At 64.4% G+C, this 113,565-nt stretch carries 109 protein-coding genes and 2 pseudogenes; 72 read left to right on the top strand and 39 right to left on the bottom strand.

From position 1 onward, the window contains the following. Nucleotides 1–395 precede the first annotated feature (395 nt). Nucleotides 396–596 carry a hypothetical protein gene (locus tag WG208_RS10810; RefSeq protein WP_337171366.1) on the top strand — a complete coding sequence of 67 codons (201 nt, stop codon included), beginning with the start codon at nucleotides 396–398 and terminating at the stop codon, nucleotides 594–596. Nucleotides 597–858: 262 nt separating this feature from the next. Here WG208_RS10810 and WG208_RS10805 read toward each other — a convergent pair whose 3' ends face one another. From WG208_RS10805 to WG208_RS10795, 3 genes and pseudogenes are all read right to left on the bottom strand, one after another. Continuing rightward, a complete protein-coding gene (locus WG208_RS10805; RefSeq protein ID WP_337171418.1) occupies nucleotides 859–1,215 on the bottom strand; it encodes a transposase in 357 nt (118 codons plus the stop codon). Continuing rightward, nucleotides 1,198–1,395: pseudogene (locus WG208_RS10800) on the bottom strand (transposase zinc-binding domain-containing protein); the annotation flags it as partial. The pseudogene WG208_RS10800 and the gene WG208_RS10805, both read right to left, overlap by 18 nt. A 21-nt stretch (nucleotides 1,396–1,416) precedes the next feature. Next, entirely contained in the window at nucleotides 1,417–1,560 is a 144-nt protein-coding gene (locus WG208_RS10795; RefSeq protein WP_337171365.1) for a hypothetical protein, read from the bottom strand. Between the two features lie 235 nt (nucleotides 1,561–1,795). On the opposite strand from WG208_RS10795, the gene WG208_RS10790 reads away from it, so the two are divergent. From WG208_RS10790 to WG208_RS10710, 17 genes are all read left to right on the top strand, one after another. Continuing rightward, the gene (locus tag WG208_RS10790) at nucleotides 1,796–2,164 is read left to right on the top strand and encodes a DUF4180 domain-containing protein (RefSeq protein ID WP_337171364.1); all 369 of its coding nucleotides are present in this window, start codon (nucleotides 1,796–1,798) and stop codon (nucleotides 2,162–2,164) included. A 1,159-nt stretch (nucleotides 2,165–3,323) separates the two neighbouring features. Continuing rightward, nucleotides 3,324–3,719, top strand: coding sequence for a VOC family protein (locus WG208_RS10785; protein ID WP_337171363.1), 396 nt, complete (start codon nucleotides 3,324–3,326; stop codon nucleotides 3,717–3,719). Between the two features lie 1,042 nt (nucleotides 3,720–4,761). Next, on the top strand, nucleotides 4,762–5,151 hold the full coding sequence (locus WG208_RS10780; protein ID WP_337171362.1) for a GntR family transcriptional regulator: 390 nt from the start codon (nucleotides 4,762–4,764) through the stop codon (nucleotides 5,149–5,151). Between the two features lie 38 nt (nucleotides 5,152–5,189). Then, nucleotides 5,190–6,104, top strand: coding sequence for an ATP-binding cassette domain-containing protein (locus tag WG208_RS10775; protein WP_337171361.1), 915 nt, complete (start codon nucleotides 5,190–5,192; stop codon nucleotides 6,102–6,104). Nucleotides 6,105–6,126: 22 nt separating this feature from the next. Continuing rightward, complete coding sequence (locus WG208_RS10770; RefSeq protein WP_337171360.1) at nucleotides 6,127–7,923, top strand: hypothetical protein; 1,797 nt, start codon at nucleotides 6,127–6,129, stop codon at nucleotides 7,921–7,923. A gap of 17 nt (nucleotides 7,924–7,940) precedes the next feature. Next, a complete protein-coding gene (locus WG208_RS10765) occupies nucleotides 7,941–10,007 on the top strand; it encodes an alpha/beta fold hydrolase (protein WP_337171359.1) in 2,067 nt (688 codons plus the stop codon). A gap of 31 nt (nucleotides 10,008–10,038) precedes the next feature. Next, a complete protein-coding gene (gene lepB, locus WG208_RS10760; protein ID WP_337171358.1) occupies nucleotides 10,039–10,713 on the top strand; it encodes a signal peptidase I in 675 nt (224 codons plus the stop codon). Between the two features lie 272 nt (nucleotides 10,714–10,985). Further along, nucleotides 10,986–12,317 carry a S41 family peptidase gene (locus WG208_RS10755; protein WP_337171357.1) on the top strand — a complete coding sequence of 444 codons (1,332 nt, stop codon included), beginning with the start codon at nucleotides 10,986–10,988 and terminating at the stop codon, nucleotides 12,315–12,317. A 683-nt stretch (nucleotides 12,318–13,000) separates the two neighbouring features. Next, on the top strand, nucleotides 13,001–13,366 hold the full coding sequence (locus tag WG208_RS10750) for a VOC family protein (protein ID WP_337171356.1): 366 nt from the start codon (nucleotides 13,001–13,003) through the stop codon (nucleotides 13,364–13,366). 279 nt (nucleotides 13,367–13,645) lie between these two features. Continuing rightward, a complete protein-coding gene (locus WG208_RS10745) occupies nucleotides 13,646–14,194 on the top strand; it encodes a GNAT family protein (protein ID WP_337171355.1) in 549 nt (182 codons plus the stop codon). Nucleotides 14,195–14,359: 165 nt separating this feature from the next. Next, entirely contained in the window at nucleotides 14,360–14,722 is a 363-nt protein-coding gene (locus WG208_RS10740) for an abscisic acid-deficient protein Aba4 family protein (RefSeq protein ID WP_337171354.1), read from the top strand. Between the two features lie 362 nt (nucleotides 14,723–15,084). Next, nucleotides 15,085–15,921 carry a hypothetical protein gene (locus tag WG208_RS10735; protein ID WP_337171353.1) on the top strand — a complete coding sequence of 279 codons (837 nt, stop codon included), beginning with the start codon at nucleotides 15,085–15,087 and terminating at the stop codon, nucleotides 15,919–15,921. Nucleotides 15,922–16,302: 381 nt separating this feature from the next. Further along, complete coding sequence (locus WG208_RS10730; RefSeq protein ID WP_337171352.1) at nucleotides 16,303–17,595, top strand: S41 family peptidase; 1,293 nt, start codon at nucleotides 16,303–16,305, stop codon at nucleotides 17,593–17,595. Between the two features lie 160 nt (nucleotides 17,596–17,755). Continuing rightward, a complete protein-coding gene (locus tag WG208_RS10725; protein WP_337171351.1) occupies nucleotides 17,756–18,253 on the top strand; it encodes an ester cyclase in 498 nt (165 codons plus the stop codon). Nucleotides 18,254–18,526: 273 nt separating this feature from the next. Next, the gene (locus WG208_RS10720; RefSeq protein WP_337171350.1) at nucleotides 18,527–19,084 is read left to right on the top strand and encodes a dihydrofolate reductase family protein; all 558 of its coding nucleotides are present in this window, start codon (nucleotides 18,527–18,529) and stop codon (nucleotides 19,082–19,084) included. Between the two features lie 7 nt (nucleotides 19,085–19,091). After that, nucleotides 19,092–19,697 (top strand): AAA family ATPase, encoded by a 606-nt coding sequence (locus WG208_RS10715; RefSeq protein ID WP_337171349.1) that lies wholly within the window; start codon nucleotides 19,092–19,094, stop codon nucleotides 19,695–19,697. A 110-nt stretch (nucleotides 19,698–19,807) separates the two neighbouring features. Beyond that, nucleotides 19,808–21,034 (top strand): ankyrin repeat domain-containing protein, encoded by a 1,227-nt coding sequence (locus WG208_RS10710; RefSeq protein ID WP_337171348.1) that lies wholly within the window; start codon nucleotides 19,808–19,810, stop codon nucleotides 21,032–21,034. A 159-nt stretch (nucleotides 21,035–21,193) separates the two neighbouring features. Here WG208_RS10710 and WG208_RS10705 read toward each other — a convergent pair whose 3' ends face one another. From WG208_RS10705 to WG208_RS10695, 3 genes are all read right to left on the bottom strand, one after another. Next, nucleotides 21,194–21,712 (bottom strand): SRPBCC domain-containing protein, encoded by a 519-nt coding sequence (locus tag WG208_RS10705; protein WP_345786985.1) that lies wholly within the window; start codon nucleotides 21,710–21,712, stop codon nucleotides 21,194–21,196. Continuing rightward, the gene (locus tag WG208_RS10700) at nucleotides 21,690–22,055 is read right to left on the bottom strand and encodes a metalloregulator ArsR/SmtB family transcription factor (protein WP_345786984.1); all 366 of its coding nucleotides are present in this window, start codon (nucleotides 22,053–22,055) and stop codon (nucleotides 21,690–21,692) included. The genes WG208_RS10705 and WG208_RS10700 overlap by 23 nt, the downstream gene beginning before the upstream one ends. A gap of 71 nt (nucleotides 22,056–22,126) precedes the next feature. Further along, the gene (locus WG208_RS10695) at nucleotides 22,127–22,963 is read right to left on the bottom strand and encodes a dienelactone hydrolase family protein (protein ID WP_337171345.1); all 837 of its coding nucleotides are present in this window, start codon (nucleotides 22,961–22,963) and stop codon (nucleotides 22,127–22,129) included. A 225-nt stretch (nucleotides 22,964–23,188) separates the two neighbouring features. Here WG208_RS10695 and WG208_RS10690 point away from each other — a divergent pair, with 225 nt between their 5' ends. The 7 genes from WG208_RS10690 to WG208_RS10660 all read left to right on the top strand — a co-directional run bounded on the left by WG208_RS10690 (nucleotide 23,189) and on the right by WG208_RS10660 (nucleotide 27,526). After that, on the top strand, nucleotides 23,189–23,650 hold the full coding sequence (locus WG208_RS10690; RefSeq protein WP_337171344.1) for a VOC family protein: 462 nt from the start codon (nucleotides 23,189–23,191) through the stop codon (nucleotides 23,648–23,650). A 60-nt stretch (nucleotides 23,651–23,710) separates the two neighbouring features. Further along, complete coding sequence (locus tag WG208_RS10685) at nucleotides 23,711–23,860, top strand: hypothetical protein (protein ID WP_337171343.1); 150 nt, start codon at nucleotides 23,711–23,713, stop codon at nucleotides 23,858–23,860. 168 nt (nucleotides 23,861–24,028) lie between these two features. Continuing rightward, nucleotides 24,029–24,997 (top strand): hypothetical protein, encoded by a 969-nt coding sequence (locus tag WG208_RS10680; protein WP_337171342.1) that lies wholly within the window; start codon nucleotides 24,029–24,031, stop codon nucleotides 24,995–24,997. 21 nt (nucleotides 24,998–25,018) lie between these two features. Next, a complete protein-coding gene (locus WG208_RS10675) occupies nucleotides 25,019–25,441 on the top strand; it encodes a GNAT family N-acetyltransferase (protein WP_337171341.1) in 423 nt (140 codons plus the stop codon). Nucleotides 25,442–25,595: 154 nt separating this feature from the next. Then, nucleotides 25,596–25,955 (top strand): hypothetical protein, encoded by a 360-nt coding sequence (locus tag WG208_RS10670; RefSeq protein ID WP_337171340.1) that lies wholly within the window; start codon nucleotides 25,596–25,598, stop codon nucleotides 25,953–25,955. 208 nt (nucleotides 25,956–26,163) lie between these two features. Continuing rightward, complete coding sequence (locus WG208_RS10665) at nucleotides 26,164–26,604, top strand: hypothetical protein (RefSeq protein WP_337171339.1); 441 nt, start codon at nucleotides 26,164–26,166, stop codon at nucleotides 26,602–26,604. A 274-nt stretch (nucleotides 26,605–26,878) separates the two neighbouring features. After that, nucleotides 26,879–27,526 carry a DNA alkylation repair protein gene (locus WG208_RS10660; protein WP_337171338.1) on the top strand — a complete coding sequence of 216 codons (648 nt, stop codon included), beginning with the start codon at nucleotides 26,879–26,881 and terminating at the stop codon, nucleotides 27,524–27,526. Between the two features lie 35 nt (nucleotides 27,527–27,561). On the opposite strand, the gene WG208_RS10655 is transcribed toward WG208_RS10660, so the two are convergent. The 3 genes from WG208_RS10655 to WG208_RS10645 all read right to left on the bottom strand — a co-directional run bounded on the left by WG208_RS10655 (nucleotide 27,562) and on the right by WG208_RS10645 (nucleotide 31,131). After that, on the bottom strand, nucleotides 27,562–28,056 hold the full coding sequence (locus WG208_RS10655; RefSeq protein WP_337171337.1) for a DinB family protein: 495 nt from the start codon (nucleotides 28,054–28,056) through the stop codon (nucleotides 27,562–27,564). Beyond that, nucleotides 28,053–28,784: a DUF1080 domain-containing protein gene (locus WG208_RS10650; protein ID WP_337171336.1), complete on the bottom strand. Its 732-nt coding sequence runs from the start codon at nucleotides 28,782–28,784 to the stop codon at nucleotides 28,053–28,055. Before WG208_RS10650 ends, WG208_RS10655 begins: the two co-directional genes overlap by 4 nt. 91 nt (nucleotides 28,785–28,875) lie before the next feature. Beyond that, entirely contained in the window at nucleotides 28,876–31,131 is a 2,256-nt protein-coding gene (locus tag WG208_RS10645) for an FdhF/YdeP family oxidoreductase (RefSeq protein WP_337171335.1), read from the bottom strand. Between the two features lie 246 nt (nucleotides 31,132–31,377). Here WG208_RS10645 and WG208_RS10640 point away from each other — a divergent pair, with 246 nt between their 5' ends. The 4 genes from WG208_RS10640 (at nucleotide 31,378) to WG208_RS10625 (ending at nucleotide 33,652) form a co-directional block, all read left to right on the top strand. Then, a complete protein-coding gene (locus tag WG208_RS10640; RefSeq protein WP_337171334.1) occupies nucleotides 31,378–31,563 on the top strand; it encodes a hypothetical protein in 186 nt (61 codons plus the stop codon). Between the two features lie 455 nt (nucleotides 31,564–32,018). Further along, nucleotides 32,019–32,663 carry an ankyrin repeat domain-containing protein gene (locus WG208_RS10635; RefSeq protein WP_337171333.1) on the top strand — a complete coding sequence of 215 codons (645 nt, stop codon included), beginning with the start codon at nucleotides 32,019–32,021 and terminating at the stop codon, nucleotides 32,661–32,663. Nucleotides 32,664–32,772: 109 nt separating this feature from the next. Then, complete coding sequence (locus WG208_RS10630; RefSeq protein WP_337171332.1) at nucleotides 32,773–33,207, top strand: VOC family protein; 435 nt, start codon at nucleotides 32,773–32,775, stop codon at nucleotides 33,205–33,207. 208 nt (nucleotides 33,208–33,415) lie between these two features. Continuing rightward, nucleotides 33,416–33,652 carry a hypothetical protein gene (locus tag WG208_RS10625; RefSeq protein WP_337171331.1) on the top strand — a complete coding sequence of 79 codons (237 nt, stop codon included), beginning with the start codon at nucleotides 33,416–33,418 and terminating at the stop codon, nucleotides 33,650–33,652. Here WG208_RS10625 and WG208_RS10620 read toward each other — a convergent pair. Further along, entirely contained in the window at nucleotides 33,600–33,905 is a 306-nt protein-coding gene (locus WG208_RS10620) for a hypothetical protein (protein ID WP_337171330.1), read from the bottom strand. The genes WG208_RS10625 and WG208_RS10620 overlap by 53 nt on opposite strands. Nucleotides 33,906–33,932: 27 nt before the next feature. Beyond that, on the bottom strand, nucleotides 33,933–34,895 hold the full coding sequence (locus WG208_RS10615; RefSeq protein ID WP_337171329.1) for a metallophosphoesterase: 963 nt from the start codon (nucleotides 34,893–34,895) through the stop codon (nucleotides 33,933–33,935). 140 nt (nucleotides 34,896–35,035) lie between these two features. Between WG208_RS10615 and WG208_RS10610 the strand changes: the two genes are divergently transcribed. Genes WG208_RS10610 through WG208_RS10600 form a run of 3 tightly spaced genes read left to right on the top strand, consistent with a single transcriptional unit; the run spans nucleotide 35,036 to nucleotide 36,786 of the window. Continuing rightward, the gene (locus tag WG208_RS10610) at nucleotides 35,036–35,587 is read left to right on the top strand and encodes a dihydrofolate reductase family protein (protein WP_345786989.1); all 552 of its coding nucleotides are present in this window, start codon (nucleotides 35,036–35,038) and stop codon (nucleotides 35,585–35,587) included. Between the two features lie 30 nt (nucleotides 35,588–35,617). Continuing rightward, entirely contained in the window at nucleotides 35,618–36,181 is a 564-nt protein-coding gene (locus WG208_RS10605; RefSeq protein ID WP_337171327.1) for a hypothetical protein, read from the top strand. A 41-nt stretch (nucleotides 36,182–36,222) separates the two neighbouring features. Further along, nucleotides 36,223–36,786, top strand: a complete 564-nt coding sequence (locus WG208_RS10600) for an NADPH-dependent FMN reductase (RefSeq protein ID WP_337171326.1) — start codon at nucleotides 36,223–36,225, stop codon at nucleotides 36,784–36,786. Here WG208_RS10600 and WG208_RS10595 read toward each other — a convergent pair. Next, the gene (locus WG208_RS10595) at nucleotides 36,776–38,017 is read right to left on the bottom strand and encodes a S41 family peptidase (RefSeq protein WP_337171325.1); all 1,242 of its coding nucleotides are present in this window, start codon (nucleotides 38,015–38,017) and stop codon (nucleotides 36,776–36,778) included. The genes WG208_RS10600 and WG208_RS10595 overlap by 11 nt on opposite strands. A gap of 84 nt (nucleotides 38,018–38,101) precedes the next feature. Here WG208_RS10595 and WG208_RS10590 point away from each other — a divergent pair, with 84 nt between their 5' ends. Together WG208_RS10590 and rph are read left to right on the top strand one after the other, a co-directional pair. Continuing rightward, a complete protein-coding gene (locus WG208_RS10590) occupies nucleotides 38,102–38,734 on the top strand; it encodes a TetR/AcrR family transcriptional regulator (protein ID WP_337171324.1) in 633 nt (210 codons plus the stop codon). 109 nt (nucleotides 38,735–38,843) lie between these two features. After that, entirely contained in the window at nucleotides 38,844–41,549 is a 2,706-nt protein-coding gene (rph, locus tag WG208_RS10585) for a rifamycin-inactivating phosphotransferase (protein WP_337171323.1), read from the top strand. Between the two features lie 15 nt (nucleotides 41,550–41,564). On the opposite strand, the gene WG208_RS10580 is transcribed toward rph, so the two are convergent. Both WG208_RS10580 and WG208_RS10575 read right to left on the bottom strand, forming a co-directional pair. Further along, nucleotides 41,565–42,050, bottom strand: a complete 486-nt coding sequence (locus tag WG208_RS10580; RefSeq protein ID WP_337171322.1) for a ferritin — start codon at nucleotides 42,048–42,050, stop codon at nucleotides 41,565–41,567. 134 nt (nucleotides 42,051–42,184) lie between these two features. Continuing rightward, nucleotides 42,185–42,982, bottom strand: a complete 798-nt coding sequence (locus tag WG208_RS10575; RefSeq protein WP_337171321.1) for an exodeoxyribonuclease III — start codon at nucleotides 42,980–42,982, stop codon at nucleotides 42,185–42,187. Between the two features lie 86 nt (nucleotides 42,983–43,068). Between WG208_RS10575 and WG208_RS18765 the strand changes: the two are divergent. The 3 genes and pseudogenes from WG208_RS18765 to WG208_RS10565 form a co-directional block, all read left to right on the top strand. Beyond that, a pseudogene (locus tag WG208_RS18765) lies at nucleotides 43,069–43,401 on the top strand (FRG domain-containing protein); the annotation flags it as partial. Nucleotides 43,402–43,481: 80 nt separating this feature from the next. After that, on the top strand, nucleotides 43,482–43,922 hold the full coding sequence (locus WG208_RS10570; RefSeq protein WP_337171320.1) for a hypothetical protein: 441 nt from the start codon (nucleotides 43,482–43,484) through the stop codon (nucleotides 43,920–43,922). A 61-nt stretch (nucleotides 43,923–43,983) separates the two neighbouring features. Then, nucleotides 43,984–45,510, top strand: coding sequence for a hypothetical protein (locus WG208_RS10565; RefSeq protein ID WP_337171319.1), 1,527 nt, complete (start codon nucleotides 43,984–43,986; stop codon nucleotides 45,508–45,510). Nucleotides 45,511–45,560: 50 nt separating this feature from the next. Here WG208_RS10565 and WG208_RS10560 read toward each other — a convergent pair whose 3' ends face one another. After that, nucleotides 45,561–46,655, bottom strand: a complete 1,095-nt coding sequence (locus WG208_RS10560) for a hypothetical protein (RefSeq protein ID WP_337171318.1) — start codon at nucleotides 46,653–46,655, stop codon at nucleotides 45,561–45,563. Nucleotides 46,656–46,736: 81 nt separating this feature from the next. Here WG208_RS10560 and WG208_RS10555 point away from each other — a divergent pair, with 81 nt between their 5' ends. Beyond that, entirely contained in the window at nucleotides 46,737–47,573 is an 837-nt protein-coding gene (locus tag WG208_RS10555) for a hypothetical protein (RefSeq protein ID WP_337171317.1), read from the top strand. 18 nt (nucleotides 47,574–47,591) lie between these two features. Here the strand turns inward: WG208_RS10555 and bla are convergent, their stop codons facing one another. Together bla and WG208_RS10545 are read right to left on the bottom strand one after the other, a co-directional pair. Then, nucleotides 47,592–48,434: a subclass B3 metallo-beta-lactamase gene (gene bla, locus WG208_RS10550; protein ID WP_337171316.1), complete on the bottom strand. Its 843-nt coding sequence runs from the start codon at nucleotides 48,432–48,434 to the stop codon at nucleotides 47,592–47,594. 44 nt (nucleotides 48,435–48,478) lie between these two features. Further along, nucleotides 48,479–48,964, bottom strand: a complete 486-nt coding sequence (locus WG208_RS10545) for a hypothetical protein (RefSeq protein WP_337171315.1) — start codon at nucleotides 48,962–48,964, stop codon at nucleotides 48,479–48,481. A 132-nt stretch (nucleotides 48,965–49,096) separates the two neighbouring features. On the opposite strand from WG208_RS10545, the gene WG208_RS10540 reads away from it, so the two are divergent. Next, nucleotides 49,097–49,480 carry a VOC family protein gene (locus WG208_RS10540; RefSeq protein ID WP_337171314.1) on the top strand — a complete coding sequence of 128 codons (384 nt, stop codon included), beginning with the start codon at nucleotides 49,097–49,099 and terminating at the stop codon, nucleotides 49,478–49,480. Nucleotides 49,481–49,496: 16 nt separating this feature from the next. On the opposite strand, the gene WG208_RS10535 is transcribed toward WG208_RS10540, so the two are convergent. Together WG208_RS10535 and katG are read right to left on the bottom strand one after the other, a co-directional pair. Beyond that, nucleotides 49,497–50,414 carry an alpha/beta hydrolase gene (locus tag WG208_RS10535; RefSeq protein ID WP_337171313.1) on the bottom strand — a complete coding sequence of 306 codons (918 nt, stop codon included), beginning with the start codon at nucleotides 50,412–50,414 and terminating at the stop codon, nucleotides 49,497–49,499. Nucleotides 50,415–50,586: 172 nt separating this feature from the next. After that, nucleotides 50,587–52,797 carry a catalase/peroxidase HPI gene (gene katG, locus WG208_RS10530; RefSeq protein ID WP_337171312.1) on the bottom strand — a complete coding sequence of 737 codons (2,211 nt, stop codon included), beginning with the start codon at nucleotides 52,795–52,797 and terminating at the stop codon, nucleotides 50,587–50,589. 172 nt (nucleotides 52,798–52,969) lie between these two features. Here katG and WG208_RS10525 point away from each other — a divergent pair, with 172 nt between their 5' ends. Continuing rightward, entirely contained in the window at nucleotides 52,970–53,869 is a 900-nt protein-coding gene (locus WG208_RS10525) for a LysR family transcriptional regulator (protein ID WP_337171311.1), read from the top strand. Nucleotides 53,870–53,905: 36 nt separating this feature from the next. On the opposite strand, the gene WG208_RS10520 is transcribed toward WG208_RS10525, so the two are convergent. Then, a complete protein-coding gene (locus tag WG208_RS10520) occupies nucleotides 53,906–54,466 on the bottom strand; it encodes a nitroreductase (RefSeq protein WP_337171310.1) in 561 nt (186 codons plus the stop codon). Between the two features lie 230 nt (nucleotides 54,467–54,696). Here WG208_RS10520 and WG208_RS10515 point away from each other — a divergent pair, with 230 nt between their 5' ends. From WG208_RS10515 to WG208_RS10495, 5 genes are all read left to right on the top strand, one after another. Further along, nucleotides 54,697–55,164, top strand: coding sequence for a DinB family protein (locus WG208_RS10515; RefSeq protein ID WP_337171309.1), 468 nt, complete (start codon nucleotides 54,697–54,699; stop codon nucleotides 55,162–55,164). A 153-nt stretch (nucleotides 55,165–55,317) separates the two neighbouring features. Further along, nucleotides 55,318–55,599: a hypothetical protein gene (locus tag WG208_RS10510; RefSeq protein ID WP_337171308.1), complete on the top strand. Its 282-nt coding sequence runs from the start codon at nucleotides 55,318–55,320 to the stop codon at nucleotides 55,597–55,599. Nucleotides 55,600–55,684: 85 nt separating this feature from the next. Further along, a complete protein-coding gene (locus WG208_RS10505; RefSeq protein ID WP_337171307.1) occupies nucleotides 55,685–55,888 on the top strand; it encodes a hypothetical protein in 204 nt (67 codons plus the stop codon). 37 nt (nucleotides 55,889–55,925) lie between these two features. Next, nucleotides 55,926–57,122: a hypothetical protein gene (locus tag WG208_RS10500; protein WP_337171306.1), complete on the top strand. Its 1,197-nt coding sequence runs from the start codon at nucleotides 55,926–55,928 to the stop codon at nucleotides 57,120–57,122. A 101-nt stretch (nucleotides 57,123–57,223) separates the two neighbouring features. Next, nucleotides 57,224–59,140, top strand: coding sequence for a CocE/NonD family hydrolase (locus WG208_RS10495; RefSeq protein ID WP_337171305.1), 1,917 nt, complete (start codon nucleotides 57,224–57,226; stop codon nucleotides 59,138–59,140). 34 nt (nucleotides 59,141–59,174) lie between these two features. Here the strand turns inward: WG208_RS10495 and WG208_RS10490 are convergent, their stop codons facing one another. Together WG208_RS10490 and WG208_RS10485 are read right to left on the bottom strand one after the other, a co-directional pair. Next, nucleotides 59,175–59,513 (bottom strand): metalloregulator ArsR/SmtB family transcription factor, encoded by a 339-nt coding sequence (locus WG208_RS10490; RefSeq protein ID WP_337171304.1) that lies wholly within the window; start codon nucleotides 59,511–59,513, stop codon nucleotides 59,175–59,177. Beyond that, nucleotides 59,497–60,015, bottom strand: a complete 519-nt coding sequence (locus tag WG208_RS10485; protein WP_337171303.1) for an SRPBCC family protein — start codon at nucleotides 60,013–60,015, stop codon at nucleotides 59,497–59,499. The genes WG208_RS10490 and WG208_RS10485 overlap by 17 nt, the downstream gene beginning before the upstream one ends. A 229-nt stretch (nucleotides 60,016–60,244) precedes the next feature. Between WG208_RS10485 and WG208_RS10480 the strand changes: the two genes are divergently transcribed. From WG208_RS10480 to aqpZ, 3 genes are all read left to right on the top strand, one after another. Continuing rightward, nucleotides 60,245–60,781 carry a molybdopterin-dependent oxidoreductase gene (locus WG208_RS10480; protein WP_337171302.1) on the top strand — a complete coding sequence of 179 codons (537 nt, stop codon included), beginning with the start codon at nucleotides 60,245–60,247 and terminating at the stop codon, nucleotides 60,779–60,781. A gap of 4 nt (nucleotides 60,782–60,785) precedes the next feature. After that, a complete protein-coding gene (locus tag WG208_RS10475) occupies nucleotides 60,786–61,973 on the top strand; it encodes an MbnH family di-heme enzyme (RefSeq protein WP_337171301.1) in 1,188 nt (395 codons plus the stop codon). A 73-nt stretch (nucleotides 61,974–62,046) separates the two neighbouring features. Further along, nucleotides 62,047–62,736 carry an aquaporin Z gene (aqpZ, locus tag WG208_RS10470; RefSeq protein WP_337171300.1) on the top strand — a complete coding sequence of 230 codons (690 nt, stop codon included), beginning with the start codon at nucleotides 62,047–62,049 and terminating at the stop codon, nucleotides 62,734–62,736. A gap of 18 nt (nucleotides 62,737–62,754) precedes the next feature. On the opposite strand, the gene WG208_RS10465 is transcribed toward aqpZ, so the two are convergent. Next, on the bottom strand, nucleotides 62,755–63,573 hold the full coding sequence (locus tag WG208_RS10465) for a DUF2306 domain-containing protein (RefSeq protein WP_337171299.1): 819 nt from the start codon (nucleotides 63,571–63,573) through the stop codon (nucleotides 62,755–62,757). Between the two features lie 168 nt (nucleotides 63,574–63,741). On the opposite strand from WG208_RS10465, the gene WG208_RS10460 reads away from it, so the two are divergent. Next, nucleotides 63,742–64,842, top strand: coding sequence for an AraC family transcriptional regulator (locus WG208_RS10460; protein ID WP_337171298.1), 1,101 nt, complete (start codon nucleotides 63,742–63,744; stop codon nucleotides 64,840–64,842). A gap of 37 nt (nucleotides 64,843–64,879) precedes the next feature. On the opposite strand, the gene WG208_RS10455 is transcribed toward WG208_RS10460, so the two are convergent. After that, complete coding sequence (locus WG208_RS10455; RefSeq protein ID WP_337171297.1) at nucleotides 64,880–65,479, bottom strand: hypothetical protein; 600 nt, start codon at nucleotides 65,477–65,479, stop codon at nucleotides 64,880–64,882. A gap of 323 nt (nucleotides 65,480–65,802) precedes the next feature. Here WG208_RS10455 and WG208_RS10450 point away from each other — a divergent pair, with 323 nt between their 5' ends. Then, complete coding sequence (locus tag WG208_RS10450; RefSeq protein ID WP_337171296.1) at nucleotides 65,803–69,516, top strand: carboxypeptidase-like regulatory domain-containing protein; 3,714 nt, start codon at nucleotides 65,803–65,805, stop codon at nucleotides 69,514–69,516. Nucleotides 69,517–69,573: 57 nt separating this feature from the next. Here WG208_RS10450 and WG208_RS10445 read toward each other — a convergent pair whose 3' ends face one another. Next, the gene (locus WG208_RS10445) at nucleotides 69,574–70,653 is read right to left on the bottom strand and encodes an alpha/beta fold hydrolase (RefSeq protein WP_337171295.1); all 1,080 of its coding nucleotides are present in this window, start codon (nucleotides 70,651–70,653) and stop codon (nucleotides 69,574–69,576) included. Nucleotides 70,654–70,736: 83 nt separating this feature from the next. Between WG208_RS10445 and WG208_RS10440 the strand changes: the two genes are divergently transcribed. The 4 genes from WG208_RS10440 to WG208_RS10425 all read left to right on the top strand — a co-directional run bounded on the left by WG208_RS10440 (nucleotide 70,737) and on the right by WG208_RS10425 (nucleotide 75,362). Next, a complete protein-coding gene (locus WG208_RS10440) occupies nucleotides 70,737–71,183 on the top strand; it encodes a DUF1569 domain-containing protein (RefSeq protein ID WP_337171294.1) in 447 nt (148 codons plus the stop codon). 10 nt (nucleotides 71,184–71,193) lie between these two features. Further along, a complete protein-coding gene (locus tag WG208_RS10435) occupies nucleotides 71,194–71,718 on the top strand; it encodes a DinB family protein (protein WP_337171293.1) in 525 nt (174 codons plus the stop codon). Between the two features lie 330 nt (nucleotides 71,719–72,048). Beyond that, complete coding sequence (locus WG208_RS10430; protein ID WP_337171292.1) at nucleotides 72,049–74,670, top strand: lamin tail domain-containing protein; 2,622 nt, start codon at nucleotides 72,049–72,051, stop codon at nucleotides 74,668–74,670. Between the two features lie 47 nt (nucleotides 74,671–74,717). Further along, on the top strand, nucleotides 74,718–75,362 hold the full coding sequence (locus tag WG208_RS10425) for a PEP-CTERM sorting domain-containing protein (protein ID WP_337171291.1): 645 nt from the start codon (nucleotides 74,718–74,720) through the stop codon (nucleotides 75,360–75,362). 147 nt (nucleotides 75,363–75,509) lie between these two features. Here the strand turns inward: WG208_RS10425 and WG208_RS10420 are convergent, their stop codons facing one another. Further along, nucleotides 75,510–76,808, bottom strand: coding sequence for a M20/M25/M40 family metallo-hydrolase (locus WG208_RS10420; protein WP_337171290.1), 1,299 nt, complete (start codon nucleotides 76,806–76,808; stop codon nucleotides 75,510–75,512). Between the two features lie 70 nt (nucleotides 76,809–76,878). Between WG208_RS10420 and WG208_RS10415 the strand changes: the two genes are divergently transcribed. Next, on the top strand, nucleotides 76,879–77,061 hold the full coding sequence (locus WG208_RS10415; RefSeq protein WP_337171289.1) for a GxxExxY protein: 183 nt from the start codon (nucleotides 76,879–76,881) through the stop codon (nucleotides 77,059–77,061). Between the two features lie 177 nt (nucleotides 77,062–77,238). Here WG208_RS10415 and WG208_RS10410 read toward each other — a convergent pair whose 3' ends face one another. Then, the gene (locus tag WG208_RS10410; RefSeq protein WP_337171288.1) at nucleotides 77,239–78,762 is read right to left on the bottom strand and encodes a fumarate hydratase; all 1,524 of its coding nucleotides are present in this window, start codon (nucleotides 78,760–78,762) and stop codon (nucleotides 77,239–77,241) included. 105 nt (nucleotides 78,763–78,867) lie between these two features. Between WG208_RS10410 and WG208_RS10405 the strand changes: the two genes are divergently transcribed. The 12 genes from WG208_RS10405 to WG208_RS10350 all read left to right on the top strand — a co-directional run bounded on the left by WG208_RS10405 (nucleotide 78,868) and on the right by WG208_RS10350 (nucleotide 91,757). Continuing rightward, nucleotides 78,868–80,025, top strand: coding sequence for a hypothetical protein (locus WG208_RS10405; RefSeq protein ID WP_337171287.1), 1,158 nt, complete (start codon nucleotides 78,868–78,870; stop codon nucleotides 80,023–80,025). Further along, nucleotides 80,025–81,278: a kynureninase gene (gene kynU, locus WG208_RS10400; protein WP_337171286.1), complete on the top strand. Its 1,254-nt coding sequence runs from the start codon at nucleotides 80,025–80,027 to the stop codon at nucleotides 81,276–81,278. The genes WG208_RS10405 and kynU overlap by 1 nt, the downstream gene beginning before the upstream one ends. A gap of 84 nt (nucleotides 81,279–81,362) precedes the next feature. Next, the gene (locus WG208_RS10395) at nucleotides 81,363–83,768 is read left to right on the top strand and encodes a bifunctional salicylyl-CoA 5-hydroxylase/oxidoreductase (protein WP_337171285.1); all 2,406 of its coding nucleotides are present in this window, start codon (nucleotides 81,363–81,365) and stop codon (nucleotides 83,766–83,768) included. Further along, nucleotides 83,765–84,568, top strand: a complete 804-nt coding sequence (locus WG208_RS10390) for an SDR family oxidoreductase (protein WP_337171284.1) — start codon at nucleotides 83,765–83,767, stop codon at nucleotides 84,566–84,568. The genes WG208_RS10395 and WG208_RS10390 overlap by 4 nt, the downstream gene beginning before the upstream one ends. 38 nt (nucleotides 84,569–84,606) lie before the next feature. Further along, a complete protein-coding gene (locus WG208_RS10385) occupies nucleotides 84,607–85,146 on the top strand; it encodes a MarR family transcriptional regulator (RefSeq protein WP_345786988.1) in 540 nt (179 codons plus the stop codon). Nucleotides 85,147–85,178: 32 nt separating this feature from the next. After that, nucleotides 85,179–85,991 carry an enoyl-CoA hydratase family protein gene (locus tag WG208_RS10380; RefSeq protein ID WP_345786987.1) on the top strand — a complete coding sequence of 271 codons (813 nt, stop codon included), beginning with the start codon at nucleotides 85,179–85,181 and terminating at the stop codon, nucleotides 85,989–85,991. 3 nt (nucleotides 85,992–85,994) lie between these two features. Then, nucleotides 85,995–87,188 carry an acyl-CoA dehydrogenase family protein gene (locus WG208_RS10375; RefSeq protein WP_337171281.1) on the top strand — a complete coding sequence of 398 codons (1,194 nt, stop codon included), beginning with the start codon at nucleotides 85,995–85,997 and terminating at the stop codon, nucleotides 87,186–87,188. Between the two features lie 7 nt (nucleotides 87,189–87,195). Continuing rightward, entirely contained in the window at nucleotides 87,196–88,836 is a 1,641-nt protein-coding gene (locus WG208_RS10370; RefSeq protein ID WP_337171280.1) for an AMP-binding protein, read from the top strand. Further along, nucleotides 88,836–89,321 carry a thioesterase family protein gene (locus tag WG208_RS10365; protein WP_337171279.1) on the top strand — a complete coding sequence of 162 codons (486 nt, stop codon included), beginning with the start codon at nucleotides 88,836–88,838 and terminating at the stop codon, nucleotides 89,319–89,321. Before WG208_RS10370 ends, WG208_RS10365 begins: the two co-directional genes overlap by 1 nt. Next, complete coding sequence (locus WG208_RS10360) at nucleotides 89,321–89,761, top strand: RidA family protein (protein WP_345786986.1); 441 nt, start codon at nucleotides 89,321–89,323, stop codon at nucleotides 89,759–89,761. Before WG208_RS10365 ends, WG208_RS10360 begins: the two co-directional genes overlap by 1 nt. A 92-nt stretch (nucleotides 89,762–89,853) precedes the next feature. Further along, on the top strand, nucleotides 89,854–91,131 hold the full coding sequence (locus tag WG208_RS10355; protein ID WP_337171277.1) for a hypothetical protein: 1,278 nt from the start codon (nucleotides 89,854–89,856) through the stop codon (nucleotides 91,129–91,131). 80 nt (nucleotides 91,132–91,211) lie between these two features. After that, nucleotides 91,212–91,757 carry a cysteine hydrolase family protein gene (locus WG208_RS10350; protein WP_337171276.1) on the top strand — a complete coding sequence of 182 codons (546 nt, stop codon included), beginning with the start codon at nucleotides 91,212–91,214 and terminating at the stop codon, nucleotides 91,755–91,757. Here WG208_RS10350 and WG208_RS10345 read toward each other — a convergent pair. Beyond that, entirely contained in the window at nucleotides 91,744–93,972 is a 2,229-nt protein-coding gene (locus WG208_RS10345; protein ID WP_337171275.1) for an ATP-binding protein, read from the bottom strand. The genes WG208_RS10350 and WG208_RS10345 overlap by 14 nt on opposite strands. Before the next feature lie 136 nt (nucleotides 93,973–94,108). Here WG208_RS10345 and WG208_RS10340 point away from each other — a divergent pair, with 136 nt between their 5' ends. Further along, on the top strand, nucleotides 94,109–94,576 hold the full coding sequence (locus WG208_RS10340; RefSeq protein ID WP_337171274.1) for a 3-hydroxyacyl-ACP dehydratase FabZ family protein: 468 nt from the start codon (nucleotides 94,109–94,111) through the stop codon (nucleotides 94,574–94,576). Nucleotides 94,577–94,593: 17 nt separating this feature from the next. Here WG208_RS10340 and proC read toward each other — a convergent pair whose 3' ends face one another. From proC to WG208_RS10300, 8 genes are all read right to left on the bottom strand, one after another. Further along, the gene (gene proC / locus WG208_RS10335; RefSeq protein ID WP_337171273.1) at nucleotides 94,594–95,391 is read right to left on the bottom strand and encodes a pyrroline-5-carboxylate reductase; all 798 of its coding nucleotides are present in this window, start codon (nucleotides 95,389–95,391) and stop codon (nucleotides 94,594–94,596) included. A 4-nt stretch (nucleotides 95,392–95,395) separates the two neighbouring features. Next, the gene (locus tag WG208_RS10330; RefSeq protein ID WP_337171272.1) at nucleotides 95,396–96,667 is read right to left on the bottom strand and encodes a glutamate-5-semialdehyde dehydrogenase; all 1,272 of its coding nucleotides are present in this window, start codon (nucleotides 96,665–96,667) and stop codon (nucleotides 95,396–95,398) included. Nucleotides 96,668–96,669: 2 nt separating this feature from the next. Beyond that, entirely contained in the window at nucleotides 96,670–97,500 is an 831-nt protein-coding gene (gene proB, locus WG208_RS10325) for a glutamate 5-kinase (protein ID WP_337171271.1), read from the bottom strand. 91 nt (nucleotides 97,501–97,591) lie between these two features. Next, the gene (locus WG208_RS10320) at nucleotides 97,592–98,872 is read right to left on the bottom strand and encodes an ABC transporter permease (protein ID WP_337171270.1); all 1,281 of its coding nucleotides are present in this window, start codon (nucleotides 98,870–98,872) and stop codon (nucleotides 97,592–97,594) included. After that, entirely contained in the window at nucleotides 98,869–99,615 is a 747-nt protein-coding gene (locus tag WG208_RS10315; protein ID WP_337171269.1) for a LytTR family DNA-binding domain-containing protein, read from the bottom strand. The genes WG208_RS10320 and WG208_RS10315 overlap by 4 nt, the downstream gene beginning before the upstream one ends. Beyond that, nucleotides 99,596–100,804, bottom strand: a complete 1,209-nt coding sequence (locus WG208_RS10310; RefSeq protein WP_337171268.1) for a sensor histidine kinase — start codon at nucleotides 100,802–100,804, stop codon at nucleotides 99,596–99,598. The genes WG208_RS10315 and WG208_RS10310 overlap by 20 nt, the downstream gene beginning before the upstream one ends. A 46-nt stretch (nucleotides 100,805–100,850) precedes the next feature. Next, nucleotides 100,851–101,222 (bottom strand): metalloregulator ArsR/SmtB family transcription factor, encoded by a 372-nt coding sequence (locus tag WG208_RS10305; RefSeq protein ID WP_337171267.1) that lies wholly within the window; start codon nucleotides 101,220–101,222, stop codon nucleotides 100,851–100,853. A 51-nt stretch (nucleotides 101,223–101,273) separates the two neighbouring features. Beyond that, nucleotides 101,274–102,488 carry an MFS transporter gene (locus tag WG208_RS10300; RefSeq protein WP_337171266.1) on the bottom strand — a complete coding sequence of 405 codons (1,215 nt, stop codon included), beginning with the start codon at nucleotides 102,486–102,488 and terminating at the stop codon, nucleotides 101,274–101,276. A gap of 17 nt (nucleotides 102,489–102,505) precedes the next feature. Here WG208_RS10300 and WG208_RS10295 point away from each other — a divergent pair, with 17 nt between their 5' ends. Further along, entirely contained in the window at nucleotides 102,506–103,708 is a 1,203-nt protein-coding gene (locus tag WG208_RS10295) for an LssY C-terminal domain-containing protein (protein ID WP_337171265.1), read from the top strand. 36 nt (nucleotides 103,709–103,744) lie between these two features. Here WG208_RS10295 and WG208_RS10290 read toward each other — a convergent pair whose 3' ends face one another. Then, nucleotides 103,745–105,160 (bottom strand): carboxypeptidase-like regulatory domain-containing protein, encoded by a 1,416-nt coding sequence (locus tag WG208_RS10290; RefSeq protein ID WP_337171264.1) that lies wholly within the window; start codon nucleotides 105,158–105,160, stop codon nucleotides 103,745–103,747. Between the two features lie 249 nt (nucleotides 105,161–105,409). Between WG208_RS10290 and WG208_RS10285 the strand changes: the two genes are divergently transcribed. Then, complete coding sequence (locus tag WG208_RS10285) at nucleotides 105,410–106,330, top strand: hypothetical protein (protein ID WP_337171263.1); 921 nt, start codon at nucleotides 105,410–105,412, stop codon at nucleotides 106,328–106,330. 362 nt (nucleotides 106,331–106,692) lie between these two features. Here the strand turns inward: WG208_RS10285 and WG208_RS10280 are convergent, their stop codons facing one another. Further along, nucleotides 106,693–108,699 (bottom strand): methyl-accepting chemotaxis protein, encoded by a 2,007-nt coding sequence (locus tag WG208_RS10280; RefSeq protein ID WP_337171262.1) that lies wholly within the window; start codon nucleotides 108,697–108,699, stop codon nucleotides 106,693–106,695. 33 nt (nucleotides 108,700–108,732) lie between these two features. Next, complete coding sequence (locus tag WG208_RS10275) at nucleotides 108,733–110,172, bottom strand: alginate export family protein (protein WP_337171261.1); 1,440 nt, start codon at nucleotides 110,170–110,172, stop codon at nucleotides 108,733–108,735. 165 nt (nucleotides 110,173–110,337) lie between these two features. On the opposite strand from WG208_RS10275, the gene WG208_RS10270 reads away from it, so the two are divergent. Then, nucleotides 110,338–110,889: an SRPBCC family protein gene (locus WG208_RS10270; protein WP_337171260.1), complete on the top strand. Its 552-nt coding sequence runs from the start codon at nucleotides 110,338–110,340 to the stop codon at nucleotides 110,887–110,889. A gap of 292 nt (nucleotides 110,890–111,181) precedes the next feature. Continuing rightward, nucleotides 111,182–113,188, top strand: a complete 2,007-nt coding sequence (locus WG208_RS10265; RefSeq protein WP_337171259.1) for a methyl-accepting chemotaxis protein — start codon at nucleotides 111,182–111,184, stop codon at nucleotides 113,186–113,188. Nucleotides 113,189–113,565: the final 377 nt, after the last annotated feature.

Here is a 113,565-nt window from a genome sequence, read left to right as displayed (position 1 = left end):
TTTTTCGTCAACGGGGATGCAAGATAATCAGGATAGGAATTTCGAGTGCCCGATAGGAGTTTCAATCGGGGCGGGTCGACTCTCCGTCGAGTATAGGGCGCGATCGCCGACCGCGCGAGCACCGTCTGGCCGGCGGCGGCGTGCGCGCCGCTCGTTCGCGCGCCTCGACGACCGTGGGAACGGCAGTCACCGTGGGGAGAGCGATGCTGGCGGGGCCCTATCCGTCGCGCTGGTGGGATGGCCGCGCACGCTGAAGGTCCCCGCGGCGTGGCGGCGCGTCGGGGGCTTATTCACTTGACAGGCGGAGCGTCGGCGGACGGGCGCGGGACGCGCCCCGGCTCACGAGGCCCGTGTCGATGGAAGGCTCTGCGACTCGCGGGCGGCGCAGGTCCGGGGTGGGTAAGGATCTGGTCGATGACCGACGATTGCGTGATGAACGCGATGATGCGCATGACGCCGTGGCAGGTGGGACACGCGAGCGGGTCGATTTCGAAGATCTGCTCTGCAGCGGGGCCGCCCACCGGCGGGCGGCCTCGGTCGGCGCGAGTCGTGGCGCGGAGACGACGGCGGGCGGCGCAGAGGGGGGCTCGGCCTGACGCCGCAGCTCGCGCGGGCGGTTGGCATACCAGCCATAATACCGTGTCGTGAGATGCCCATTGTCCGGAATGTGCTCGATCACCCGAGCCCGAAACTCGAGCGGGTCGGCGGTCTCGGTCCCCGCTGTTGGCCCCTCCGACTTGTCGGAGCGATACGTCACCGCCTTTGCGGTCCGGTCATACGTGAGCCGCTCCAGCGCGACGGGATTCCGCGCGCAGTACCGGACGAGCCGGGTCGCGAACGTGCGATCGTTCTCGGGACTCACACGGCCATACGCACGTGGAACCCCGCATGCGGCCAGGTGAGCATGCCTGCCGCTTGGTCCTCGTCGAAGAGCTCGAGGTGCACGAAGAGCCGGAGCACTGCGCGGCGGAACACCTCGGTCAAGCGGGCGGTGTCATGCACCGGCCAGGACACGAACGTGCCGTCGGGCCGGAAGCCGCCGTCGGTCACGAGGAGATGGAGGTGCGGATGCCAGTTGGCCCGCGACCCATGCGTCTGGAGGCGCGCCACGATGCAGACGGCGACGCAGGCGATCTCGCCGAGCAGGCGGGGCCGGTACAGGCAGTAAGCGCGGAGCCGCTTCGGGATGGTGTGCACCACCTGCCCGTGTGGCATCGGCGCGAGCAGCGTGGTGTCCAGCCACTGCGTCCAGATCGCGAGGCGCTTGGCATGGCAACGCGGACAGAAGTAGCGGCAATTGCACAAGAACGCGAGCAGGTATTCGTGCGTGCATGCGTCGGAGCTGATGCGGGCGAAGCCGTGCTCCGACACGCCGCACGCGAGGAACTTGTCGGCGACCTGCGCGACGAAGGGGCGTCATTGGCCGTCGTCGCGCGCGAAGCGGTCGTCGTAGACCGACTGGAGGCAATGCAGGCGGTCGGGTACCAACCTAAAGAGCGGCGATGCCTGCGGGCGTCGGGACCGGTAGACACCGCGCGCCGCCGAGGCCGCGTCGGGCATCAGTGCTCCGGGACCGGGGAGCGCCGAGCATACGCCCGCCTCGGGTGTGGACCATCACCGTTGTGTTGCGCGACGGGCCGTTTCGACACAGCTTCCGCGTGGCGCCGGCCTAACGGTGCTTGCTGCAGACGGGCGTTTTCGGACGCGCGCTGCGCTCGCGATGCTGTGATCGCCCGCTGCAGAAGCCAGCGTTCGGTGGCTCACACGCATCTTCTTCCGAACAAACCCACGGGACATGTTTGAGCTGTTGGCTGCGGTGGACGAGGCGGGCGTCGTCGCGATCGAGGGGCCGCCGGGTCGACCGGTTCTGGCCGGCGCCGGCGATGTCGACCGCCTGCTGGAGGCCTGCTTCGGGGCGGACTGCGGCGCAGCGATGTTGCACGCGGAGAACCTGCCGTCAGCATTCTTCGACTTGAGCTCGGGCATCGCCGGGGCCATGCTGCAGAAGCTTCGGCTCTACGGGGTGCGACTCGCGGTGGTGCGCGGGCCCGGGGTGGGGGCGGCGAGCTCGCGCTTTGGAGAGCTGGTAGCAGAGGAACGGACGCGGCGCGACTTCGGGGTGTTCGCCTCGCGGGCGGAGGCGCGGGCGTGGTTGGCGGCGTGAGAGTGCCGGCGCCGCGACGCTGCCGCCCAACGACTCGTTGCCGCTGACAAAACGGGCCCCGTTCCCTGGGGCGCCCACCGCTCCGGGAGGCCCGTTTCGCAGCTGAACTCTGACGTCAGGTGTCCATGAGGATTGAATAGCTCTATGCACGTACGCTGTACGCTTTCTGCAATCCTGCTGGCATGTGCCGCAGCGTGTTTGCCGCCCGCCGCAACCAGAGTCGCCGCGTCGGTAGATACGCGCACTCCATCGGCGGTCATCACGCGTGATTTTGCACGCTTCGTTTTTCCGCACCAGCGACAGTCGCCGTGGGTAAAACCAGCGCCGAGCGAGCACTATCCCGGCGAGAGTGCATTCTACGCATGGTCTATCGACTGGCGGGTTCGCGCGGTCGGCGTAGATCCTCAGCAGATCATCGTCTCGAGGCGGTGGCCGACGCTACACCCTCCCGATGGTCCGTTGAGCGAAATCGTTCGTGAGGCGGAGGTCGAGGTTGGCACGTTGTGTATCCCCTGCGAACCAACCGCACTCACGATCTCTCGCGACAGCGTGTTCCGCGCGCCGGCCCTCACCGCACAGATGCTCGATGGAGCAGTAATCGTAACCGTGACTGGTCGCGCCGCCGTCTCGCGATTGTTTCGACACCGTCCCGATTCCGTTTGGTTCTCAATCTCCGCGCCTGATGGGCGGACTGACGATGTGACCGTTCATGTGAAGAAGCGCTAAGCCCTCTCGCCGCTGCCGACAGGGCAATTGGAGGAGCGCGACTGGCTCATTGCGTTCGCTTGTCGCATCGTTAGGAAGCCCACGACAGAATTACGCGTTAGCCAGCCCATCAATTTTCGTCGAGCAGCAGCTACTTCGGATGACCATCGACTCACCAAGCACACCGCCCGCTTCTCGCTCTCGCCCGGCCTGCGGTTGGGGATCGCCTTCGGCGCGCTCTTCATGGCCAGCCTGCTGTGGGCGGCGGGACTGCTCAAAATCGCGTTCCGGTAGTGGTCTCACGTCCGGCGGACTAACGTGTCGCTGAAGCCGACGGAGGCGCGCACCGCCCCTCGCGACCGCCGAGATCCCGCGTGCGCCTCCGCCGCTTGGCGTAGGCGTCAGCCCGACGTCCGTCGCGGGCGGTCTCCCCGAATTCCGTATACGTTACGATATGCCCGAAGCACTCCACGGTGAGAACCTCCAGGCTTCGCTCACGGTCCGAAGCCTCGAACGTAGCGCGAACTGGTACTGCGAAGGGCTCGGGTTTGTGGAAGACCGCCGCCATGAGCGCGACGGCCGTCTCGTGGCGATCAGCCTTTGTGCCGGGGCCGTGCGTATCCTGTTGACCCAGGATGACGGCACCAAAGGAGTTGATCGTCACAAGGGCGAGGGCATGTCGCTACAACTCACCACCCATGACAGCGTGGATGCCATCGCCGCTCGGCTCGTCGCCTACGGCGTCCGGCTCGACACCGAGCCGACCACGGCGCCGTGGGGCGTTCGCATCATACGCGTGCGAGATCCGGACGAGTTCCGCTGGACGATTTCGATGCCGGTTGCGGGCTAACCGCACTTGCACCGGCCGCCTCGCTGCGCTCGGCGCACGCGTTGGGTCTCGCTCTGGGCGGCGTCTGGACGCTGGTTGCAGCCGTCGTTCTCGGCCCGTGGATGGCTGCGTTCAGTTTTTCGGTTCTGTTGTGCTAGAGCGGCGGAGGCTTGGCGGGTGGAGTCGTCGCGGCTTGGCTCCAGCGACTGAGTTCATGGCCAATGGCTACTCGTCTGCAGCATCGTTGCTTGGGACGGTATGCGCGCGAATGCATACGCCTCCGCCCCGGAACACGCCATTCGTGTTGTGATCAAGCCAAACGCGACTGAAGTTGAGGTGAATCGCGTCTGGACCGATGTTGTCGGACGGCGAACCGGACATGGCGAAGAGCACTCCCTCCTGCCCGGTCTGAGCTCCGTCGGTGCCGATGTGTAAGAAGGGGAAAGAGCTGTCCTGGTTGCGCGATTCTGACGTGGGACACCCGAGCGCACTCGCGACAGCGTCATCGCCGAGATCGCGCGATCACCGCTCATTGTTCGCGTCGACACGGTCGCCGCACGCTAGCAGTCGTGCGTCGTCGCCTTCGTATCGGCGACGATCCCCTGTTTGCCAACGAACGTTGCAGCTGACAAAGGATTGCTATCGATTCGACGCCGCAGCGATCGCCGACGTTTATGTCGCCGCGTGGCGTACGACCTACGCTGGAATCGTTGCACAATCCTGCTCGAGCGTTCTATGAGCTGCTCGGTGCATGCCATCTCCATGACACTGAAATCACTATTGGCGGTCGGCCCGGTATGGCTGGTCCGACCTGCGCGTGCTTGCGCGCATCGGACAACTCGTTCTGCGCGGCGCGCTGCTGGTCCTGCAGTGCGGAGACGCTGTGCTTGCGGGTTTCCAACTCGTCGTTCGCCGCCTCATGCCTCGCGGCTGTGAGTTTCCCTGCACTGCCTTTGTCCTGGCCCTGCCCGTCCCCCCGCACTCCTTGACATACTCGTATTGTTTGTACTAGTGTGAGTAGTACAGTTAACACAAGGCTCGCATGGCCAGAACGCGCCCCCTGATGCTGCAGATCGCCACTGGCGATCCGCGGCCCATCATCAAGCAGATCACCGACGCGGTACGGGTCAAAATCGCCACCGGCGAACTGGAGCCCGGCGACCAGCTGCCCAGCGTACGCGGCCTGGCCCAGCAGCTGACCATCAATCCGAATACGGTGGCCAAGGCCTATGCCGAACTGACCACCGAAGGCTGGCTGGAGTCGCGCCAGAGCACCGGGCTGTTCGTGGCCTCGCCACGCCAGCGCCTCTCCGATGCGGAGCGCGAGCGCCGGCTGGACGCGGCCATCGACCGCTTCGTCCACGACGTGTTGCCATTGGGTTTCCCGGCCGACGAGGTGCAGACGCGGGTCGCCCACGGGTTTCAGCAGCTCGCTCCACGCAAGCGGGCCTGAACCCGCCGACCGTCCTCCTTCCTGCCGAGAAGACCGCCATGGGCGATCCCACCGACTACGTGATCGAAACGCGCGCGCTGAGCAAACGCTACGGGCGCAAGCTGGCGCTGGACAATCTCGACCTGCGCATTCCGCGCGGGCGCATCCACGCCATCGTCGGTGCCAACGGCGCCGGCAAGTCCACCCTGTTCCGCATCCTGATGGGCTTCATGCCGCCCACGGCGGGCCACGCCAGCATACTCGGCAAGGACAGCCAGATGCTCACGCCGCAGGACCGTAGCCGTATCGGATTCGTCAACGAGGAACACACGCTGCCCAATTGGATGCGCGTCTCGCAGGTGATGGCGATGCAGCGCAACCAATACCCGCGCTGGAACCAGCCAGCCTACGACGGCGTGATCGGGCACTACCACGTGCTGCCGGAACAGAAGGTCGGTCAGCTTTCGCGCGGCGAACGCGCCGGATTGAATCTGGCCCTCGCCCTCGCTCAGGGTCCGGAGCTGCTGGTGCTGGACGAACCGACCTTGGGCCTCGATGTGGTGGCCAAGCGCGCGTTCCTCGAGTCGCTGATGTACAGCAATGTCGCCGACGACTGCACCGTCGTGTACTGCTCGCACCAGATGGAGGAGATCGAACGTGTCGCCGACAACCTGATCATCCTCGAACGTGGTCAGTTGAAGCACATGTCGGCGCCAGAGGATTTCACCGCGCGGGTGAGCCACTGGGTAGCGGACGCGCCGTTCAAGGGCCCCGCCCCGCAGAGCGTGCCCGGCCTGCTGGAAGTGCAGCACCTGGACGGGCTGCAGCACTACCTGGTGCTGGACCAGGACGAAGGCTTCGAACGTTTTCTACGTGAATCCGGCGCGCGCAACGTGCAGTCGATGCCGGTGAGCCTCGATCGCGCGGTCAACGCTTTCCTGGCTAAGAACCACGCCGCGCCAGCCGCCGCCTGAGCGCACGACTCGAGAACATCACATGATCGATCTCTTCAAAGGCGAGCTGCTGCGCTTCCGCCTGTGGGCCGCTGTCGCTGCAATCATCAACGTCGTCGTGCTCGGCTTCCTCAGCCGCATGGTCGATATGGCGCAACAGCCGCTATTGGTCTACCAGGTGTTCGGCGCGGTGTATGCCGTGGCCGGCGCGCTGCTGGGCATGTACCAGATGGGCACGTACCGCAAGCCGAATCAGTGGCTCAACCTGCTGCATCGTCCGCTGCACCGCTGGCAGATCGCGGGTGCATTGGCCGGTGCCAGTGCAACACTTCTGCTGCTGGCGACCGCGCTGCCGATCGCGCTGGTCGCGCTGTATCAGGAAACGATGACCGCGCGTGTGGTCGACCTGCGCCACTGGCTGATTCCGTTGGCGACATGGCTGATCGCGGTGTCCAGTTACCTCGCCGGCGCGTACGCGATGGTGGGCAACCGCCGCTATTCGTTCGCCGCCTTCCTGGTGCCGGGTCTGTTGATCCATGCGCAGGCCTCTGGCGTGGCGATGCTGGCCGTGCAGTGTGTGGTGCTCGCCTTCCTCGCGGCGATGCTGGCGATCGCGTTCAAGCCGGATCCGGCCGCGCCGTCGCGCAATCCCGCTGCCGTGCTCGCGATCGCGCTGCCCGTGCAACTCGGCGCGTACTTCCTGGTGTGGATGTTGGGTTACGGCGTGGAGTTGCTGTGGACCGTGACCGGCTCGCATCCGCTCAACATGCCCGCGCCGCCGAAGGGTGGTTACACCGAAGCGGACCGCGCGAAAGGCAAGGACGTGCTGCTGCTCGGCCTCGAGAGCAGTCGCGATCCGGAGGCCGCGCTGTGGCGCGAGCAGGTCGCGCTGTCCGATGTGTACACGACGTATCCGCTGCGCACGCTGCCGGTACAGGGTAGCATGACCAATATCTCGCCGTTGGAATTTGGAGACGGCGACAACAACCTGTGGTTGGTGTACAGCCACGATCGCGCGCGCTTCGTCACCCGCGGCATACGCGATCAGCGCCGGATCGGTGAGATCGGCGTGGGTGAGGAACAGGCCGCGTTCCCGGGTCCGACCATGCCGCATGGCGCGATCTACCTGTACAACGCGCACGCCGCCTACGAGTACGACAGCGAGCAGCGGCGCGTGTTCGAGCGCTTCCGACTGCCGACGGGCGAAGTGATGGCCAGTCCGCCCGAGCCGGCCGGTGACAACATCGTGGTGCTCAGCGACCGTGCCACCTATTTCTATCCGGGCCGCGAGGCGATGAATGGACTCGACCTGCTGCAACCGCTGATGCGGGTGGCGATGCCGGGCCCGGTCGGCAATCTCGGACGGATGGACGTGATCGAGCTGCTGGACGGGTACCTGGTGTCCTACACCTACACGTGGGGCGTGTGGAGCGGCGAATTGCAGTATCCGTATCAACAGGTGCTGCGCGTGGACGGCCAGGGCAATGCCCGTGAAGTCGCGCGCCGCGCGCTGTCGATCGACCTGCCGTCGCTCTACACCAATCGCAACACCTGGCTCTCGCCGGTGCTGCGCGCGCTCAGCCTCGGCGCGCAGGATCTGTTCGCGGCGAAGGATCCGCTGCGCGCGAAACCACAATCGATGCCGATGCCGGTGCTGTGGCTCGCTGCTGTGTGCGGTCTGCTGTCGCTGCTGGGCGCGACGTGGTTGACCGGCCGGCAGAGGCATTCACCACGCGGTCGCTGGGGCTGGGTGTTGTTGTGTGGCGTGGTCGGCTTGCCGGCGCTGGTCAGTCTATGGCTCATGTATCCGCGGCGCGAAATCCTGCCGGTTTCTGCATGAGCAGGAACGGAAAGACGATGACGACGTTCCGAACCTTGTGCGGCACGCCAGTGCTGTGCGTTCTGCTGCTTACACCGCGTGTCTTGCCAGCGCAGGCCGCTGAGAGTCTGCGCGCTGCGGAAGCCGCTCAACGCGAACTGCCGCGCGCGCCACGCTTGCCGCGCACGGCGTTCCTCGAAAATCGCACGCTGGTGGCCGCCGAGCTGTCGCCGGCCGGCGATGCGGTGGCGTACCTGCGCGAGCAGAAGGATTCGCGCGAGCTGTGGCTGCTATCGGCCAGCGGCGACAACCCGCGCCTGCTGGTCGGTAGCACCCAGGCCGAAGAGGTGATGTGGTCGCGCGACGGCCGCTGGTTGTTCCTGCGCGCTTCGCGTGTGCTCACCATCGTGGGTGCCGATGGTCGCACCGGCGTGCGTGTGCCGCTGGGCGGCCGCGAACGGCGGCGGGTGATCAAGCGCGATCCCTCGCAGCCGGCTGCGGTGCTGCTGGGCGAACGCGTCGCCGCCGGCACCGGCGAACGCTGGCGCGTGGTGCGCATGGACGCGCACGGCAAGCGCACCCTGCTGCGCGAGGATGCGCGCTGGATCCATGACGTCGCGCTGGACGCACAGGGCCGCGTCGTCGCGCTGACGCGTTTCGAAGGTGCATTCGACGTGCTGTATCGCTTGCGCGCGGACGGCGAACTGCGTGAAGCGCTGCGTCTGGAACCGATGCAGCGGTTGGATCTGCTGACGGTGCGCGCCGACGGCAGCCTGCTGATGACCGGCAATCCCGGCGGTGGATCCGATGGGAATTTCCGCCGCGTGATGCGGTTGGACGCGAACGACATGTTGCAGACGCTGCATCGGGATCCGCGCGGCGAGGCCGACCTCGATGAGGTGGTGGTCGATCCGCGCACCCAGGAGCCGCTGGCAGCGAGCTACCGCAGCACCATTGCCGCGACCTACGGCATTGGCGAAGCGCAGGCCATCGTCTCTGACATCGCGAAGAAATTCCCGGGCCGCGACATCGCCCTGCAAGCAGGCAACGGCCCGTCCGCGCGCTGGCTGGTGAGCGAACGCGCGCCGACCCTGCGCGATCCACGCTGGTACCTGTACGACCCGCGCAACGGGAATCTTCGGCGCATCCTCGACGACCCCGGTATCACTGCTGGTTCGCCGAAGGAAACCGCGTTGGCGCGCAAGCTCGCCATTGCCTACACCGCGCCCGACGGCACGCGTGTGCACGGCTTCGTGCTGCTGCCCCCGGGCGTGGACGCCGCGCGCGCGCCACTCATCGCGCAGGTGCACGGTGGCCCGATCAACCACTTCCGCGCCGGCTACGACGGCACCGCCCAGTTCCTCGCCAACCGCGGCTACGTGGTGTTCCAGTCGAACTTCCGCGGTTCCACCGGGCATGGACGCGCGTACACGTTCGCGTCGAACGGCGACTACGGCAACGGACGCGTGCAGCAGGACATCGTCGAGGGCGTGCGCTGGCTGCTGGCGCAGGGCATCGGCGACAAGGACCTGGTCGGCATCGTCGGTCATTCGTTCGGTGGCTATTCCACGCTGCTGGGCCTGACCTTTCAGCCCGAGCTGTTCAAGGTCGGCGTGGCCGGTTCACCGCCAGCGGACCTGGGATGGACGATGCGTTGGCTGGTCGAAGTCGGCGACCAGGGCGATCTGCCGGATCGTTCTCTCAAGCACACGCTGGCGGCGCTGTCACTGGATGCGACCGATGCTGCGACCTATGCGCGTCTGCATGCACAGTCGCCGTTGGTGAACGCCGCAAATATGCAAAGGCCCCTGCTGATCATGGCCGGTGGCGCCGACCGCACGGTGGCGATCCGTGAAGTGCTGCACTACGCTGCAACGTTGCAAGCGACCGGGCGCCCGCTCAGCCTGCTGGTCGAACCTGGCGGTGGGCATTCGCCGTCGGATCCGGTGCCGCGCGAAGCCTACCTGTTCGGCATGGAAACCCTGCTGCAGACCCACCTCGGTGGCGCAAAGCCGGACGCGCCGGGCCAGCGCCTGCGCGCTTACCTCCGCGAAAACCTGCGACTGGCCGGGCCGGAGTTCCGCGAATTCGCCGGGCAGCAATAGGTGGCCACGGGCAACGTCTCCCGCATCTCGAATGACTTCGTCGATCGTCGCTGCAGGAGCTCCCCGGGACGGCGAGTTCCACTCCCGTCGCTGGGCCGCCGTACTCTTGAGTATTCTGCTACCGGGGCTTGGGCACCTCTACCTCGGACAGCCACGGCGTGCGATCGTCGTGTTCATCGTCCTTCAGGCGTGGGTCGCCGCGCTTGCCTCCCTGATGGTCGTGGCCCCGACAGCCCCGCTCCGCTTCGCGCTCCTCGTCCTGCTGTTCGCGGGCGCCCTCGCCGTTCTGATCAAGCGCCACATCCTCGAGGCCTACCGGTTCCCCGGTGAGGCAATGGCGCCGACGATCCTGCCGGGCGACTTCCTCATGCGGGACTTCCAACTCATCGTGAATGGCGTGCCGGCGCGCGAACCCTACCCGCACGCCGCAAGGGGGGACGGCAGCCTGACCGCCCCGGAGTTTGAGTGGCAGCGCCGCCACTTGCTTGGTGGGGCCGACCCGGCGGCCTACCGCCCGACGTACGGCACATGGGGACCGTTGGTGGTCCCGGACGGCGCGTACTTCCTTCTCGGGGATGACCGGGCGAATAGCCTCGACAGCCGCCATCGGGGGTTCATCCCGACCGAGGCGCTCGTGGGTCGCCCGGTGTGGATCTATTTCTCGCGCGACCCCGACACCGGTACCATCCGATCCCGCGCAAAATGACCGACTACGACCTCACCGATATTGCCGCTTGAGTTCGATGCCGGTATCGCCGCAGTGCAGCAGTTCGCAGCCACGCACCACCCGTCGCCTGTCGTCGAACCGATCAGTCTCTTCGAGCCTGCGGAACGAGCTCCTCTCGCCGCGGTATAACGGCCGTTACAGTTGACAAGCGATTTAAGGATTGCGCATGCTCCGCATTCGTTTCTATTTGACCCACTTGCAACTGAACTCGCGCGTTAAGCCGCAACATACTATCAAGGAACGCTTGAAACATGACGACCTGGTTCTTCCGCGCGCGTATCCGCCATGCAGCATCCATTGGCGTGCTTCTGATGTTGCTCCCGATTGGCCGACTTGTCGCGCAAGCACCTGCGCCGAAACTCGGAGCGAAGGAGCGAGCCTCCGCGCTTCAGGCAATCGAGCGAAGCATCGACAGTATCTACGTCTTCCCTGAACTCCGTCCGAAGATCATCGCGCGGCTAGAACAGTCGAGACGTAGCCATCGGTATGACGTCTCGGATGCGGCACTCTTCGCGCAGCGGATCACGGAGGATCTAGACGCGGCGGCGCATGACGGCCACCTCTATCTCATGAACGATCCTGAGCAGTATGCCGCGTTGAGCGCGCCGCCGGAGAGCTCAAATGGCTTGGATGCCTACCGCGAGGCTATCGCGACGCGCAATCACAGCGGGCTCACCAAACTCGAAATACTGCCGGGCAACATTCGCTACTTGCGATTGGAGCATTTCCAATGGATCCCCGGTGCAACGCAAGTCGCGTATGACGACGCGGGACGTTTTCTGAAGGACGGAGACGCCGTAATTATCGACCTGCGAGGCAATGGTGGCGGTAGCAGCGACGCCGCGGACTACTTCTCCAAGACGTTTCTTCCACCCGATCGCGATCCTGTTCGAGCTTTACTCCCACAGTCGCGCGAGCGCGACCCGCGCTGGCAAGGCAAGCCGCTTTACCTTCTGGTCGATGGCGGCGTTGTATCCGCGGCCGAAGCCGTCTCCTACGGTGCTCAGCAAGAGAAAACGGCGATCATCGTCGGGAGCACGACCTATGGTGCAGCCAACAACAACAAGAAAATTCCGATCGCGCCAAGGTTCGTGCTGAGCGTGTCGTACAATCGTCCCGTACATCCCATCAGCGGCACAAATTGGGAGGGTGTCGGCGTGAAGCCCGACATCCCCGTCGCCGGCGCCGCCGCCTTGGACGCGGCCGAATTGGACGCGCTTGATCGCTTGCAGGCCGGCGCGAACGTGCCGGCGGAGCGGCTTGCTGAGTATCGCTGGGCGCGTGTTGCGATCCAGGCGAGGCTCCATCCCGTCCAGGTAGGTGCCGAGCAGCTCGAAGCCATGGCAGGCACCTACGGTACGATCGTGCTGAAGAACTCCCCCGCGGGGTTGCGTTTCTTTCGCGCGGACCGGCCGAAGCGGCCGCAAGGAGTTCTCATGACGCCGCTCGACGGAGAGGGCCTGTTTGGCATCGATGGCTACGATGACCTGCGAGCACGCGTCACGGCGACGGGTATCGTGTTGTTTCACGGGGCACCGGACCAGCAGGAAGTCTTTCCCAGAACCGGTTCATCCTCGCTCTGACGTTCCCGAAAGCCCACTTTGACGTGCCGCCAGAGTTCTTGCCAGTCTCAGCTGCATACGCCTCAACGCACTGCTCCGTGTGGAGCATTCCAATAGCGATATCCGAACAGAATGATCCAGTAACCCAGAGGGAGGGTCGGTGACTCGCCGACACATTTTTCTGCGCGGAATGGTAGCTGGACTGTTGCTTGGCCTGATCGGTCAGGCGATGAACTGGCTGTACTCCGCTCACCCCGACGCGAGCGAACTTCGACGTCTCGCTGTGATCGCACAGGCTGTAGGAAGCGCCATCGGGATCCTGTGGCTCGCGCGAGGAATTCCAGTGGAGACGGACATCGGACACGGTATCCGTTCGGACGTCGGCGATGCCAATGAGCCGCCGAAGGTACTCTACGAGCCTGATGCTGTTGAGGGTCGCCATATCAGGCCCGGTCGCAGTCCCTCGTCGGTACCTCGTGGCCGTCTTTCCTAGATTGACAGCACGTTAGCAGAACGGGTTGCTGCTGCCAGTGGCCGGCTCATTGTGTTCGCTGCCCGCACTACGATGAAGCTCCCGCGGCGAAGCTTCGCGTTCGGCAGCCTCTCGGTCGCTGGCGTATCACTGCGTTTGCCTGCCGCATTGGAGGAGGGCCTCGCAGCAGGGCGCGGCATTCAGATACATCGTCAGCACTTCTGGAGATCATATGCAGGTCAAGAGGATCATCGCGAACATTCCGGCATCCGAGCCGTCCACGGTCGACGAGTTCTACCGGAACGTTCTCGGCCTCGATCTTGTTATGGATCATGGGTGGATTCGCACATATGCAGGCGTCGCCCAGATGACGGTCCAGATCAGCTTCGCGAGCCAGGGTGGCTCCGGCACGCCGGTGCCTGATCTGTCCATTGAGGTGGATGATCTCGATGAAGCATTGCGTCGTGTTCACAAAAACGGGATTCCCGTGGAATACGGTCCCGCCAGTGAGCCGTGGGGTGTCCGCCGGTTCTATGCAAGAGATCCGCTCGGCAGGCTCATCAACATTCTTCAGCATGAAGAGTCGGTTGCGCCCTGACCATCGTTCAAGCCGGCGCCCTGAAGAAAGTCGCATAGTGCGCAGTCTGCTCTGTATGCACTCCAGAGGTGTGCGATATCGCGTTCGTTCCGAAGACCCTGAATTCGTCAACTTCGTGTTGTTGCCGGTGGTGGCCAAAGGAGTGCGGCCCATTGCCCGTTGTGCTCGTGCGCCGCAACCTTTGATGAGCCGCTGCGGAGCACCGCGAGCGTTACGTGACTTGCCGAGCTCTCTGATTCCATGACGGACATTCCTCATCTCACAACCCGACGGCTGCTATTGCGACCGTTCCGCCTGAGCGACGGTCCGAGCGTTGAGCGTCTGGCAGGGATGCGCGAGGTCGCGGATACCACGCTGATGATCCCGCATCCGTATCCCATCGGAGGTGGCTCGCTGTGGATCGCCGACCATGCCGCGGCCTGGGCACGCCGCGAGAATCTCACGCTCGCCGTCTGCGCACACGCGTCTCCGGATGAACTGATCGGCGCCATCAACCTTCACATGTCCCTGACACACTCTCACGGTGAGATTGGCTACTGGATGAGCGTCATGAACTGGGGACACGGCTTCGCGACGGAAGCCGCCAAGGCACTGGTCGGATACGCGTTCGACACGGTCGCGCTCCATCGCGTACAGGCACGTCATTTCACGCGCAATGTGGCCTCCGGGCGGGTTCTGCAGAAACTGGGGATGCGCCGGGAAGGTGTTCACCGCGACGCGTTTCGCCGGTTTGGCCGTTTCGAGGACGTTACGGTCTACGCGGTGCTCGCCTCCGAATGGAACGGAGCGCCAGAGGACCCTCGGTCCGAACTACCGAACGATCGTTGAAGCCTCGGGATGAGCTCCTGGGGATCTTCAGGCGTCTTGCAGAGTGGGCGTTGTCGTGATACCCGGCTCAGGGCGCCCTACACTCGGTGATATCGTCGCGGAATCGGTTGGCGCATAACTTGGCGCTGGGCTGCCATCCTCCTCCTCCTCCTTCACACTTTCCGTATGCGCCGCAACTTCTGGCTCGGGGCTGCCGTAGCCTTTTTTGTCTGGGAGAACATTGCAATCACCCGGTGGTTCGCCGCTCACCCCTCTCTGCGCGAAGGGCTTGCTCATGCCTGGGCGACTCTTCAGCAAGACGGGTTGATCCAGCTCGTATGGATCGACATGACCGTGTTCACTCTCGCAGCACTTGGCTGGATGTGGCAAGACGCCACCGCCCGCCATGTGTCCCGACTCCACCGCACGGCGTGGCTTCTGGCGACGGTGATTTTCGGGTGTCCTGGTCTACTCATCTACATCGCCTTTCGATCGAATTACCGCCAAGCGGATCATTCATCCCCCAGCCCGACGCGGACGGTCCAATGAACATTGCTGCTGCGAGAGGGGCGCTATTGAGGTGTGCGGGCTCCGTGCGAACGTCTATCTGTGAATCCTTTGCTGCTGACCGCGGGTGTCAATCGCACTAGTCTGTCGCGGACCTGGCGGCCGATTGGCGTAACCGGTTCGGTGAGCTTGGGAAAGGCGCGAGAGCTGGACCGAGTCATTCGCAGTCTTGTCTGATCAGCAGGTCAGAAATCGTCCCCCCCCCGCAATGCTCCGAAGATGTGGGGCCAGCGAGAGCCCGGCACACAGCGCCCTCCATTTCTCCCCATCGGGTGTGCTTTCCGGGAAAGCGAACGCCACGTGTATGCTGGTGAGTTTCGGGACGAACTCACAAGTTTGTTCGCATGACAAGTATCACTGAGATGGAACAATCCCTGAACCCGACGTCGGGTACGCACCCAATCGTCGATCTCGATGCATTGGATCTCGAAAAGGATCGCCGGGTTGCACGGGCGACGATGCTGCTCCTGCTGGCGCCGACGCTCTGGTTTGCGCGAACCGACATCACGGTCGCCGCACAAAGCAGCGAATTGCTCAATCTGCGAGTACTGACGCGCGTCGTGTTCCTGGGCGCACTGCTTTTTGGCGCGTGGCGTCTCACCCGACTGCGAGACCGCGCCCAGTACGTACGCACGTTGCTATCGGTCAGCCTGATCACCGCGATCTGCATCTCGCTTCTCAACCTGCTGCGCCTCGAAGGCAGTACGTTGCCGCTCCGCACGCCACTCATGTGGCTGCTGGCCTACTACGCTGGTCTCGTCAACCGCCCCGTTCTCCAGCTCATTCCTCCACTATTCATCTCCACCAATCTCATTCTCCTCCGGTTGTTCTGGGTGAGCAGTGGTGAATCGGGGACGATCGATGGCGACATCCTCGTCATCGTCGTGATGAACGCGATCGGCGCGTTGCTGGTGTGGTACCGCAACGAGACGCGCGTACGCGGGGCACAGCTGTGGAAGGCCGAACGTCGCGTTCGTGCGTCACTCGAGAAGGCGCTGGCAGAGCTGAAGCAACTGCGTGGCATCATCCCCATTTGCGCACACTGCAAGGAAGTGCGGACAGAGTGTGGGAACTGGCAAGCCCTCGAGGTATATGTTCGTACACACACCGACGCAGATTTTTCGCACGGCATCTGTCCGGAGTGTGTGGTGAAGCACTATTCCGATCTGTTCGCCGAGTAGGGAGCGCAGCGCATGGAAAGCGTTTCGATCGACTTTGCGAGTCGATGCGACGGCATCTGAAAGCGTGGACGTCAAGCCCGTCGGACCACCAACGAACACAGTCGGCCCAAAGTGCATCGGAAGAGGCATTCTTGACGGCTCGATTACCGTTAACTACTATGTGAATAGTAGTTGAGGTTCCACGACTCGGCGTAGCCGTCATCTGATCGCATACTTTCTCTCCCGGACGCTCCCATGTACGCTCTGGTCGAACCTGGCGCACGGTATTCGGATCGGAGGCGCCTGCGCACCCCGCGCACATCCCGGACTCGAAGCGGGAAATTGCGACAGCTCGGGGGCGCGCTCGCGTTCCAACTTGGTGTGCTTGGTGGGTCTCTGGTGATGTCGCCCGCGTTGCTTGGTGGGCAAGCTGCCGTAGTCGACAATGCGACGGCCGCGGTGCCACAAACACCGGCGGGCCGTCTGCTGACTGCCTGGATCTCTGCCGTCAACGGTTCGGACAGCGCACGACTCGGTGCCTTCCAGCGCGCCGCAATCGGTACCGCACTCCCCAATGGCCTTGTGCTCGGATCGACCACAGGGGGCTTGATGCTCGTCCAGCTGGTGGGAGCAGGCACGCAGCACGTGGAGTTCGTCGTTCGCGATCGGGGTTCCGCGGTGCGCCGCTTCGGTGTCCTCGCCGTCGCAGCAGACGACAGCACCAGGATCAGCTATTTCACATTGGTGGCGCTGCCGCCAACCGCATCGGTTTCGGATCTCCTCGTAACGGAGCCAGAGCGGTCACGCGTCGTAACCGGCACGGCAGAAAATGTTCGGCAATACTACATCGATCGTGAGACCGGCCAGTGGATCGGGGACAGCATCGACATGCGACATCGTCGTGGCGCATATGACGGCATCACGGCAAGCCGGTACCTCGCGGATATGCTCACGAACGAGCTTCGGGCCCTGTCGGGAGATCGCCATTTCCGTGTGGAGTTCAGTGTCCCGGTGCTACCGGTCGATTTCTCTGATTCGTTCACGATTGGCGGTCCCGAGCAACGACGGATGCAATGGGAGCGCGGCAACTGTGCGTTCATCCGCGTCGAACGTTTCGACGACAACGTCGGCTATCTGAAGCTGAACGGCTTCGGTCCCCCGGAATACTGCAAACCCACCGTCGATGCGGCGATGGCATTTGTCAAAGGAACCGACGCCCTCATCGTCGACCTGCGCGACAACAATGGCGGTGACGCGGATCTGGTAACCTATCTTGCCTCGTACTTCTTCACGTCGCGCACGCTATTGGCCACTACATGGACACGCGCGTCCGAGCGGACGGACTCCGCATGGACGACCGAGGTCCCAGGGCCACGGTTCACCGAGTCGAAGCCCCTCTATGTGCTCACGTCCACCCGGACCTTCTCGGCCGGAGAAGCGTTCGCCTATGAACTCCAGCAACTGAATCGCGCCATCGTGGTTGGTGATCCCACCGGCGGCGGCGCCCATCCTACATGGTCACGGCGCGTGACGGACCATTTTTATGTGAACGTTCCCGGCGGGCGTATCACCAGTCCGATTTCCGGCACCGATTGGGAAGGCCATGGCGTACAGCCCAGTGTGCTCGCCCCCGCTGCCGAGGCACTCGATGTTGCCCGTCGGCTCACGGCGACGCACATTCGGCAACGCCGGTAAAGCGTGGCAGAGCAATCGGGCGCCGGTCGACTGACAGAGCGCTGTCGCCAACACTTCGTTGCACTTGACGAAGGCGCACTTCCATGCCAACTGACGAAGACTTCGATGCTGCGGTTCACAGGTGAACGCGGCATCGGCCCGACACGCATTTCATTCGATCATGATAGACAACGCGCGCATACTTACCGAATTCATGGAGGCCGTGTGGAACAACGGCGATCTCGATGCCGTGGACGGCTTCCTGGCGGATCAATACACGATCCAGAGCGATCCCGGTGATCCCTGGGACGGGGCGACCCTTTCCCGCGCCGGGTTCAAGGATCGTCTCATTGCCTCTCGCGCACCATTCCCGGACCTGCGCTTCGATCTCACCGATGTCATCGCGGGCCAGGATTGCGTGGCTATCGCCTGGAGCATGCACGGGACGCAAACGGGTGCGCTTGGCCCACTCCCGCCGACAGGACGTCGCATCAACGTGCAGGGCATGACCATCTATTATTTCCGGGAGGGTCGTATCACGGGACATCGCCAGGTCGTTGATCGTCTCTCGGTTGTTCGCCAACTTGGCCTCGCAGGTCCCGGTGTCGGCATGGCGGCCACCCCAGACAGCTCCGCCGCACCGGCGTCTTCGGCACCACCATCGGCGTCAGCGTGCTGACATTCGTTGCAGGTGTCCAAACGGCCGCAGGGCGTGCGAATGCCCCGGCTGCCATCATGGATACCGCCGTGATCGTGCGCACACGCGTACCCGAGGACCCGACGATACCTGGATCGCCGATCTGCGCGTCGCACTCGTCCTCTGCTACGTCGCCTTGCTTCTCTTGATCGATCGGAGTGCCAGCCTCGAAACCCAGCAGGCGAATGACTCGATGTGGCTTTGAAGCTGACGTAGCGAGGTCCCACTCCTCGCGTACCCCGAACGGAAGACACCATGGGACTCCTGACTTTCAGCATCAATGTGACTCTGGACGGCTGCGTCGACCACCAGGAAGGCATCGCCGACGACGAGACGCACGCCTTCTTCACCCGCCTCTTGGACGAGAGCGGGGCGATGCTCTGGGGCCGCGTCACCTACGAGATGATGGAGAGCTACTGGCCAGCGGTCGCCTCCGGTGACATCGAGGCACCACCGGCGTTGCGCGAGTGGGCGGTCAAGCTGGAGACCAAGCCGAAGCACGTGGTGTCTTCGACGCGAAAGGACTTCCCATGGACCAATAGCCATCACATCGCGGGCGACCTGCGCACCGGCGTGCAACAGCTCAAGGATGCGACTCCGAACGGCGTGCTCCTCGGAAGCGGCAAGCTCGCGACCGAACTGGATCGACTGGAGCTGATCGACGAGTACAGGTTTCTTGTTCACCCCCGGATCGCCGGTCATGGCCCGACTCTGTATGAGAGCGGACTGCCCAGCACGCGACGGCTCGAACTGATCTCCGCCAAGCCGCTCGGCAACGGCGCGGTCGCCGTGCACTACCGACGCGCGCGTTGAATCGAACATGGATCATGTCGCTGATCTGAGCGCCGGTCAACATACACGTCTTCCGCCCATCACTCCGATACGCATCGCGATCGTGGGCAGTCACGGAACGGGCAAGTCGACACTCGTCACGGAACTCGTTCATCGCATTCCCGGGCTCGTTGCCATCGAAGAGCCGTATTATCACCTGCTGTCCGCAGGGCACGCGTTCAGCGAACCGCCAACGATTGCGGACTTCGAAGAACTGGTCGACGCCGCGATCGCCACGTTCGCCACTCACCCCGCACAATCTCTCGTCTTCGACCGCTCACCGGCCGACTATCTCGCCTACCTCGTGGCGCTCCAATCGCAAAGGCCCCTCGGCGATCACGTCGCGGCCACTCTGAGTGCTCTGAATACGCTGGACCTGGTCGTCTACGTGCCCATCGAGCGACCGGACCGTCTCCCGGATGCAGACTTGCCGCGCCTGCGGCGGCGCGTCGATCGTGTCCTCCGGGAAATGTTCATCGATCAGACCTGGGGATGGACGATCCCGTGCCTCGAGGTCCATGGCACGCTGCACCAACGGGCCGATCAGGTGGTGGCGCACATGACCGCACGCGGTATTTTCCGCGCTGGCGTCTGAGGACGCCCTCCGTCCGCGGAAAGGGCAGCGCCCACCGAAACACGAGCAGAGAGATGTCTTCAACACTGCAGCACTTGCACGACGCTTTTGCGCGTCGCGATGCGAGCGCGGTGCGCCGGCTCTTCGAGCGTCATCCGGAGCTTCGTCAGCAGATCGACGCTCCGGTATTCCCGTTCAATGCGCCCGCCATCGTGGCCTACGCTGGCGATCTGGCGATGGTGGAGGTACTTCTCGACTTCGGTGCCGATCCGAACCGGCGCAGTGAATGGTGGGCCGGCGGGTTTCATGCGCTTCACTCCGCGACTGGAGCCGTCGCGGACCGGTTGATCGCGGCGGGAGCGATACCCGACGCCTGCGCGGCGGCTCATCTGGACCGTCTGGATCTTCTGGCTCGAATGATCGTCGAAGATCCGGCGCGTGTGCATGAACGCGGCGGCGATGGTCAGACACCTCTCCATTTCGCGAGGTCGCGCGCCGCCATTGACCAGCTCCTCGCGGCAGGGGCAGATCCGGACGCTCGAGACGTGGACCACCGATCCACTGCGGCCCAATGGATGCTCGCCAGCAAGCAAGGGGAGGGACGATACGATCTCGCCCGTTACCTCGTCGAGCGTGGCGCCACGGCCGACATCTTTCTCGCTGCCGCACTCGGGCTTACCGACCATGCGTGCGACATGTTGCGCGCCAACCCCGCGCTTCTCGATCTGCAAACAGGGCAGGGCGTCTACGCCGAGCAACCACCAAGCAGCTACCACATCTACTTCTGGACCATCGGCAACGGCCGATCACCGCTGGATGTCGCAGCACAGTTCCAGCAGCACGAGACCCTGGACGCGATGTTGGAATTTGCGAGTCCGCTCCAACGTCTGCATCACGCCTGTCTGGCAGGAGACGAGGTTCACGCGAGATCGCTGGTGCAAACGCATCCGGGCCTGATCGAGTCGATGGTCGTGGAGGACCATCGCGCGATCACCGACGCGGCATGGAATGGCAACGCTCGAGCCGTGGCGCTCATGATCGACCTGGGATTCGATCCGCGGACTCCCGGTCACGATTCCGGTACAGCGCTCCACTGTGCGGCGTGGGAGGGCTCCACGGATGCGGTGACGGCTCTGCTGCGTCATCGCGATGCACGCGAGCTGGTCACGATCCGGGATGCGCACTATGACGCCACCCCGCTCGGCTGGTGCTGTCACGGGTCCCGGTTCGGCAACACCAGTCACGATCATGCCGGTGTGGCCAGACTGCTTCTCGAGGCAGGGGCTCGACCCGGACCCGACACCCGGGAGGCATCTGCATCGGTCGAGGCGGTTCTCTCCGCCTGGGATACGCGCTGAGGCGCACTCATCAGCAATGCGCCCGCGCCCGACATTCCGTTGCAGATTCCGCTCGACGAGCGTGAAACCCATCTATCGGATGTTCGCAACTCCGTCCGATAGCCCCGGCCCGTGTGTGCCGGGACTATCGGACGATCGACCGGAAGATCCCCGTCGCGGTTACTGTCCCGAGCTCTCACCCAGTGCGACGAGCAGTTCGTCCAGCTGACCGAACGTCTCGATCAGTGCCTCGGCGGCTCCGGTGCCTGCCGCATCGAGCGCTTCCTTCGACGGATAGGTCTCGCGCAGGGTCACCAGCGTCTTGCCGTTCTGTTCCTCGAAGGTCACCGTGGTGACCGATCCGCCTTCGTCACCTTCTTCGTTGGTCCATGTGAGGCGCGAGGGTGGTTGCACCTCGACATACGTGCCGAAAAACACGGCGGGTTCGGAACCACCAACGTCGAATGCCAACCGGTACTGGCCTCCGACACGAGCGTCGATCTCACAGGATTGCAACTTCATGCCCATCGATCTGGGCACCCACCAGCGTCTGAACAACTCGGGCTGGGTGAATGCCTCGAACACGATCCGCGCCGGGCCGTTGATGGTCCGCGTGACGACCACCTCGCGGTCGGATGTCCGCTCCACCGTGGTGCGGTTCTTCACGGACCCGGATTCACTCCCGATTCCTGCGTCCATCGGTCTTCTCCTTGAGTGTCAGTTCCTGAACGACCTTCTCCAACTCGTCGAAGCGTTCGTCCCAGCGTTGACGGTACGTCTCGAGCCACGCCGTCTCTTCCTCCAATCGGCGCGGGCCCAGCTGGCACGTCCGCACGCGTCCGATCTTCTTCGTGGTGACGAGCCCCGCCTGCTCCAGCACACCGACGTGCTTCTTCATGCCCGTAAGCGTCATGCGGAACTGCTCGGCAAGGTCCGTGATCGAAGCGTCGGCTCGTCCGAGCTGCTCCAGCACACCACGCCGCGTCGGGTCCGCGAGCGCGGCAAACGATGCATCCAGTCGGGTCGTCATATACTGAACCATATGGTTCAGTATCTAGCATGCATGTTTCCCGCATGCAAGGGGGGCCGCGAAGAACGATGTGTCCGGCGATCTCAGCGGGTCATGCGGTCCACGAGCCACTCGACGATCGCGTCGAATCTCTCCTGATCGAGCGCGTGTCCACCATCGACACGCAACTCGGTGATGAAGTCGCCGGCGACCTTGGCCACGACCTGGTCGGCATCCCGTGAGTACTTGTCTGCGGTACCAGACACGACCAGCGTCGGCCGAGGACCGATCGCGGCGAGAACGTCGTGCGTGTCGATTTCGCGAACGAGCCCGGGCACCGTCTCGAACAGGGTAATGCCGGTGTCTTCCCGACGCCGTGTCGCGAAGCTGCATACAGCACCGCTGATGCAGGCGAACCTGCAGCGGGCGTCGATCGCCGCGTGGTAGAGTGCCGTGTACCCACCGTACGAATGTCCGGCCACGCCCACGAATCGCGCGTCCACTTCAGCGGCGTCGAGCAGAACGCTCAGAGCTCTTTGAGCGTCGTCCAGGCACTTCCGCATCAATGTGTCGCCATCGAGCAACCGGTAGGCCATGGCGTTGTAGTGCCGGACCCAATCACGATATTCCGGTTCCACCCCCTGAATCGCTCCCCGTCGATCCTCGAATGTGAGAGCGTCGGGGGCCAGCACGGCGAACCCTCTTCGTGCGAGTGCCGGTCCGAAGGCTTGATATCCGTCCCCCACCTCGCCGGCGACTTCGCTCTTCCCGAAATGGAATTCCCCGTTGTGCTGGTGGAAGACGACCACGCCGCCAAGCGGTTGGCGATTCAGCGGCGTGAACAGGAACGCCGGAATGAGGTCACCTTCGAGACCGCGGTACTCGATCCGCTCTCGGCGGAATCCGCTGGCCTCCCTCAGGTCGCCTCGTCGGAATTCCACGCGAACAGGGTCCGCGAGCGCCAGGCGCGCCCGAAGAGTCGAAGCCAGGTCGGTTTTCATCCGGCAAGATAACTGGCAATCGGATGGCACATGCAACGCCGCCGCGGGCATCCGAGGAGAGCGACTGGCTCGTCGTGTCCACCTGCCGCATTGTTATGGAGACCCGCGGCAGCGCGCTGGGCGTTGGACGGAGAAGAGCATCGCCATCACCGAGGAGACATTCCCATGAACAAAGTGACGCCGTTCCTCATGTTCAACGACCAGCTCGAAGCGGCGATCGAGTTCTACACCGGTACGTTTCCGGATTCCGAAGTGCGCAACATCGCCCGCAGGGGCGAGGATGGTCCAATCAGTTCCGCCGAGTTCGTCGTTGGTGGTCAATTCTTCATGGGCTACAACGGCGGTCCGTACTTCAGCTTCTCCGAGGGAATCTCGCTTTACGTGGACTGCGCGGATCAGGATGAAGTGGATGAATACTGGGACAAGCTCGTGAAGGCCGGAGCGAAGCCCACGCAATGCGGTTGGATCAAAGATCCTTTTGGTCTCACCTGGCAGATTGTCCCGAGACGATTCACCGAACTGATCAGCGATACAGACGCCCGGAAGGTGAAGGCGGTGATGGAAGCGATGATGACGATGGTGAAGCTCGACGTGGCAGAGCTCGAGCGAGCCTACAACGAGGCGTAGGCGTACCGCCGCCGAATGCGGCATGATGAGAATCCGGGCTCCCTTCGAAAACTTTCCACCATGACCACTCCCCAACCCGTCGAGCTGCCCGTGCGCCTGTTCAAGGACGCCACGGCATGGGAAACGTGGCTCGTCAGGCAGCACGCCAAGTCCGCCGGGTTGTGGCTGCGGATCGCCAAGGCGGCGCGGTTGATTCCGGGCATCTGGTGAGCGTGTGTCGGACATCACGACGTGTCAGCCAAACGAATTGGGCAACCTTTGGCGTCTTTCGCGCATCCAACTTCCTGGCACACCAAGTCGTGGAGCCTCGAAGTCCGGCCCAGCGTATGGGTTGACGACAATCATACTGATCGTTCGGGAGATCACATGCGCTTGAGGATGCTGCCGTTGGTGTTCGCGGCTGTTGTGCTGCCCACTTCAGGTCCCGATCCCAGCGATGTGCTCCGTATTCAGGAAGCGTATCGCCTCACGACCGCTATCCAGGACTCCGTCTGGCCGGGAGGTTGGGGCTCCACGCCATTTCCGCTGCTGCTGGTAGCAGCCGACCGTGAGTACCTGTTCGCGTTCCCGAGAACGCCTCAAGAATTCACGGTAACCGCCCCTTCCGCAGCCTTCCCGGCAGGGCTTCCTGAACGACCGCGTCAATTTCAGCCAGGTCTTCTGGCCACGTTCCCGGCCTTCGGGCCTCCGTCCGTCATTGTTCTGGGACGCCCAGAGGCCACCAACAAAACTTCGACCACCTGGGTCCTGACCATCCTCCACGAACGCTTTCATCAGGTCCAGAATGCGGACGCCGGGTATTTCTCGGAAGTCGAGAAACTCGACTTGTCGGGCGGTGACCAGACCGGGATGTGGATGCTGAACTATCCGTTTCCCTATGGTGCTCCCGGCGTGGCCGACACGTTTGCCCTCCTGTCCCGTCGCCTCGGCAAACTCGTGGAGGGTTCCTCGCGCGAAACACGGCAGGAATTCTGGCGTACCTACGAACGGTTTCTCTCCCAACTATCGGAGCGTGACCGTCGCTATCTCAGTTTTCAGATATGGCAGGAAGGAGTCGCACGCTACGTCGAACTTCGGGCTGCCGATGTGGCCGCTCGCGTTTATGAACCCACCCATGCCTTCAAGGCACTGCCGGACTTTACTCCGTTTGCGAATGCCGCGGGTCAGCTGCGGTCGCGATTGCTCGAAGATCTCCGGAACCCAGATCTCCCACGATACCAGCGTGTCAGCTTCTACTCGTTTGGCGCCGCTCTTGCCCTGGCGCTGGACCAGGATGTCCCAGGCTGGCAGGATCGGTATCTTCGTGAGAAGTTTGCCATTGAACGGTATCTCCACCCAGCTGACTGACAGCGCGACATGTCACTAGGAGTGCGATCTGCCGAACTCGGCGACTCGGCGGCCCTGGCCGCTCTCTTTACCGAGCTCGGATTTCCCGCCTCGACACCAGAGATTTCTGCACGCCTCACCCGAAGCGACAATATCGGTTTGGTCGCCGTGCTGGACGGACGTGTCGTTGGGGTCATCACCATCAATGTCATGCCGGTTCTGCATCGCCCTGAGCCTGTGGGGAGAATTTCCACGCTGGTTGTGGCGCACGATTGTCGAAATATCGGCATTGGCCGGACCCTGGTTGCTCACGCGGAGGCACTACTCGCCTCACATGGCTGCGGTCTCGTTGAGGTCACCAGTAATTTCCGGCTGGAGCAGGCGCATGGCTTCTACAAGTCGCTCGGATACGAGACGACCAGCTACCGGTTCATGAAGGTTCTCGGGCCGACACCGGGATCGTGACGAATCCGCGCGGCGCAGTTTGTTCAGATGTCATGTTCACGGATACTCCTCGATGCGCGTAAAGACCCTCCTACTGTCCTTGCTCGGTGTCACAAGCTGCTCGGCGGAGAATCCCTCTCCACTGCTCCGTCCGGGAGTGCGCTATCAGCTGACCATGGTTGCCGACACCCCTCGGGTCATCCTGCCTGAGGTGGCGGTACGGATTGCACCGGTCACCGACACCGCTACGTACTGGCTCGAGATCGATTCCGTGAAGGCGAACGTGCTTTTCGGGCGGTATGGTGGAGCAAATCCACACTTCTGGGTTCCCTTCTGGTCGGATCGCAAGGTCAATGAGTTCAGGGCGGTACGGTCGGACTCCGGTTGGATCTTCGACCTTGCTCCAAATGTGCTGGATGCTGGGGTCGACCTCACCACCCGCTCAGGCAGCCCACCGGTCCATGGGACATGGCGGGACCGTTCACCGATCTCGCAGGGTGGTGCCTTCATCATCGATGAGTCCGGAGCACAATAGTTCATGGCTGCCAACGACTAGGAGTCCACACCATTTCATGGCGAGGCTGGTACGTAGCCACATCCGCGAATTCATTTTTGGCATGGCTGTGTTATGCCGCATGTTAGTGGTTGCCCCAGGCACGGCGACCGAACTGAGACATGGGAACCACTGAACTGGAGAGCCTATGCGATGTGGAGGATCCAAGCGATCGCTGCTGATCGCGCTGATGTGGGTTGCCTCAGCGACACGATTGTCCGCACAACCGCCGGCCGCCGAGCGGCTGCTCGGATGCTGGACCTTTGCGCTCGCCGAAGGCCACTCCGGGGGGCGGCTCTCGACGCTGACCCCTCCGATCGCTCAGTTGACTTCCGCAAAGGCCACGATCGCCGGTGAGTCGTTGGTGTGGCGTATGGACGCGACTGGTCAACGATTGGACGCGCTGCCACACGAACAGCTGTCGGGCTGGCGTCTCACCGCCGGCGGCGACAGCGTTGCCGTGCGGTTCGGTCGCGGGTTCGCACACAGTGAGTACCTGATGGGCTGGCGACAGACTCCATCTCATGGCCTCGATACGCTGGAAGGCAGGGTCGTCGAATGGTTCGACGATGGTGCGCAACTGGTGCCGCGTGGGATGGCGCGGGCGGTGCGGCGATCCTGTCCGGGATAGGCCGGAGAGGCGCTGCGCGATGGTGATCGCCTCGGGGGCGGGTCTGCTGTGAGCTCCTGGGCCGACGACATGGCAAGACGCCGTTCCGCAAGGCGTTCGATGCGCGCGGGACCCGTTGACGTGCCCGGTGGATCGCGTGGCGCATGAAGACTGTGTGATGTTTTTTCGTTGAGCTGTTCCATCGTGTCTCCACCCGCCCCAGAGAAACAGGTATCCTCCGATGACCATATCCGAAGTCCTCGCTCTGCTCGATACGGAACGCGACGAGCGGGGCATGAGCCAGTGGGAGAAGCTGGGCGCGGGCACTGGCGGACTGCGGAGTTATGGGATCGGACTCACGCGACTGCGCAAACTGGCAAAGGACATCGGTCGCGACCGGGAGCTCTCGCAGGCGCTCTGGAAGACAGACGTTTACGACGCCAGAGTCATCGCGCTGCTCATCGACGATCCTGCTCGCATCACCCGCGATCAGGCCGAAGGGCAGGTCGGGCAGTTGGCTGGCGGCATGTTGGCGCACGTGTTTGCCTCCTGCGACGCCACGCTCGCCAAGACGCCGTTCGTGGTCGAACTGGCCGATCAGTGGGTTCAGAGCGATGACCCCGTCCGCCGCGAGTGCGGCTACGGGCTGCTCTATGAAGCGTCGAAGTTTTCCGGCAAGAAGGCGCCGAGCGAGGCGTTCTTCCTGAGCCACGTTGAGCGCATCTCGGGCACGATTGACCAGGAATCGGAGAAGGTTCGCCTGTCGATGGGCACGGCGCTGATGGGGATCGGGAAGCGGAGCGCCACGTTGAACAGAGCGGCGCTGAAAGTCGCGCAGCGTGTGGGGCCGATCGAATTCACCTCTGTCAGCGGCGCGTGCGAGCCATTCGACGTGGCGAAACATCTGACCACGGATCGACTGAAAGAGAAGTTGGGGGTGTAAGAGCAGCCGTGAATGCACGGACCGCCCGCGCCACGTCACCGCCTCGACGCATTCCTCAGCAGCACCACCTGTCCGGCGTGATACACATTGTGTTGCACCATCCCATTGATCATCACGACGTACGGGACACCGCTGCCGAGTGGCGCGTCAGGATCGCCAGTGCCGACCGTGTCGAACAACTTGTCGAGGGGAAACGCAGCAATGGCCGTCTCGAGTGACTCTCCGCTGACTCGAACCAGTTCGCGGATGGCGTCCCACGAGATCTGTGATCGCTGCCCGGGCGGCGGCCAGTCACCCCGGGCGGGTTCGGCTGGGGGACGGCCGCGAAGTCGTCGCTCCACTTCTTCCATCCAGGCGATCGCATGCATGGTGATCTGCGCGATGGAATGACCACCGGACTCCGGCAGATCAAAGGCTTCGTCGACCGTGACGGAGGACAGCGCTTCGAGTAGCGCGGGTCCGTGCCAGGCAGGCCCGTGCAAAGAGCGGTGGAGTTCGTCACGCAGGAGACGGGGGAGAGACTCCTTCATATCTCCCTCACCCACACATTCCGGAACCGCACCGGATGTGAATGATCCTGCAACTGGATCGGCAGTCGGTCTTCGTGCACTTCATACGGCACGCGAGCCCGATTGGCCGTCGGCCCCACCAGCGGCTGCTTGTCGTGCACCAGGACGCCGTTATGCAGGACGGTCAGTATTGCCGGCGACACCAGCTTGCCGTCGGCAAAACGCGGGGCGATGTAGGTGATGTCGTAACTCTGCCACTCGCCCGGCTTGCGGCTGGCGTTCACGCGCGGCGGATACTGACCGTACAGGGCCGCTGCCTGTCCGTCGGGATAGGTGGCACTCTGATAGGAATCCAGGATCTGTACCTCGTATCGCCCGCCACCGAAAAACACGCCGCTGTTGCCACGATCCTGATCTTCACCGACGGGCGGATTTGGCGACCTCCACTCGATGTGCAACTGCACATCCCCGAATGCCTGCCGTGTCTTCAGTGTCCCCGTACCCGGTGTCACTTCGAACGCGTCACCAACCAGGCGCCATGCGGCCGGACTGCCGTCGGCCATCGTCCAGGCATCGAGCGAGGTTCCGTCGAACAGGACCACGGCATCCGCGGGTGGTGGCGACGGAACGAACGGGCCCGGGTCCTGTACCGGCGGCGCCGGTCGCTCGCGCGAATGTTGTGCCCAGCCGTCGATGAGGGAATCGGGCACGGCACTCGCGGCGGTGACGGGGGACGCGTCGTTGGTCATGGCCGAGTCCTTCGCGGTGCAGGCGACGACAAGAAGAAGGATAAACGCGAGGGACGGAAGGCGAACGGAGTGTGAAGACATCATTCGTTCCTCATTCGTTCGTTGCCTGCGCTGGCGTCACGGTGACGAGTTGGTGTTTCATCAACGGCTGATCGCTCTGGCGACTGTAGTCGCTGGCTGCGCAGAGGACGTTCAGTTCGGGCATGTATCCGGCAACGTTGCCCACTGGGATATCGTAGGTGACGGCCCGGTAGCCATAGACCGTACGGGTCGATCCGTCGCGTGCGTGACTGGTGATGTCGATCAGATCGAACTCGTTCAGTCCGCGGGCGGCCATGTCGGCACGATTCATGAACAGCAGCGTCCGCAGGTTTTTCACGCCACGATATCGATCGTTGTCGGAGTAGATCGTTGTGTTCCACTGGTCGTGTGAACGCATCGTCGCCAACACCAACTGATCGACTGGGGGCAGGACATCCGGAAGCGGCGCCGTATGAAACCCGGCTCGGCCGCTCGGGGTCACGAACACCCGCTCCCTGGCCGGCTGCGCGATCCGGAAGCCGAGCGGCTCACGGACACGACGGTTGAAATCCTCGAAGCCCGGCAACACACGCGCCATCGTGTCCCGGATCCGGTCGTAGTCCTCCACATACCACTCCCACGGCGTGCGCGATTGTGGCAAGGTCGCCCGCGCCATGCCGGCGACGATCGCACATTCCGACTTGAGGTCGGACGACGGCGGGTTTCGCATGCCGACGGAAAGGTGCACTTCGCTCATGGCGTCCTCGACGGTGATGCCCTGTTCACCGCCGGCTTGCATGTCGTGTTCGGTGCGGCCAAGGCAGGGCAGGATCAGCGCCTGCCGGCCGTGCACGAGATGGCTGCGATTGAGCTTGGTGCTCACCTGCACGGTCAGCTCGGTGTTGCGCAAGCCGGCAAACGTGGCGGCGTTGTCGGGTGCGGCGAGACAGAAGTTGCCGCCCATCGCGATGAACACCTTGACCTGCCCCTCGACCATAGCTTCGATCGTGGTGACCGTGTCGAGGCCGTGTTCGCGCGGGGAGGTGATGTCGCACACCTCGTCGAGCCGCGCGATCCATGCCGGCGGCCGGTGATCGATCCCGCAGGTGCGGTTGCCCTGCACGTTGCTGTGTCCGCGCACCGGCGATGGTCCCGCTCCCTTGCGCCCGATGTTGCCGCGCAGCAGGAGCAGGTTGACGATCTCGCGGACGGTGTCGACACCATGTTCCTGCTGGGTCACGCCAAGACACCAGGAGATCACGGTGCGATTGGATTCGAGATAGGCGTCGGCCAGTTCGCGGATGATGGTCTCGCTCACGCCGGACTGGCGGGTGATGTCCGCCCAGTCCGTTGTCGTGACGAGTTCCCGATACGACTCGAAGTCCACCGTATGGTCACGGATGAATGGCGCATCGATCGCCGTCGGATCCGTTGCGGCGCGTTCGAACACGACCTTGGCGACACCACGCAACAGTGCCAGGTCACCGCCTACACGAGGCTGGATGTCCATGGTGCCCGTTTTTGTCGCGCGGAAGGTCGCCATCGCGAGGAAATCGTGCGGGACGATCGCCCGCCGGGCCGCGGCTTCGATCATCGGGTTGACGTGCACGATGCGCGCGCCGCGCTGGGCCGCATGCACCAGCGTGGTCAGCATCCTGGGCGCATTGGAGGCCGCGTTCACGCCCATGATGATCAAGAGATCGGCTTCATCCCAGTCGTCGAGGTCGCAGGTGCCCTTGCCTGTGCCCACGGCGGCCTGCAATGCACGCCCCGAGGCTTCGTGGCACATGTTCGAGCAATCGGGGAGATTGTTGGTGCCGAATTCGCGCACCCAGAGCTGGTAGAGGAACGTCGCTTCGTTGGACAGCCGGCCCGACGTGTAGAACGACGCCTCGTGCGGACTGGACAGCCCGCGCAGCGTCCTCCCCACCAGCGCGAATGCCTCATCCCAGGAGATCGGCACATACCTGTCGCTCTGCGGATCGTACACCATCGGCTCGGTGAGGCGACCCTGATCCTCGAGGGCGAAGTCCGACCAGTCGGACAGTTCGGTCACCGTGTGTGTGGCGAAGAACTCCCGGTCGACCTTCTTCCGGGTCGTTTCCCACGTGACGTGTTTGATGCCGTTTTCGCAGATATCCAGATGCAGTCCATCACGACTGTCTGGCCAGGCACATCCGGGACAGTCGAACCCGCCATTCTCGTGATTCATCTTCAGGATCGCATGCATGCTGCCCACCGGTTCGCGCGTGCGCGCCACGACGTTCAGGACGCTGAGGGCAGCGCCCCAGCCAGCGGCGGGCGCCCGGTCGCCCTTCTGGGACATGCGATCGTCACCGTTCGGTCCCCGGCCCCGGGCCGGTCTGCCGGGTGCACCCCGACCAAAATCATCGCCGGGATGGAATGCTGGATCGGGGGTATTGGAGGGCATGACATATCACATTGGGCATTCGGTGGGTGGTGTCAAGGACAATGTTCGACTGCATCTTTGATGCCGCATCGCGTGTCCGGCTGTATGGTTGATGACGGCCATTCTTCTGGGGTCTTCCTCCGCGTCTCCTGACCATTGGAGGTGTACTTTTCGTGGGCTCTCGAGGGCCGCGCCGTGTATTGTGCGCTCGTTGGGCGACGGGTGGGCGATCAGATCGTCCAGCTGGGCTACTGGGACGATCGGCCCCAGCCCTGGCGTTTCCTGGAGGTGACCGACCAGTCGTTTCGTTGGCAGGCACATCGACTCGATGATGACGGCGAATCGTGACGCCTCGTGACCGAGTTTCATCTGGCCCGGTATGCGTGACGGGACACAGGCATACGTCCGGACCGCCGAGCAGGCCGCGACATCCGTCAAACCCAACGCGGGGTTCATCTCATGTACCTGCCACTTCCTGCTGTCCTTCAAGACTCTGCAACACGCAGTACGCTTGGCTGGTTTGTCGTTGGCCTGGGGCGCAACGGTTCCGAGTATAACGTGCTCTTCATCGTCAGCCTGATGTGTGTGGGTCTGCAGCATGTCACAGCGCGCAGGTCCTTTTCGACAGGCCGGTGAAGCACCATGACTTCCCACAAGCACACACCCGGTAGTCGACCCAGCGACGACGATATTCTGGTCGCCATCGAACTGCATGCCGTCGAAGAACTTCGTCGGCTCTCGACAGTGGCCTCGACCCGAACGAACGAATCCGCGGCAAGTCGGTCGTCAATTGGCTGACGGAGATGTACAGCCGAGGCGACAAGTTCCGCCTATGCCTGCGCCTTCTGCTCGATCGCGGCGCCGTGCTGGATGACCCGGTCGTGGCTCCTGTATTGCTCAATCAACCGGACGTGCTCGCATCGGCGATCCGCTCGAATCCGAAGCTCCTGAGCCATCGGACCACGATGGTGTCGGCGTTCACACCACTGGTTGGGGCATCATTGCTTCACGTAGCCGCCGAGTATGGTCACGCCGACGTCGCCCGGGCTCTGATCACGCTTGGGGCCGATGTCGATGCCAGGGCCGATATCGACGAGTACGGACTCAACGGTCACACACCGTTGTTTCACACCGTGAACTCGAGTCACAACCGGGCCGCACCGATCATGAAGATGCTGCTCGATGCGGGTGCCAGGTGCGACGTTCGGGTCCAGGGAGTAACCTGGGGCAAAGGATTCGAGTGGGAGACCACACTCTTCGATGTGACTCCCGTTTCGTACGCGCAATGTGGACTGCTGCCCCAGGTGCATCGGAACGAATCCGACATCTACGCCAACATCCGGCTCCTCCTCGAGGCGGCTGGTCGCGTGGTGCCTCCGCTCGGGAACGTGCCGAATCGGTATCTGAATCCGAAGGAGTCGGTCCACCCCTCAGGCGATCATACTTGAGCTTCGGGGATCGATGAGCGGCGACTCACAATTGAATGTGTTAGCATCGACCTGATCTGGAAATCGAAACCCACGAATCCCGACCCTGTACCTCCGAACGAACAGGATCATGACCATCAAGCGGATGGACAACGTGCTCATCGTTGTCGACGATCTCGAGTTGGTGAAGGCGTTCTTCCTCGAACTCGGTCTCACTCTCGAGGGAGAGACGACCGTCGAAGGATCGTCCGTCGGGAAGTTGATCGGGCTCGACGAAGTCCGGGCGACGCTGGCGATGCTGCGAACCCCGGATGGACAGGGTATAGAACTGGACAAGTTCCATACACCGGACGCAATCCGATACGGCCCCGTCGATGCACCCGTGAATACACTGGGTATTCGTCGCATCATGTTTGCCGTTGACGATATCGATGTGGTGGTCGCCCGCATGCGGGCCCGCGGAACCGAGATCATCGGGGAGATGCAATATGAAAACACATACCGGCTCGCGTACCTGCGCGGTCCGGAGGGCATCATCGTGGGGCTCGCCGAACGGCGCGGTTGACGCACGCGCGATTCCACGTTCATCCACGCAACCACAACGAGTCCGCGAATATGAACGGCAATCTCGCGTCGATCAGTCCGTTTTTCATCGTGAAGGATCTGCAGGCCTCGATTGCGCACTACGTCGAGCGCTTCGGCTTCCAGTTGGATTTTCAGGGCCCGCCGAACGACGTGTACTACGGTCAGTCAGTCGCGATGGCATCGGTATCATGCTCAAGACGATCGGTCCGGATGTGCTACCGGTGCCCAATCACACGCGGCATGAATGGGCGCGCTGGGATGCCTCCATTTACACCCTGGACCCCGATCTCCTGTTCGCCGAGTTCAAGCAACGCGGCGCCTCGTTCGTGAAGGAGTTGTCGTTCATCGACGATGGCCTGTGGGGCTTCGAGGTCACGGACGCCGATGGATACGTACTGGCGTTCTTTCGGACGCGCGACGAATAGGTGCTGCGCGCTCACGAACCCCGGCGGTGTCTGTCAGTTCATGTACGGTGAACGCCTGCGCGATGCGACTCGGATCTTTCACGTACACGCCGATGGCCAACAGATCGCCGGTATTGAATCCCGTGGGCGCAATTCCGGTCACGTGCAGAGTACGTCCTTCCATGGGCACCTGACGCTGCACATTGCCTTCGGCGAGCGTCTGCTCGATGCCGCCCCGTGCAGTGTCGACGTCGGCGGGAAGGATGAGACTCACACGATATCTGGCGATCGAGGAAGCAGCCTACGACTTCTTCCTCGGCGGCCCCGGATGGTCGACCGGCCCCAGTGCGCGGACACGGTCGCCGCGGATCTCGAGCACCTGGATCTTTCCGCCCGAGAACGCCGACATGCCCACGTCGATCGCCCAGATGGCGCCGTCACAGTAGCTGGCAATTCCGCCTTTCTGGATGGTGTGCCCCACCACCATGCGTTTCGCGCGCAGTATGCCGAGCGCCGCGCGCGCGGTGTCACATGCGGCGGCGTCCGGACTCCGGGAGTAGAGTCGTGTCCAGACGGGACTCTGATCGCCTTTGATCCATTCGGGTTGTGGGGCGTCGTCACGCAGCCACGCCCGCACCTCTTCGTTCATCGGTTCGATGCCACGTTGTGCGTGGGCCGGAAGAATCCCGCCATGCACGAAGGCATTTTCACCGAGGACGAGCATCGTGGAACGGGTTGCCAGCTCTTTCGCGACGGGCCCACCGGGCTGGAACGCCAACGCCCGTCCGCGTTGCGGTGGGGTGACCTTGTCGGGTACTGTCGACAGTGCCGTGGGTGAAGCGGTTTCCATGTTGCTGACGAAGGAGCGAAACCCCGAGTCCGTCACATAACGGAAATCGAAGTACGCGTTCATCAACTCGTGGTTGCCGTTGAGAATGTGCACGGCGCCGCCGGCGCGACGGGCTTCCTCGCTCACGCGCCGCAGCAATGCGAGAATCGCTGCTTCGTCGTCGCCGCGGTCCATCTGGTCGCCGGTCTGTACCACGGTCAGTTTCCCCCCAATCCACCGGTCGGTACTGTCGATTGCTCCGGCCAGCCGGAGCGCCGCACGGGTGGCGGCGAGATCGCCATGCAAGTCGCCAATCGCGACGATCCGCTCGGGGGCGTTCTGCGCGACCATGGGACCGGCGAATGCGCTCAGCGCCAACAGGACGATTGCACAATGGCGCCACGGGTGCGGTGACGCGGCTGGGCGAAAGGACATGATCGACTCCGATGGGCAGGGTAGGGGCATCGGAAGAAACTTACGCGCTCATCGCGGCACCATGGAACGAATCGGTGCTTGACGTGAACTCTCAGAAGCATTTGCGTATCGCAATCACCGACATCAGGGTATCAATCGCCGTGAAGACGCAATATTACACCGCCACGAGTCTGGATGGCTTCCTCGCCACAGAGGACGACTCACTGGACTGGCTCTTCCCGCTCGGCGACATCAACGACACCGGCTATCTGGATTTCATCGCCGGCGTGGGCGCTCTGGCCATGGGGGCGAGCACGTACATGTGGATGGTTCGGCATGCGGAGAAGGTGGCCGAGGAGGCGGGTGCTGCGTGGCCCTACTCACAGCCAGCGTGGATATTCACCCATCGCTCCTTACCAGCCATCGAGGGCGCCGACATCCGGTTCGTTCAGGGTGACGTGCGTCCCATCCACGCGGAGATGGCTCGTGCCGCTGGCGCGAGAAACATCTGGATCGTTGGCGGTGGAGATCTGGCGGGGCAATTCTTCGATGCCGGTCTGCTGGACGAGGCCATCATTCAGGTGGCGTCGGTCACGCTGGGCCGGGGCAAGCCGCTATTCCCGCGCAGGGTCACCAGTCCACCATGGACGCTGCAGTCCGTTCGTCAGGTCGGTTCCGGTATGGCGGAGTTGCGATATGCATTGCCGGATTGATCTGAACACATCGTCGCCACAGTTTCACTCATGACCGACTCGGTGGATCAGACGCACAAAAATACCGGAAAGACAGCGGCAGTGCGGGGCACGGTGCACCTGTTGGACGGTGAGCGTCAGGCTCTCCAGCATCCTGAGCGTAATATTCCCGCGGGGCGTCGATCTTCCGGACGCCGCTCGATCGGTGCGCGTCTCCTCGCACAGGGCGTCGTCATTGGTGCGGCCGCGCTGCTGGTGTTGCGCATGGTGGGAGGCTGGCTCGCCGAACCGCTCGCCACGGCAGCCGAAGCCGCACCGACCTGGCACGTCGAAGTTGCGTCGACGTCCCGTTCGTCCATCATTGCGTTCGCCTACAGTCGCGAGTCGGGTGTACATCTGCTCCGGATACCCGGCAACGGATCCGCGGCGGCACGTCGGGTGATTCCCGCGCGCATCGCCGAGGGTGACCTGCACGTGGTCTCATTGGGACTGGGGCGGCTCGATGTTCGTGGACGCGCTCCCGTGGGATCCCATCTCGAGTCCTACCGTGCGACCTCGCGTGTGGTGACGGTCTTCGATAATACCGACGGCACGGGCGTGAGAACCGGTTGGTAGTCGGGACGACTCGGCTGGGTTTGCACGACTAGGTTTGTGCGATGCCGCATCTCCTGACCATCTCCGGAAGCCTCCGTCTCGGTTCCAGCAACACCGCGCTGCTGGCTGCGGCGGCGCATCTGGCGGCGCCGGACGTACTCGTCACTCCCTACACGAATCTGGCAGCTCTGCCGGCGTTCAACCCCGACGTGGAAGACGGGCCTGATCCGATCTCTGATGCCGTCACCGACTGGCGCTCGGCGCTGGCTTCGGCCGACGCGGTGCTGATCTCGAGCCCGGAGTATGCGCATGGTGTGCCAGGCGTCTTGAAGAACGCGCTCGATTGGGTGGTGGGCAGCGGTGAATTGGTGGGCAAGCCGGTGGGTCTCCTGAGTGCATCCGCGGCGTCGGCATACGTCCATCCGCAGCTGCTGGAGATTCTCGGTGTGATGAGCGCCGATCTGGTGCCGGGCGCCTGCCTGGTGGTCGACATCCCTCGGCGTGGTGTGGATGCGATGGGATTGATGGCGAATACCGAGGTGGCCGCGGTGCTGCAGCAGGCAGTCGGGACCCTCATGCAGGTGGCCGCGACCAGGGCGTCACATCGAGACAGGCTTATCGGCTGACTGTGGACACACGCACGGCGGCCTCGAGCACCCGATCCCGTGGGCTGCCCAGGTCCTCGCGTCGTGTCACGATCACGATATCCGGTGCGATGCCCACGCCTTCGAAGAGGGAGCCATCCGGGAAGGCCGCACGTTTTGCCGATACGGTGATCTGCATGCCGTTGTCGTAGCGCAGAAACACCGGTTGACCGGTGGTGCCCGCTGTCGTGTCGCCCACGACGGTCGCACGCTTCTGCCATTGGAGTGGCATGACGAAGTCCTCACAGGCCGACCCGCAGCCGCCATCGGCGAGAATCACCACCTGTCCGGCAAAGGGTTTCTCCGCACCACCACGGCGCTTCATGCTGGCGCCCAGGCGATCGAACATCGCATTGGGCAGCAGATAGGGATCTTCCTTCCACCACACGAATTCCTTGCCGTTCAGCAAGGTCTTGATGAGTGCTCTCGGGGTGTTGCCGCCCCCATTGCCCCGCACGTCGATGATCAGGGCGCGCGCAGTCCGGTAGGGCCCGGTGACGAGTTCCAACGCCTGTGTTTCATACTGCGGTGCCCCGAACGATCCGATGGCGATGTAGGCCACCTGTCCACTGTCGATCCACCGGCCGCGCACGACCTCCGGCCTCGATGCCGTATCGGATGGTGTCACGGATCGCTGTACGACCACCTGTCGACCGTGCTCCAGTCCGAGCGTCAGTCGATGCGGCCAGAGGAAACCGCGGGCCGTGAATTCGCGCCGCCGGGCGCGATCGCTGGACGCACTAATGTACTTCGCCTGAGTGTGATACACACTGTCGGCAGGCAGACCGTCGATGGTCATGACGATGTCACCGACATGCAGATCGGGATGGCGTGATGTCGTCACCACCCATTGCCCGCCTATCCAGGCCAGCGAAAATGGCAGCAGAGCGGGATCGGCATCGCGCATCCACGAATCGCCGAACGTCGTGTGTCCGTTGCGGAGCGATGCGATCAAGGCACGCGTGAGCAGCGAGAACTCCCATCGTGACGACGTCATCAGCGCCCGTTCGCGATAGCGTCCGTACTCGACGTCGATATCGTAGCCCGGAATGCCGGCGAAGTGCGCAAATCGTTGGTCGATGAGTTCCCGCAGGTCCCGCACGATTCGTTCACGCGTGCCGCGTGGTATCGTATCGTTCACGGGCGTCTGACCGTGGACCTGCGAGGCGATGAAGCTGCCGAGTCCGATCAGTACTGCGGCAAGCACCTTCATGGGGACTCCACGGCGTGGCGGTCGGTACCGGGCATCGGGATGTTGACGGTGTCAAGATTCACCTTTCGATGTGACACTGTCAAGATGGTCCGGATCCCTCCTGTCCCGTATCACCATGGCGACCTCCGCAACGACCTGTTGGCGGTGGCGTTCGACATTCTGAAGGCCAAGGGGCCGGCCGGGCTGTCGTTACGGGAAGTGGCGCGTGAAGCGGGAGTGAGTCACCAGGCGCCCTATCACCACTTTCCCAGTCGGGCACACCTGCTGGCGGCGCTGGCCGCGCAGGGGTTCGATCAGTTGGCGGCGGAACTCGACGCCGTGCAGGTCGCTCCGGGCGATGTCGAATCGCAGGGGTACGAAACGGCCGTCCACTATGTGATGTTCGCGGCGCGCCACCCCGAGCGTTTCAAACTCATGTTCGGTGGTGAACTGGGGCCGCGCACGCAATATCCGCAGCTCGACGAAGCGGCACGACGTGTCTTCGAGCGACTCGTGCGGCCATTGGGAGCGACGATACGTCCCGGGGCTGGCAATCCGCCGCCGGTCGTGTTGACATCATGGGCGGCGATGCATGGATTGGCCGCGCTCGTCGTGGACGGCCAGGTGCGTCTCGAGGGACAGGCACTCGAGGAAGCGGCGCGTCAGGTGGCCACGGTGCTCTGGGTGGGCATCAAACGCACCGTATTGGAATCGACGTCATCCGTCTCCCCACTATGAAGCTATAGTACACCCCCCGACTTGCGGCAATCCCATCCCGTGGCTCTAGACTTGCGCGCTTTGCGAGAGCAGGGCCGGAGCCTTTCATGCACGCAGACGGGAGTGAGCGATGAATCACGCGACGCATCACGGGATCAAACACGGGACAAGTCACGATGTGTTGGACCTCAGGGAGATCGGTCGGCACCGCGCTCGCAGGGATGACACGCCGATCGCCATGGTGGGTGGGAAGGGCGCCCATCTGGGAGCGCTGTCACACATCGAAGGAATCGATGTCCCCGCCGGATTCTGCATCACCACCAATGCGTTCCGGCGCATCATCGCGGTTGCACGGGCCGGCGATGCCCGGTTCGACGATCATCTCGATCAGCTGACCCGTCCCGACCCCATCGGCCAGGAGACGGTGCGGACATCGAGCGCTGTGCTGCGCGACATCATCGAAGCCGCCGCCATTCCGCCGGATCTCACACGGGCGATTGCACAGGCCATCGAACAGGTACACGCGCGATCCGACGCCGCGATCGCGTGGGCCGTTCGTTCGAGTGCCACCGCGGAGGACCTGCCCACCGCGTCTTTTGCCGGACAGCAGGACACGTATCTCAATGTCATCGGCACCGCCGACGTTCTCCGGCACATCAGCAAGTGCTGGGCGTCGTTGTTCAGCGAACGGGCCGTGACCTATCGTCTGCGCAACGGCATCGATCACCGACAGGTGTACATGGCCGTCGTCGTGCAGCAGATGGTGTTCCCGCACGCCGCGGGCATGCTCTTCACCGCCGATCCGGTCTCCGGCAGCCGCCGGATCTCCGTCGTGGAAGCCGGCTTTGGACTCGGTGAAGCGCTCGTCACCGGCCTGACCAATGCCGACCGATATGAGGTCAGAGGTGGCGCCATCATCACGAAGACGATTGCCGCAAAGACGCTCGTGGTACGGACCTCACCAGGGGGAGGAACCACATCACGGGCTGTGGAAGGAGTCCGGCAACATGATCCGGCACTGACCGACGATCAGGTCATCCGGCTCGTGGAGCTCGGTGGCCGGATCGCCGCACATTTCGGCAGTCCTCAGGATATCGAATGGTGTCTGGTGGACGACGGGTTCGCGATCGTGCAGAGCCGACCCATCACGACCCTGTTTCCCATCCCCGAGACACACGACGGCACGAACCACGTCTATCTGTCCGTCGGTCATCAGCAGATGATGACCGATCCCATGAAGCCATTGGGGATCTCGTTCTGGCAACTGACCACGCCGAAGCCCATGAGCGTGGCGGGTGGGAGATTGTTCGTCGACGTCACCGAAACGCTCGCCTCACCGGTGCAGCGTGCCGGCCTGCTGGACATGATCGGCAAATCCGATCCCCTGCTCCCCGAACTGCTGCAGGAGATCATCGACCGGGGCGACTTCCTTCCTCCCGACAGCAGCGCCGCCACATGGCCGATGGGCGATATCGCACCGGCGGGCGCACCGGCAGGCGCACTGGCGCCGGTGGAAGACGATCCTGCCATCGTCACGACGCTCATCGCACGCAATCGCGACTCGGTCGCCACACTGCAGCAGGAGATCCAGGGCAAGACCGGTCTGGCGCTCATCGAATTCATCCTCACCGATATCCAGGAGCTCAGGCGGCTGCTGTTTCATCCAGAGAGTCATCGGGTGATCATGGCGGCGATGAACGCGACGTGGTGGCTCGACGAGCATCTTCGGGCGTGGCTGGGCGACAAGCGCGCCGTCGATGCGCTCACGCTGTCGGTGGCGAACAACATCACATCGGAGATGGGGCTGGCGTTGCTGGATGTCGCCGACGTCATCCGTCCCTATCCGGACGTCGTGCGTTTTCTCGGGCACGCGCTCGAGCAGGCCGATGCACATTTTCTCGACGCGCTGCCTGCGGTGGACGGCGGTACGCAGGCACGGGAGGCCATCGGGAGGTGGCTGCACACATACGGCATGCGCGGCGTGGGAGAGATCGACATCACGAGGCCGCGCTGGAGCGAGCGGCCGCTCATGCTGCTGCCACTCCTGCTCGGCAACATCCGCAACTTCGAGCCGGGCGCCAGCGCACGACGTTTCGCCGAGGGACTCGATGTGGCGCGCGAAACGGAGCGTGATGTGCTGACCCATCTCCGCGATCTGCCCGATAGCGAACAGAAGGTTGCGGAAACCAGGCGCATGATCGACCGCGTGCGGACATTGATCGGCTACCGCGAATATCCCAAGTACGGCATGGTGAGTCGCTACTTCATCTACAAACAGGCCCTGCTTGGCGAAGCGGAGCGTCTCGTGCGGGACGGCGTGCTGCACGAGTGTGAGGACATCTACTATCTCACGCTACAGGAATTGCGGGATGTCGTACGGACACATGTGGCGGACGCCGGGCTCATTCTCAAACGCCGGGACGCGTTTCGCGGCTATCAGGCACTCACCCCGCCGCGTGTGCTCACTTCGGACGGGGAGTGCATCAATGGGAAATACCGGCGAGCCGACATCCCCGCGGGCGCACTGGTCGGTTTGCCGGTGTCCGCGGGGACGGTGGAAGGGCGGGCTCGCGTGGTGCTGGACATCGCCACGGCGACCATCGAACCGGGGGACATTCTGGTGACGGCGTACACCGATCCGAGCTGGACGCCGCTGTTCGTCGCGGCGAGAGGACTGGTGACCGAGGTGGGTGGTCTCATGACTCATGGCGCCGTGATCGCCCGCGAGTACGGTCTGCCCGCCGTCGTGGGAGTGGAGGGCGCCACGAAGCGCATTCGTGATAGGCAACGTATCCGTCTCCATGGCACGGAGGGATACATCGAGTTCCTGTCATGAGACCACTGACCGCCGTCAGCCTCCGTGCACGAGATACGCTTCGACCGACAGCAGATTGCGTTCGCCGGCCATGCGGACCACGCCGAGCAGTCGGGTCATCTTGTTCACTTCCTCGAGCTGCTCGTCCACGAACCACTGCAGGAAGTTCTGCGCGAGATAGTCACTTTCACTGGCGGCCATGTCCATGAGACGTTTGATCTGACCGGTGACTTCCACTTCCCACCTGAGCGCGGCCGACAGTGCTTCCTCGGCCGACGCGAACGTATGCACGGGTTCCTTGATGGGGGGAAGCCGGAGTTCGCCTCCGGTTTCCACCACATAATGCAGCAGCTTCTGTGCGTGTTCCCGTTCCTCGTCGGCCTGCTTGAAGAACAGTTTCGCCAGTTGCGCGAGATGGATGCGATGGAAATGCGCACCGATGGCGTAGTACTGCAGGCTGGCGCCGAACTCGTTGCCGATCTGGGCATTGATGGCCTGGGCAAGTGTCGCGCTGATCAGCATGGGAGCTCCTTTCACACGATGGGATGAACCACGGACTTCCCGCAGTCTATCGGGTCTTCGGATAGAGGCAAGCGGGCGTGATGCGATGGCTCCCGATGAAAATCGTTCCCAAAAAAGAATGCATCCTGCGCGCCCTATACATCGAGGGTGATGCTCACCGGACAGTGATCGCTTCCCATCACATCCGCATGAATCTCGGCGGCCGTCACGGCGTCGCGGAGCGCGGAAGAGACCAGCACGTAGTCGATTCTCCAGCCCACGTTCCGGGCACGCGAGTTCGCGAAATGGCTCCACCAAGTGTAATGACCGTTGCCCTGTTCGAAGATGCGGAGCGAGTCCACGAAGCCCGCATCGAGGAATGCCTGGAATCCCTGGCGTTCCTCGGTGGTGAACCCTTTCTTGCCGCGATTGGGTTTGGGGTTGGCCAGATCGAGTTCGGTGTGGGCCACATTGAGATCACCACAGAATACCACGGGCTTCTTCTTTTCGAGCGCTTTGCAGTGCGCGAGGAACGCCGGATCCCAGTTGACGGAGCGCAGTGGCAGTCGACTCAGGTCGTCCTTGGCGTTCGGGGTGTACACGGTCACTACATAGAACTTCGGGAATTCCGCCGTGATGATCCGGCCTTCGGTGGTGCTGTCGCGGCCCGCGTCGTCGACGAAGGTGAAACGCTTGGCCACCGCGCTGGAGAAGCCAAGACTGACACTCAGTGGCTCGGTCCGGCTGAAGATCGCCGTGCCCGAATAGCCCTTGGTCGTGGCGGAGTTCCAGTACTCGTGATAGTCCGGCAGGTCGATCTCCACCTGCTCACGTTCGGATTTGGTTTCCTGCAGGCACAGAACGTCGGGGCGATGTGCGTCGATGAAAGGGAGAAAGTTTCCTTTCTTCAGCACGGCCCGCAGGCCGTTCACGTTCCAGGAGTAGATCTTCATATGCCGTGCGTGGTTGAACGGTGAAAGGCGTGAGGCCGGTCGCTGCATTCCGCCGGTGTCGTACGCTGCTCCATACGTTGTGCTGTATGGCGCCCCGCCGGTGGTCGTGTCAATATTGTGCGCACGAGGGCCTCACCATGACTGGCACGTCCGCACGCATCACCGGTATCGCGCAGTTCGTCACGGAAATTCTCCGCATCCGTACGGAGTGGTTTCCCGAGGATCAGCACCCTGAAATCTGGTACCGCGGGGTCGGGAGCACACTGTACGACCTGGTACCGGGGGCGTATTGGCGCCGGAACTGCGATGAAGGCAGTCTGGTGCTCAGTTTCCGCAGCATGGCTCCGGCGCTTCTGCAGCAGCAGCCGCAGGACGACTGGGACTGGTACTTCCTCATGCAGCACTACGGGCTGCCCACACGTCTGCTCGACTGGACCGAGAGCCCGCTGGCGGCGCTCTATTTCGCGCTGGAATTCCAGCCGGCGCGGGACCAGGTGCCGTGTGTGTGTGGATCCTCGATCCACTGGCGCTCAACCGATTGTCGGGAACCGAAGCCATCGTGGTGCCGCGTCCGGGCCTGTGGTCGGACTACTGGCTGCCCGACCTCTGCGGCCGCGGTATCGCGATCGCTCCGGTTGGTGACGATGGGCCGGCCGACAACAGCCGGCCTCTGGCGATATTCCCCAAGCGCCACAATCCGCGCATCGTCGCCCAGCGGGGAACGTTCACCGTGCATGGTATCGATGAGACGCCCATCAATCGCCTGCCGCTGGTGGCGGGTGATGGCACGTCGGCGCGCAGTTTCTGCGTGGAGATCGATCCCGCGGCGCGTGATGCGATGTGGGCGGAGCTCTGGGCACTGGGGATCAACAAGGCGTCCATCTATCCGGAACCCCAGAGCCTCGCCGAGGACCTCAAGCGGGCCTATCGGGCCCAGTAGTCTGCGGTAGTCGACGCGCGATCCCGTTTTCGCGATCACGTTTTTCGGAGTCGGAGCAGGTATGGCGAACCGCATGGTGGTGGCTCTCGTGCATGGATGGTCGGTCACCAACACCGACACGTACGGCGCCCTGCCGGAACAACTCGTCGCCCGCGCGGCCGCGGCCGGCGTGACCCTCGAGCGGCGTGACGTCTTCCTCGGACGTTACGTGTCCTTCGACGACGCGGTCACGATGGCCGATCTCACGCGCGCGCTCGAAGCCGCGGTGCAACGGGAGATCGTCCCCACGCTCGCGAAGAACGAACGCTTCGCGATGATCACGCACAGCACGGGCGGACCGCTCGCCCGTGAGTGGTGGCGGCGTTTTCACAATGGATCGTCCGCGAACTGTCCGGCGAGTCATCTGGTGATGTTGGCGCCGGCCAACTTCGGCAGCGCGTTGGCGCAACTGGGCAAGAGCCGCATCAGCCGGTTGAAGAGCTGGGCTCAGGATGTCGAGCCGGGTGTGGGGGTGCTGAACTGGCTCGAACTGGGCAGCCCGGAGGCGTGGTCGCTGAATCTGGATTGGACGAACAAGCGTATCCGTTCGTCGGAGAACGCACCGGTGTACCCCTTCGTACTCACCGGGCAATCCATCGATCGCTCCCTGTACGACTATCTCAATACCTACACCGCGGAGATGGGCAGCGATGGCGTGGTGCGCGCGGCGGCGGCCAATCTGAACTCCCGCTATGTGCTGCTGCGCCAACAGTACGTGGGTGGCCGGCTGACCAAAAAGCCCTGGCCCCTGGAGCTTCGCGCCAATCGCATCAATGCCGCGCCGAACACGCCGTTCCGTCTCATTCAGGGAGCGGCACATTCCGGTGAGGCGCGTGGCATCATGCGCTCGTTGCAGGCTGGAACACCGGACACGGGACTCGATACGACGGAGCAGGTGTGGCGCTGTCTCACCGTGCAGTCGATGGAGGCCTATCGTGAGCTGAACAAGGTGTTCACCGAAGAGACGGCGCGCATCGTCGAGCATGAGCGTGTGGAGATCGAGGCGGTGCGGCTTCTGCCGGATCGCGAGCACATCCACGATCCCTGCGCGATGCTCGTCGTGCGGGTGGTCGATACGGAGGGATTTCCCGTCACCGACTTCGATCTGCTGTTCACCGATCACACGGGGAATCCAGACGGACTGCCGCGCGGCTTCCTGGTCGATCGGCAGCAGAACCGCCGCGCGCCGAACCATCTCACGTTCTTCTTCAATCACGCCGCGCTCACGGGCGCACCGGCGGTCGCCGATCCGAGGAATCCGGCGCGTGAACTGCGGCCGGCTCTGACCGGCCTCAAGGGACTGGGCATCCGGATCACCGCCCGTCCGGACAACGGTTTCGTGTTCTACATGCCGGCCGAATACATCGCGGAACAGCGTTCCATGCTGGATGCGTTGCGGCCACACGAGACCACGCTTCTGGAGATCGTGCTGCAGCGTCTCGTGGATGGATCCGTGGCCGCTTTCGACAAGGCCACGGCACCGCGCCGTTCATTCAAGGACGTGAAGCTGAGCGGTCCGATCGATGAGGATGCGGCGGCGGGTTCCTGACGTGGGATGGCATCACATCCGGATCTGCCCGATATCGTGCGTCGGATGAGTCATGGGGAGCAGTATGGTGCGGCCTCGTTCCATCCGATGACCAGGCGGGCCCCCACACCCATCACGCAGGTGGTCCGGGTGGCTTCGTGGAACGCCATCGCGAGCCACCCGCGATTGGTGGCTTCCAGTATGGCGATTCGCACGCCATTGGGTATGTCCACACGCAAACGATCGATCGACGTGGTGTAGCTCGCCGAGTCGGCATAGGCCGCCTCCTGCTTCATGACGAGTTGCTGCAACAACGCGGTGAGTGCGGCTCGTTCGGTCGCCGACCCGGCAGTGGAAGGCGTCGGGGGAAGATTTCCGCGCTTGTGAGCGCTACCGGCGCCCCGCAGAGAAAGTCCGACGATCTGCGGCAGCCCGTCCTGATCGGTGGATTGGCCGATGGCCATCGTGTCGTTCACGAACTGCAGACGGAAAGGGCTGCCAAAAACGGCGCTGTGCAGCGGGGCACCAGCGGCATCGAATACCTGCCATGTCGCAGATGTGATCCCGCGGGCCGCCCAGAGGTCTCCATTCCGGGCCTGACGAACCACCACGGGATGCCACGATCGTGTACGGGTGTCGACGACCTCGCGGGCGATACGGCTCAGCGCCTGCACAGACGGGGCGCGTTGTGGATCGATGGACGCGTTGAAAACCAGAGTGCCTTCGGCCACCCAGGCGGCCGCGGTGGTCAGGCTGGCAGCATCGGCACCGGTTGCCAGCACCCGCGCATATTCGCCGGAAGGTGACAGCAAAAGCCATCGGCGCAGTCCTGCATCGAATGCGGCAATCGAATCGCCGCGATAGCCCACGAAATCTGGCGCCACACGAAACTCGCCCGGGCCGGCACCGGCGCGGCTCATCTGCCGCACGGTGGCACGGGCCTCCGACCACACACGAACCGTGACGGGTTTGGTATCGGCGAACAACACGCCTCCGTTGTCCACCACGCGGATACCGCCGAGCGCGGCGATCTCCAGCGGTTCTCCATTCTGCTCGAGGGGGAAGACACGCGCCCCCCGCAGTAATTTCCCGGTGGCCAACGAAGGGGCCGACTGGGCAACCAGCAGCGTCGGCGCAATCAGCAGGGCGGCAAGAAAGACTCGCATGACAAGATTCCTCGGTGCGGGATGGACCACCAACAATCGACGATCCGCGTCGGACCGGTGTCACACTGGTGGGGAGGACGCATGCTGATCCGCGCGGGTCGTTCGAATGGGCGCGTGTCGTGGTGGCCACGCCTGCTGGCTCTGGGCATGCTGGCGGGCATCGCAGACCGGATCGAGGCGCAGGAGTGCCCACGTTCGACACTGCCGGCGTACGCTCACAATGACTATGCGAACCCCAGGCCGCTGCTGGACGCACTCGCGCTGGGATTCCGTGGCGTCGAAGCGGATGTCTTTCTGATCGATGGTGTGTTGCGGGTGGGGCATGACCAACGCACGGCCCGCACGGGAGGAACGCTCGATTCACTCTATCTCGCACCACTCCGTTCTCGTATCGCACGCTGCGGGGCATTGACCACCGATGGGCGGCCTTTTCTCCTGACCATCGAAATCAAGGAGGCCTCGCCGCCGACGTATGACGCCGTGCGTACGCTGCTTGCCAGCTATCGCGAGCTGCTCGAGCGCCATGGCGCCAACCCCGCATTATCCGTCGTGCTGGTAGGCTGGTCGCCCTCGGCGTCACCAGCGGACGGAAGCATCGATGCGCTGATCGGTGTGCAGCACCGTCTGATGCGCACCGATACATGGCGCCCGAACACACTCGACGCGCGTGTGCATCTCATCAGTCTCGACTATGGAAAAACCATCGGGCGATGGTGGCGCACTTCCGGTGGACGACAGCAGTGGTGGAATGCGCTGCGCGCCGTCCGGGCTGCCGCGCCCGATCGACTCATTCGTGTGCACAACGTGCCGGTCGATTCGGCGATCTACGTCCGGTTGTACGATGCCGGTGTGGATCTGATCGGTACCAAGCAGCTCGCGGAGTCGGAGCGGATTCTGCGACCACTTGGCAGGCACTGAATCCGCTGATGCATCCCGCTACTGCACGTGTCCCCGACGAAACCGTGCTTCGGCCGAGTCGACATAGGCGCGATAGCCTACGGGATCGATGAAAGGCGTCACCGGGTCGGTGACCGAGTCCCGTGCGGCAAACTTGCGATATCGACCCCAGAGTCTGGCGTGAGAGCTGACCCAGATATCCGCCGGCAGGGCACGCAGCACCACAAAGCTCCGCTCGAAATCCGCGTCCTGCTCCGGGTAGCCGCCAATGCCGAGTTTCACCAGACTGCAGGCACTCACCACCTGCAGGACACGCTCGCCGTCATGAACCGGCAACGACCAGGATGTGCATCCGCGCGTATGTCCGCCCGTGATGTGGGCCGTCAACACGATGGGGCCGACACGCACCATGTCACCGTCGACGAGACGATGATCGACGCGTGCCACGGGATATCCCAGGATCCTCGCACGGAACAGTGCGCGCAGCGGCCATGGGAGATCGACATCGTCTCCACCCGCTTCGATGACGTCGGCACTGGCTGCACTGGCCCAGAGTGTTGCCCCCGAAGCCTGCTGCAGCGCCGCCAGTCCGCCGGCATGATCATGATGCGGCTCTGAGTTGAGCAGCACTTTCACATCCCGGATGTCGAACCCCAGCTTCGCGATGCTGGCGATGATCATCGGTGCCGTGCCGGGATACCCACCGTCGATCAGTACGTGTCCTTCGGGGCCGGCAATGAGAAACGCCGCGACATCATTGGCCCCGACATAGTAAAAATTGCCCGCGATCCGGAACGGCTCGGCCGGCTGCTGTCCGCCGCGGTCTCCATTGGCCTTCCATACGCGGAAGAGTGCGAAGAGACAGGCGACTGTGAACAGCAACAGCAGCAGACGGGTCCGACGCGTGAAGAAACGGCGTGGGGCGCTCAGTGCCGGTCTCCCAGTTGCCGATCGACGCGTTCATCCAGTACGGGTGAGGCATCGGAATCAGTCCCTGCCGTGAGCAGGTCCCGCCGCGCGGCGCGGCGGGCCAGCATCAGCGATCCCGACGCCGCGAGCGCGCCGCCCAGGGTGGTGATGGCCAGAACGAAGACCGGCAGTCCCGCCGATACGCCCTTGCTGCCGAGGATGAGCCCGGCCAATGCGCCGAGGGCAGCAAAAACAGGTAGGGAGAGCTCGTCGAATCGACGGCGGCCGGCAGCAACGAACAACACGACGGCGAAGATCAGACCGCCCAGAAATGCAGGAATGGCCAGGGTCTGTGGCCACATGTCCACCGCGGATGCCCCAGGCAGACCGCCCGGCAGCACATTGTCGAGCAACTCGATCACACCACCGACCGCCGCGCCACCCATGGCCCAGACGAGGCCCATGCCGAGTACGCCGCGCAGGCGTCTCAACCAGATTGTCACACCGTGTCCGTTGTCAGGGAGGAAGAGGTTCCGGGTGATCGTGCTTTGCAATATAAAGTACTCTCCGGCTCGGTCTCCTGCAACCCACCTGTGCTGGCGCGGCACCTCCATGACGGTAGGTTCGGGAGGACCATGACCCGACTCCTCGCTGCCGAACCGCAACTCCACGTCCGCGACCTCCACGCCTCCGTCGACTACTACACGCGTGTGCTCGGCTTTTCCGTCGCTTTCGTGTACGGGGATCCGCCATTCTATGGCCAGGTGCACCGGGATGGCGTACGACTCAATCTGCGCCACCTCGATGTGCATCCGATCGACCCCACCCTGCGCGATGCCGAACAATTGTTGACGGCTTCCATCGTGCTCGATGACGCGGACCCGTTGTTCCGCGAGTACCAGCGCAGCGGAGCCCTCATCGTTCAGCCGCTCCAGGACGAAACGTGGGGAGCCACGACATTCATCGTGGCCGATCCCGATGGCAATCGACTGCTCTTCGCCAGCGGCAGCTCCGCATAGACGGCACCGTCGTTCGTCACGGGGCGTCCAGAAATCTCGTGACGAGCTGCACCGCGGCGGGAATGCATTCCTCGCACGCGTGCATCGCCGACAGTTCGCCGATGTAGGCACCATGTTCGGCGCCCGGGAAGATCGCGAGCTGGGCATGAGGCAGGAGTCGCGCCATGCGCACGGCATGCTCGGGGCGAATGGCATCGGCATCACCGATCATCACCAGTGTCGGCGCCCGGATCGCGCGAATCTCGTCGTCGGTCCAGTCGTGAAAACCGTTGAGACGGGCCATGAGTTTGTCGGCGAGTGCCGGCAGTCGCGTGGTGTCGGGCGCGCTCTCCAGATACGCCTGGCGAAGCGCGGGAGGCATCTTCGCCGGATCGGGCGGCAGCTTGAAGAACGCCCACAGGGAATCGGGAATGCCGTCTTTCGTGACAAACCCCGATGCGACGATGAGGCGATGCGTCAGTGCCGGATGACGACGCGCCAATTGCAGCGTGGTATTGGCGCCGTTGCTGAATCCGAACACATCGGCCTGTGTCACGCCAAGATGCGCGAGCAGTGCGGCCACATCGTCGGCGTCCTGCTCGAAGGAAAGCGGGGCAGGGCGATCGGGTGTGTGACCGTGGCCCTGCAGTTCGATGGCGATGATCTGCCGTGACGAAGCCAACAGCGGCAGCACGCGTCCGAATGTGGTCGTGATCGTCGATCCGCCTCCGTGGAGCAGCACCAGCGGAGGTCTCCGATCGCGACTGCGACCGTGGATTTCGTAATACATCGGGAGCCCGTTCACGGTGGTGTACTGGCCCGTTGCTGCCGATTCACCAGCCCGCATCACCGGATGGGTCGACCCCGGTTTGGTGCAGGCGCCGAGCACCGAGGTCGCGAAGGCCAGACAAATTCCGCGCCCGACGCGAACAGGCAGACTCTTGGGGCCAGCCATACCGCCTCTCAAGTAAAGGGTTCCCGGGTAGAACAAATACTAAAGTAATTGCTTAAGTAAATGCCTGAGTGTCTTATCAGTCAAGTGGATAATTGAGTATTGCGCTGCGGGTATGAAAAACGGGGCGCCCCGGCCACTGCCGAAGCGCCCCGCCTCCCGCCTCATCCGCCAATCAGGCCAGGTCGAAACGATCCAGGTTCATCACCTTCGTCCACGCCGCCACGAAGTCCTGCACGAACTTCTCCTGCGCGTCGGATTCGCCGTACACCTCGGCCAGCGCGCGCAGCTGCGAGTTCGAACCGAACACCAGGTCTGCCCGCGTTGCGGTCCACTTCACCTCACCCGAAGCGCGGTCATGCACTTCGAAGAGATTCGGCGAGCCGTCCACTGCCTTCCAGGCCGCGCGCATGTCGAGCAGGTTCACGAAGAAGTCGTTCGTGAGCGTCTCGGGGCGCGACGTGAACACCCCGTGCTGGCTCTGCCCGGCGTTCGCATTCAGCACGCGCAAACCGCCCACCAGTACGGTCATCTCCGGCGCGGACAGCGTGAGCAGCTGCGCCCGGTCCACCAGCAATTCTTCGGGCGAGATGCTGTAGGTCTTCTTCAGATAGTTGCGGAAACCGTCGGCGATGGGCTCGAGCACCGCGAACGACTCCACATCGGTCTGCTCCTGTGTCGCGTCCATGCGCCCCGGGGTGAAGGGCACGGTGATGTCCACACCGGCCTTTCGTGCTGCCTGCTTCACCGCCGCATTGCCACCCAGCACGATGAGATCGGCCAGCGAGACGCGCTTGTTGCCCGCCTGCGCGGCATTGAAGGTCTGCTGGATGCTCTCGAGGGTGCCGAGCACTTTGCTGAGCTGGGCGGGTTGATTCACCTCCCAGTCCTTCTGCGGCGCGAGACGAATACGCGCCCCGTTGGCTCCGCCGCGCTTGTCGGAGCCGCGGAACGTCGACGCCGATGCCCAGGCGGTGGAGACGAGTTCGGCGATCGACAATCCCGACGCGAGGATCTGCGCTTCGAGTGCGGCGATGTCGTGGGCGTTCACGAGTTCATGATCGACCGACGGAATGGGATCCTGCCAGACCAGTTCCTCGGCCGGCACCTCGGCGCCGAGATAGCGCGAGCGCGGTCCCATGTCACGGTGCGTGAGTTTGAACCATGCGCGCGCGAACGCATCGGCGAACTCGTCGGGATTTTCGTAGAACCGCCGCGAGATCTTCTCGTAGGCCGGATCGACACGCAGCGCGATGTCGCTCGTGAGCATCGCCGGCGCATGACGCTTGCTGGGATCGTGCGCGTCCGGCACCGAGTCCGCGCCCTGTCCGAACTTCGGCGTCCACTGATGCGCACCAGCGGGGCTCCTGGTGAGCTCCCAGTCGTAACCGAAGAGGTTCCAGAAGAAGTTGCTGCTCCACTTCGTGGGCGTCGACGTCCACGTGACTTCGAGACCGCTGCCGATCGTATCGCCACCGCGACCCGTGCCATGACTGTTGGCCCATCCCAGGCCCTGCTCGGTGATGTCGGCGCCTTCGGGTTCCGCTCCGACATGGACCACGTCGCCCGCGCCATGCGTCTTGCCGAACGTGTGTCCACCGGCAATGAGCGCCACGGTTTCTTCATCGTTCATGGCCATGCGCTTGAACGTCTCGCGGATGTCACGCGCGGAGGCGGCCGGATCGGGATTGCCGTTCGGTCCTTCGGGGTTCACGTAGATGAGCCCCATCTGCACGGCGGCCAGCGGGTTCTCGAGATCACGGTCTCCCGAATAGCGCTGGTCTTCGAGCCACTTGCCTTCGCTGCCCCAGTAGATGTCCTGCTCGGGTTCCCACACGTCTTCACGGCCACCGGCAAACCCGAACGTCTTGAAGCCCATGGATTCGAGCGCGACGTTGCCGGCGAGAATCATGAGATCGGCCCAGGAAATCTTGCGGCCGTACTTCTGCTTGATCGGCCACAGCAGGCGGCGGGCCTTGTCGAGATTGACGTTGTCGGGCCAGCTGTTGAGTGGTGCGAAACGCTGCGAGCCGGAGCCCGCGCCACCGCGACCATCGCCCACGCGATAGGTGCCGGCGCTGTGCCAGGCCATGCGGATGAACAACGGACCGTAGTGGCCGAAGTCGGCCGGCCACCAATCCTGCGAATCGGTCATCAGCGCGGTCAGATCCTGCTTGATGGCCGCAAGATCGAGCGTCCTGAATTCTTCGGCGTAGTTGAACTCCGCCCCCATGGGATTCGACGAGGGGGAATGCTGATGCAGGACGCCGAGGTTGAGCTGGTTGGGCCACCAGTCACGGGTCGATCGCCCGCGGGGCGTGGTGGTGGTATGCGCGCCATGCGCGACCGGGCACTTGCCCTCGGATTCAGCCGAGTGTCCTTCCATGTGCGTACGTCTCCGAAGCGGAGCGGTGATGGTGTCGAACCGCGGTGTGGTACCGCGCGACGAGCATGCCCCTGTGGCGGGCAGATCCAATGCGGCGAAGGATAGGCCGCCGAGTGATAGGCGGCAATGGGTGTTGGCTTATGGAAGGTATAGGTAATTGCTATATTGAGGTATGGATTCGATCCTTTTACGCGCGTTTCTCGAGACGGCTGATGCGGGAAGTCTGAGCCGCGCCGCCCGTCAGCTTGGCTTGTCCCAGCCTTCCCTCACCGGACAGATCCAGCGGCTCGAACAGGAGCTGGCAACATCGTTGTTCACGCGTCATGGCCGCGGGATGGCGCTCACGGAGGCCGGAAAGACGCTCTACCCCCGGGCGCGCCGCATTCTCGAAGTGATGCGGGAAACCGAGGACGTGGTGCGGCGGGAGGGCGCCGAATCGCACGGGGTGCTCAGGGTGGGAGTGATTCCGACCATCGCGCCCTATGTGCTGCCGGACGCGCTACGGCGCTGGCGCGCGCGTGGTGACGCGCGTGGCGATGCGGACCGGGTGGAATTGCGGGAGGACTACAGCGCCGTGCTGGCGAAGTTGTTGCTCGACGGCATGCTCGACGTGGTGATCGCCGCCCAGCCGTATCACTTCGATCACATGGACATCGAGTCGCTCGGTGTCGATCAGTTGCTGGTGGCGGTGCCGGCGCAGCATCCCGCCGCGCGGGCGGGTCGCATCACGTTGGCGCAGTTACGCGAAGCACCGGCGGTGACGCTCGATCCGGCCCACTGTCTCGGCGAGCAGGTGGCCGGGTTCTGCTCCAGTCAGCAGGTGCAGCCGTCGGTGGTGTGCCGGAGTGCGCAACTGGCGACAGTGCTGGAGCTGGTGGGCACCGGAGTCGGCGTGTCGATCGTGCCCGCGATCGCGGCGGTCCGTCACAACACGCCGCAGTGTGCCTATGTGCCGCTCACCGATCATTCCCTGCAACGCGAGATCGTCGCGGTGTGGCGACGCGGTGCTTCGCGGCCGCTTCATGCACAGACGTTCGTGGAGTGCGTGCGGGACGTGGTGCGCGGATGGTAGCGCCTCACGTCCCGCATGCACAGCGATCGTGATCGATCAGTCCCGCCAGTGAGTGAGCTCGGTGGCCGGACGACGGGTTTTGGGGGCGGGCATTTCGAGCGGTTCGCCCACGGTGAGCACGGCCACGATGCGTTCGCCCTCGGGAACGCCGGCCGCAGCACGCGCCGCGGGGTCGTCCATGATGGCTCCGGTGCGGATGTGCGTGCCGAGTCCGTGGGCCACGGCGGAAAGGCAGAGGTTCTCCACGGCCATCAGCGTGGCGGCGTAGTCTTCCTCACGGATCTCGGGATTCTCGTTGAGCGTCATGGACACGACGATCATGCCCGGCCAGGCGCGATGCGCGTCACTGGTTTCCTGACGGATGCGCTGGGCATCCGTCTCGTCGGTGGCCTTCCTGGCTTTGCGATGACCGAGCGCGAGCCCGTATGCCGCGCGCGCTTCGGGGCCGAGGACGTAAAACCGCCACGGCTGGGTCAGCCGATGATTGGGCGCCAGATTGGCGTCGTGAAAAAGCGGCTCGAGCTCCTCACGTGTGATGACGCGGTCGGTGAAGGCACGAATGGAGCGACGGGCGGCGATGGCAGCGGAAACGTTCACGGATGCATCCTGGAAAGAACAAATCGATCGGGGTAGTGCAGAGCAGTACTCGAAAGTACTCGAAAGTACTCGGTGGTTTGCCGGATCACCCTGCCCCGTGTGGGGACCATCCCGCATACCGGACCATGCATCGGCGTCTTGTGCGATCGCTCCGAAATCGGTAGGTTGGCGATACCGAAGAAATGCCGAATCTTTCTTCCGGCCTCCCCACCTCTGCACGGAGCCATGCCATGTCCTCCACCGCCGTTCTCTCGCCCGCCGATCTTCTCGCCCACTGGCAGGGTCAGCGCCGACTCACCCGGCGTGTCATCGAAGCCTTTCCGGAAGAGCAGCTCCTGACCTACTCGGTGGGAGGGATGCGGCCTTTTGCGGCGCTGGCGGGTGAAATGCTGTCGATCGCCGTGCCCATGATGCGGGAGATCGTCACCGGCGAGTCGCAGCCCTATGAAGGCACCGCGCCGACCTCCAAGGCCGATCTGCTGGCCCGCTGGGATGCCGCCACCGGTGAGCTCGATACGTGGTTCGCGAAGCTCCAGCCGGAGCGTTTCGGCGAGATCGTGACGCTCTTCGGCCAGTTCACCTACCCGGTGTGGAGTCAGCTCTTCTACGCGATCGACAACGAGACGCACCATCGTGGTCAGGGCTACGTGTACCTGCGGGCGCTGGGCATCGAGCCGCCGCCATTCTGGGAGCGGTAACCGTCGCTCTTCCCGGCAGGTCCGAGGCCGGGATGCGGTACGCATGAGATGCGCGTGAGATGTGTATGCGACATCCATGGGACATGCATGAGGGAAATCGCGATCTCCCGCGGTATTATGCGGTATCATCCGGAAATACCGCGGGAGACGCTCATGAGCGCTGCATGTCCGGAATACGCTTTCGAAATCGAGTTCCACCCCGCGCGTGGTGCGGCGCCCGATGCGGAATGGCTGGCCGCGCTCGAGGCGGTGCTTGCGGCGCGTGGCCTCGCGATCGCCTATACCTATCCCAGCGGACGGCGGTATCTCGTCATTCGTGATGGTGGCCAGGTGGTCGAGGCCGATCTCGAAGCCCTGCGCGTCTGGAGAGACGGGCAGGGAGGGAAGGGCACGATCGTCATCGGTCCTCTGATCGAGCTGAACGAACTGGAGTGAATGTGCGTGGAGTGCCGCGCAATGCGCGTGACGTTCGTGGGTTTGGCGGAGTTCAGTGGTACGACTCACCAAGAGGATATTCACGATGCTCGATGCGCGCGTGCGGGAGACGTTGCGGGACTTTCAGGCGGAGCGATGTGACCTCGAGACGGCGGCGCAACGTCTGCTGGTCGTTCGGCGTGAACGTGGGTGTCTCACTCTGATGGACGCACCGGGCGCTTCTCCGCAGGAACGGGCGCTGGTGTCGCGCTTCCGCGAACTGACGCAGGCGGAGTTCGGTGAGGGCTGACGGGCGTTCTCACCCGTCTGCGGACAGGCGTCCGCGATTGGCCTGCGCACTGCTGCTGAGTGGACTGTGCGCGGTCGTGATCGGCGCCGAGGCATCGGCACAATCGTCTGCACAGGCATCCCGCAGCCCGCCCTCGCTCGCGCTGGGATTCGCTGTCGATACCACGGCACTGCCGGCAGCATGGTGGGGGATCGACCCCGCGCGTGTCGTGTTGCCGGAGGTCGTGAGATTCTGGCGCGACTACCTGGCCATCCGTCGGGATTCGTCGAAACGGGCGGTGCATTGGGAGCGGTCCGGAACCACCGGGGACCCCGATCCGCTGCCGGTGACCGCTCCGTATCTGCTCGATGGTGCGCCGCTGCTGATCGAAGCCGTGCCGGTCGTCGCGGGTGATGCCTCCCGATGGCTGCTGCGCACGATGTACGTGGGTGGTGGAACGGCCACACGTCCGGGCTTGTTGGGTCTGGAGCGGACGATTGTCACCGGCCGCCACGAAGCGGATGGCACGTGGGAGTGGAAACTCCTCAGTCCGGAATCGTTCGAAACGGCCGAATGGCGACATGAACGCATCGGACCGATCATGTATGTGGTGCACCCCGGGATCACATTCGACAGACGCCGGGCGGAGTCGACCGCGCGCTGGGCCGATTCCCTGTTGACCCGGTTCGGGTTGGCGCGTCGTGAGCCCGTCATCTACTACCAGACACCGAATCTTCAGGAGGGCATGCGGATCTCCGGGTTCGAGTGGCTCCCGACTGCCGAGCGGGTGGGGGGCCGCGCCAGTCCGGCGGCTGGTGTGGTGGTGGCCGCCGATCCCCGATATGGCGAAGACTATCGGCACGAACTCGCGCATGTGTTGCTGGCTCCGCTGGTGACCGGTCGCCCCGTGTTTGTCGTGGAAGGGATCGCGTACTGGCTGGGTGGCGCACGTGGAGACGATTTCCCAGGGCTGATGCGGTCGCTGGCTTCGTTCCTGGCGGATCATCCGACATTCACGCCCGACACGATTCTGGCGAGTGACGGTTCGGGAGTCATCGGCAGTGCGCGACTGCCGGTTGCCGCATCGTTTTTCGAACTGGTGCACCGGCGAAATGGAGACCAGGGGGTACGACGTCTGGTGGAGGCATTGGAGACCACCGAGCCGACGCTGGCACGACTCGCGACCATCATGGGGATGAGCCGGGAGCAGGTCGTGACGGAATGGCGGGCGCTGCTGGCGGAGTACCGACGGTAGGCGGTGGCGTCCCCGGGGGCCGCGCGCGGTTTCTTTCCACGATCGCTGGTGGCGCCCGTCGGCGTCTGTTGCGCCGGCCACCGATGTGACAGCTTCACAGCATGACTGGACTCTCCCGTATCTTCCGGGCGGCGACCGCGCGTGTCGCCGCTTTCGTCGTCGCCTTCGTCCTCGCCGCGCCGATATCGGCCCAGCCTGTCGACTCCACCTGGATCAAGGCCAACTATCGCAAGGTGGAGGCGCGCATCCCGATGCGTGATGGCGTGAAGCTCTTCACGTCCATCTACATCCCGCGCGATACGATGGGCAAGCGTTTCCCGCTGCTCATGACGCGCACGCCATACAGCGCGCAGCCCTATGGCGAGGCCATCCGCGCGTCGCTCGGGCCCAGCAGCAACCCACGGTTCGCGCGCGAGGGGTTCGTGTTCATCACCCAGGATGTGCGCGGGCGCTATCTCTCCGAAGGCAATTTCACCAGCATGACGCCCCATCTCCCGAACAAGAAGCCGGGCGATGTGGACGAGAGCACGGACACGTACGACACCATCGAGTGGCTGCTCAAGAACGTGACGCCGAACAACGGCCGCGTCGGCATCTACGGCGGTTCGTGGCCCGGCTTCTATGCGACCGCGAGCTGCATCGACGCACATCCGGCCCTGGTGGCCTGTTCACCGCAGGCGCCCATGACGGACATCTGGATGGGCGACGACAATTTTCACAATGGCGCATTCCTGCTCGCGCACAACTTCACGTTCTTCTACCGCTTCGGTCGTCCCGATGGAAGTCCGCCGGGTGTGGAACGGGGCGCCCGTCTCAATATCGGGCCGGATGCCTATCAGTACTATCTGAATCTCGGTCCGGTCGGCCCGGCGGCGCGCAAGATCATGCCGCGCGACTCGGCGCCGGTGTGGTACGAGTTCATCCCGCATGTCACGTACGACGAGTACAACCAGGCACGCGACATCAGCCGCTTCGTGAAGAACATGAAGCCGGCCATGCTGATCGTGGGAGGGCTGTTCGACACCGAGGATCTGCAGGGCCCCTGGCGCACCTGGCGGGGGGTGGAGCGTCTGTCGCCCCAGAACAACGCGAAGATCATCGTCGGGCCGTGGTCGCACGGGGGCTGGGGACGTGGTGATGCGAACTCCCTCGGTGTGCAGCGCTTCGGCTCGGCGTCGCTGGGGACGTATTTCCGCGACTCGGTGGAGTTTCCGTTCTTCCTGCATCACCTGAAGGGCGGTCCCGATCCGAAGCTCGCGGAGGCGACGGTCTTCGAGACAGGCACGAACGTCTGGCGTCAGTACGAACAGTTCCCGCCGGCCGGTGCGGTGAAGCGCTCGCTGTACTTCCATCCGGGCGGCAAGCTGTCGTTCTCACCACCTGCGGTGGCGTCGGGCGCGGCAGCGTACGACAGCTACGTGAGCGATCCCATGAAGCCCGTGCCGACGACGGACCGTATCGAGGGCCAGGGCATGCCGCGCGACTACATCGTGGCCGATCAGCGATATGCGTCGCGTCGCCCCGACGTTCTCACGTACGTGAGCGATGTGCTGACCGAAGACATCACCATCACGGGTCCGGTGGCTCCGCGTCTGCATGTGGCCACGAGCGGCACCGATGCCGACTTCATGGTCAAGCTCATCGACGTGTTGCCGGCCGATGCGAAGAATCTCGCGGATGACGAACCCGGGTTCGTGAGGGCGGGAGCGCAACTGCTCATTCGTGGTGAGCCCTTCCGCGCGCGCTATCGCCGGAGCTGGCAGAAGCCGGTCCCGTTCACACCGAATGTGGCGGACTCCCTGGCGTTCGAGATGCCCGATGTGAATCACACGTTCCTGAAGGGCCATCGCATCATGGTGCAGGTCCAGAGCACGTGGTTCCCGTTCATCGACCGCAATCCGCAGACCTTCGTGCCCGACATCTTCGAGGCGAAGCCGTCCGACTACAAGGCGGCGACGATGCGGGTGTATCATGTGCCCGGACGGGCGTCGCGTGTCGACGTGAAGACCGCGCGGTGAAAGACGTCGCCGAACCCGAAAGGTTCGGCAGGCGTCAATCGATGACCGGCGGCTCCACGAGCCGCCGCAATCGGGCGATGGCACGATCCCATCCGGCGGAGATGCCATCGAGAAAATGACGTGCGTCGTCGAGGCGGCGCACGTCGAGGGCGTAGAGCACTTCCCGTCCCCGGCGCTGATGGGTGACGAGTCCCGCGCGCTCGAGGACCTGCAGGTGTTTCACGATGGCCTGTCGCGTCACCGTGGCATCGTCGGCCAGCACGGTGGCCGACAGCGCGCCACGGGCCCGGAGGGCGCGCACCACCGACAGCCGGTGACGATCGCCGAGCGCGAAGAAGATCTCCTCGACGGTGCTGTCAGAGATCTTCGACATACCGCTTCACGTTTTCGGCCTGTCCGCTCCAGCCGGCTTCGTTCATGCGGAACGCCCGTTCGCGACGATGGGCCGGAACCTGATCGAATCCGGATTCGACGATGGTGAGTTGGGTGCCACCCACCACCGGCTCGAGCGTGAACTCGACGAGTGTGGTGGGCTCGGTGGCCGGATCGACCCCGGCATCGATACCAAAGGGGACCCATCGAAAGCTGAAGTAATGCTCCGGCTCGATGGCCTGCACGGTGCAGAAGACGGTGGGCGCCTCCGGGATGTCCACCGGTGATGGCGTGAGGCCGAGGCTCTCCTGAAACTCGAGCACGGCATCGGCACTCAGTCGTTCATCGAAGGTGCCGGACACCGTCTGGCCCACCACGAACGCGCCCGTCAGCCGGATCCCGAACCACTCGCCGAATTCCCGGGTATCGGTGAGCGCGCGCCATACCCGCGAAACGGGGGCGTTCAATGTCACCCGCTTCTCGATCCGATTCGCATTGCTCATGGCCGGCTCCTCCGGGGAAAGAATCGCTAGGGCATCGGTCTGCTGATGTGCAACCTGTAAGTTGCATGATAGCATCCGGATCCCGGGCGCGCAATCGTGGTGGTCCGAGGCGCGCATGGCCCCGCATGGCCCCGCATGGCCCCGCCTCTCCTGTCACGCCCACGAACGTCTCCCGAAATCGTCGGAAGATCCTATCTTGGGAGGACTACCCACCTTTGCCGTCCTTTCGATGATTCATCGTACGACGTCCCGTTATGCGCTGGCTGCGGCGATGCCCTTTGCACTCGCCGGCGCGTCCGTGCTGCGTGCGAACCCACTCGTCGCCCAGCAGGCGGCGACCGCAACGCCGAGCGTCCGGGTCACGGGCGCGGTGACACAGTCGCTGACCCTCACGGCGGCGGACCTGGCGAGCATGCCCCGGGCCTCGGTGCGCACCACCAGCAACGGCATCACCACCACGTACGAAGGCGTGTGGGTGGCCGATGTGCTGAAAAAGGCCGGCGCGCCGCTGGGCAATGCCCTGCGTGGCGCGGCGCTGTCCACCTATGTCATCGCGATGGCGTCGGACGGGTATCAGGTGGTGTTCTCCCTGGGGGAACTCGATCCGGAGATGGCCAATGGACAGTACCTGCTGGCCGACTCGGCCGATGGGCAGCCGCTCTTCGGCGAGACGGGGGCGTTCCGGCTCGTGGTGCCCACGGACAAGCGTGGTGCCCGTTCGATACGCATGCTGACGAGCCTGCAGGTGGTCACCGTCCGGAAGTAGCGCCATGCGACGCGGCGGCGCATCCATCGCGGCATTGCTGCTGCTGCTCGGGGCCGTGATCACGACATCGGTGATCACGACCGCGACGACGGCACCCACCCGAGGTGGCGGTGGGGCCGTCGCTCCGTTCGTATGGGACATTCCAGCACCGTTTCCACGCCCGCCCGTGCCGCACGACAATCCGATGTCGTCGCACACGGTGGAACTCGGCCGACATCTGTTCTACGACACGAGACTGTCGGGAAACGGTCGTCAGTCCTGCGCCACCTGTCATCGCCAGGAGCTGGCATTCACCGATGGACGCGCACGTGCCGTCGGATCGACGGGGATGATGCACCCGCGAGGCAGCATGAGCCTCGCGAACATCGGCTATGCACCGGCGCTGACATGGGCCGATCCCCGCGTCACGGCACTCGAGGAACAGGCGCTGGTGCCGATGTTCGGTACGAGTCCAGTGGAGCTCGGACTCGATCCCGACGGTGCATCGCTGCTGCAGCGTGTGCGTGCGGACGACGTCTATCAGCGATTGTTCGCGCAGGCGTTTCCCGCGGACTCCGCACCATTCAGCGTGACGAACATCGTCCGCGCGCTGGGCGCGTTCGAACGCACACTCGTCTCGATGCGATCTCCATACGATCGCTATCGATATGGTCGTGATCGCAATGCCATTTCCGAATCGGCCAAGCGTGGGGAGATGATCTTCTTCTCCGGCCAGCGTGGTGGATGTTTCCAGTGTCATGGCGGCTGGAATTTCAGTGGGGCCGTTCGTTATGACGGTGATACCACGGTGAGTGCCGGGTTCTTCAATACCGGACTCTACAACGTGGCCGGAGCGGTGTCGTATCCCTCGTCCAATACCGGATTGCATGCCATCACGGGGCGTATCGAGGATGTGGGCCGTTTTCGCGCACCCACGCTGCGCAACATCGCGGTCACGGCGCCATACATGCATGACGGCAGCATTGCCACGCTCGAGGCCGTCGTCGATCACTATGCGGCCGGTGGACGCACGATTGCCTCCGGACCTCAGGCGGGTGTCGGTCGCGACAATCGTTACAAGAGTCCATCGGTGCACGGATTCGTGCTGACGGGTACCGATCGACAGGATCTCGTGGCCTTCCTGGAAGCACTCACCGACTCCGTATTTTTGCGGAACCCCGCCTTCGCGAATCCCTGGCCTCACGAACCCTAGCTCGATCCTGACCCTTGCCGGATCTCTCCGGAGACGCAACTTCTCCGATACCATTCTTCACGGAGAGGCCGGCATGAAGCAGTACGGTGCAGAGTTCGTCGGGACGTTCTGGCTGGTGCTTGGTGGCTGTGGCAGTGCGGTGCTCGCAGCGGCGTTCCCGAATGTCGGGATCGGACTGCTCGGTGTGGCCCTGGCGTTCGGACTCACGGTGCTCACGATGGCCTTTGCCATCGGACACATCTCGGGGTGTCATCTCAACCCCGCCGTATCGATCGGCCTCTGTGTTGCAGGACGTTTCCCCGCCGCGAAGCTCGTGCCGTACATCGTGGCGCAGGTCCTGGGCGCGATCGCAGCCGGTGGTGTGTTGTATGTCATCGCCAGCGGCAATCCCGCCTTCGATGTGTCGGCGGGATTTGCATCGAACGGATTCGGGGAGCACTCGCCGGGTGGTTATTCCATGGTGGCGGCGCTCGTGAGCGAGGTGGTGATGACGGCGTTCTTCCTCATCATCATTCTGGGGGCCACCGACAAGCGCGCACCGAGCGGTTTTGCGCCGATCGCGATCGGCCTGGGACTCACGATCATTCACCTCGTCAGCATTCCGGTCACCAATACGTCGGTGAACCCGGCACGCAGCACCGGTGTGGCGGTATTCGTGGGAGGATGGGCGGTGGCGCAGCTCTGGTTGTTCTGGGTGGCGCCGATCGTCGGGGGTGCTCTCGGCGCGGTGGTCTATCGCGCGATCGGAGAGGAGACGACCTGACGACTGGCTGACGGCGGATCAGAGGCGCGGCCACCACATCATGAGGGCCGCGCCGACGCTGCCGATGGCGGTGGCCACCGTACACAGCGTCAGTATGCCCGCCATGGTCCACTGCTTCATGACCTGCTGGTGCTCGCGGGCACGCAGGTAGCCTTCGAGTACCGCAAGGGGCAGCAGGAATTGCGCAAAAGCCAGTGTCGTCAGAAATGGTCCGGTGAACGTGTGCGGATCGAAGCCCACGGGCCGTTGATGGATGACGAGCCACAGCATCAGACCGATGCGGAAGAACCAGACCCCATTCGCGGCCAGATACAGACGCAGCGCCCATTTCCGGTGTACGCTGAACCGCCGCTGCCGCGCCGTACGCACCGTCATGAAGGCACCACCGAGGATCACCACCGCGTTGGCACTCACGCCGAGGTGGTTGCCGATGTCACCTGCGGCACCGCCACGCACCCAGACGAGATAGAGTCCGCTCATGGCCAGCAGTGATGCCATGGCCGCGAACAGGCGACCGCTCCAGCGGTGCAGACGGGGCATTCGCCGCCTGACGATGGGAAGCAATTGCACGCCGCCGGCGGCGATCAGCACGACCGCCATGATCAGATGCGTGACGAGTACGGCGTTTCCCGCGGTGTCGCCTTCCACATGACCACGCGGCATCACCGTATCGAGCGATTGTGCCAGACGTCCCCTTGCCGCCCCTCCGCCATACAGGCCGGTGATGTAGGAGGCGAAGAACAACTGACTGGTGAGTGCCACGGCGGTCCATGCGGTCGCCGAGATGGTCAGCCATCGTGCGGATGGCGATGGTGCCTGTTGGGTCGAACGAGTCATGATGCATCGTGCGCATGCCGCGCTCACGGATCGATGATCGCCCGACTCAATCACATGATCGCCGGCATCATGCAGGCGGTGGCCTGCTCCGTCCCAGGGTGACGTCTCGTTGAATCCAGGAGGGGTCTTTCTGCGTTGTGAGGAGACATGCCCCATGCAAGCCTTCCCATGTCTCGCACGCCGATCCCTCCGCTTCCCCCGCTGCTCTCCTCGGCCACGATGTCGGTGGGTTATACCGAAGGGGTCCTCGAGTATGCCGTCGAACGAGGGTGTCATCGTACCCGGTTGTTGCATGCCGCCGGTATCGATGCTGTCGCTCTGACCCATCCTGATCACCGCATTCCGTTGGCGGCCTACCTCCGGCTGGTGCGTCAGGCGAGCGCGATGACGGGCGATTCCGCGCTGGCGCTGCATTGGGGCGCTGCGGTGGCGTGCGCGCAGGTCTCCGTCGTGGGCGCCATCGGCAGTGCTTCGGGCACCGTGGCCGACGCGTTCGTGCAGCTCAATCGGTTTGCGCGCCTTTCCTTCGATTTTGGTGAGGCGCCGGACGTGGACCGGTACCGGATCGAACGCGTGGAGGAGGGCATCTGGATGTTCGACACACGTCCGCATGTCGACAGTACGCGCGAACTCACCGAGTCGACCTTCGCCCGGTTTGCCGTGGGCATGCGACTGCGTGCCAGCCACCCCGTTTTGCGGGCCGTGCATTTCAGCTATGACGCACCGTCACACGCGCAGGAGTATGCCGATGTCTTCCAGGTGCCAGTGACATTCGGCACCGATCGCAACGCGCTGCTACTCGATCCGGCGTGGTGGGATCATCCTCTCCAGGCCACGCCACGCACCACGCACCGCATTCTCGCGTCTCATGCCGATGCGCAGCTGGCCGCCCTGCAGCGCACCCGAAGTTGCCGGGGGCGTGTCGAAGCCGTGGTGCGTCCGTTGCTCGCCGAAGGTGCCGTGAGCATGCCGGCCGTGGCCAGTGCGCTGTCCATGAGTCGGCAGACGTTGCTGCGCAATCTCAAAGCGGAGGGTACCACGTTTGCCGAGGTGGTCGCGGGGTTGCGTGAGTCTCTCGCGTTGCACTATCTCGCGGAGCAGAAGGCGACGGTGCAGCAGACCGCGGCGTTGCTGGGTTTTTCGGAAGCCGCCGCATTTTCCCGTGCCTTCAAACGTTGGACGGGGAAGAGTCCACGTGCATTCGTTGACGATGCGCGCGACGATATGCGTGATGGTACGCGCCCGGACCGGGCCTCTGCACGCGCGTGAAGGCTTTCGTGAACGCCGCGGGATTGCCGCCGGCCGTTCAGCGAGGCATCCGCACTTCGAAAATGTTCGACAGGACGATTGTACGGGTTGCGCCGCACGGTGACTCCGGTTGGCACGGCCTCACGCCGTATGTCAGCCGGAGTCGGGGGTCGAGCAGACCGCCCGGTTCACCCGTGAAGTGATCAAATTCGTTGGGTCCAGATATGGTGAGGGTATCCGTCCGGCTTGCTCCGGGAGGCACGGCAATGTGCTGATCGTGGCCCACACATCCCCAGATGGGGCTGAAGATGGAGTATCTCGGGGAGTTCTCCTTGCCCGCGATGGTGATCCCGTATATCGGACCGGAAGCATCCGGTCTGCACGTATCGATGTACACGGTTTCCTGCGTGCGGTTGGTGTAGGTGGCCACCACCTGAAAGCGACGTTGGAATCGTGGCGGCAACCAACCTTCGTCGACCCGTGGCGCGTCGTAGTACAATGCGTCGGTCTGCAGCGCCTCTCCGGTTCGGCGGGGTGTGGTATCGACACCGGCGATCCGCTCATGGCATGCGGCCAAGACCTGCATGCTGCTCAGTACTGCCATGGCGGTGAACGCCACACGCACTGGGAAAGACCGACGATTGGCAATCGCAGACATGACTCCTCCTGCCCTGAGGTGCTCGGTTCGGCAGGGTACAGGCGCCCATGCCGAACGGATCATACAAGTGACAACAGTTCTTCCACGGCGGCGCGTCACGCGACATCTCCTCCCGGTTCGGGCGCCGCTGTCCCGCACGTATCCGAGTACGTACGCCTCTGAACCGACCGCTGAAGGCGAGGGGCCGGCGTCCTTACCTGCGGCATCCTGATGGCGGCCGATGGACCGGGGGCGTATCGTTTGCACTCGTCCCGCAACGGTTCCGGCTCACAGGCTGTCAGAGTGATGTCCGCGCCGTTTCGATCACTCGTGCTTTGCGTCCGATGTTCCATTCTCTCTGCCGATCGTCGGCATTGCTGCTTGGCCTGAGTCTGCTGTCGCTCGTGCCCCGTGTCGGGCTGGCTCAACCCGAGACGTTGCGTGGGCGGGTCATGTCCGACAGCGGACTGGTGATCGTGGGCGCCACGGTGTTCGCCACGCGCGGGCCGGACCGGCTGCTGCAGCAGGCCGTCACCAACGACAGTGGCCGCTACAGCATCACCTTCGCCGAAGGCACCGGCGACTATCTGGTGGCGGTCCAGGCCAGCGGCTTCAGGTCGGCGCGTCGACGCGTCACGCGCGTGGGCACGGAACGTGAGTACACGGTGGACTTCATCCTGTCTGGCAATGTGACCACACTCGAGGCGGTGAACGTGAACGCCGCCGTGCCGGCGCGGGTGTCCACGAATGTGAGTCCCATGAGCCAGGAAACGGGATCGAGCGAGGCCTGGCGGCAGGGGGTGACGGCGGGACTGCCGCCGAGCGCCGGTGGAGACATCAATACCACGGTCTCCACCATGCCCGGCATGATCATGGGACCCGGGGGACCATCCATGCTCGGCGCATCGGGTACCAGCAATCTCACCACGCTCAATGGCGCTGCCATGGGTGCCGGCAGTGTGCCGCGCGCCGCACGCGTCGAGACGCGCGTGACCGGCGCCACCTACGACGCCACGCGCGGAGGCTTCTCGGGCGCGAACATCGATCTGCGCCTGTCACCCGGCAGCCGGGACTATCAGAACCGCGCGCTCTTTTTCACGGGTGATCTGCGCGCGCTGCAATCCACCGACGCGGTCGGGCGCGCGCTGGGAGCAACCAATCAGAGCTGGCGGGCATCGGGTGGCATGGATGGTGAAGCCATCCGCGGTGTGCTCACATACAACGTGGCCGTGGACGTGTCGCGCAACGATCGCGATCTGTTCACGCTTGCCGATGCCTCGCCACTCGCCTACCAACGTTCGGGCGTGTCGATCGATTCCGTACGGCGGGCGCGGCAGGCGGCGTTGCAGCGTGGATTGCCGCTGGTCAGTGATGCTCCGGGCGCGGTGCGCCGCGATGGGTTGGGAGTGCTGGCCCGTTTCGATCTGACCACCGACACGAGCTGGACCCGTTCGTTCACCGTGTACGCCAACGACGCGCGTGCCGACAACGAAGGACTCGCGCCGCTGCTGGCGCCGAGTGCGGGCTCGGCGCGTCGTGATCAGTCGTATGGCGGCATTCTGGCGCTTGGCCATTGGTCGGGGCCGGCGTTCAGCACGTTCCAGCAGACGCGGCTCAACGTTGGGGTGGTGCGCAGCACCGGCACACCCTATCTCGACGCGCCGGCCGTGGACGTGCTCGTGCGGACGACCGGTGACGCCACGGCGAACGACGCCGGCATTGCCTCGCTGTCGCTGGGTGGACGCGGCACCGACGTGCTGGCATCGACGCGATGGACCGCCGAGGCGAACCACGAATTCGTGCGCAATATCCGTGGCCGCAGGCACACGGTGCGGGCCATCGTCTGGGGTCGCGTGGACGATCTCGTGCAGACCGGCGGTGGCAGCACGTTCGGACGCTACAGTTTCAATTCGCTCGACGATCTGCTGAGCAATCATGCGGTGTCGTACACCCGCACTCTCGTGAATCCCGATCGCACGGGCCGCGTCTGGAACAGTGCGGTGGCGGCCTCGCATGCCTGGGCACCGTCGCGGTTCTTTTCGCTGCAATACGGCCTGCGCGTGGAGGGCAATGGGGCACTCGACGCACCAGCGCGCAATACGGTGCTCGAGCAGACGTTGGACCTGCCCACCGGCGGTGTGGGTCCGCGGCTGCATGTGAGTCCGCGGGTGGGGTTCACGTATGCGTTCAACAAGGCGCGCAACAATGGCGGTGGCGCGTCGTTCAGTGAGACCGGCACCTGGTTCCGCTATCCCACCGGTGTGCTGCGCGGTGGCATAGGGGAGTTCCGCGATCTGTGGCGTCCGGACGTGCTGGCCGATGCGGCCGCGCGTACCGGCTTGCCCGGCAGTTCGCTGTCGTTGTCCTGTGTGGGTGCCGCCGTGCCCACACCCGTGTGGCCCACGTCATCGTCGGTATTGCCATCGCAATGTGCCGACGGCAGCGGCCCGTTGGCCGAGCGGGCGCCAGCGGTGACCGTGCTGGATCGCCACTTCGATGTGCCACGCAGCTGGCGGGCATCACTCGACTACAACACGCTGCGCTGGAAGATGATGTTCCGCGCCAGCGCACTCGCCTCGCTCGATCTCGATCAGCCGTCGCTGGTGGATCGCAATTTTGCCGGCGCGTCACGCTTCGTGCTCGGCGGCGAGAGCGATCGCGCCGTGTTCGTGTCCCCCTCGGCCATCGACGCCGGATCGGGCGCGCTGTCGGCGGTCGAGGCGCGACGCAGTGCGGCGTTCAGTCGGGTGGACGTGATGTCGAGCGATCTGCGAGGGCGCGGCGGGCAGGTCACGATGTCGGTGGGCATGGATCGCTTCGATCGTCGCTGGCGTACGTGGCCGTTCATGACGGCCACGTACACGTTGCAGCGGGTGGACCGTCAGCAGCGGGGCTTCGACGGCGCGGCGTACGGCGATCCGCGCGCGATCGAATGGGCGCCGGCGGCGTCCGATGCGCGTCACGTGTGGTTGTTGCAGTTCGGGAAGAGCACCCGGATGGGGGCGTTCACCCTCTTCTCGCGTCTGCAATCGGGCCTGCCGTTCACACCGCTGGTGCAGGGCGATGTGAACGGCGATGGACGGAGCGGCGATCGGGCCTATGTACCCGATCCGTCGCGCACGTCGGATGCGGCGTTGGCGGCATCGTTGCGCACGCTCCGGGAAACGGGCAGTCCGGTGGCGCGGGAGTGTCTCGATGCGACCATGGGACGCACGGCCACGCGCAATGCCTGCCGTGGCCCGTGGACGCGCACGCTGTCGGCGAACTGGACACCGCCGTTCAGCAATCGCCGGAACAGCTGGCTCAATCGTGTGGTGGTGAACGTATTCGCCAACAACATCCTGGCCGGCGTGGATCAGCTCGTGCATGGCGGTGGTGACATGCGTGGCTGGGGTGGTGTCACGACACCGGATCCGGTGCTGCTGGTGCCGCGCGGATTCGACGCCGGCGGACGCATGTTCCGATACGACGTCAATCCGCGTTTTGCGGAAACGCGTCCCTCGCGGCTGGCATTCCGTGATCCGTTCCGCATCACGCTGGATGTGAACCTGCGCCTGCACACCGACTACGATCTGCAGGCGCTGCGTCGCAACGTGGAGCCTGTCCGTGTGAACGGACAGTGGGTGCGCCGGAGCGAGGACTCGCTCATGACTCGTTATCTGCGCGAGACGTCGAGTATCCACCGCCTGATGGTGGCGGAGTCGGACTCGTTGCTGCTCACCCCGCCGCAACTGGCCCGCATGCGTGAGCTCGATTCGCTGTACAGCGACAGTGTGCGTGCGATCTACCGCCCTCTGGTGCAGTACCTGGCGGCACAACCGGAAGGGGTGGCCAGCAAGGCTGCGCTCGATTCCGTGAAGACCACACAAACGGCGTACTGGGAGCTGTTCTGGCGTCAGCCGGAGCTGGTGGCCGAGGTGTTCACGCCGCAGCAGGCCGACGTGTTCAGCATGCTCAAGGACATGCTGACCCGCACGCCTGCCGAGCGCAAGAACTCGCGGATGTACTTCGGCTCCAGTGTCACATTACGGCATACGGTGCCGCAGGTGAAGAAATGAGACGCGGTGGTACAGGGATCCGATGCGATACCGGATCCCCGTGCCCCGTCGATTATTTCACTTCGGGAAAATCACCGGCAGTACGACGTCGGTGGTGAAGACACACCGGTCGTTGTGCCCACATTCGGAGACGATGATCGCGTTGTGCTTCGCGCCGAGTGTTTCGTTCACGTACTTGAAGAACGCTTCACCACGCGCGCGACGGGTGGGGCCCTGCGCCATCGCGTTGGGCGAGGAGTCGAATCCACCGAGCGGCAGCACGTCCACCTGGCCCAGCAGGTAGGTGGCCGGACGCTTCACGAGCTGCTTCACCAACTGCGCCGTGTCCATACCCGCCGAATATCCCGCGAGATTTTCGAGACCAGCCGGCCACCGGTTGTAGTTGGGCGCCTTGCCGGCGTCGGCCGCACCGAAGGTGTAGTTGGTGTGCACCTTCTCTCCATCGCGTCCGAGCGCGGCCTTGTCGGCATCGACCGGATTGGCATCACCGGTGGGCAGCGGTCGCACGGCCGACGGCCAGGCATAACTGGACGGATTGGCCACCACATACGAGAGCTCCACGCCCGGCGTGTCGTGCACCTTGTTCACCATGCCGTATCGCGTGGCGAACTGGCCGCCTGCGGAATGGCCGGCGATCACGATCCGGGTGAGCTTGGGGAAGTTCTTCTTGTTGGACAGCTTGCGCACCAGTTCGTCGACAAAATCGAACGACGAGATGGTGGGATTGTTGGGCGACATGCCTCCCGCACGCCAGGAGTTGCCTCCTTCGGGCCACATGACCTCGTTGGCCGAGGGCTTGTCCTGACCGGCAATGAATCGCGGGGCGATGATGAGGGTGTTCTCTAGCGCGCCCGCCAGAAAACCGGCCGCATTGGCCGTTTCGAAGTAGTGATCGGCATTGCGTCCTGCGCCATGCACCATGATGAGCGCGCGGGTCAGGTTCGGATTGGCCGCGTCGAGGGAGTACGTGGCGTACACCATCGAGCGGGCCGGGCCCTTGCCGAAGGTGACCCATCGCTCGCAGGCGGTCACCGCCCTGGTGCAGGGACCGGCGGCGGCCGTCGTGGCGGAGATGGTGAGCGGGGTGGCGAGTGTGGCGAGCAGACTCGCGAGAGCAGCGGGGGAGGTGAAGCGCATGATCGGAAGTGTATTGGGGACCCGTCCGTAACGGCATACGCGGCTGGAGCTGACGATGTTGTCGACAGGGGATAGTTTCCAGTATGCCCACACTGGCCGATGCCGCAACGCGCGCCACGATGACGGCGCGCATCGGCACCCTGAATCCCGAGTCGCCCGCTCGCTGGGGGCGCATGACTGCGCCGCAGATGCTGGCCCACTGCGCCGATGCCATGCGAATGGCCTATGGTGATCTGCCCTGTGCGCCGAAGGATGTTCCCCTGGCGCGCCTGGGCATCAGCAAGTGGCTGGTGCTGAATGTGGTACCCTTTCCCAAGGGCGCGCCCACGGCACCGGAGCTGCTGGCGCGGACGCCGGAGCACTGGGACGCCGAACGCGACAGTCTGGTGGGACTTGTCGAACGGTTCGACCGGGAACGCACTCGCACGGCGTGGCCTGCGCATCCCCTCTTCGGAACACTCACCAGCGCACAATGGGGGCAGTTGACATGGAAACACCTCGATCATCACCTGCGACAGTTCGGCGCGTGAGGACCATCGCATGACTGCGCCGTCGGCGCTCGAGTGGTGGCAGCGCGGGCCGGTGGACGGTGTGCCGGCGTCACTGCAACCCGTGGCGCACATGCTGCTGCAAATGCGCGACGAAGTGTCTGCCGCGGTGCGGGACCTGCCTGTGGACGCCTGGAACGCCCGCCCGGCGGGTGTGGCCAGCATCGCGTTCCATGTGCGGCATATCCCCGGTGTACTCGATCGGCTGTTCACCTACGCACGTGGTGAGTCGCTGAACGAAGCCCAACGCGCCGCGCTGCAACGGGAGGGTGAGCCGGTGACGGATGAAGAGCGGGCGATCCTGCTGTCCGAGCTCAGTGCCCGCGTCGATACCAGTCTCGCCGCATTGCGCGCCATCGATGCCGCGACGTTGAACGATGTCCGGACGATCGGTCGGGCGCAGTTGCCCAGTACGGTTCTCGGCTGCCTGGTGCACGGTGCCGAACATGGCATGCGGCACCTCGGGCAGGTGATCGTGACGGCGCGCATCGTGACGGCGCGCATCGTGGCGGAGTGAGCGGAGTGAATCGAAGGAACGAGGCACGTCGTTCACCACACTTGAATCACTGCTGAGTGGCGGGTTCAGGGCAGGTGCGTTCAGGGGTGAACAATCGGGTTTCGCGTGGTCGGTACCAGGAGGCGGGACGCCTGGCCCACGACCCGGCGTGTCACCCCCAAACCCGTCCCCCCGCAACGTGCGACTCTTCGTCTTCGTGACCTGACCGAGACGCGCACGACCTCCAGTCGTGACGAAAATGGCGGTTGTTGAGAGGCACCGTTCGCTCGCCGGCAGCACGACTCACCGTGCCGGCCCCGATCGCCGCCCTCAACCGTCGCAGGTACCATTGTGACCCGTCGAACCTTCCGTGCCGCGTCCCTCACGCTTGGCATGCTGGCGTTGACCAGTTGTACGCAGGACATCGCCTCCACCGGGCCGCTCGCCCGCCGCAACGCGGCCGAGCGTGTCGACCTCGCCGCCGCACTCACCGTCGCCGAGGCCATCCGCATCAACGAGGTGAATTCCAACACCGACTGGGTGGAGCTCGTGAACATCGGCAACGAGCCGATCGACATCTCCGGTTATCGTCTGAAGGACGACAACGACTCGCGGACCTTTGCGTTTCCCAGCGGCACCGTCGTGCCGGCCAACGGCTATCTCGTCGTCGAAGAGGCGCAGTTCGGCTTCGGACTCGGCGCGAACGACAAGGTGCGCTTCATCGCGCCCGACAATGTGACGATCATCGACAGTTTCGCCTGGACGTCGCATGCGGGCACGACCTATGCGCGCTGCCCGGATGGGACCGGGACGTTCGGCGTATCGAGCACCATCACCAAGGGTGCTGCGAACGACTGCGCGGCTCCGATCCGGATCAACGAGATCGAATCGGATGGTGGCACACCCGGTGACTGGGTGGAGTTGTACAACCCCACTGCCAGCCCCGCGAACGTTGGTGGATACGTCGTGAAGGACGACGACGATACTCACGCGTACATCATTCCCGCCGGCACCATCATCCCGGCGCAGGGATTCCTGGTGATCGACGGATCCAGCCTGGGCTTCGGGCTTGGCGCGCCCGACGCGGTGCGCCTGTTCCGTGCCAATGGCACGACACTCGTCGACAGCTTTGCCTGGACGACGCACGCCAGCACGACGTACGGTCGTTGCCCCGATGGCAGCGGTGCGTTGGTCACCACGGCCGTTTCGACGAAGGGCACCACAAACATCTGCACGGCCGCAACGGCGTCGGTGGTGATCAACGAGGTCGAATCGAATGGTGACCCGGTCGGAGACTGGGTGGAGTTGTACAACACCGGTACGGTCTCAGTCGATCTGTCCGGCTATGTGTTCCGCGACAACCAGAACGGTGCCGATCACACCTATGTGATCCCGAGCGGTACGACGATCGCTCCGGGCGGATTTCTCGTGTTGCTGGAGTCGCAGTTCGGTTTTGGGCTCGGCAACGCCGACTCCGCGCGTCTTTTCGCACCGGGAGGTTCGACGCTCGTGGCCTCGTATTCGTGGGGGGCGCACGCCGCCACCACCTACGCCCGTTGCCCGGATGGGACCGGCGAATTCCGCACGAGCACGACCTCCACACGGGGCGCGGCGAACGACTGTTCGGTGGCCGTGCGTATCAACGAAGTCGAATCCAACAACGGCACACCCGGTGACTGGGTCGAACTGTACAATGCCGGCAACAGCGCGGTCGATCTGTCCGGGTACGTGTTCCGGGACAACAACGACGCCAATCAGTATGTGATTCCGAGCGGCACCACGATCGCGGCCAACGGCTATCTCGTGCTCGAGGAATCGCAGTTCATCTTCGGCCTGGGAGGCAGTGATGCCGCCCGTCTCTTCGCGCCAGGCGGCACCGCTCTGGTGGACAGCTACGTGTGGACGACACATGCGAGCACCACGTATGGGCGTTGTCCCAATGGCAGTGGAGCCTTCGCCACGACGACGACGCCCACGAAGGGTGCAGCCAATGCCTGCCCGGGCGACATCGTCTACTCGGCGTGGCCGGGCGATCAGACGATCACGACCGCGAGTCCCACGGGCGTGTTGTTCGGAGGCAACATGAGCGGGCTGTTCTATCAGCCGCTGCCCGGTTTCTCCACGGGCGTGATCTGGGCGGTGCGCAACGGTCCCGGCGCCCTCTTCCGTCTCACCCAGGTCGGCGGTGTGTGGACACCGAAGGCGTCCCGCACATGGGCCAATGGCAAACTGCTCCGCTATCCCGCCGGCACGGGGGATGTCGACGCCGAGGGCGTGACGGCGGTGGGCAACAGCATCTACGTCTCGGCGGAACGCAACAACGCGAACAGCAGCGTAAGCCGCAACAGCATTCTGCTGTTCGACGTGTCGGTCGAGAGCGGATCGGTGCTCACGGCGGTCCGTGAATGGAACATCACGGCCGACATTCCGGCCAACGGTGCGAACCTCGGACTCGAAGGCATCACCCGCGTGCCCGATGCATTCCTGGTGGCCCGTGGTTTCCGCGACGAGAGCAAGGGGCGCGCGTACAATCCGGCCGACTATCCGAACAATGGTGGCGGCGTGTTCTTCGTCGGCGTGGAAGGCACGGGTCAGATCCATGCCTACGCGCTCGACCATGTGAACGGCGGGTTCACGCGCCTGGCATCGTTCACGAGCGGATTCCCGACGGTCATGGACCTCACGTTCGACAACGAACTCGGTCAGTTCTGGGCCGTGTGCGACGACACCTGCCAGGGGCGGACGACGGTGTTGCGTATCGATACGCAGGCCGGATCCGCGACGCAGGGACGTTTCATCGTCGCGCAGCGTTTCGAGCGTCCGACGGGCATGCCCAACCTCAACAACGAAGGCTTCACGTTCGCGCCGCTGGCCGAGTGTGTCGGTGGCAAGCGTCCCGTCTTCTGGACGGATGACGGCGAAACGGCCGGCTATTCACTGCGCACCGGCTTCCTCACCTGCACGCCGTTCTGATCACGCGGCGCGATCTGCAACGACTCCATTCTCCGGATATGCCAACCATGCGTTTCTCCAGACTCACCACGCTGTTCGTCGCCGCCATGCTCTTCGTGGCGCCGACCGTGGCGCAGGCACAGTTCACCGTGTTCACGAACTTCGCGGATTTCCTCGCGGCCACGTCGAACGCGGGCACCGACAGCTTCGACGATATTTCCGTGGACGCGCCGGCCTCACCCCTCGCGCGTCAGGCGGGAAGTCACAGCTACACGGTCGCGACCAATACGCTCGGCTTCTACAACGTCGGCAACGGAGCGGATCGTTGGCTGTCGAGCGACGAGTCTTTTGCCACGATCACCTTTTCCGGTTTCGATGCGCTGGTGCGCGGCATTGGTGGCTTCTTCTTCGGTACGACGGCCGCCGGTGACATCAACCAGCAACTCGGTCTGACGGTGACGGCCACCAGTGCATCGGGTATCGTGTCCGAAACATTCATCGGAGCACCGGGGTCGTTCCTGGGCTTCGTGTCGACCGACGCGATTCTCTCGCTGACGGTGAAGACGGAGATTGCCACCGTCGACATGTGGCCGACTGCGAACGACTTCGTGGTGGCGAATGCGGCCACGACGGTGCCGGAGCCGTCGACGTTCGTGCTCCTGGCCATCGGCATTGCCGGCGTGCTGGTGGTGATGAAGCGCCGCGCGGCGTAAAGCGATACTGCGGTTGCGGGTTGTGAGGGCGTGGGTTTGGGGGTGAACAACCGGGTTTCGGGTAACGGGTCGCGCGTCACGGCACCCGTCACGCACGACCCGGCTGTTCATCTCCAAACCCACGTCCCCACAACCCGCAACGGTCGTTTACGGAACCACCGTTCCCGGCGTCACCACCTTCACGCCGTCCGCGAACGTCGCGGTGAGCAGATAGAGCAGCTTGGTGGACGGCAGCGCGGTGGGCCACAGCGAGTATTCAGTGAGCTGATGACCATTGGCGCCACGTGATCCGCCGATGGCGATGCTGGGGATCTTGCGCACGACACCCGGGTTCGCATCGGTGGCGCCGGTGGGCACCGCTTCGCGCGCTCCGGGCATGCCGGCACTGATGCCGAGGAACCGATTGATGTCGACGGCCGTCTGCACGAGCGGATGGGCGCGGGCACCGGCCAGCTGCTTCTCCGTGCCGCCGGCCTGGTTCTTCTGATCCACTTCCACGCGCAAGGTGACCTTCTGCTTGTCGGCCACTTCCTGCGTGACACGCGTGATCAGGCGATCGAGCGAGTCGAGCAGCACGGGGTCGGGGCTGCGGAGGTCGACGGTGAAGTACAGTTCCTGCGGAATGGAGTTGAAGATTTCTCCCCCATGGATCTGACCGATGTTCATCACCGCACCATCGGGCAACGCCGGGAACTGGAGCTGATAGAGCCGGTCGACCGCTTCGGCGACGGCACGCACGGGTGTGGGGCGTCCACGTGATGCGAGCGTATGTCCGCCGGGCGCGACGAAGACGTACTTCGTCCAGTAGATGCCCAGTGCGCCGTAGGCCACGCTGCCGTAGGCCCCGTCGGGTGCGATGAGCAGATCGGGACGCGGATTGTGTTCCAGCCAGTACGCGGCGCCCTTGAGACCGACTTCTTCCTGCACCGTGCCGATGAAGATGATGTCGCCCTTGTGGGTGAACTTCGTGGCATTCATGGCGCGGATGGTGGCCAGCATATTCGCCACCGAGGCGGTGTTGTCGCCGACCCCGGGGGCGAAGAGGGTGTCGCCGCTGCGTCGGACTTTCCTGGGGACGCTGTTTTCGAACACCACGTCCATGTGCGACATGATGGCGATCGTCGGACCGCCGCCGGTGCCTTTCCGCACGCCGATCACGTTGCCGATGGAGTCGACGGTGGTCTTGAGGCCGGCCTTCTCGAACTCGGCCTTCACGTAGGCGCCGCGGAGCTTCTCCTGGCCGGACTTGGACGGCATTTCGGTGAGCTTGATCCACTCATCGACGTGCTGCGGGAAGTTCTTCTCGAGCATCGCCATGGCGGCCTTCACATCGGCCCGTTCGGCGAGTTTGGCATCCCAACTGCTGGGATACTGAGGCTGCTGCTGAGCAGCCAGGGGAGCGGCGAGCAGCAGGCCCGCCAGGAGGGCACCGGAGCGCTTGTGCATGAGGATGAGCCAGGGGTGGGAAGTGGTTCTGCGGCTCAATTTAGCGGGTGGGGCGGATGACGGGTGATCCTTGGTCCCGGGCGTGCTCAAGGCCTGCAAGCAACTGGTTTCCGCACACGAAGCGCAGGTGCTGAACTATCTGCGGGCATCGGGAATCGAAGTCGGTCTGCTCTTCAACTTCGGTCCGCAGCCGGAGATGCGGCGGATGATCTGGATGCGGGATCGGCGGGCATTGTCTTCGTCGGACAGATGAAAACAGATAAAAGCTTTGCCGCGGATTACGCGGATGGAGCGGAAACAACACGGATGAAAAACGGGTTTCAATCGCTGTTCAATCCGTGTTGTTTCCGCTCCATCCGCGCAATCCGCGGCAAAAAGAAAGCGGCACGAAGCCAAAGCCCCGTGCCGCCCTTCCGATCCCACCGTTTTTTCAGGACAGCACCGGCAGTCCCTTCTTGATCCTGTCCTGCCATTCGGCCGGTCCGGTCTCGTGCACGTTGTCGCCTCCGGCATCGACGGCCACGGTCACCGGCATGTCTTCCACGTCGAATTCGTAGATCGCTTCCATGCCCAGATCCGCGAACGCCACCACTCGCGAGGAGCGGATGGCTTTCGACACCAGATAGGCCGCACCACCCACCGCCATCAGATAGGCCGCCCTGTGCTTCCGGATGGCTTCGAGACCCGCCGCCCCACGCTCGGCCTTGCCGATCATCGCGATCAGCCCGGTCTTCGCGAGCATCATCTCGGTGAACTTGTCCATGCGGGTCGCCGTGGTCGGGCCAGCCGGGCCCACTGCCTCGTCCCGTACCGGATCGACCGGGCCGACATAGTAGATCACGCGGTTCGTGAAATCGACACCCGCCGGCAGCCCCTCCCCGCTCGCATACAGATCCGCGATGCGCTTGTGTGCCGCGTCGCGGCCGGTGAGCATCTTACCGTTGAGCAGCAGGCGATCGCCCGCTTTCCACGAACGCACCACTTCCGGTGTGAGCGTGTCGAGATCCACCCGCTTGGCGTTCTGGTCGGGACGCCACGTGACGTCCGGCCAGTCGGACAGCTTCGGCACGGGCAGTTCCGCCACACCACTGCCGTCGAGGACAAAATGCGCGTGACGGGTGGCGGCGCAGTTGGGGATCATCGCGATCGGCTTCGAGGCCGCGTGCGTGGGATAGTCCCAGATCTTCACATCGAGCACGGTGGAAAGACCACCCAGCCCCTGCGCCCCGATGCCGAGCGCGTTGATCCTGTCGCACAGCTCGATGCGCAGTTCCTCGATCTTGTTCTGCGGACCACGCGCCTTGAGCTGCGCCATGTCGATGTGCTCCATCAGCGATTCCTTCGCCATGAGCATGGCCTTCTCGGCGGAGCCGCCGATGCCGATGCCGAGCATACCGGGCGGGCACCACCCCGCGCCCATGAGCGGGACCGTCTTGAGCACCCAGTCCACGATGCTGTCGGACGGGTTGAGCATCGCGAACTTCGACTTGTTCTCCGACCCGCCGCCCTTCGCGCCCAGTTTCACGTCGACCGTATCGCCGGGCACGAGTTCGACGTGCACGACGGCCGGTGTGTTGTCACGCGTGTTCTTGCGTGAGAAGGCCGGATCCGCGACGATGGACGCGCGGAGGATGTTGTCGGGAAGCATGTAGGCGCGCCGCACGCCTTCGTCGACCATTTCCTGGATCGACATCGTCGCGTCCCAGCGCACGTTCATGCCGATCTTGAGGAAGACCACCACACTGCCGGTATCCTGGCAGATGGGGCGATGTCCTTCGGCACACATACGCGAGTTCGTGAGGATCTGCGCAATGGCATCGCGGGCCGCCGGTGACTGCTCCTTCTCGTAGGCTTCCGCCAGCGCATGGATGTAGTCCAGCGGGTGGTAGTACGAGATGTGCTGCAGGGCGTCTGCGATGGACTGGATGAAGTCGGCTTGGGTGATCGTGGTCATACGGGAAAGATAGCCGGCACCAGGCAGCCCGTCCCGGCCCGGGAGGCCAAAAAACGAAAAGATACCGAATGACATCCAGGCCCAAAGCATCCTACAATGTTTCGGATGACGCTTTGGACGACCCTCGATCGATATCAGGTGGACCCGGTGACGGGGTTCGTCCCGCCGGTCCCGCTTCCCCGCCGACTGCCAGCCACGTACGCCGCATGGGACGCGCTGGTGCCCGACTTGTCCGCACTCATCCGCTCCCGCCGCCTGCGGGATGCGCTGCGCGACCTGCCGGAGCTCGATATCCAGGGCCTGGTTTCGGACGGCGATCGTGAGCGTGCCCTGCTGTTGCTGACCCATTTCGCGAATGCCTGGGTCTGGGGCGGCGATCAGGCCGATCTGCGGCTGCCGCGGAGCATCGCGGTGCCGCTCTGTGCCCTGGCCGCGAAAATGGGGCGCCCGCCGATTGCGCACTACGCCACCACCACGCTGCACAACTGGCAACTGGTGGACCCGAGCCAGCCGCTGTCCGTGGACAATGCCCGCACGGTGATCCAGTTCCTGGGCGGTGTGGACGAGGACTGGTTCTTCATCGCGTCGATGGGCGTCGAACTCTCCGGTGCGCCGCTCATTCCCGTGATGGTCGACGCGGTGCAGGCATCGCGTGATGGTGACGACGAGCGACTGACCCAGAGGCTCACGACATTTCGTGATGGCATGGGTGATGTGCACCGGGCCATGGAGCACGTACGCACCTGGTGTCATCCCGCGACTTACTATCTGCGTGCACGGCCCTTTGTGGCCGGGTGGCCAAAGCCCGGCGTGATCTACGAAGGGGTATCGGAAGAGCCGCAGCGCCATATCGGCGGCAGTGCGGGGCAGAGTTCGCTGTTCCAGCTCTTCGATGTGGTGCTTGGTGTGCAGCATGCCGACCATCCTGCGGGGGCGTATCTGCGGGCCGTGCGCGAATACATGCCGCGTCCGCATCGCGCGCTGGTCGAGGACATGGAGCGGGAAACGCAGGTGCGTGCGCGCGCGCTGGACGGGTCCGGCCCGTTGCGTGACGCCTACAATGGTGCGGTGGCGGAAATTGCCGCGTTTCGTGAAGCGCACATGAAGCTGGCGCACGACTATGTCGTGATGCCCTCCGGTGCGGGACGTGACGCGGTGGGCACCGGTGGGACATCGCTCGACAGCTTCCTCCGTGCGGCCCATCGTGCCACCAGCGATGCGCAGGCCATGGCCACGCCTGAACGTCTTCCGGATGCCTCGTGATGGAACCGCAGTCGCCCGTCCACTCCGCCGAGCAGATCGCCGCGCTCGACGCCGCCGATCCGCTGGCGTCATTCCGCGAACGGTTCGTGCTTCCCCACGGCGTGACGTATCTGGACGGCAACTCGCTGGGGGCTCTGCCACGTGGGACGGCCGAGCGCGTGCGGGAGGTGCTCGAGTCCGAATGGGGCACTGGCCTCATCCGCAGCTGGAACGATGCCGACTGGATCAATGCCCCACAGCGTGTCGGGGCGAAGATCGCACGTCTGATCGACGCCGGACCTCATGAAGTGGTCGTGGCCGATTCGACCTCGGTGAATCTGCACAAGCTGATCGTGGCCGCCCTGTCGGCGCGCCCGGATCGACACACCGTCGTGTCGGAGCCGGGCAATTTTCCGACGGATCTCTACATGGTGGAGACCGCACTGGCGACGCTGGGTGGTGGACGCCGTCTCGTGCTCTCGCCGCGGGACGAGATCGTGAACCGGATCACCGACGACACGGCGCTCGTGCTGCTGACGCATGTGCACTACAAGACCGCCGATGTGCACGACATGGCTGCGGTGACGGCGGCGGCGCATGCCAAAGGCGCGCTCGTACTGTGGGACCTCAGCCACTCAGCGGGCGCCGTACCCGTGGCGTTGGGTGCCTGTCGTGCCGATCTCGCCGTGGGATGTGGTTACAAGTTTCTCAATGGTGGACCCGGAGCGCCGGCTTTTTTGTATGTGGCCGAACGGCATCACGACACCCTCGTGTCTCCGCTTGGCGGATGGATGGGGCATGCCCGTCCGTTTGCGTTCGAGGATCACTACCAACCGTCGCCGGGCATCACCCGCTTTCTGTGTGGCACTCCTCCCATCGTGGCCGTGGCCGCGCTCGAATGTGGTGTGGATCTGCACCTCGAGGCGGACATGCAGGCGGTGGCGGACAAGTCCCGCGCGCTGGCCGATCTGTTCATCCATCTCGTGCAGCGCCGATGCGCCGACCATGGCGTCACGCTGGTTGGCCCCGCGCCCGGTGCGCCCCGGGGCAGCCATGTGTCGTTCCGTCACCCCGAGGGGTACGCGATCATGCAGGCGCTGATTGACAGAGGGGTCATCGGGGACTTTCGTGCTCCTGACATCATGCGGTTCGGGCTCACTCCGCTGTATCTCCGTTATGCCGATGTTGCGCATGCGGTCGATGTGCTCGAAGAGGTCCTGCGAACGGACGCCTGGCGTGCACCGGTCTATCAGACCCGGCATGCCGTCACGTGATGTGAGGTGAGGGCGGCCGGAGCCCGTCCGGATAATTGTCGATTGTTCCTTGAGGTTTGAAGTAAACGGCGGTAATGTGGCGACATGCGTATCGTGTGCATTGGTGGAGGGCCTGCCGGGCTCTATTTCGCGCTGCTGATGAAGCGTCTCGATCCGCGCCATCAGATCACGGTGGTGGAGCGGAACCGGCCGTACGACACCTTCGGCTGGGGGGTCGTTTTCTCCGACGCCACCATGGACACCATGCGGCGCTGGGATCGGGAGACCGCCGACGCCATCGAACAGTCGTTCAGTCACTGGGACGACATCGAGCTGCGTTTCAAGGGGCGTCGCATCCGTTCGGGCGGCCACGGCTTCGTCGGCATCGGGCGCAAGCGTCTGCTCAACATCCTGCAGGCGCGATGTGAGGCGCTCGGTGTCGAACTGCGTTTCGAGCAGGAAGTGGATTCGGATCTCGATTTTCCCGACGCCGATCTGATCATCGCATCGGACGGCATCAACTCGAGGATCCGCACCGCATACGCGGACCGCTTCCGTCCCGATATCGTGGTGCGTCCCAATCGTTTCATCTGGCTGGGCACCCCGCGGCGGTTCGAGGCGTTCACGTTCGACTTCCAGCGCACCGAACACGGCTGGTTCCAGGCGCACATCTACCAGTTCGACGAGCACACCTCCACATGCATCGTGGAGTGTCCGGAGGCGACATGGCTGGCCCACGGTCTCGACGACGCGAGCCAGGATGAGTCGGTGGCGTTCTGCGAGCAGCTGTTCGCGGAGACGCTCGATGGGGCGCCGTTGCTCACCAATTCCCGTCATCTCCGTGGCTCGGCGTGGCTCAACTTCCAGCGTGTCGTCTGCGAGCAGTGGTGGCTTCGCAATCGCCATGGCAGCCATGTGGTGCTGATGGGTGATGCCGTGCATACGGCGCACTTTGCCATCGGTTCGGGAACCAAGCTGGCGCTCGAGGACGCCGTGGAACTCGTCCGGCAGTTCCAGCGCATCGGTGACGATCCGGCCCACCTGCCGGATGTGCTTTCGGCGTTCCAGGAGCTGCGCCGCATCGAGACGCTGCGCATCCAGAACGCGGCCTGGAACGCGATGGAGTGGTTCGAGGTGTGCGGGACACGCTACTGCGATCAGCTCGAGCCCGAGCAGTTCATGTACTCGCTGCTCACCCGCAGTCAGCGCATCAGCCACGAGAATCTGCGTCTGCGCGATCGTGCCTGGCTGGAGGGATACGAGCGGTGGTTCGCCGACCGTGCTGCCGCGGCGGCTTCGCCCGGGCCGGAGGCCACGTCTTCCCAGGTCGTTCCGCATCAGGCCATTCCGCCGATGTTCACACCTTATACGGTCCGCTCGGTCACACTCAAGAACCGGGTGATCGTTTCACCCATGGCGCAGTATTCGGCCGTGGAGGGTGTACCCGGTGCCTATCATCTGGTGCACCTCGGCGCGCGCGCATTGGGCGGAGCGGCGATGGTGATGGCGGAGATGACCTGTCCGAGTCCCGATGCGCGCATCACGCCGGGATGTCCGGGTCTCTGGAACGACGAGCAGGAGGATGCCTGGCGTCGCATCGTCGAATGGGTGCACGGGCACTCCGATGCGAAGATCGCACTGCAACTCGGGCACAGCGGTGCGAAGGGCTCCACCCGGCGTGCCTGGGATGGCATCGACCTGCCGTTGCCGGACGATGGCCCGGAAGCCAACTGGGCGCTGGTCAGCGCTTCGCCGCAGCAGTATCTGCCCGGAACGAGCCATCTGGCGCGTGAAATCACCCGCGCGGAGATGACCCGGGTGCGGGAGGAATTCGTACAGGCCACACGGCGAGCGGCGGCAGCGGGATTCGATTGGCTCGAACTGCATTGTGCTCACGGATATCTGCTGTCGAGTTTCATCTCGCCGCTCACGAATCAGCGCACCGACGAGTATGGCGGTTCGCTGGACCATCGGATGCGCTATCCCCTCGAGGTCTTCACCGCGGTCCGTGCCGCGTGGCCGTCTCATCTTCCGATGTCGGTGCGCATTTCCGCGCACGACTGGGTGGCGGGTGGCATCACACCGGTCGATGCCACGGCGATTGCGCGGATGTTCAGGGATGCAGGCGCCGATCTCATCGACTGTTCGTCCGGTCAGGTGAGCAAACAGGAACGTCCGATCTACGGACGCATGTTCCAGACCCCGTTTGCCGATCGCATTCGCCAGGAGGTCGGCATCGACACGATTGCCGTGGGTGGCATCAGCGAAGCCGATCACGTGAACTCCATCATTGCCGCCGGACGTGCCGATCTGTGTGCGGTGGCACGGCCTCATCTCGCGAATCCGGCGTGGACGTTGACCGAGGCCGCACGCATCGGTTACACGGCCATTACCTGGCCGCGTCCGTATGAACGGGGCAAGCCGCAGCTGGAGGCCAGCTTCGCACGCGCGGCGGCCGCCGCGGCTGCACCGGCGGCCGATGGGCTTGATGCTGCGCGGAGCAGGCCATGACGGTGCGCGACACACTCCCCGACGTGTTCCCGGACACACGACCCGGCACGTTGCACGACCGGCATGCGCTGGTCACCGGCGCGGGGCGCGGGATCGGTGCGGCCATTGCCCGCCGGCTCGTGTCGGCGGGGGCGCGCGTCACATTGCTGGGACGCACGCGCGCGGCGCTGGACGCGACGGCGGCAACGCTGGAAGACCGCGTGCAGGGCATCGTCGTCTGCGACGTGACCGATGCCGCCTCCGTTTCGGCTGCCGTGGCGGCGATGCCGCCGGTGGACATCCTGATCAACAACGCCGGGGCCGCGGCGAGCGCGTCACTGGGGCGCACCACCGACGAACTGTGGGCCCGCATGTTGGCGGTCAATCTCACCGGGCCGTTTCATTGCGCGCGGGCCGTATTGCCCGCCATGCTGGAATCCGGTTGGGGACGCATCGTCACCGTGGCCAGCACGGCAGCGTTGCGCGGCTACCCCTATGTCTCCGCCTATGCCGCGGCCAAGCACGGTGTGCTGGGATTCACACGATCGCTCGCGCTGGAAGTGGCGACACGTGGTGTCACGGTGAACGCGGTATGTCCCGGATTCACCGACACCGACTTGCTGCAGGAGAGCGTGGCCAATATCATGGCGCGCACCGGTCGCAGCGAAACCGACGCGCGTGCCGCGCTGGCCGCACTCAACCCGCAAGGACGATTCATCGCGCCCGAGGATGTGGCGGAAGCCGTGTGCTGGCTGTGTGCACCGGCCGCCGACGCCGTCACGGGCATTGCTCTTCCCATCAGTGGTGGCGAGGTAATGTGATCATGAGTGACAGGACACGCGGGGCCCGGCGGCGGTTCATGCACGTGCATGTGGTGGACGACGCCGAGATCGGTCAGGAGGCACGCGCCACGGCGGAGGATCATTCGGCGGTCCGGCTGTGGCTGCGCATTCTGTCCTGCAGCATGCAGATCGAACAGCACATCCGCGGGCGTTTGCGCGATCGGTTCGGAACCACGCTTCCGCGTTTCGACTATCTGGCGCAACTCGACCGGCATCCGCGGGGACTGCGTCTTAATACGTTGTCGCGCTATCTCATGGTCACCGGCGGCAATGTCACGGCCCTCACCACACAGCTCATCGACGATGGATGGGTGGAGCGCCTGCCCGATCCCACGGATGGCCGGTCGAGCATCGTGCGACTGACCGCGGTGGGTCGTCGGCGGTTTCTGCGCATGGCCGTGGAGCACGAACGGTGGCTCGTGGAACTGCTCGACGGATTCGACGCGCCACACCGGGACGCGCTCTATGAGCAGCTCGGACGCTTGCGCGTGCATGTGGCGGAGCAGCGGGCGGAATCGCGTACGGTACCCTCTTCGCGCAAGGAGCGCGCGTCATGACTTCATCACGGGCCGGCCTCGATGCCGGCACCATGCGCTCGATGACGGATTTCAGTGCCGCGCATTTCGGGTGGGCGCAGGACGGTCGGGTTGCCACCATCACGCTCAACCGACCGGAGCGCAAGAATCCACTCACGTTCGAGAGTTATGCTGAGTTGCGCGACTGTTTCCGTGCCCTGCGGTATGCCACCGACGTGCGGGCGATCGTGCTCACCGGCGCCGGTGGAAATTTCTGTTCGGGCGGTGACGTACACGAGATCATCGGTCCCCTGATCGAACTCCCGTCGCCGGATCTGCTCCGCTTCACCCGTCTCACCGGCGACCTCGTGCTGGCCATGCGTGCCTGCCCGCAGCCCATCGTTGCCGCCGTGGACGGAGTGTGTGCCGGTGCCGGTGCGATTCTGGCCATGGCGTCCGATCTGCGATGCGGCACGGCCCGCAGCAAGGTGGCGTTCCTGTTCAATCGTGTGGGGTTGGCCGGCTGCGACATGGGCGCCTGCGCCATGCTGCCGCGCATCATCGGGCAGGGGCGCGCCAGTGAGCTGCTCTACACCGGACGGGTGTTGGGCGGTGAAGAGGGCGAGCGTTGGGGATTTTTCAATCGTCTGCTCGAGTCGGACATGCTGCTCGACGAAGCACAGCGCATGGCGCGCACGCTCGCCGAGGGGCCTGCCTTCGCCAACGGTATGACCAAGACGATGCTGCATCAGGAGTGGACCATGGGCATCGAACAGGCCATCGAGGCCGAAGCACAGGCGCAGGCGTTGTGCATGCTCACGGAAGATTTCAGGACTGCCTACGAGGCGTTTGCGGCGCGGCAGACGCCGGTGTTTCAGGGACGCTGACTCATGGCCGACCTGCATTACCTCTCCTGGCCGTTTTTCGAGCCGCGTCACACGACCTTCGCCGGCGCGCTCGAACGATGGGTGGCCACCTCCCCCGTGCTCGTGGCGGAGACACATGCCGATGATCAGGCCGGTGTGGACATCGCCTGCCGCCGCCGCGTGCGCGCGCTGGGTGAGGCTGGCTGGCTGACGCATGTCGTGGGAGGGACCGCGTGGGGCGGCGCCGCCGATGTGATCGATACCCGCGCCATCTGCCTCGCGCGCGAGACACTCGCCCGCCGGGATGGGTTGGCCGACTTTGCCTTCGCCATGCAGGGACTGGGGTCGGGGGCGATCACGCTGGATGGCACCGATGCGCAGAAGGCGCGCTATCTGCCACGGGTCGCCTGTGGTGAGGCGATCGCGGCGTTTGCGTTGTCGGAGCCGGAGTCGGGATCGGATGCCGCGGCGTTGCAGTGTGCGGCCCGTCGGCACGGCGATCACTACGTGCTCGACGGCGAGAAGACGTGGATCTCCAATGGCGGGATCGCCGATTTTTACGTGGTGTTCGCGCGCACGGGCGATGCGCCGGGCGCGCGCGGGATATCGGCGTTCATCGTGGATGCGGACACCCCGGGGCTCGAGATCGCCGAGCGCATCGATGTGATCGCACCGCATCCGCTGGCCCGGTTACGGTTCACGGCCTGTCGGGTGCCGGCGGCACAACGCATCGGCGCGAGCGGAGAAGGGTTCAAACTCGCCATGCGGACGCTCGATGTGTTTCGCACGTCGGTGGCTGCCGCGGCGCTGGGGTTTGCGCGCCGTGCACTCGACGAGGCGCTGATCCGGGTGACCACCCGCCGGATGTTCGGTGGCGTGCTGGCCGATCTGCAGCTGACGCAGGCCAGTCTCGCCCAGATGGCCATCACCATCGACAGTGCCGCGCTCCTCACCTATCGGGCTGCCTGGCAGCGCGATCAGGGGCACGCGGTGACACGCGAAGCGGCCATGGCCAAGTATGTGGCCACCGAAGGGGCGCAGCAGGTGATCGATGCCGCGCTGCAGCTCTGGGGTGGCCTGGGCGTGGTGCACGATGTCCCGGTGGAACGTCTCTACCGGGAGATCCGCGCGCTGCGCATCTACGAAGGAGCCAGTGAAGTGCAGCAACTGATCATCGCGCGGGATCTGCTGCGTGACGTCCGTCTCTCGACTCCCTGAGCCCCCCATGCCCAGCGCTCACGTCGACACCTTCGCCCGCGATCATCTGCCGCCGGTGGCCGAGCAGCCCGAGTTCCTGTTCGAGCGTCCGGAGTTGCAGTTTCCGCCACAACTCAACTGCGCCCGCGAACTGCTCGATCTGAACGTAGAGGCCGGCTTTGGCGACCGACCGTGCCTGATCGCGCCGGGAATGAGCTGGACGTATCGGGAACTGCAGCAGCATGTCGACCGGATCGCGCATGTGCTGGTGCAGGAGATGGGCGTCGTACCCGGCAACCGGGTGCTGCTCCGTGGCGCGAATCATCCGATGCTCGTGGCCTGCTGGTTCGCGGTCATGAAAGTGGGCGGCATCGCGGTGACCACCATGCCGATGCTGCGCGCCAAGGAACTCAGTACGATGATCGCCATCGCGCAGGTCACGCATGCGCTGTGTGATGGTGCGTTGCTGGAGGAGCTGACGGCGGCGCAGCAGATCGCTCCCGAACTGCGTGAGGTGCGGTGTTATCACGCGGTCGATGCGCAGGGGCTCGAAGCCGCGATGGCCCGCTACGATGGCCCTTTCACGTGTGTGGATACGGCGGGCGACGACACCTGTGTGCTGGCGTTCACGTCGGGCACGACCGGCATCCCGAAAGCCACGATGCACTATCACCGCGATGTGATGGCCATCTGTGCCGGCTTTCCACGACACATCCTCCGGGCGTCGGCCGACGACGTGTTCATGGGCAGTCCGCCGCTGGCGTTCACGTTCGGGCTGGGGGGATTGGTGCTCTTCCCCATGTCCATCGGTGCATCGACGGTGCTGCTGGAAAAGGCGTCGCCTCCGCACCTGCTGGAAGGCCTCCGGCAATTCGGTGCGACGGTGTTGTTCACGGCGCCCACCTCGTACCGGGCCATGGCCGCGCAGCGCGAGGCGCTGGTTCACACCACGTTGCGCAAGTGCGTCTCGGCGGGCGAAGCGCTGCCGCCGGCCACGCGGGCGCTGTGGCGGGAAGTGACCGGCATCGAACTCATCGACGGGATCGGCGCCACGGAATTGCTGCACATCTTCATCTCCGCGGACGAATCGGAAGCCCGCCCCGGCGCCACGGGGAAGCCGGTGCCGGGTTACCGCGCCGAAGTGGTGGACGACGACGGACGTCCCGTGCCGGTGGGCGTGGTGGGCAAGCTGCGGGTGAAGGGGCCCACGGGATGCCGGTATCTGCGCGACGAGCGACAGCGCAGCTACGTGAAAGACGGCTGGAACTACACGGGCGATGCGTATTCGATGGACGCCGATGGGTATTTCCACTACCACGCGCGCACCGACGACATCATCATCTCGTCGGGATACAACATCGCCGGTCCGGAAGTGGAGAACGTGTTGCTCCAGCATCCCGCCGTGGCCGAGTGCGGCGTGACCGGCGTTCCCGATGAAGAACGCGGGCAGTTGGTGAAAGCCTACGTCGTGCTGCGTCCGGGATATGAAGCGGACGAACACATGGTCAAGGCGCTCCAGGATTTCGTGAAGCAGTCGGTAGCGCCGTACAAGTATCCGCGCGCGGTGCGTTTCGTGACGCAGTTGCCGCGTACCAGTACGGGGAAGCTGCAACGCTTCCGTCTGCGCGAACTCGATCTTCGCGAACTCGATGCGAACGGGGGGAACTGATGGACACTCCCCCGGTGTCGTCTGTGGCGCATGCGCCGCGCGCGCGGTTCGAGAAGACGATGCGGGTCCCGTTCAGTGCCTGCGATCCCGCCGGCATCATGTTCTTCGTGCAGTACCACATCCTGTTCCAGAATCTCACCGACGAGTGGATCACCGACGGGCTGGGCATCTCCTACGCCGATCTGCTGGGGCCGCGGGGGGTGGGGCTTCCCACGGTGCGCCTGGAGACGGATTTCACGGCTCCGAGCCGCATGGGCGATCTGATCACGCTCGGTCTCGAGGTGGAGCTTCTGGGGCCGCGATCACTGACACTGATCATGACCGTGCGCGGCGCCGGTGATGCCGGCGATGCGCGCGATATCGGCGCTGTGCGTGTCGCGGCGCGTCAGGTGATCGTGTGCACCAGTCTCGAGACCCATCGTTCCACGCCGTTTCCCGCCGATCTGCGGGCGGCCATTGAATCCTTTCAGACCCGTGTGTCATGATGCACTCCACGAATACGCCGATTCTGCCCGCGGGCTGGGCCCGTCCGCGGGGGTATGCCAATGGGGTATCCGCCCGCGGACGCACGATCCACATCGCCGGCATGATCGGCTGGGACGGCGCCGGGGTGTTCCACAGCGACGACTTCGCCGAGCAGACGAGGCAGGCGCTGGCCAATATCGTCGCGGTGCTGCGCGCCGCCGATGCGGAGCCCCGGCATCTCGTGCGGCTGACCTGGTATGTCGTGGACCGGGATGAGTACCGCGCGGCCCTGCCGGCGGTGGGGGCGGCTTTTCGTGAGCTCATCGGGCACTACGATATTGCGATGACCGCGGTGCAGGTCGCGGCCCTGATGGAGGATCGGGCGCGGGTCGAAATCGAGGCGACGGCGGTGGTGCCGGATGTCGATTTTCGGGTCGAAGCCCGGGGGACATCCGTATAATACGGGATATACTCTCTCGGGTTTGTGGGTAGCTTTCGGACGCCGCGTTTCAACTGCCGTGGCGGCGCCTCCTGCAGCTCAACCCGAAGATCGTGAAGACCTTTCCGTACTCCCGCGCCATGGCGCGCTTCGTGCCGTTCGCCGGCATCGCCGCGACTGCCGCTTTGACAGCTTGCGGCAACGACCTTCCTCTCGGTATCGACGAGAACCAGCCCAAGACCGAGTGCACCACGGACATCACGGCGGCCAACGGCGACTCGTTCGTCGAGCTCTGCACGGTGGCCTCGGCGGTCCGGCATGTCCGCATCGAAAACGCGAAGGCGGCGGCCACGCATGCGTCGGCGCAGTTGCTGTTCGGGTTCGCGTCGACCCCCACGGTGACGTCGGGCGCGGTCGGTGCCGATCAGTTCCGCGTACTGCTGTACGGCGGTGGCACGCCGGCGCCGTCGCCCGTGCTGCAGGCCACCTGGGGCAGCGTGGATGCCAGCATCGACGAAAACGCGACCTACATCAACAGCGGCGCCACCATCTGTTTCGACATTCACGATGGGTCGGCCACGGCAGGGCCGCAGTTCGTCATCTGGGTGAGTGGGCAGCGGGGCGCCAACTGCAGTGATCGCTCCACGCTGACTATCGCGACGGCCATGGGCGCGCGCTCCTACTGGCGCGGCACCACGGGCACCGTCAACAAGGCGCTCAAGAACTATTTCCGTCAGTCGGCGGGATCGGGCGCCACGCCCAAAATCACGCTGTCCACGACGCCGGTGCTCGATGCGGCGGCGATCACGGCGGCCGGGAGCTGCACCGCGGCCTGGACGAACAACACGGATTGGCAGTCGATGTGCACGCCGTCGGGCGGCACGGCGCGTCACGTGCGGATCGACGGTATCCAGGCCACGGCCAACAACAGCTACTTCTATGCCGTGATCGGACAGGATGCCAGCCCGACCGGCAACCCGGCGGCCAGCGCTGGCAAGATGATCATCACCGGCGGTCGTTCGAGCTCGGGACTTTCCTGGACCTGGTTCCGTTTCGGCGCGTCGGGAACGACGACGCAGTTCAACTATGCCACCGACGCCAACGCCGCACTCTACACGGCGGGTTCCACGTCGATCTGCTTCGACATCGGCAGCACCAGCACGGGCACGGCGCGCATGGTCTTCTGGGCCACCGGTGCCAAGGGCGCCGATTGTGCCAATCGCTCCACGCTGCGTCTGGACCGGGCGCTGTATGACAGCTCCACGGACACCGCCACAGGCTCGATGTGGAATGCCGCGTTCATCACGAACAAGCTGAATTTCATCAAGACGAACAATTCGACCATCACCCTCGGCAACGTCACGCTGTCCGCCGAACCCGCGGCGCTCTGAGCGACGACCCCGATTCGTGGTAGATTGAACGAAGGCGTCCGATCGGTGATCGGACGCCTTCGTCCTTTTCCGGAGTGTGTGTGCGCCGTCAGGCCCTTCTCGTCATCGATGTGCAGCGCGCGTTGTGTGAGGGCCCGGAGGCGGCGTTCGAAGCCGATGCCGTTATTGCGCGCATCGACCGGCTGGCCGCGCAGGCCCGCCAGACCGGATGCCCCGTGATTTTCGTACAGCATCAGGGGCGCGATGGATATCTGGAATATGGCACCGAAGGATGGGCGCTCCCGCCGGCACTGCACACGGCGGAGGGCGATCATTTCGTGGGGAAGACCACACCCGATGCCTTCAACGGCACCACACTGCCGGCGCTGTTGTCGTCACTGGACGTGCACGAACTGGTGATCTGCGGCATGCACACCGAATTCTGCGTGGATACGACGGTGCGGCGCGCATTGGCCCACGGGTATCCGGTGGTGCTCGCCGGAGACGCCCATACATCGAATGGCAACGTCCATCTCTCGCCCGCCCAGGTGATTGCGCATCACAACATCACCCTCGGTAACGTGACCAGCTTCGGTCCGCGCGTGCGCATCGTCGACGCCGCGGGTATCACCTTCAGCGCGACCTGAGCACGTCCTCGGTGGTGTAGAGCGCGCGCAGCATGGCATCGAGCAGCGCGGCCGATGTGAAGGGTTTTTCGATGAATGGCCGCCGGATGTTGTCGTCTCCATGTTCGTGCAGTTCGGCGTCGGTGTAGCCGGACATCAGCAGCACCGGCATGGCCGGCCAGCGCTTGCCGATCAGCGCGGCGAGTTCGATGCCGTTCATCCCCGGCATCATCACGTCCGACAATACCAGACGGATCTGCGCATGCTGCTGCTCGAGCAGGGCAAGCGCTTTGCGTCCATCGGCCGCCTGTACCGTGTCGAACCCGTGCCGTTCGAGCAGACGTCTGGCCACTTCGCGGGTGGCGGGATCGTCCTCGACGAGCAATACGGTCCCGCTCTCCTCCAATACGGGAGAGACCGGCGTGCGAGCGATGGGGTCGGCGGTGCCGGCGACTTCCGGGAAATAGAGTTTGAACGTGGTTCCCTTGCCCGGTTCGCTGTACACCCAGATGGTGCCGCCGAGCTGCGTGACGATGCCGTGTACGCCGGCAAGGCCCAGACCCGTGCCTTTGCCCACGGGCTTGGTGGTGAAAAACGGTTCGAAGATCCGCGCGACCGTTTCGCGATCCATCCCGATGCCGGTGTCGACCACGGTGAGACACACATGTTTCCGGGAGCGTGCCACCACGTTCCCGGACGGTTCGCCGGATTCATCGAGTTCCGCCACGGTGGTGCGGAACGTCAGACGTCCGCCGCGTGGCATCGCATCGGACGCGTTCACCGTGAGGTTCATCAGCACCTGTTCGATCTGCCCCGGGTCGGCGAGCACCGTTCCGATGCGATCGTCGAGTTCCAGGCGGAACTCCACATGCGATGGCAGCACCCGCTGCAGCAGGCGATGCGCATTGCGGATGACTTCATTGAGATCGAGTCGCAGGGGCTGCAGGATCTGTCGACGGCTGAAGGCGAGCAACTGGCGGGTGAGTTGCGCCGCATGGGCCGTGGCGTGCATGATCTCGTCCATGTCCCGCGCGAGCGGGCTGTCGGGCGCGAGTTCGCCGCGCACGATCTCACTGTAGTTGCCCACCACGGTGAGCATGTTGTTGAAATCGTGCGCGATGCCACCGGCGAGGCGGCCGACCGCCTCCAGCTTCTGCGACTGCATGAGCTGGGACTCGAGTTGCGCCTGCTTCTCGGCGCGTTGCGACATGAGACGGAACGATTCCTCGAGGCGCTGCAATTCGTCGAGTCCGCGGCCCGTCGCGAGGGGAGCGGGAGACAGATCCGCGTTCACATGATCAAAATCGTGGGCGAGCGTGACGATGCGATTCGCAATCCGCCGGCTGAAGAGCCAGGCAAAGAGCGCCCCCAGCATCGCCACGAAGATCGTGATGGGAACCATGCGCCCCACGAACGTGTGCAGTGGGGCGAGAATCCGGTCTTCGCCGAGTTCGAGCCAGACCACCAGCGGCGATCCGCTGATGGCATGCGCGATGCCGATGAACGGACGTCCACCGGGGCTGGTCAGCGAGAGAATGGAATCGGTGCGCACCGGTACGGATGGTGGCCGGGCCACACCTTCGAAATCCGTCCAGATTCCCGAATCCGGCTGTCCCATGAGCATGGCGCTGACGCCTATGAGACCACGCACGGCATCGACGCCGCGGGCCCGCACCTGCCGTGTCTCGATGACGTATCCGATGAGACTCTCGCCATCGGCGCGGGCGTGCACGGGTGCGATGATCTCGTAATGCACCGCACCGCCGGCATCGAGCAGCGGACTGAAACGGACACTGGTGGGTGAACGTTTGTGTTGCGCCGTGGAGTCGCTGTCGAACCACGAGGGAACCGAAGCCACCTCGGGCGCCCGTGCGACAAAACGTTCGACGCCCTCGCGATCGACCATTCGCAATTGCAGGCGGGCGGAATCGTTGTCCGCGAGCAATCCGGACGCGATACGATCGACGGACACCCGGTCGGTTCCCGTACGCAGGTAGGCACGGACGACCCCGTTGTTGGCCACGGCGAGTGTCTGGGCCGAGGCGGCGGCGTAGCTGTTCGACAGGGCGGTCGCCAGCAGGCTGGAGTTCGAGCGCAGACGGGCACCGGCGCTGTCTCGCAACACGGTGGCAAAATGCCGATACGCCGCCCAGACGAGCAGCACGCTCGTGGCGAGTACGATCCCCGTGATCAGCAGCGGGAACCTGAGGGCGATCGAAATCGGGCGACGTCGCATTCTGCAATCGGTGGGGCAGAGCGAGGGGAGCTTGTACGATATACTACGAGGACGGATGATTCGAGTGATACATGCCCGAGCATCAAAGAGGCCCTGCCGGCCGTTCCCGCTTCCCTCAACAGATGGCGGAGCAATCATGAGCGTGATGAACCCGCTGGAACTCCTGCCACACCGATACCCCTTTCTGCTGCTCGACCGTATCGATGAAGTGCGCCCAGGTCACCATGCGCTGGGGAGCAAGCTCGTCACGGGATCGGAGTGGAGCACGATCGGCATGCGGGCGGACATGACGTCGGCATCACCACGACGGGCCATGCCCCACATGCTCATCGTGGAGTCGCTGGCCCAGCTCACGGCGGCGGTGCTGGTCGGTCTGATGGAAGACGGCGGCGATGCCATCGGTTACTTCATGGGCATCGACCGGAGTCGTTTTCGCGGTGAGGCGCGGCCGGGCGATGTGCTGGCCCTGCGTGTGGATCTGCTGCAGTTCCGCCGCGGCATCTGCCGCACGCGCGGGATCGCCATGATCGATGGCCGCCGCATCGTGCAGGCCGATCTCACGACCGTATTGCGTCCCGCACCGCGTCCCGCGCCGAAGTCCTGATTGCCGACCGCCGAGTATCAGCCGACGCGCAGGCTCTTGCTGCGTTCGGTGGCGGCGAGCACGCCCTTGATGAGAGTCACGCGCAGCTTGCCGTCTTCGAGCGCCATGAGACCATCGATCGTGCAGCCGGCGGGTGTGGTCACCTCGTCCTTGAGTGCCGCGGGGTGCACCCCACGTTCGAGCACCATGCGAGAGGCGCCGGCCAGGGTCTGCGCGGCAAGCAGCGTTGCCGTTTCCCGGGACAGTCCGATCTTCACGCCGGCTTCGCTCAGCGATTCGATGATGAGATAGACATAGGCGGGCCCGCAGCCACTGAGGCCTGTCACGCCGTCCATCAGGGACTCCTCGACCACCGCGGTGCGGCCGAGTGGTCCGAAGATGCGTTCTGCCGCTTCGAGCTGCTGCGGACGCACCCCCACGCCGGCGCTGAAGACCGTCATCCCTTCACCCACGAGGCAGGGCGTATTGGGCATCGCGCGGATCACGGTGGCTTTGCCTCCCGACCATTCGGTGAGCTGCTGCGTGGTGATGGATGCGCAGATGGAGAGCAGGAGCTGATCGGCGGTCAGCACCGGGGCGATCTCGCGCAGTACACGCTCGGCCTGATGCGGCTTCACGCAGAGCAACACGATCTCGGCGTTCCGTGCGGCGTCGGCGTTGTCGGTGCCGCATGGGATCCCGACCCGTTCACGCACTTCCGCCGCGCTCTCTTCGGTGCGCGTCGACCCACGCAACGTGGCTTCGACGCCGTAGCGGGCAAGTCCCTGCGCCACGGCCTCACCCATCTTGCCCATGCCCACGATCCCGATCTTCATCGCCTCAACTCCGTATCTGTCCGGTTCCATCCATGAGCCAGCGAACGCTGGTGAGCTCGCGCAGTCCGACCGGACCACGAACATGCAACTTCTGCGTGCTGATTCCCAACTCTCCGCCCAGGCCCAGCTCGAACCCGTCGGTGAACCGCGTGGACGCATTCCAGTAGACCGCGGCCGCGTCGATGTCCTGCTGAAAACGCTGCGCGGTTTCCGCCGATGCGGTGACGATGGACTCGGAGTGCCGGGAACCGTGCGCCTCGATGTGCGCCAGTGCCTCGTCGAGCGAATCCACCACACGGCAGTTGAGCACGAGGCTCAGATGCTCCGTATCCCAGCTCTCGTCATTCGCTGCCGCCACCTGGTCGGGTGATGCAGTCAGCAGGGCGAGCGAACGGGCACATCCCAGCCAACGCACCTGCGGCATGCGCTGTTGCAGCATGGGCAGCAGCGTAGCCGCGACGCGTTCATGCACCAGCAGCGTCTCCATGGCATTGCACACGCCCGGACGCTGCGTCTTGGCGTTCAGCACGATGGCCGCGGCCATGTCGAGATCGGCGTCCTCGTGCACGTATACGTGACACAGGCCACGATCGTTCTTGATGACCGGAATGCTCGAGGTGCGTGAGACGTAGTCGATGAGCGCATCACCGCCCCGGGGCACCACCACGTCGATGAAGTGTTTCTGGGCGAGCAGGTACTCCACGATGCGCCGATCGGGATCGGCAATGCCCCACAGACAGGCCGCGCCCACGCCGGCCGCCGCGAGTGCTTCGCCGAGCAGGTCGTAGAGGACGGCCGTGGTGCGGGCGGATTCCTTGCCGCCCCGCAAGATCATCGTGTTGCCGGCTTTGAAGCCCAGCGAGAACGCTTCGACGGCCACGTTGGGGCGCGACTCGAAGATCATGAGAATCACGCCCAGCGGCGAGCGCACACGGCGCACCCGAAGTCCGTTGGCGAGTGTATGCTGGTCGACCACTTCCCCCACCGGATCGGGGAGCGCCGCCACCTGCCGGAGGCTCGTGGCCATGTGCGCGATGCGGGCCGGTGTGAGCAGGAGCCGGTCGCGAAACGCCGTATCCGCCGAAGCGGGCAGGGCATCGAGATCCAGCTGGTTGGCCGCGAGAATGGGGTCCACGCGTGCATCCAGCAGGTCGGCGGCGCGCAGAAGGACATCGTTGCGGGTAGCCGCATCGGTGGCCCGCAACCGCCGCGCCGCGCCGCGAAGGGCGACGAGCCGGTCGTGCATCGCGTCCGGTGTCGTCATGGTCATGGCCATGGTCACTTCTCTCCCCGCCGGCGTCTGGCGGCGATCCGTGTGCCGATGTCGGCATCGCTGGCAACCTGCAGCAGGACCGCCGGGACATCCCCCTGCACGAGCCACGTCTCCACGCCGTGATCGGCGGCGAGCTGCGCGGCGCTCAGCTTGGAATACATGCCGCCCGTGCCGCGTGAGGAGCCGCCACCCTTGTCGGTGCTGTCGATCAGTGCGGTCGTGACCTGCTCGAGACGGGGCACCCGCGCCGCCTGCGGGTTCTTGCGCGGGTCGCTGTCGTACAGACCGGCCACGTCGGTGAGAATGAGCAGTCGCTCGGCTCTGGTCACCCACGCCACGCGGGCCGACAGGCTGTCGTTGTCGCCGAACTTGATCTCTTCGGTGGCGACGGCGTCGTTCTCGTTGAGAACGGGGGTGATGCCCCACGTCAGCAACTGCTCGACGGTATTCTGGAAATTGCGCCGGCGTTGGTCGTCGGCGATGTCGTCGTAGGTGAGCAGGATCTGCGCGCCCATCAGGCCCGTGGCATTGAGCGCGAGGTTGTAGAGATCCATGACCATCGGCTGCCCGATGGCACTGAGCGCCTGTTTCTCCGACAGCGTGCGGTTCTTCTTTCTGGCCGACGGGACCCGATCGGCGGCCGAGGCGATGGCCCCGGACGTCACCCAGATCACTTCGATGCCGTGTTCCCGCCGCAGGTGCGCGACCTGCTGCATCCAGGCCCGCAGCAACAGCGGACCACCGCTGCAGACCATGTTGCTGCCCGCCTTCACGACCCAGCGCCGCATGGGCCGGGCGCCCGCCGTATCCTTCGTATCCGTGTGCGACTTGCTCATATGCCGCAATCTGGAGGGACGGCGGGGAGGTACCAAGGCGGGGCGCGCGGGTCCCGTCGCCCGACATGGGGGCCGTGGGACCGCCCCGCGACTATTCGTGACGAATGGCGTCGATGGGGCTCAGACGTCCGGCACGGCGTGCGGGATAGGTCCCGAAGACCACCCCGATGGTCACCGCGGCGGCGGCGGCCACCAGCACCGTACCCGGGGTCAGTATGAAGGTCATGTGCTCGGCCCCGAACCATCGCCGGATGCCCACGAGCGTGCCGGCGCTGATCACCGCCCCCAGCAGCACGCCCGCCGTGCTGCCGAAACAGGACACCGCCACGGCCTCGGTGAGGAACTGCCACTGGATGTCGCGCGACCGGGCGCCGATGGCTTTGCTGATGCCGATCTCCCGCGTTCGCTCGGTCACACTGGCCAGCATGATGTTCATGATGCCGATGCCGCCCACCAGCAGGGAGATTCCGGCGAGCACGCCAAGAAACACTTTCATGATCGCGAGCCCCTGGGTGGCCTGATCCAGCATGCCTTCCCGCGTCGATATCCGGACCGACGTCTCCCAGCCGCGATAGCGTGTGGCCAGCCAGTCTTCCACATCGCGCTTCACCCGTTGCACGTCTTCCACGGAGGTCGCCTTGAGCAGCAACGTGGGGGTACGCAGTGACGTCGTGCCACTCAGCAGCGTGGCTGCCGCCGCGAAGGGCACGGTGGCCGCGTAACCGCGTTCGCCTTTGTTCAGGGCCAGGATGCCGATGACTTCCATGGGGATGCCGTGTACCCGCACGAACGCGCCCAGCATGGAATGCACGCCGCGCTCCGCCGCGAGTTCCTCGGCCAGCAGGTACGAGAGCACGATGACCGGCGCATTGCGTGAGGCTTCCGTGCCCGTGAAGAATCGACCGGAGAGCAGTCTGGGTGACGAGATCTTTTCGACGCCGGCCGTGGATGCCGTGATGTTCACCTGGCGTTGATTGCCGGTACGGGGATAGGTCACACGTGCCGATCCGGCAAGCATCATCCCGGCCCCGGTCAATGGCGTGATCCCGCTCTGGATGTCGTCGAGATCACGCAACGTGAACACCGGGTAGTTGCGCACGGGCGTGGCGACGCCCTGCACCATCACCTGGGTCTGCGCCTGAATGGCGACATTCTGCAGATCTGTGGTGCGGGACACTTCACCGCGGACGAACCGCTGCATGGCGTCACTCAACGACAAGACGGACACCAGCGCGCCGACGCCGATGATGACACCCAGCGTGGAGAGCATGGTGCGCAGTGGATTCTCACGAAGAGAACCGATTCCCACTATTGCCGCGGACAGGACATTGGAGAGGCCCGGGACATGCGTGCCACGGGGCGTGACCGTCATCGTGGAGCACCGTATGGCGGCGTGCCGTATGGCGGCGTGCCGTGTCCGATGAGCGCGTAGAAACGATCGCGATACGTGGCCGACACGGGGATCAGTCTGTTGCGGATGCTGATGCGATCGCGTTCGATGGTGTCGATCTTGTCGAGTGCCACCATGAACGATTTGTGCACACGGCAGATGCGATCGGCGGGCAGACGCGTCTCCAGATCGGCCAGTGTTTCGGACGTCGTGAGACGTTTCTGCGTGGTGTGAATCTGCCGATAGTCCCCGTCGCCTTCGATGTAGAGCACATCGGCCAGTCGTACCCGTTCGAGCCGGAACTCGGTGCGCACGAAGATGAACCCACGGGCCGCCGAGGCGTGCAGCGCAGGGCGTTGAGGGGATGTGACGGCCGGCATCAGCGACTGCGCCCGCTCCACCGCCTGAACAAAACGCTGGAACGTGAACGGTTTGAGCAGATAGTCGGTGACCTTGAGTTCGTATCCCTTGAGCGCAAACTCGGGGTGGGCCGTGGTGAGGACGACCTGACTGTTCACCATCAGCGTTTCCAGCAATTCGATGCCCGACATCCCGCCCAGGCTGATGTCGAGGAACAGCAGGTCGACCGGATTGCTCAGCAGCCAGGACAGCGCGTCGTCGGCGTTGTCGAAGCTGCCGACGAGCCGAAGGAATGGCAGACGCTGGATGTAGTCCGTGAGTCGATCGGCCGCGAGCGGCTCGTCCTCAACGATGAGACAGCGCATGGAGAGCGTAGTCGGAGGAGGATGCGGGCGCGGAAGCCAGTTGCACCGAGAGGTGCACGGAGTACACGGCGTCGCGATCGTCGGTCCGGAGCGTGTAACGCGACGGATACAGCAGATCGAGACGGCGACGGATCAGGTCATTCCCCAGCCCGCCGATGAGGGCCGGGCGCGCGTCCGTGATGTCGTCACGACGTTGCGGGTCGTAGCGATTCGCGCAGGTGAACGTGAGCGCGTCGCTGTCGATCGCGATGTCCACCACGATGGAGCCCGGGGTGCGCTGGCCCGACGCGTGTTTGAAGGCGTTCTCGACGAACGGCACCAGCAGCATGGGGGCAATGAGACTGCCCTTCCGGTTGCCGCGCACGGCGTACGTCACGGTGTCCGGATTGCGCAGGCGCAACTGCTGCAACGCGATGTACTTGTCGAGGAACGTCAGTTCGGCATCGAGCGGCACGAGATCCGCACGGGAGTCGTACAACACGAAACGCAGCAGTTCGGACAACCGGGTCAGATAGATCGAAGCCGTCTCGGGCGCCCGGCCGATGAGGGTGTCGATGTTGTTGAGCGTGTTGAAGAGGAAATGCGGATCGAGGGTGGCCCGGGTCAGCGCGACTTCCACTTCGGTCGTGCGACGACGGAGGGCGTCTTTTTCGGCGAAATCGTCATACCATCCCACGAAGCCACGCATGATGGTGGCAATGGTCATGTGAATGGTGGCGAGTCCACCGGTTGCGATGAGGAAGGGCATCGCGCGAAGGGCGGAGATGTGTATCGACGATGCGTCGATGATCCGCGCGGGAATGCCGATCAGACTCACCGCGGACGCCGTCAGGGCCCCCAGCATACCACCCGCCAGAAACGCGCCAAAGCGCCGTGTGGCGAGAAAACGGGGCGCGAGAATGCCGTAGGCGATGTAGAACGCCACGGCATTCGGGATGACGAGCTGGAAGGTGAGACGCGAGCGGAAGAGCAGGCCGAAGAGGTCTGTCGGTGCCCGGCCCGGGGCCGTCCGGACCTGCGCCTGCAGCAGCGCGAAGATCAGCGCCAGCAGCAGCAGGTACATCCCCCAGTATCCGAGATGCAGCAGGATCACGACTCCCCGGGACATCGGCGCCAGTGGCGCTTCGGCACCGGGCTTGCCGCCGCTGGTCGATCGCGTTTTCAGGACAGAAAGCAGAGGGAGTCGCATGGGCGGACGATACAGCCCCTACGACGTGGCTTCCAAACGGATTCGGTCACCCGCGGACTTCGCTCGGCGAATGCGGTGGATCGTTCGGTGAACGGGCAGGGGATTCATCGAGCAGCGCTCCCAGGCGATCGAATCGCTGCTCCCAGTGCTGCCGCCGCTCGGCGATCCACTGCTCCAATGCCCGGAACGCCTCCGGCTCGAGCTGGCAGGTCCGCACACGTCCCACTTTCCGGGTGCGCACGATACCCGCCCGTTCGAGCACCTGTACATGCTGCAGCACGGCCGCGAGCGAGATGCGCAGCGGGCTGGCCAATTCGCTGACAGCCGCCGGACCGACACTCAATCGTTCGGTGATGGCCCGGCGTGAGGGGTCCGCGATGGCGTGCAGGAGTTGATCGAGATCCGGATGTTGAAGCATTTACTTGAGTATTGCACGAGCCAGGGGCCCGATCAAGTCAGGGCTGTTCAATCAGGGCTGTTCAACCGGCGCTCCCGCCTGGATGAGGGTGCGATCGTTCATCACCCAGAGCAGCTGCGCGCCCATCGCGATGCCGGTCACGATGAGCAGCACCTCGATGCGCACGAACTCCGACATCGGACCGAAGACGAGCATGCCGAGTGGCATCATGGCCGTCTGCAGCATCGTGAAGATCGAGAACACGCGGCCGAGGAAATCGGGTTCGACATGTTCCTGCAGCAGGACCGTGGCGCCGGTGTTGTAGAGCGGCAAGGCGATGCCGAAGATCCCCATGGGCACGAGGTACGCCCAGAAATTGGGCATGACACCCAGCAGGGCGGTACACACCGCCATGATGGCCGAGGCGAGGACCATGGTGTGGATGCGGTTGGTGAAGCCGCCCCACCAGGCCATGAAGGCGCCGCCCGACATCATGCCGACGGAAAACGCCATTTCGATGGCGGTGAGCCGCCAGACCTCGGAACCGAACGTGCGGACCACCTGCAATGGCGTGAGGAATGCCGCCGGCGCGACGAGCACGAGCAGCACCGCCACGAAGCTGAAATACGGCACGAGGAACCGATGCGTGCGGATGTAGGAAAACCCCTGCCGCATGTCGTCGAAATACGAAACCATCTGCGGCTGTCCGGCCTTTTCATGCGGCGGCACATGCAGAAAGAACGCCAGCAACGCGATGGCCACGGCCGCGGTCGAGACGTCGAGCAGGAAGATGTATTCCAGGGGCCAGACGGTCATGAGCAGGCCCGCCAGCACGGGCGCGCCGAAGAATGTCGCCGACTGGATGGTGCTCTGGATGCCGTTGACCCGCGCGAGCTGATCCGCCGGCACGAACTGCGGCAGCAGCGCACCGACCGCCGGTTGCTGAATGGCTTGCCCCACGGCCCGCACGGCGGCGGTGATCATGACGAGCCAGAGGACGTTCTGCCCCGAATGGGCGGCCAGTGCGAGCAATAGCGTGACCACCGCAATGCCACCATCGGAAAGGATGGTGAGCCGTTTGCGATCCATGCGATCGGCCCACACGCCGGCAAAGGGCGAGACGATGAACGCCGGGACGAAGCCGCACAGAATGTAGACGGTCATCAGCCAGCCCGACTTCGTGGCCAGCGTCACATGCCACATGAGTGCATACTGCACGAGGGCCGTTCCGAAAAGCGAAAGCGCCTGGCTGCCGAGAAAGAGAGCGGTCTTCTGTTTCCACGTCATTGTGCGAACATATCATCATGCCTACCATCACGCGCGCCCTCCTGTCTCTGCTGCTCCTCGCGCCCGGCGTTCCGTTGTTCGCGCAGACCATTCCCGTGACGGCGCGCATTCCGGTACGTACACTCGATTCGATAGGGGCACACGAATCGTTTCGCGGAAGAAAGATCCGGGCCATGGTGATGGCCCCGGTGATGCAGGAGGGGCGTGTCATCGTGGCGCCACGCACGATGCTGGAGGGCGTCATCGACGAGACGGGAACGGAGCACCTGGCCGGAGCACGCCACTTCGTGCATGTGCGCTTCACGTCGCTGAAGAGCACGAATGCCCAGGTCGCCATCGATGGCGTGCTGACGGCCGTGGACAACGCGCGGGAATCGGTGGACGACGGGGGACGCGTGCTCGGACCGCCGCTCAGGAGTCTGGTGCGATCCCGGGCCGACTGGGCGTCATTGCTGCTGGGATCCATCGATCCCGTGGCCGGCGCGTTGCTCTTCTCCGCCTTCCGGGGGGAAGCGGAGGAGCGGCATCGACGGGTCGTCTTCGTGCCGGGCACCGACATGACGGTGCGTCTGCGTGTCGCCGCGCCATTGCCGATGTGGCCCGACGACAACACACCGGCGGCGCTCGCGCCCGATCAGACGCAACGTGACCTGTTCCTTGCCCTGCCCGCGCGCGGTCTCACGGCCGGTGGACGTGGGCCCGGCGATTTCGTGAATATCGTGCTCCTCGGAACGCAGGCTCAGGTACAACGGGCTTTCATCGCCGCCGGCTGGGATGTGCCGGATCGCATGTCCACGCGGGCGGATTTCGACACGTTCATCAAGGCCGCCGCGGCGGAGGGGTATCAGCATCAACCAGTATCCGCACAGACGATGTTCGGGCGCGATCCGGATCTCGCGTTTCAGCGTGTCACCGACACGTTTGCCAAACGGCATCATGTGCGTCTCTGGCAAACCAACGTGCAGTGGGCCGGTACACCGGTGTGGGTGGCCGCCGCGACCCACGATATCGGGGTGCTCGTCTCGAAGGAACATCGCGGTTTCACGCACCGCGTGGAGGACGCCATCGATCTCGAGCGCGACAAGATCGTCGACGATCTGTGGACCATGCAGCAGATCGACCAGCTCGGCTACCTCGATCGCACTCCCGCGCCACCCCCAGCGGAACGGGGCGCGTTCCAGTCGGATTGGCGCGTGGCGATCGTGAAGCTTCGGCCCTGACGCCGGGTGGTGTCCGTCTGACGGAGGATCACGCCGTCACCGGCGCGTCCACAACACGATGCTGCCACAGCCGCTCAGTCCGGTCTGGAACTGCGGCGGAGTCTGACCGGGACGATAGATCTCGACGCCGAGCAGTTGCTGGGGGCTGAGCATCGCGTCGAGATCGGAACTGCCCAGATTGTGCATGATGGAACCGTTGAGCACGATGGTAGGGATGCAACGCACGCCGGCGCCGCTGCGCATGAGGACGATGGGTTCGGTGCCCAGAATCTCGAGCTGACCGGCACTGGTCATCGGTCCGAGATCGATGTCGCCCGGCTGCGGATACTCGAGGTACACTCCCGGCAGATTGCGGAAGATCTCGCTGGTGACACGTGCGGTGCGGACGACGATATCGTTGCCGGTGAGGAACGTGCCGGCCGTGCTGCGCCGACGGTCGAGAAAGCCCTCGGTCAGAAGCGGATTGGCGCTGGCGCGGATCTTCATCGTGTCGAGCACCGACTTGAACGTCACGAGGGATACGGTCTGCAATGGGGCGTCATCCACCACGTCGACCATACGGCGCTCGGGGTAATAGCCCACCGCGCGGACTTCGAGTGTGCGGGTGCCCCGTGGCAGATCGCCCAGCGTCCATTCTCCCCGGGCATTGGTGCGTGTCTGCGGGCCGTTCACCAATCCCACCTGTGCACCGACCAGTGGCTGTCCCCCGGCCAGTCCTTCCATCTTGCCCACCACCATGCCACGCAGCGTGCCGTCGCCGGTGTACATGATCCGTGTCATCGGGCGCAGCGAATCCCTGCGCGCGGCGGAATCGACCCGTGTTTCATTCACGGTGATGGCCCGTGCGGCTCCCAGGGACAACTCCTGTCGCAGAACGCCGGACGCCGGCACCTGCAGTTCGACGACGTCGGTGCTATCGGCTCCCCGGTATGCCTGCACTTGAATCGTGCCCGGACTGGGCACCTGACACAGCGCGAACCAGCCGTTGTCCTGCATCCGTGCGATGCGCCTGATGGTGCGCGCGTGGGTGCCGCCTTTGCCCAGGGCCAGTTCGAGCCACGAAACCGTGACGGTGACTCCCGTGAGCGCTTCGCGGGTCCTGGCATCTCGGACGAATCCCAGCAGGACCGCATTGCCTTCCGTCGTGCTGGGTCGGCCACATAACGCCAGACGGAATGCGGGTGCCGCGGGTATCGACAGCCCCACGGTCACCGGCCGTTGTCCACTGATCTGCACACCGCGCAACGGTGCTTCGATACCGAGAGAATCGAGCACCGGATGAAAGAAGCCGAGGGTGTACCGGCCATCGGGGATACTGTCGAACACGAACTGGCCGTCGGGATCCGTGACCATCAACCGGCCGAACGATCCGGTTCCGTCGGCCGCGACCAGTTGCACCTGCGCATTGCCGAGCGGGCTGCCGGCCAGGCTGTCGAAAACGATGCCGCGCACGGTCGCGGTCTGCGCGGAGGCGGATCGGGCGGGAACGGATTGCGCCGGAACGGATTGCGCGGGAACGGATTGCGCCTGAGCCGTCGCAGCGACGCAGCACAGTGCGGCGATGCTCAGTCGGATGGACCGACGCGATATCCGGAGACGGAAAGAAACCATGGCATTGCCCACGACGAAGGAAGTCTTCAACGTATGCACATCTCCGTGGACCGCCAGCGTTTTCCGTCAGGTTTCCGGCATGCTCCCGTCATGGTGCTGATTCTCCTCCTGTTTCCGTTGCTCCTGCTCGGCTCGGCGGTCGAAGCGCAGAGCGCGCCGTCATCGGTGCCACCGGCGGCTCAGAATCCTTCTCCCATGGTGGAGTCCACGCGACTCCATGCGCGTCTGGCGCCCAGAGAACTCGGGGGGCACCGCCGGACCTTCCCGGGTCCTGGGGGACGGCCGGTCGAGGTGTGGGTGAGCCCGCGCACGAAATCACGCGAGACCTACCCGCTGGTGATTCACTTTCACGGCGCCTCCTGGCTGGCCGACCAGGCTGTCGCATCGCTGGGGGATGGCACGGTGTCAGCGGTGCTCAATCTGGGTGCCGGTTCCGGGATCTACGATCGTTCCTTCGTGGATGTGACCGTGTTCGACTCGCTGCTCGCCGGCATCGATCGGGAAGTGTCGCAGGTGCTGGGCCGGCCGATGCATGCCGCCCGCATCACTCTTTCCGGTTTTTCCGCCGGACACGGGGCCATCCGGCGCATCCTGCGCGAGCCCCGTCATCTGGCGCGCGTGCATGCGGTTCTCCTGCTGGACGGCATGCACACTTCGTATGTCCCGGAAGGTCAGGCACTCGCCGTGGGAGGAGGTTTCGACAGCACGAATCTGACGGCCTTTGCCGAATTCGCCCGCCTGGCCATGCGTGGTGACAAGCGGTTCCTCGTGACACACACCGAGATCTTTCCGGGCACGTTCGCGAGCACCACGGAAACAGCCGATTGGTTGCTGCAGACGCTGGGCTTGCAGCGAAAGGCCGTTTTGCGATGGGGGCCGCGGGGCGTGCAGCAGCTCAGCGAAGTGCGCGCGGGTCGGTTCGTGGTGCGGGGGTTCGCCGGCAACAGCGCGCCGGACCATACCGACCAGTATCACGGCATGCCGGAATACCTGCGCGCGTTGCTCGAGTGAGCGGCGTTTGCCGGATCACGGCGCGGCTGGCGGCCAGTATCGGGTGATTCACTGGCCGCCAGGGGCGCCCTGCGGGCGCGATACCCGCAGGATGAACGGCTGGATACCTGCAGGATATTTCCGTACGTGGGCAGGCGATGATGCGTGCCGGACGGATGAGGTGTGAGGATTGAACAACGGTGTGGTACACACACGCCTGCGGGCACCCGGCCAGCGAGGCCCGTGGCGCGCACGAGAGCCAGACGACGTCAGTGCTCAGATCTCTGATCTCGTTGTTGTCTGATCTCTCATCGTTCGATCGCCGTCTCAGTTCTGACCTGCTGATCTCTGATCTCTGGGATCTGAGATCAGAGACCCAGAGCTCAAGCGCTGCGTCGCAGTCCTGCCGTGATCCGCAGCGCCTGCTTGCGGGATCCCACCGCTCCCGTCAGCGTGAACTCGTTGACGAGGCCGTTCATCGTCGTCGCCTGTCCCGCGAGTTCCTCGGCGGCACTCGCCGATTCCTCGGCGTTGGCAGCCACCTGCTGCGTGACCCCGTTCATGAGCTCGACCGCACGCCCGATCGCACCGATCCCGTCGCGCTGCTGCTGACTGGCGGAGGCCACGTCGGCCATGACGACCCCCATGCGGCTCACCCGTTGATCGATGTCCGTCAACTGTTCGAGTACGGCGGCGTTGAGATCGACCCCTTCGTTGGCGGTGATCACGGCCTGTTCGATGAGGGTGGCCGTCTGCCGCGCCGCTTCGGCACTGCGAAGGGCGAGACTGCGCACTTCCTCGGCCACCACGGCGAAGCCCCGGCCGGCGTCCCCGGCACGCGCCGCTTCCACGGCGGCGTTGAGTGCCAGCAGGTTGGTCTGGAACGCGATCTCGTCGATCGTCCGCACGATACGCGCCGTGCTGTCGCTCGACTGCTTGATGCGCAGGATCGCATCGGAGAGACGCCGCATCTCCGCGACGCCCCGTCCGGAACTCTGCTGCGCCTGCGTGCTCAGTTCGCGCGCCTCGGCGGCATGTTCCGCATTGCGGTGCGTCATCGAACCCACTTCCTGCAGTCCGGACGCCACTTCTTCGAGCGAGGCCGCCTGTTCCGAGGCACCGCGTGCCAGTCCCTGGCTGCCATCGGCGATCTGCTGGGCCGCGCCATGCACCTGGTCGGCAGACGCCGCGACTTCGGAGAGGGTGCGGTCGAGGGCTTCGGCGGCCGTGTTGAGCGCACGGGCGAGGACGGCGTGATCGCCATGCCAGTCGGTGCTCATGCGCGCCGACAGATCACGCGCCGCGAGGCGTTCGAGGATGGCACGTGCCTCGTTCACCGGTGCCAGCAGGTTGTCGAGGATGGCATTGAGTCCTCCGATCAGATCCCGGAACGCGCCGTGGAACGACGCGATGCGGGCACGGTCACCCAGCCGGCCCTCGATGGCGGCCGTCGTCAGACCGCGGGTCTCGACCTCGAGCGCCACCAGCGTCTCCTTGAGACGGGACATCGCCGTGCCGAGCACATCGCGCTCACCCCGCACCGTGACGGTGACCGAGACATCACCCGCCGCCAGACGATGCGCCACCTCCGCGAGATCCGCGTCGGCCAGGGCCATGCGCTGCATGGCGCGTGCGAGATCGGCCACCTCGTCCCGCGACGTCTGATCGTCGAACGTCACGGCGCAGTCGCCCTCGGCGAGCTGATTGGCCACGCCGGTGAGCTGTGCGAGAGGATGGGTGATGCTGAGATAGATCCGACGTGCGACCACCAGACCCAGGACGAGTGCCGTGAGACAGAGTCCGAGGATGAGCCAGATGCCACGCACGGCCTGCGTTTCCGCGGTCCGACCTTCGATGGCGAGCGCCTGGTTCTGCGTGGCGATCAGCGAATCGATCCCTTCGATGTACGATCGCAGCGACGGGAGCACGGACGATGTCAGCAACTGCTCGGCGTGTTCGGTGTTGCCCGCCTTGCGAATCGCCGCGGCGGAATCGAACGCCGCGGCGTGAACGGCGCGCAGCGTCTTGATCCGTACGAGCTGGCGCACCATGGTGGTGTCGCCGCGCAGTGAATCGGTGGCGATCGAATCCAGCACCACATAGGCACGGTTGATGCGCTCCCGCGAACTCGCGACGCCGGCGCTGGATTGCTCCACGAGCGCCGGCGACGTGGCCGCGAACAGGGCCAGCTTGAAGCGCGCCGCTTCATTCACGGCATCGATGAGGGCATTGGCGGCGAGCCCCTTGATGGCCACTTCCCGGGTGGCGATATCGACGGTGCGGCGAAGCGCCTGCACCCGTATCGTGGCGATCGTGCCCACCACGCCCAGCAACATCAACAACAATCCGAAGCCGACGATCAATCGGGTACGAACGGTCCAGCGACGCATGAGGATCTCTATGTGAAGACGAGCGGAATGCACTCAGAATGAAAACGTCGTGCCCACGAAGCCCCACCGCTCCGTGCGTGCACCACCGGACGTTTCCCGCAGGAATCCGCCCGGCATCACGAGGGCGCCCCCAAAAATGAGGCGCCAGTGATTGGTGGCCTTCCACGTGCCGGTGAGATCGACCTCATCGGCCGCATGGCGGGTCCGTGAACCTCCCGCCGCACGGAAGACCGTGTTCTGCTTGGTGTAGACTCCGTCGTCGAGGCGCAGCCGGTCGAACCGGTAGGCGGCCCCGCGGAGGTTCACCGGAGCGACCGGATCCCAGGTGATGATTGCATGCAGCTCCCGGACATTGGGACGACCGATGACATCGGCGTAGCCGCCATGTGCATGCGCGGCCGGGTACAGCACGGAAAACGCTTCGATCCGATCCGGTGTGCCGGGGCGTTCTCCACTGGCTTCTTCGACGCCGAGCGCCAGGGCCGGCTTGCCCCGGAAACGTTTCCATTGCCATTGTCCCTCCGTGATCCAGAACCAACCATCGACGACATCGGTGCCGACACGTCCACTCTGCCGCGCGCCTTCGAATTCGACGGTGCGTCCATGGGCAGCATCGGCGCCGGCTCCCCACTGCCACTGCAGGCGGCCGCCACTCGTGATACGGCGCGTGAGCGGCGCCGACGGGGCAGTGCGGATGCGCTGTTCATACCGGTAGGCCTGCCAGACCGCGGGAAGACCACGCGCGGCCGGGCGTGCACCGGAGGCACTGCCGATCGACAGGGTCTGCAGCCGCGCGGTGCGATCCGGACGGTTCGCGTCGGTCTGCCGCACGATCACGGGACGCACGTCGACGGCTTCGAATGCGAGTGCGCCATGGACGAGTTGCAGGCGCGCGCCCTGCGAACCGCGGCGTGTGTTCGACCAGTCGGGCACGCCGATCAGACGTTCGCGGTTGAGTGCGATCTCCTGACGACCGACCCGCACGAAGGACTTTCCGAATCCGGCGTCGACGTAGAGGTTCTGGATGTCGTGCCGATCGGCATCGGAAGGACGCGCGCCACCTGGCAGGGAGCGGCCGTAGCTCTGCGCATCACGTCCTTCGGCAAAGACGCGGCCATACCAGCGCCTGACGTTGCCGGCCACGAGATCGGCGCTGAGCATCAGGCGAGACTGTCCGTTGTCGTCGTCGAGCGGACCGACGTTGAAGGCGCGGAAGAACTCCTCACGCCAGCGTGCCTGTCCGGCAACGGAGAGGCGAACCGGAAGCCGTCCGGCCACCGGAATATTCTTGAGGCGTTCGTCCCAACGGGCGGCATGCGGGGGTACCGCCGGCGCTTGCACGGGTGGGACGGGGGTCTCGATCGATCGGGCGGACACTGCTGCCGGCGCTTGGGAAGACTGTGCCAGCGCCGGCACTGCCACGACGAACAACAGAGCGCACGACCACCGGACCAGGGCGAAACGAGTCGACATGGTTCAGGGCAGAGTGCTTGGATCGGACACTGGGTGTGGTGTCCTCATGGTTCAGTATCGGGATCCGCGAAGAAAGGTTGAGTGCTAAGTTTGGGACCTCGAAGTGATTCCGTGTTCTCAGTTCGAGAGCGCGAGCGTCCACCACGATCCCCTTCCGGAGTAGGCATGCTTCGCAAACTGCTGCTCGTGGTCCTGTTGTTGGTGGTGATTCTCGTCGGTTACGCCAGCACGAAGCCCGACACCTTCGCCGTGGAACGCAGCATCGATATTGCAGCCGCACCCGAACGTGTGCACGCGCAGATCAACGACTTCCACGCATGGGAGGCCTGGTCACCCTGGGCACGTCTGGACACGACGATGACGGTGACCTACTCGGGAGCGGCCTCGGGGCCCGGCGCGGTCTACGAGTGGAAGGGCAATTCGACGGTGGGGGCGGGGCGCATGGAGATCATCTCTTCCACACCGGGCACGTCGGTGGACATCAAACTCGACTTCCTCGAGCCCATCGAAGGACACAATATCACGACCTTCACCTTGACGCCGGCGAACGGCGGCACACGTGTGCGCTGGCTCATGGAAGGCGAGGCCACGCTGCTGACCAAACTGATGTTGGTGTTCACGAGCATGGACCGGATGATCGGTCCGGATTTCGAGCGTGGGTTGCAGCAGCTCAAGGCCGTTTCCGAAAGCTCCGCGACCGGCGCAACCACACCGTAGTCGCGCGGAATCGATCGTGAGATGTGAGTCGGATGTGATCGAATGTGATCGAATGTGATCGAATGTGATCACTCGCAGCCATCAAGGTCCGCAGCCATCAACCGCCATCAACCGTTCCGTGACAAAATGTAAGGGATTCGCGGTGCAGTCCCCGCGTTCCTGACCGATACTCGTCAGGCAATGCAGGCATCTCCGACGAAGAGATGCCTGCAGGGGGTCGCGGGATCCCGGTTCGATCGATGCTGGTCCTTCCTCCCGGCGGCCCTGGTATGACATCCGTGGGAGTGTTTTGATGCGCTGGTTTTCCAACCTGCCGATCGGCCGCAAGCTGACCATCGGTTTTGGTGTTCTTGCGATGCTGTTGGCGGTGGTGGGGTATGAAGGGGTCCATGCGGCACGGTCCATCAACGGGTTGATGGGAGAGATGCAGAGCCGGCATGCGTTGCCGGTGTTGAGTCTGAAGGAAGCGAATGTGCAGGTGGTCCAGATTTCCCGGGCGGTCCGGAATGCGCTGCTCGACGGGGATGCGGTGGCGATTGCGCGGCGGGCCGCCGAAATCCGTGTCTACGATTCGACGTTCCTGGCGGAGTTCGAGACCTATCGGGCGCAGATCGTGCGCGACGAACAGAAGGCGCAGGCGGCCCGATTGCTGGAGCGATACCGGACATTGCGTCCGCAGCAGGACGCGATCGTGGCGCTGGCGCTGGAAGGCAGGATCGACGAAGGACGGGCCCGACTGGGTGGCATCCGGGCGCAGGCCGATTCGATCGAGATCGGACTCGATTCCCTGCAGAAGTCGAAGCTGGAACTGATGCGGGCCACGGTCGATTCCAGCGCCGTCACGGCTACCCGCTCGATCCGGAACCTGCTGATCCTGGCCGGTCTGGCGCTGGTGGTCGCCGGCATTGCCGCGGCGGGCATCACGCGACCGATCGTGGGGGCGCTCACGCGGCTGCGTGTGGTGGCCGAACACCTGGCTGTCGGAGATACAGAGCAGCAGATCCATGTCGAGAGCCGGGACGAGACCGGGCAACTCGCCGCGTCCATGCAACGCATGGTGGAAGCGCAGCAGGCGCTGGCCGGAGCCGCCGCGGCGATCAGCAGTGGCGACATGTCGGCGGAGGTGAGGGCGCGCAGCGACAAGGACACGCTGGGGCTGGCGTTCGTCGCCCTGCGGAGCACGATTCAGCGCATCGTCGGTGAGACGGATACTCTCGTCGGCGCCGCGCGCAATGGCACGCTGTCGCAGCGTGGGGAACCGACCAGGTTCCAGGGGGCGTACCGGGATCTGGTGCACGGCATCAACGAACTGCTCGACGCGGTCGTGTCGCCCATCAACGAAGCCTCGCAGGTGTTGTCGCGGGTCGCCGACCGGGATCTCCGCGCGCGTGTGACCGGCACGTACGCCGGCGATTTCGAGCAGATCAAGACCTCGATCAACGTGGCGGCGTCCACACTCGATGACGCCATGGTGCAGGTGCAGGCCGCGGCGCATCAGGTCTCGTCGGCCGGCGAACAGATCGCCACCGGCAGCCAGGGATTGGCGCAGGGATCATCCGAGCAGGCGGCCTCGCTGGAAGAAGTGGCGAGCAGTCTGCAGGAGATGGCGGCCGGTGCCACACAGGCCGCCGCGGCCGCGCGGGCCGCACGTGGCACGGCGGAAACGACCCGCAATCGTGTCACGCAGGGCCAGGCCAGCATGGAGCGTCTCTCCCAGGCCATCGAGCAGATCAAACATTCCAGCGATCAGACCGCCAGAATCGTGAAAACGATCGACGAGATCGCGTTCCAGACCAACCTGCTGGCGCTCAACGCCGCCGTCGAAGCGGCACGGGCGGGGGATGCGGGTCGGGGGTTTGCGGTGGTGGCCGAAGAGGTGCGCAGTCTCGCCATCCGCAGCGCGGAAGCGGCGCGCACCACGGCGGCGCTCATCGAAGAGTCGGTGATGACTGCCAGCCAGGGCGTCGCCTACAACGCGGAAGTGGTCGAGCGTCTCGCGGAGATCAATCAGGATGTCGATCGGGTCAACGATCTGGTGGGCAGTCTGAGCACGACGAGCGAGCAGCAGGCCGACGCGGTGCACCAGATCAATCGTGCCGTCGATCAGCTCAATGCCGTCACGCAGCAGGTCGCCGCGAGCGCCGAGGAGTCGGCCAGTGCGTCCGAAGAGCTGGCCGGTCAGGCGCTGACTTTGAATGATCTGGTGGGCAGCTTCCAGCTGTCGTCGGGTGGACAGACGGTGCGCGGAAGCAGTGCGCGGCGGATGACGGAACTTCGTCCGTTGCGTCAGGCGAGCTGACGGGCGCCGCGGTCGAAACCGCCTGGTCGAAACGGTGCAGTCCGTGTAAGGGATTGTCCGATGGCGTGCCTCCCCGGATCATCGCATGTTGGCGATGCAGAGTGAGGGCGATGCCTCCACAGCGCTGCGGCAGACCGGGGATCGATCCCGGTTCCTCGCGGTCTATCCGGAGGCGTAGTGCAACGACGTTGTGTGCATCGACCCGCTGCAACATTCCACCACAGTGTGGAACGCGCCGTCGTCAGGGTCTGCAGTCCCTGACGATCGGGTGTCGACGTGGACTCAGAGGGCCGCATTGTGCTCTCGCGACCATGTCGCTACGAACCTCCACGGACGACACAGGGAAGCGCCGGGCAATTGTCCGGCGCTTCTCGCAT

Origin of the sequence: Gemmatimonas aurantiaca, from assembly GCF_037190085.1 — a bacterium.
GTDB lineage: Bacteria > Gemmatimonadota > Gemmatimonadetes > Gemmatimonadales > Gemmatimonadaceae > Gemmatimonas > Gemmatimonas aurantiaca_A.
This window is presented reverse-complemented; position numbering and strand designations above follow the sequence as displayed.

Excerpts from the sequence above, each read along its gene's own strand:
- WG208_RS10805 (WP_337171418.1), bottom strand. The coding sequence starts at position 1,215 with ATGCCACACGGGCAGGTGGTGCACACCATCCCGAAGCGGCTCCGCGCT.
- WG208_RS10795 (WP_337171365.1), bottom strand. The coding sequence starts at position 1,560 with ATGCCCGACGCGGCCTCGGCGGCGCGCGGTGTCTACCGGTCCCGACGC.
- WG208_RS10790 (WP_337171364.1), top strand. The coding sequence starts at position 1,796 with ATGTTTGAGCTGTTGGCTGCGGTGGACGAGGCGGGCGTCGTCGCGATC.
- WG208_RS10785 (WP_337171363.1), top strand. The coding sequence starts at position 3,324 with ATGCCCGAAGCACTCCACGGTGAGAACCTCCAGGCTTCGCTCACGGTC.
- WG208_RS10780 (WP_337171362.1), top strand. The coding sequence starts at position 4,762 with ATGCTGCAGATCGCCACTGGCGATCCGCGGCCCATCATCAAGCAGATC.
- WG208_RS10775 (WP_337171361.1), top strand. The coding sequence starts at position 5,190 with ATGGGCGATCCCACCGACTACGTGATCGAAACGCGCGCGCTGAGCAAA.
- WG208_RS10770 (WP_337171360.1), top strand. The coding sequence starts at position 6,127 with ATGATCGATCTCTTCAAAGGCGAGCTGCTGCGCTTCCGCCTGTGGGCC.
- WG208_RS10765 (WP_337171359.1), top strand. The coding sequence starts at position 7,941 with ATGACGACGTTCCGAACCTTGTGCGGCACGCCAGTGCTGTGCGTTCTG.
- lepB (WP_337171358.1), top strand. The coding sequence starts at position 10,039 with ATGACTTCGTCGATCGTCGCTGCAGGAGCTCCCCGGGACGGCGAGTTC.
- WG208_RS10755 (WP_337171357.1), top strand. The coding sequence starts at position 10,986 with ATGACGACCTGGTTCTTCCGCGCGCGTATCCGCCATGCAGCATCCATT.
- WG208_RS10750 (WP_337171356.1), top strand. The coding sequence starts at position 13,001 with ATGCAGGTCAAGAGGATCATCGCGAACATTCCGGCATCCGAGCCGTCC.
- WG208_RS10740 (WP_337171354.1), top strand. The coding sequence starts at position 14,360 with ATGCGCCGCAACTTCTGGCTCGGGGCTGCCGTAGCCTTTTTTGTCTGG.
- WG208_RS10735 (WP_337171353.1), top strand. The coding sequence starts at position 15,085 with ATGACAAGTATCACTGAGATGGAACAATCCCTGAACCCGACGTCGGGT.
- WG208_RS10730 (WP_337171352.1), top strand. The coding sequence starts at position 16,303 with ATGTCGCCCGCGTTGCTTGGTGGGCAAGCTGCCGTAGTCGACAATGCG.
- WG208_RS10725 (WP_337171351.1), top strand. The coding sequence starts at position 17,756 with ATGATAGACAACGCGCGCATACTTACCGAATTCATGGAGGCCGTGTGG.
- WG208_RS10720 (WP_337171350.1), top strand. The coding sequence starts at position 18,527 with ATGGGACTCCTGACTTTCAGCATCAATGTGACTCTGGACGGCTGCGTC.
- WG208_RS10715 (WP_337171349.1), top strand. The coding sequence starts at position 19,092 with ATGGATCATGTCGCTGATCTGAGCGCCGGTCAACATACACGTCTTCCG.
- WG208_RS10705 (WP_345786985.1), bottom strand. The coding sequence starts at position 21,712 with ATGGACGCAGGAATCGGGAGTGAATCCGGGTCCGTGAAGAACCGCACC.
- WG208_RS10700 (WP_345786984.1), bottom strand. The coding sequence starts at position 22,055 with ATGGTTCAGTATATGACGACCCGACTGGATGCATCGTTTGCCGCGCTC.
- WG208_RS10690 (WP_337171344.1), top strand. The coding sequence starts at position 23,189 with ATGAACAAAGTGACGCCGTTCCTCATGTTCAACGACCAGCTCGAAGCG.
- WG208_RS10685 (WP_337171343.1), top strand. The coding sequence starts at position 23,711 with ATGACCACTCCCCAACCCGTCGAGCTGCCCGTGCGCCTGTTCAAGGAC.
- WG208_RS10680 (WP_337171342.1), top strand. The coding sequence starts at position 24,029 with ATGCTGCCGTTGGTGTTCGCGGCTGTTGTGCTGCCCACTTCAGGTCCC.
- WG208_RS10670 (WP_337171340.1), top strand. The coding sequence starts at position 25,596 with ATGGTTGCCGACACCCCTCGGGTCATCCTGCCTGAGGTGGCGGTACGG.
- WG208_RS10665 (WP_337171339.1), top strand. The coding sequence starts at position 26,164 with ATGTGGGTTGCCTCAGCGACACGATTGTCCGCACAACCGCCGGCCGCC.
- WG208_RS10660 (WP_337171338.1), top strand. The coding sequence starts at position 26,879 with ATGAGCCAGTGGGAGAAGCTGGGCGCGGGCACTGGCGGACTGCGGAGT.
- WG208_RS10655 (WP_337171337.1), bottom strand. The coding sequence starts at position 28,056 with ATGAAGGAGTCTCTCCCCCGTCTCCTGCGTGACGAACTCCACCGCTCT.
- WG208_RS10650 (WP_337171336.1), bottom strand. The coding sequence starts at position 28,784 with ATGACCAACGACGCGTCCCCCGTCACCGCCGCGAGTGCCGTGCCCGAT.
- WG208_RS10645 (WP_337171335.1), bottom strand. The coding sequence starts at position 31,131 with ATGTCCCAGAAGGGCGACCGGGCGCCCGCCGCTGGCTGGGGCGCTGCC.
- WG208_RS10635 (WP_337171333.1), top strand. The coding sequence starts at position 32,019 with ATGTACAGCCGAGGCGACAAGTTCCGCCTATGCCTGCGCCTTCTGCTC.
- WG208_RS10630 (WP_337171332.1), top strand. The coding sequence starts at position 32,773 with ATGACCATCAAGCGGATGGACAACGTGCTCATCGTTGTCGACGATCTC.
- WG208_RS10625 (WP_337171331.1), top strand. The coding sequence starts at position 33,416 with ATGCTCAAGACGATCGGTCCGGATGTGCTACCGGTGCCCAATCACACG.
- WG208_RS10615 (WP_337171329.1), bottom strand. The coding sequence starts at position 34,895 with ATGTCCTTTCGCCCAGCCGCGTCACCGCACCCGTGGCGCCATTGTGCA.
- WG208_RS10605 (WP_337171327.1), top strand. The coding sequence starts at position 35,618 with ATGACCGACTCGGTGGATCAGACGCACAAAAATACCGGAAAGACAGCG.
- WG208_RS10600 (WP_337171326.1), top strand. The coding sequence starts at position 36,223 with ATGCCGCATCTCCTGACCATCTCCGGAAGCCTCCGTCTCGGTTCCAGC.
- WG208_RS10595 (WP_337171325.1), bottom strand. The coding sequence starts at position 38,017 with ATGAAGGTGCTTGCCGCAGTACTGATCGGACTCGGCAGCTTCATCGCC.
- WG208_RS10590 (WP_337171324.1), top strand. The coding sequence starts at position 38,102 with ATGGTCCGGATCCCTCCTGTCCCGTATCACCATGGCGACCTCCGCAAC.
- rph (WP_337171323.1), top strand. The coding sequence starts at position 38,844 with ATGAATCACGCGACGCATCACGGGATCAAACACGGGACAAGTCACGAT.
- WG208_RS10580 (WP_337171322.1), bottom strand. The coding sequence starts at position 42,050 with ATGCTGATCAGCGCGACACTTGCCCAGGCCATCAATGCCCAGATCGGC.
- WG208_RS10575 (WP_337171321.1), bottom strand. The coding sequence starts at position 42,982 with ATGAAGATCTACTCCTGGAACGTGAACGGCCTGCGGGCCGTGCTGAAG.
- WG208_RS10565 (WP_337171319.1), top strand. The coding sequence starts at position 43,984 with ATGGCGAACCGCATGGTGGTGGCTCTCGTGCATGGATGGTCGGTCACC.
- WG208_RS10560 (WP_337171318.1), bottom strand. The coding sequence starts at position 46,655 with ATGCGAGTCTTTCTTGCCGCCCTGCTGATTGCGCCGACGCTGCTGGTT.
- WG208_RS10555 (WP_337171317.1), top strand. The coding sequence starts at position 46,737 with ATGCTGATCCGCGCGGGTCGTTCGAATGGGCGCGTGTCGTGGTGGCCA.
- WG208_RS10540 (WP_337171314.1), top strand. The coding sequence starts at position 49,097 with ATGACCCGACTCCTCGCTGCCGAACCGCAACTCCACGTCCGCGACCTC.
- WG208_RS10535 (WP_337171313.1), bottom strand. The coding sequence starts at position 50,414 with ATGGCTGGCCCCAAGAGTCTGCCTGTTCGCGTCGGGCGCGGAATTTGT.
- katG (WP_337171312.1), bottom strand. The coding sequence starts at position 52,797 with ATGGAAGGACACTCGGCTGAATCCGAGGGCAAGTGCCCGGTCGCGCAT.
- WG208_RS10525 (WP_337171311.1), top strand. The coding sequence starts at position 52,970 with ATGGATTCGATCCTTTTACGCGCGTTTCTCGAGACGGCTGATGCGGGA.
- WG208_RS10515 (WP_337171309.1), top strand. The coding sequence starts at position 54,697 with ATGTCCTCCACCGCCGTTCTCTCGCCCGCCGATCTTCTCGCCCACTGG.
- WG208_RS10510 (WP_337171308.1), top strand. The coding sequence starts at position 55,318 with ATGAGCGCTGCATGTCCGGAATACGCTTTCGAAATCGAGTTCCACCCC.
- WG208_RS10505 (WP_337171307.1), top strand. The coding sequence starts at position 55,685 with ATGCTCGATGCGCGCGTGCGGGAGACGTTGCGGGACTTTCAGGCGGAG.
- WG208_RS10495 (WP_337171305.1), top strand. The coding sequence starts at position 57,224 with ATGACTGGACTCTCCCGTATCTTCCGGGCGGCGACCGCGCGTGTCGCC.
- WG208_RS10490 (WP_337171304.1), bottom strand. The coding sequence starts at position 59,513 with ATGTCGAAGATCTCTGACAGCACCGTCGAGGAGATCTTCTTCGCGCTC.
- WG208_RS10485 (WP_337171303.1), bottom strand. The coding sequence starts at position 60,015 with ATGAGCAATGCGAATCGGATCGAGAAGCGGGTGACATTGAACGCCCCC.
- WG208_RS10480 (WP_337171302.1), top strand. The coding sequence starts at position 60,245 with ATGATTCATCGTACGACGTCCCGTTATGCGCTGGCTGCGGCGATGCCC.
- WG208_RS10475 (WP_337171301.1), top strand. The coding sequence starts at position 60,786 with ATGCGACGCGGCGGCGCATCCATCGCGGCATTGCTGCTGCTGCTCGGG.
- aqpZ (WP_337171300.1), top strand. The coding sequence starts at position 62,047 with ATGAAGCAGTACGGTGCAGAGTTCGTCGGGACGTTCTGGCTGGTGCTT.
- WG208_RS10465 (WP_337171299.1), bottom strand. The coding sequence starts at position 63,573 with ATGACTCGTTCGACCCAACAGGCACCATCGCCATCCGCACGATGGCTG.
- WG208_RS10460 (WP_337171298.1), top strand. The coding sequence starts at position 63,742 with ATGTCTCGCACGCCGATCCCTCCGCTTCCCCCGCTGCTCTCCTCGGCC.
- WG208_RS10455 (WP_337171297.1), bottom strand. The coding sequence starts at position 65,479 with ATGTCTGCGATTGCCAATCGTCGGTCTTTCCCAGTGCGTGTGGCGTTC.
- WG208_RS10450 (WP_337171296.1), top strand. The coding sequence starts at position 65,803 with ATGTTCCATTCTCTCTGCCGATCGTCGGCATTGCTGCTTGGCCTGAGT.
- WG208_RS10445 (WP_337171295.1), bottom strand. The coding sequence starts at position 70,653 with ATGCGCTTCACCTCCCCCGCTGCTCTCGCGAGTCTGCTCGCCACACTC.
- WG208_RS10440 (WP_337171294.1), top strand. The coding sequence starts at position 70,737 with ATGCCCACACTGGCCGATGCCGCAACGCGCGCCACGATGACGGCGCGC.
- WG208_RS10435 (WP_337171293.1), top strand. The coding sequence starts at position 71,194 with ATGACTGCGCCGTCGGCGCTCGAGTGGTGGCAGCGCGGGCCGGTGGAC.
- WG208_RS10425 (WP_337171291.1), top strand. The coding sequence starts at position 74,718 with ATGCGTTTCTCCAGACTCACCACGCTGTTCGTCGCCGCCATGCTCTTC.
- WG208_RS10420 (WP_337171290.1), bottom strand. The coding sequence starts at position 76,808 with ATGCACAAGCGCTCCGGTGCCCTCCTGGCGGGCCTGCTGCTCGCCGCT.
- WG208_RS10410 (WP_337171288.1), bottom strand. The coding sequence starts at position 78,762 with ATGACCACGATCACCCAAGCCGACTTCATCCAGTCCATCGCAGACGCC.
- WG208_RS10405 (WP_337171287.1), top strand. The coding sequence starts at position 78,868 with ATGACGCTTTGGACGACCCTCGATCGATATCAGGTGGACCCGGTGACG.
- kynU (WP_337171286.1), top strand. The coding sequence starts at position 80,025 with ATGGAACCGCAGTCGCCCGTCCACTCCGCCGAGCAGATCGCCGCGCTC.
- WG208_RS10395 (WP_337171285.1), top strand. The coding sequence starts at position 81,363 with ATGCGTATCGTGTGCATTGGTGGAGGGCCTGCCGGGCTCTATTTCGCG.
- WG208_RS10390 (WP_337171284.1), top strand. The coding sequence starts at position 83,765 with ATGACGGTGCGCGACACACTCCCCGACGTGTTCCCGGACACACGACCC.
- WG208_RS10385 (WP_345786988.1), top strand. The coding sequence starts at position 84,607 with ATGCACGTGCATGTGGTGGACGACGCCGAGATCGGTCAGGAGGCACGC.
- WG208_RS10380 (WP_345786987.1), top strand. The coding sequence starts at position 85,179 with ATGCGCTCGATGACGGATTTCAGTGCCGCGCATTTCGGGTGGGCGCAG.
- WG208_RS10375 (WP_337171281.1), top strand. The coding sequence starts at position 85,995 with ATGGCCGACCTGCATTACCTCTCCTGGCCGTTTTTCGAGCCGCGTCAC.
- WG208_RS10370 (WP_337171280.1), top strand. The coding sequence starts at position 87,196 with ATGCCCAGCGCTCACGTCGACACCTTCGCCCGCGATCATCTGCCGCCG.
- WG208_RS10365 (WP_337171279.1), top strand. The coding sequence starts at position 88,836 with ATGGACACTCCCCCGGTGTCGTCTGTGGCGCATGCGCCGCGCGCGCGG.
- WG208_RS10360 (WP_345786986.1), top strand. The coding sequence starts at position 89,321 with ATGCACTCCACGAATACGCCGATTCTGCCCGCGGGCTGGGCCCGTCCG.
- WG208_RS10345 (WP_337171275.1), bottom strand. The coding sequence starts at position 93,972 with ATGCGACGTCGCCCGATTTCGATCGCCCTCAGGTTCCCGCTGCTGATC.
- WG208_RS10340 (WP_337171274.1), top strand. The coding sequence starts at position 94,109 with ATGAGCGTGATGAACCCGCTGGAACTCCTGCCACACCGATACCCCTTT.
- proC (WP_337171273.1), bottom strand. The coding sequence starts at position 95,391 with ATGAAGATCGGGATCGTGGGCATGGGCAAGATGGGTGAGGCCGTGGCG.
- WG208_RS10330 (WP_337171272.1), bottom strand. The coding sequence starts at position 96,667 with ATGGCCATGACCATGACGACACCGGACGCGATGCACGACCGGCTCGTC.
- proB (WP_337171271.1), bottom strand. The coding sequence starts at position 97,500 with ATGAGCAAGTCGCACACGGATACGAAGGATACGGCGGGCGCCCGGCCC.
- WG208_RS10320 (WP_337171270.1), bottom strand. The coding sequence starts at position 98,872 with ATGACGGTCACGCCCCGTGGCACGCATGTCCCGGGCCTCTCCAATGTC.
- WG208_RS10315 (WP_337171269.1), bottom strand. The coding sequence starts at position 99,615 with ATGCGCTGTCTCATCGTTGAGGACGAGCCGCTCGCGGCCGATCGACTC.
- WG208_RS10310 (WP_337171268.1), bottom strand. The coding sequence starts at position 100,804 with ATGCGACTCCCTCTGCTTTCTGTCCTGAAAACGCGATCGACCAGCGGC.
- WG208_RS10305 (WP_337171267.1), bottom strand. The coding sequence starts at position 101,222 with ATGCTTCAACATCCGGATCTCGATCAACTCCTGCACGCCATCGCGGAC.
- WG208_RS10300 (WP_337171266.1), bottom strand. The coding sequence starts at position 102,488 with ATGACGTGGAAACAGAAGACCGCTCTCTTTCTCGGCAGCCAGGCGCTT.
- WG208_RS10295 (WP_337171265.1), top strand. The coding sequence starts at position 102,506 with ATGCCTACCATCACGCGCGCCCTCCTGTCTCTGCTGCTCCTCGCGCCC.
- WG208_RS10285 (WP_337171263.1), top strand. The coding sequence starts at position 105,410 with ATGGTGCTGATTCTCCTCCTGTTTCCGTTGCTCCTGCTCGGCTCGGCG.
- WG208_RS10280 (WP_337171262.1), bottom strand. The coding sequence starts at position 108,699 with ATGCGTCGCTGGACCGTTCGTACCCGATTGATCGTCGGCTTCGGATTG.
- WG208_RS10275 (WP_337171261.1), bottom strand. The coding sequence starts at position 110,172 with ATGTCGACTCGTTTCGCCCTGGTCCGGTGGTCGTGCGCTCTGTTGTTC.
- WG208_RS10270 (WP_337171260.1), top strand. The coding sequence starts at position 110,338 with ATGCTTCGCAAACTGCTGCTCGTGGTCCTGTTGTTGGTGGTGATTCTC.
- WG208_RS10265 (WP_337171259.1), top strand. The coding sequence starts at position 111,182 with ATGCGCTGGTTTTCCAACCTGCCGATCGGCCGCAAGCTGACCATCGGT.